Genomic DNA, 115,343 nt, shown 5'->3' on the forward strand with positions numbered 1-115,343 from the left:
TTCCTTGTGGAAAATGGGCTAACCGAATACCAGTTTTTAAAATAAATTCTCGTGACTGAGGCGTCCCATGAGGGATTGCAATTCCCTGACCTAAATAGGTCGCACTTTGCTGTTCACGGTTGATAAGTCCTGTTATATAGTCAGGAGTAACCAACCCATCTTTCACTAATATATCTACTAGACACTGTAATGCATGTTGTTTATCAACAGCATGTTGATTCATATGAATATGTTGAGGCTCTAGTGCTAGCATAATTATCCTTGAACAATTTCTTTGGCTTTAGCTAAAACAGAAAAAAAGAAGCTGTTTGTATTAAAATAGGTTAGTTTAACCGTTTTTAAACAACAGCTTCAGATAAATTACCATAGCAGAACTTTAAAGCTATATCGACGTATTTACGTAAAAAAATGCTCGTTTTTAATACAAAGAAGTGAATGTTGAATATATTTTACTTTCTTATGATAACTATAAATTTAATAAGATTATTTTATAAAAGAGAAGGGCGTTTTAATAATAAAAAAAACCTCTAAACCGGATTACTGGTATAGAGGCAAAAAGTAACTGATGAATTGAAAATTAGTATTGAATTTCTTGCTCTAAAAGAGGCCAGATCTTTTGATGTGATTTTTTAAACATTAACATGTGTCCGATTGATTTATATCCGAGTTTTAGAGGGTTTAGTTCTAGCATTTTAGTAGATGCATTAGGATATAAACTTAATAATTCTTCAACGTTCTGTTGAGTGGCAATTTCATCGTCACTTGCCCAAATCGAAGTAATCGGGCAGACAATCTCAGTATGAAAGTCATGAAAGACAGTTTTACCAATGGCATTTTTTACATAGCCTGGGTTACTACAAAACTCTCTCCATTGTTGAGCAACTTTTTTAGGCAAGTTTTCACCCATCCCAATAAATTGAGTAGCACCATAACCTTTTAAAGTACTAGAAATTGGAAAAATAACCTTAAACATGACAGGTGCCAGAAACTTGGTTTTACCTTTTAGGCCTTTTACGTTGCCAGTAGAACCTGCTATCGCAACAACTTTTGCTACTTTGCGAAAATTAGGCACAATTCCTAACAGTTGCCCACCAGCACTATGGCCAAGAAGAGTTACTTGTTCTGCTTGTGTTTTTTCTAATAAAGCATCAATTGCACAAGGAATATCAAGCGTTCCCCAATCATTAATACTTGCTTCACTTTGCTTTAAAGGTCCATGCAATGAGTCTCCAATTCCACGGAAATCAAAGCTTAATACTTCATAACCTTGTTTGCTTAACCATGTAGCAAAAGCATGATAAAAATTTTTGGTAATACCAGTGGCTGGGCAAATCAAAACTGGATTGGCTGACTTTTTTGATTGAGCTGGATAAAATTGTGCAGCAAGTTGATAACCATCTTTGCAGGTTATCCAAAATGATTCAAAAGTGTTATCCATAATATTAAGTAATGATTAGCTTGTTGATGACTTTAATTTACATGAGTTCTAAAATGATACTTGATTAAAATGTGACTATAAAGTCAGGATTTATGCTATACAGCTCATTAAATTTTAATAAAACGAATAATTGGGAAAAAGATGGACTTACCAAAAGCTGTACAGTTAGCGATTGTTTTTAGTGGCATATTTTTATGGATAGGAATGTTAACAGGGGTATGGAAATATTGGCAAATACGCCGTTCGGAATTGAGTCGTGCACATTATTATGTGGATATTGCTCATCGAAGTAGCTTACTTTACGCAGCTGCTAGCTTAATTCTTGCTGTGCTAAGTTATTTTACTGTTTTAAGCGAAAATATTACTTTGTGGTGTGTGTTAGCAAATCTCTTGTTTTTTAGTTTTTCAATTTTAGTTTATATCGTACATGGGTACTTACAGGACACGACAAATCAATTTAAACAACCCCATCGGTTAGGTCGTTTTAACCTACCTTCATGGTTAATGTCTTTAATGATGGTTGCATTGATTATTGCTGAATTATTAGCTACAGCTATTTTAGTTATGGGAACAATTTTTTTATTTTTAGGTATATAAAAATGGATGATCACTCATCCATTTTTTTAATCTTACAATTATTGTTGACTAAGACGTCGTTTAGCTAACTTTCGCATCTTATGATCGACAAAGGCCCACAGACAAAATATGAAAGAAACAACCATCGCATACATAAAGTATTCGGGTTTTAAATTTCCTTTGATCATACCTTGAAACAGTAAAGTCAGCATAAGAGCAAGCGGCGTTACTCCATACACAACTGAATCTTTGCTGTTCAGAGTGTTAATGAAGACTTGTTTGTTGAAATGTAATGATAACATCTCCATCCCTCCTTGTGGTGTTACTAAAACCTAATGTTTTAGTCAAGAATTTGTTTTAAGTTTAATGTTGTACTTCTATTTTTCATACAATTCAATAGCGAATAGCAATTTTTTTGAGCAGTTTTATAAAAAACTCTATATTTATAAAAGCTTAAGGTATTAAAAAAGTAAATATTAAATATTTTTGTATGAAATACTTATTCTTTTAGGAAAGAGAGATTATTTAAGTGAAAAGTATAATAATTTCTCTTTCCTATCATTTTATTTTAGCTATTTTGCTTTTTAAAAAATGTGTCAATTGCGTGTTGAGCAATTTCTGCATCTTCAAAAGATTGAACACCTGATACACCAATAGCACCTAAAATTTCACCTTCATAAATAATCGGTTTTCCACCTTCTAGCATCCCTTGAGCGCTGGGCATACTTAAAAAACCAAGACGTCCACTTTGCAGAAGTTCTTCGTAAAACTTTGAGGGTCTACCGGATATTGAAGAGCATTTCGCTTTTTCTAAGCATAGATGTGAACTTAAAGGAGAGGCGCCATCTAAACGTTTCATGAGTAATAGAGAGCTTGTTTCATCAACAATCGCAATGCTGACTTTAAAGTTATGTTCAATTGCATATTTTTGAGCTTCTTCCATTAAAAACTCTGCATCTGCTAATGTTAAGTAATATTTAGTTTTCATTGTTGCTCTTCTTTCCTGAGTAAGCTAAAAATTATTTTAGTGTATTTTTACAGTAAAAATTAATTATATCTATTGTTGATTTGTCATTAAAAGCTAGGGTGGAAATAAAATGCTGGTTGGGTAAACACAGCATTCTATTCAATATATAAAATCATGTTTGGATAAAACTCGATTTCAAAAAAGCCACTAGATTAAATGTTTTTGAATTTAACTTTGTCGATAATTACGGTAATTACAAGAACAACTAAAGATGGGATCAACCATGCTAAGTTTTGTTCATTTAGAGGTAAATGTTGAAGAAATTCAGGTAAATAATTACTGAAACCTGCCACTTTAAGACCATCAATAATACCGAAAATTAAAGCAATACTCGTTACTGAACCGACAATAAAAGAAGGTTTGTGCCAAAATTTCCAAAAAAAGCTCAGCATAATCACCACAATTGCAGGTGGATAGATTGCACTTAAGACAGGTACTGATATAGCAATCAGTTTAGTTAAGCCAAGATTCGAAATAATGAAAGAGAAACCAACTAAAATAAAGACTAAAAGCTTATATGGTAATTTCGTTAACTGAGCAAAGTACTCACCACACGCACAAGTTAAGCCAATTGCTGTAACCATACATGCTAAAAAGATGAGACCAGTTAAGAATAATGAACCCATATTTCCAAAAGCATGTTGTACATATGCATGTAAAATTACTGCGCCATTTGCTGCATTTGGTGCTACTTCATGGCTACCTAAACCTAATTTGAATAAGCTTAAATAAACTAAAGTAAGACCTACACCTGAAATAAGACTGGCAATAATTGCATATTTGGTGACTAACTTTTTATCAGTTACACCGCGAGAGTAAATCGCTTGAATAATAACGATACCAAATACGAGTGCACCTAAGGTATCCATTGTGAGATAACCGTTTACGAAACCCTCGGAAACAGGAGACGCAACGTAATGGTTAATCGGAGCAGGTACGTAACCCGCAGGAATCATAACTGCTGCAATGCCTAAAATTGCTAAAGCAATAATTTTTAGCGGGGCAAGTACATGTCCTACTGTATCCAAAAGCTTGTTTGGATAAAGTGAAACTACAGTTACAAATGAAAAATAGATTGCACTATAGATTAGAAGACTGCTACTTGAGGTTCCAAAATAAGAGGAAAAACCAATTTCATAAGAAACAGTAGCTGTACGTGGGGTAGCAAATAGAGGTCCGACTGATAAATAACAAACAACAGTTAAAATCAGGCTTGCTACTCGACCTAAGGGAGAACTAATAATTTCAATGGATCCCTGCATGCGAGAGAGTGCCATAATGGTAATTACAGGTAAGCCGACAGCCGTAATCAAAAAGCCTAGTGCAGCTAACCAGACATGTTCACCAGCTTGTTGGGCGACGATGGGAGGAAAGATAATATTGCCAGCACCAATAAAAAGGGCAAAGGTCATAAAACCTAAGGCAATAATATCTCCAGTGCGAAGATGTTGCATAAATTAAAAGTGAATAAAAAAGAAGGAATTTTAGAGCAAAAGTAATCATGTTCAAGCGCTAATTTATGTGAAAAAGCTTTTTTTCGGGTGGTTAAAACGATATATGGTGTTATACGCGATTGTTTGGTTAAAGTATGTGCTTGAAAAGGCATTAAAAGGGCAAAAGAACTTCTTTTTAAGTTCTGACTTTTTATAAAAAATATGTAAGAATAAAAAGATAAATTTTTACTGCGAATGCTGGATATTTGAGCATTTTAGGCTTTTGGTCTGACTTATATTCATCCTAAAATATTTTGAATTACCTTAGGTTTTGTAGGGACGGGCATGTTTCTTGTCTGCGAGGATAGAATTGAATGAGAGCTTCTACTGTTACCATTAAAACTGAACAAGATCTGGAAAAATTAAGAATTTCTGGACGCTTGGCTGCGCAAGTTTTAGAAATGATAGAGGCCTATATTAAACCGGGCGTATCTACTGAATATTTAGATAACCTCTGTAATGACTATATTGTAAATAATTTAAAAGTTATTCCTGCTAATGTGGGATATCACGGTTTTACAAAAACGATATGCACTTCAGTCAATGAAGTTGTTTGCCATGGAATACCATCGCCGAATAAAATTTTAAAAGATGGCGATATTATTAATATTGATGTCGCAATTATTAAAGATGGTTATTTTGGTGATACGAGCCGCATGTATTTTGTGGGTAATGTAAATCCACAAGCGAAAAAATTAGTTGATACAACTTATGAAGCGATGGTTGCAGGTATTCATACTGTTAAGCCAGGAGCTACATTAGGTGATATTGGTTATGCTATTCAATCGGTTGCTCACCGAGAAGGCTATAGTATTGTTCGAGAGTACTGTGGACATGGGATTGGTAAGGTCTATCATGAACAACCCAATGTTTTGCACTATGGGCAGCGTGGGCAAGGTTTGGTTTTAAAGAAAGGAATGGTCTTTACCATTGAGCCTATGGTGAATGCAGGTAGGCCGCAAGTGAAAGAGTTAAATGATGGATGGACAGTCATTACTCAAGATCTTTCGTTATCTGCTCAATGGGAACATATGGTTGCAGTAACAGATACTGGCTTTGAACTATTAACACCATGGCCTGAAGGTGTAGGAAATTATCCTGCAATTTAAAAATATAGAAAAAGTTCGATAAATTATCGAACTTTTTTATTTTAACGCTCAGAAAGATGTTCTACTAAATAGTCAATGAATACTCGAACAGCAGGTAGTAATCCTCGGCGTGATGGATATACAGCATGTAATATTCCATGAGGCGCTTTCCAGTCTGGCAATATCTGTAGAAGTTGTCCAGACTTCAGGAAATCTTCTGCTGCACTCTCTGGCAATAATGCGATACCACAGTTCTGACTAGCCAATTGAGCCAACATGTGTATGTTTGTGCCCATTACAATAGGGCTGACTTTGACTTTCTTTTGTTGATTGTCAGGTCCATGCAACATGAATTGTTGATCAAGATGTTCTTCAGATAAACTTAAAATGCGATGTTCACTGAGCTGTTCTGGATTTTTTATATCACCAAACTCATTTAAATATGCCTGACTCGCGAATAAACTTTGTTCTATAAGGGCAAACTGTCTAAGAACCAAACTCGGATCGTCATCTAGCTTTGAGCGAACACGTAAAGCGATATCAATCCCTTCATTAATGACATCCACTCGACGGTTACTGACCATAAGTTGCAAACGAATTTCTGGATATTTTTTTAAGAAAGCAGGTAGGATTTTAGGAAGTTGATTTTGAGCAATATCAACAGGCACACTAACCTTTACCACACCTCTAGGTTGAATACTTAAATGATCAACCAAATCATGAGCAGCTTGTGCAGCATTCATCATGACTTGAGCATGTCTATAAATATCCATTCCAATATCTGTAACGGCAAAATGACGAGAGCTACGTTGGATTAAGCGAACGCCTAAGTTTTCTTCTAAGCTGTACACACGACGACTTAATTTTGATTTTGGTATATCAGTTACACGCTCAGCAGCACTAAAGCCACCATGCTCAACAACGAGAGCAAAACAATAAAAATCATCAAGATCAGTGAGCATTAAAATATCCTATTTCTGCAACAACCATGATTTTACATCATTATTTTTGCAACGATAATTCTTATACTAAATTTTTTGTAAGCAGGAGATAAATTCATTATCTAATTGCTGGAGATAAATTTGAAATTATAATGTAATTACGTTGTAATTTTAATGTGTGTGTTTTAATTGGGTTTATGGGTTGTCTATAGAACTATTAATCAATTTCTTCTACACTATAATTTTTCTCTACTTTTCAAATCTAATGCCTTATCAATTGATAGAACTTAACGATGCCTCTACGAATATTGAGTGCCCATTTTGCAAACAAGCGATAATTGACTGGGCACAAGAACAATACGTTCAGCCATGTGAACATACTTTATTTATTGCTATGGATTTGGGATTCGAATTTGTTGCAGATCGATTTGAAGAGTGCATGAATCAGAGTGTGGATGAGTTACACGAAGATCCAAATATGAATATTTTTGAAGCTCTAACTACGACAGCTTATGAGAATCTGATTGTTTTAAAATCTGATTTAGGTGTGGAGGGTTTATTTCGCTATGTGGGAGTGAGCGATTTTTAAATTTGAGAGCATAAAAAAGCCAATCTATTGATTGGCTTTTTTATTATTTACGCTTCTGGAGCTGCGCTATATTGTTCAACTAATGGTTTTAATTCACCATTTTGGAACATTTCAAGCATGATATCGCTACCACCAATAAGTTCGCCATTTACCCAAAGTTGCGGGAATGTAGGCCAATTCGCAATTGCTGGTAAGATTGCACGAATATCAGGATTTTCCAAAATATTTACATATGCAAATGGACGACCAATTTGACTGAGCGCCTCTACAGCACGTGCAGAGAAACCACATTGTGGAAACTGTGGAGTGCCTTTCATGTAAAGTAAAACGGGATGCTTCGCAATTTGATCGCGGATTAACGCTTCAGTATCACGTGCTTGTTCAGTCATAAATAGATCCTCAACTAATCTAGCAGCATTATAGGGGGTGTTTACATCGCTTTGCAAACCACCTGATTACTTAAAGTTGCATTGAATCTTCAATATTTTATTGTATAAACCGAAGTGATAGCGAAAAGCGGACGAAATTTTAGATAAATGATTGATGAGACTTTTCATCAGAGCCAGTTTTTGCTTATATAAACCCTTCTTAAAACCTCATACAGACAGAGTTCGTTATGACTGATATTACCCTAGCTCCAATACAACCTGATCAACCATCACACTTAATGGCTACTTACGGTCGCCAAGCGATCAGTTTTGTACGAGGCCGAGGGTCATATCTATATACTGAAGATGGTAAAGAATATCTAGATGCCTTAACTGGTATTGCGGTATGTGGTTTAGGTCATGCGCACCCAGTTATTGCAGAAGCAATTGCTGAACAAGCTGCAACACTTGTGCACACAAGTAATTTATTTGAAATCCCTTGGCAAACTGCTGCTGCTCAGAAGCTTGCTGAGGTTTCTGGCATGGAAGAGATCTTCTTTTCAAACAGTGGTGCTGAGTCAAATGAAGGTGCAATTAAGATTGCTCGTAAATTTGGTACCCAACAAGGTGTACGTTTGCCAAAAATTATTGTGGCAGAACAATCATTTCATGGTCGTACTTTGGCAACACTTTCAGCAACGGGTAATAAAAAAGTACAAGATGGATTTGCTCCCTTGGTGAATGATTTTATTCGTGTGCCGTTTGGTGATGTGGAAGCAATTCAGGAAGCCGCTTTGCAGCATCCAGATATTGTTGCAATTTTGATTGAGCCAATTCAAGGTGAGGGTGGTATTAATACCGCTCCTCAAGGCTTTAGCTATCTTGAGGAAGTTCGCAATATTTGTAATCAGCATAACTGGCTTATGATGCTAGATGAAATTCAAACAGGTAATGGGCGTACTGGTAAATATTTTGCATATCAGCACACCAACATTGTGCCTGATGTCCTGACGACTGCGAAAGGACTTGGAAATGGCTTTCCAGTAGGTGCTGTAATGACACAAGGTAAAGCTGTTGGTTTGTTGGGACCTGGTAGTCATGGTTCTACCTATGGCGGTACTGTACTAGGTTCTCGTGTGGTTTATACAGTCATTGATACAATTCAAAAAGAGAATGCTGTAGAAAATGCGGCGATAGTAGGACGCTATATTGTTGATCAACTTCGTGCAAAGTTAGCTGATAAGAATGTTCAAGTGCGTGGTTTTGGTATGATGATTGGTATTCAATTACCTAAAGACTGTGCTGAACTGGTTGCTATTGCTCGTGATCAACATAAGCTTATTATCAACGTTACAGCAGGTTCGGTAGTTCGTCTATTACCGCCTATTAATATGACTCAAGTGCAGGCCGATGACTTGTTAGAGCGTTTAGTTACTTTGATTAATAGCTATCTTTAAGTTTTAGTATAAAAAATGGGCACTTAATATGCCCATTTTTTATTTCAAAGCATTACCCAGAGATATACTGCTTTAACTGTTCAATTAAGTTTTTCTGATCTTCCATTGCTGCTTTTACCAAGTCACCGATAGAGATAAAACCAACTAATTTTTCATTGTCCAATACTGGTAAATGGCGTAAGTGGCGATCTGTCATTAACTGTAAACACTCTTCAACTGTGTTGTTTAGACTTACAGTAAGTACTTTAGATGTCATAATTTCAGCGACTGTAGTGCTATATGAAGAACGTTCCATAAGCGTCACTTTTCGCGTGTAGTCACGTTCAGATAAAATTCCGACAACTTTTTCACCTTCAGCTACGACTAATGCACCAATTCCTTTATCAGCCATGATTTTAATGGCTTCAAGGACAGTGGCTTCTGGAGAAATTGTAAAAATATCTTGCTCTGATTTGTTTTTGATTACTTGTGCAACGATTGTCATTTCTTCTATCCCGTGTTTTATCATTTTGTTTTAAATTAGCTTGATTTTATAAAAATGCAAAGACTTGATAGTCATTCAAATACAAGTTTTACACTCAAGCGTTCAAAAAGCATTCTATATAGTGGTTAAGAACCTAAAGAAAACTTTAGGCTTCTTGCCAGTTCGGATGTTTAAAAAAGAAATGATGCATTTGCTGAGTAGATAATTTTAACTTCCTGTGAGAAGAATTAAACAAAGCGGGTGTAACGTTGAGTCGGGTTAATGTTGGCAATAAAGATTCATGAAAATCTTTGGGGGTAATTCTTCTTGGTTTGTAATGTGGCCAATGTTCTTTGGCGTAGCAGTGAGCTTGCAATCCATTGAGCCAGAAAGGAAAAATAAAATCTTCCTGATCTGATTTAATTGCCCAACCTTGATGAAATAATCCCCAAAGAACTCCACAGTACATCATGGTTCTTAAAATATAAATCTTAATCATCAAGTCTTTTGAAACCGGTTGTAGATTGCTTAAACTATTCATTGTCAATTTAATGGTTCTTAACTTGTCTTGCTTATTATAGAAAAAATAGATGACATTTCAGTTTAAACAGGTATCAAATCGTAAACAAATATTCCCAGCTAAAGAAAAGACCACCTGAGCAAGACAAAGCGATTAAGCTTTGGTGAAGCGTAAGAAGAGATAAGGGATGAATTGGTTTATATCAAATTTTTACAAGCATAAAAAAACGCCACCTAAGTGACGTTTCTTTATGCTTGCATTGTGGCTAACTTTTGCCAATATTGTGCTTTAAGTGAGTCACGTTCAACACGGAAACCTTGATAATACAATTCTGCTAAGAATAGAGCAGCTTTACCATGCCCAGCGCGAGCAACTTCTTCTAACTGTGTAACTGCATCTTGAAAGTTCATTTGAGAATGAATTGTGTTTACTGCAGTTGCATATACATGTTCTAAATCATGATGAGAGATACGTTGAATCATAGAAAACTCCTTATTGTAATTATGATTACTTTTTTCTAAAGGCCACTGCCTTTAAATTAATTTAACTTAGAATTATTAAACTAATATTACAAATTGATGGATTTGTCAACTATTAGTGCATATCGCTTAGTTCACTATTAGGATACATGATTAAACATTATTCACAAATAATTTTGATTAAAATCAATATGAGAATAAAAGACAAGGAGAATAAAATATGACAAATACAATCGATGGCTTTGTTTTTGATACTCCACCTAAAGAGGAACAAATCATAGAACTGGCCCATTATCACCGTAAATTATTAGATGAAGCTATTTTCCATGAGGAAATCCATTTAGGGGATTACTGTCTTGCACAGCGCAAAAGGGTATTTGATTTTGCAGGACATTTAGAACCCACCCAAAAAAACTGGTTTTATCAAGTTTATGATGGGGAGCTTCGAAAAATTGCCGATGAAGACGAGTTGCATCCAGCAGATGCAGAAGAAGGGTTAAGTATTTTTGCCATGTTTTTAGTCTTGGTTATTATTGCGGCAATTTTATACTTTTCCGTCATTCGTTCACTAATAAGTTAAGCATACTATCCAGTAAGGTACGATTATTAACCTTACTGGATGTTTGATCTTGTGCTTATGTGCATTGAACCCTACACTACACTAATTCGAGGTAGGTCATGCTCATATTCAAACAAAATTTTCTTAAATTAAAGTCTGAGTTAAAAGTTGATCAATGTTTTAACCTGTTTGTGGTTATTGTCATTGGCTGTATTTTTGTGCTGTCATATTTAGCATTACTTCGGCCTATTAGTCCGGATCAATATCAACGAATTGTACAACTTTCTCATCAGGCGACTTATCCAAGAACTCAAGACATGGCTGAGTTGCTTATAGCTCAGTCAGAAATTCATCGAGCTGAGTATTTAAAGTTAATGCATGCTTACCAATTTGAGGGTGCTCATATTAAGCAATATCCGGCACTCGCTCAGGAAGATACTCAGTAATTGGGTTAATCAGGCTAAATCTTGGTTTCCAAAGCTTTTTGAGCACTATTGTGGCAGGCAAAATTTTGAATTTATGCTAAACTTTCTCTTTTTAAACGCGCTGCTTTTCAAGGAATCCGCATGGAGCAACAATCGAATATGCAAAATAAATTCTTGATAGATGCTGAGATCGGTGATGACGATGTCACATTACCTAATTTACCTGCTATCGATGTTCCCATCGTTGAATCTCCTGTTAAATCACAAGAAAACATTCAAGTAGCCAAAGTTGAATCGGCTTCAACAGAAACAGCGGTTGAACAACCAAAATCTGGTTTTTTTGGCCGGATGAAAGAAGGTTTAACCAAAACTCGTCGTAATTTTGCTGATGGAATGGTCAATATCCTGATCGGTGGAAAGGAAATTGATGATGAATTACTGGAAGAAGTCGAAGAGCAATTATTGGTTGCAGACATTGGTGTTGAGGCAACTAAAACGATCATTACCAATTTAACAGAGCGTACTGCTCGTGGTGATTTGATCTATTCCCACTCTCTTTATAAAGCTTTACAAGAAGAGTTGGTTGCTTTGTTGGCTCCACGTGTTAAGCCTTTGCATATTGATCCGAACAAATCACCCTATGTGATTTTAATGGTTGGGGTGAATGGTGTTGGTAAAACCACAACTATTGGTAAATTAGCGAAACGTTTGCAAGGTGAAGGTAAAAAAGTGATGTTGGCTGCTGGTGATACATTCCGTGCCGCAGCGACAGAGCAATTACAGATCTGGGGTGAACGTAACGATATCGCTGTTGTAGCTCAAGGTCATGGAGCTGATAGTGCCTCTGTTATTTTTGATGCCTTTGAGAGTGCTCGTGCTAAAGGAATTGATGTATTAATCGCAGATACAGCAGGTCGTTTACATAATAAAAGCAACCTGATGGAAGAACTTAAAAAAGTTAAGCGCGTTATGCAAAAAATTGATGCGACTGCACCTCATGAAATTATGTTAGTCGTAGATGCGGGTACAGGGCAAAACGCGATTAACCAAGTGCAAGAGTTTGACCAGACTGTGGGTTTAACTGGTATTACAATTACCAAGTTAGATGGAACCGCGAAAGGGGGCGTGCTCTTTAATATTGCAAGCCGTACCCATGTGCCAATTCGTTTCATTGGCGTCGGTGAAAAAATTGATGATTTAAGACCATTCTCGGCTAAATCATTTGTTGCTGCGCTGTTTGAAACTGATAAATAATTGGTTGTCAGCAATAAAAAGCTTCACTAAATGGTGAAGCTTTTTTATATCTATATCTTTTTTTATTGTTGCGAAAATAAAACGAACTGTCATATTTTTAATGCTGATTATAAAAAATGAGTTCAATACACTGTATTCATTCCCAAACAACGGCCCATGGTCAATCAAATAGGTAGGAAATAACAAAATGTCTACTTTCTTAGATAAAATTAAAAACCGTCGTACTATTTATGCAATTGGTAAAAATGTTGCATTAGATCGCACTAAAATTGAAGAGACAATTCGTGAGGCGGTTAAACATAGCCCTTCAGCTTTTAACTCGCAATCTTCACGTGTGGTGACATTATATGGTGAATCTCATGCTAAATTCTGGAATTTAGTTCGTGAAGCATTACGTAAAATTGTTCCTGCAGAAGCTTTTGCTGGTACAAACACAAAAATTGATAGCTTTGTAGCGGGTGCTGGTACGGTTTTATTTTATGAAGACCAAGCTGTTGTTAAAAATTTACAAGAGCAATTCGAATTATATGCAGATAACTTCCCAGTATGGTCTGAACATTCAAGCGCGATTGCTCAATTTGCAACTTGGACTGCGCTTTCAGAGCTTGGTTTAGGAGCATCTTTGCAGCACTATAACCCGATTGTTGATGCTGAAGCAGCTGAAGCATTTGATGTGCCTGCAACTTGGAAATTACGTGCTCAATTAGTATTTGGTTCAGTTGAAGCACCAGCAGGCGAAAAAGCATTTATTAATGATGCTGATCGTTTCAAAACTTTCAACTAATTGAAAGTTAAAAAGAGCACCTATTTAGGTGCTCTTTTTTTTATGTCTTTAGAATTAATAAAAGGACTAAATAAAATGGAAATTGATGAAATTCAATTATATATTTAAAAATAATAAATCTGAAAATTAGCCAACAACTGCACTGTCATAAAATAGTCACAATCATATTGCATATTGCTCATGATTTAATAGCTTATCAAATACAGAGAAAGAAACAGATGACTTTAAGATTAGGTGTTGCTGCAATTGGTTTATTACTCAGTGGTTCAGTATTTTCAGCAGTTACAATTACAGCACCAGAGGAAATTGTAATCCTTGCGGTAAATGGTCAAGAAGTCAATTCTGGGTTATTTCGTTCATCTAAAAATAACTATAAAGTCGATGCGGGTGAGACTAGCTTAAGCGTGCGTTACCAAGAATATTTTGAACATTTAAATGGCGAGCATGACATTGTTAAATCTGGTGTAGTCACAATTCAAACACCTGCATTGCAAGATGGGAAAACTTACAAGCTTTCGATGGTAGATGTCCCTAAGGACTTTGAAAATGCGAAAAAATATGCTGAACAACCAACAGTTGCTTTGTACAGTGCAAATAATGAATTAATTGTGAAACAAACGGGCGCAAACAATGAAGCAAAACCATGGTTTGCAACTGGCTTACTGGGTAAAGTAACTGACTTTACGACTAAATCATCTAAACCACAGCCTGAAGCAGTGTATGCATCGGCTAAACCTACTTCTGCTCAAGTTGTTGTACCAGCTCCAACTTCTATGCCAGTAACAGGGGTAGCACAAACGAATGATCAACGGTTAGTGGAAACTTGGCAGAAAGCTTCTAAAGCTGAGCGTCAAAAATTTATGGCATGGTTAGCTGAACAATCAAATTAATCAATTGCTATTTAAAATAAAGCCGATTTAATATCGGCTTTATTTTTAGAATTTTTATAAATAGCCTAAGTATAATTTTATGACTAATCTAAATTTCCGTTTAGCTCAATTCGCTGATATTCCACAACTCGTAGATTTAATTAATAAGTCTTATCGAGAACAACAAGGCAGAAGTTGGACAACTGAGCTTGAGTTTGTAAAAGGGCAACGTATTACAGAACTTCAATTAAAAGAACAGCTACAACTTTCGAATTCGACATTATTGGTAGGGGAAAGTAACTCTTCCAAAATTGTTGCATGTATTGGACTTACATTTGAAAACAATCAGGTTGAGGTTGGGACATTCTGTACAGATCCTCATGTTCAAAATATGAGAGTGGGTCGTTCTGTTTTAGAATATGCGGAGCAATATGCATTGAAAGAAGTTCCCCATCTGACCAACGCCGTAATGTATGTGCTAGATGTACGTTCAGAGTTGATTGCTTATTATGAACGACGTGGATATGTGAAAACGGATAATGAACAGCCATATCCAGTTGAAGCAAATGTAGGGGTACCAATAGTACCTATTAAATTGATTGAAATGAAAAAAGACCTCAAATGAGGTCTTTTTTGTTTAGGTTAGAAACCAGATGTAATAGCCTAAAAGCATGAGAGGCCAAGCCACCCATGGACTAAATAACCATTTCCATAACCAGAAGTTGGGTACAAAACCCACTCCATAAATAAAGCCACCAGAAATACCGATCATCACCAACATGAGTTGGCTATGATTGTAGTGTCCGTTAGCATCTAACATGAGTGAAGGGTAAACCAGCAAAATTGCAGCAAGAGGTAATGCCAACAGAAATGAAAGGGCCATTGCGAATGCTTGAACTTTTCGATGATTTGATGCTGTCATTGCTTTTGCCATGATTTATTCCTCATCTAAGTTTTGATGGTGCTCGATATAAAGTGCACTGAGTACACCTGCAAAACATGCCATCAAAATGCCAAGGATCCATGCGAAATACCACATTTGCTTCTCCTTAATACAAGCTATGCGAGTTTGACTCGATGTGTTTGTTGGTAATGACTCCCCACATTTTGTAATAAGACCAACTGGTATAGATCAAAATGAGTGGTACAAAAATGCCAGCAGCTACAGTCATAACGCCTAAAGTAAGGTGGCTTGAAACAGCATCCCACATCGTCAAGCTAGAATTAGGATTAATGCTAGATGGCAGTAAGAACGGGAATAGTGCAAAACCTGCGGTTAAAATTGCTCCTACAATCATTAAACTTGTACCAGTGAAACTTAAGCCTGCTTTTGCTTTTGAAGCTGCAATAATTGCAATGATTGCGCCTAAGATTGCAAGAACTGGAGCAACTTTAGTAATTGGATAGGTACTGTAATTGTTCATCCAACCAGGGTTGCTATTGGTAACTACCTCTTTTGCTAAAGGGTTGAGTGCAGCATTTGGATCAATTGCTACTGCATAGCTATAACCGGGTATTTGACCAAAATACAGCCATGCTCCGATAACAAGAAAACAAGCCAAAAATATCATTGCCATAATCTGGGTTGCTTTGGCAGAGCGTTGCTTTAAAGCATCGTCGGTACGCAACATGAGCCATGCACCGCCATGGGCACAGAGCATTGATAGACTGACAATACCGCAAACTAATGCAAACGGATTTAAAAGAGCAAAAAAGCTGCCAGTATATTCAGAGCGTAAAGTGTTATCTAAACCAAAAGGTAAGCCTAGAAACAAATTACCAAAGGCTACACCGAACACAAGCGCTGGAACAGCACCGCCAATGCATAGGCCCCAGTCCCAAGAATTACGCCATTTGGTATTTTCAAGTTTGGAACGATAATCAAAGCCGACTGGTCGTAAGAAAAGGGCGAATAAAACCAGTAGTAATGCCCAATACATACCAGAGAAAGCTACAGCATATACCATTGGCCATGCAGCAAATAATGCACCACCTGCTGTAATAAACCAAACCTGATTGCCATCCCAGTGAGGAGCGATCGTGTTAATGGCCGCACGTCGTTCGTTATCAGTTTTCCCAACGAAAGGCATGAGAGCCATGGAACCCATATCGAAACCATCAGTGAGAGCAAAGCCGATCAGAAGTACACCAACTAACACCCACCAAATGATTTTTAATAGTTCATATTCAATCATGATAAGGCCTCCCCATTAACAGCTGCTTTTGGTTCTTGCTTTTCAAAATGATATTTACCAGTGTGCAGAGAGCTTGGCCCTAGACGAGCAAACTTGATCATTAAGTACATTTCAATAATTAAAAGTGCGGTATAGAACGCTGCTAGTGCAAGAATCGAACCCCATACATCCCCACTACTTAAACTAGACGTAGATAGGTGTGTTGGTAAAATTTCACCAATAGACCACGGTTGGCGGCCACCCTCAGCTACATACCAACCAGTTTGCGCAGCGATCCAAGGAAGTGGCAGAGCAAACAATGCATATTTAAGTAGCCAAGGTTTATTTTCAGCATTTCTTTTTGCTACAGCCCAAGTTGCTAAAATGAAAAGTAATAGCATTAAGAAGCCAGAGGCAACCATTGCTCGGAAAGAGAAAAATAGTGCTGTAACATTTGGAACAGTATCTTTTACAGCAGCTTTAATATTTTGCTCATTTGCATCAACTACATTTGGTGCATATTTCTTAAGAAGTAGACCATAACCTAAATCTTTTTGATTTTTTTCAAACGAAGCTAATAACTCTGGTGAGCGATCACCCGCACGTAGTTTTTCAAGTTCAGCATAGGCAAGCATACCGTTGCGAATACGAACTTCGTGCTGCTGCATGAGATCTTTTAGACCAGTAACTTCTTTGGTTGTTGAACGGGTTGCAATTAAACCTAATGCATATGGAATTTTAACTGCATAATCTGTCCGCATTTCTTCATGGTTCGGTACGCCGAATAAAGTAAATGGAGCTGGAGCAGGGTGAGTATCCCATTCAGCTTCAATTGCAGCCAGTTTAGTTTTTTGAACATCCCCTAATTCATAGCCAGATTCATCACCGAGTAAAATCACTGAAAGTGTAGATGCAAGACCGAAAATCGCAGCAATTGCAAATGAACGACGAGCGAAAGGAAGATCACGTTTTTTAAGCAAGTAGTAGCTTGAGATAGCTAGTACGAAAATCGCACCAGTTACATAGCCTGCTGATACAGTGTGTACAAATTTAACTTGAGCTACGGGGTTAAAGATAAGCGCGCCGAAATCGACTAGTTCCATACGCATAGTTTCAAAGTTGAATGCAGCACCTACAGGGTTTTGCATCCAGCCATTCGCCACTAAAATCCACAGCGCTGACATGTTAGAACCGAGCGCAACTAACCATGTTACACCTAGATGCTGAACCTTAGTTAAACGGTCCCATCCAAAGAAGAATAAACCAATAAATGTCGACTCAAGGAAGAATGCCATAAGGCCTTCAATTGCTAATGGCGCACCAAAAATATCACCTACATAATGTGAGTAATAAGCCCAGTTCGTTCCAAACTGAAACTCCATGGTTAAGCCAGTCGTTACCCCTAACGCAAAGTTAATACCAAATAATTTTCCCCAAAATTTAGTCATATCCTTGTAAATTTCTTTACCGGAAATGACATAGGTGGTTTCCATGATGGCAAGGATAAATGCCAAACCTAAAGTTAAAGGGACGAAAAGAAAGTGATACATTGCGGTCATTGCAAATTGAAACCGCGAAAGATCAACCACGCTTTCAGAAATCATCAACGTGTCTCCTTAATGTTGGAAATGTTATCGCCAGCAATATGCTCGGCGACCTGATTGTCAAAATTTTTGGGGATGGTGGGAGCATCAAACCAAATATGTTTAATCGTTAAAAGAAGCACTATTTTTATTATTAAAATAATGGTGATTTCTTTAATTAAACGACTATTAAGATTTTGAAAATTAAGGCTCATTAATTAAACCTCATTTGATATTAATTTTATTATTAATCAAAATATAATAAAAATAAACAATAAATATATTTTAAATGGATATTTAAATAATTAATTTATAAAAAACAAATAGTTAATATTTGAAAAATAATACCATACTAAAATAGTTTGAATTGATTATTAATTCATACTAAAACACTTGTAAATAAAATTATTAAGTTGATTAAAATGGTTTGTTTTAAATTTAATTCCGACTGAAATGGTTGTATATAATATTTGTTAATTTTATTTCTAACTAAAATGGTCGGGATAATAAATAATTAATTAAAAAAGAAAATAATAAAATAAGGCCGTAATAAAGCCTGCAAAAAAGCAATAATGGATGAGAAGAATTATTAAGAATTAATCGGGTGCGAAAAGATCGTTTGAGATAGAGATTTTTTTGGCTACATAATGGCTTTTATGCACTTTGACAAGAATGACTTGGGAATATAATTCGAGTTCACCATATTCTGGTTCTACTTGAACATAGTGAAGTTGACCAAATTCATCACGTACGCGTGCTTGAGCAGAAAAACCTGGTCTGGCATTACCACTGGAAATAGTCGCTAATCGCCCTAAAAGGTTATAGTTGGTATGTGTAAGCTTCGGCTTAATCACTTGGTCAAGGCAGTGAATCATGAACACAGTAAAAAAGATTGCGATCACAAGTGCTGGGACGATTAAATAAAATGGTGAAATAAAATAATGCTGTATTGCGAAGAAAGAGAGTTGTAAAAAGTAACCTGCATAACTGAAGTTGATGAGTAAAAAAACGAAAATTAGAGCTTTAGAAAATTTAACATTAAGTAGTGGTGAGTTAGAAAGCCAATCCGGTGCAATTTTTTTAAGTAACTGACTTGGACGGAGTCCAATATACATACCAATGGTTTCTACCACGCTGAGCAATATCAAAGCCACTACACTTAAGTGAAATGGCATAAGATAATAATTGAAAAAGAAATCAGCCATGGCAGAAACTCTAATGTTTATAGCTTCAGTCTACGATATAGATACCGCCATCTGAATGTACTTTAAGCTCAACTTTATTTAAAAAATCACCTAAACATGGTCCTGAAATACATTCGCCTGTTTCCACAGTAAATAAAGCACCATGAGTAGAGCACTGGATGTATTCTTGGTCTTGATCGAGAAATTGATTTTCTAAATATTCAAGTTCAGTTTGTAGGTGAGGGCATAAATTCTGATAAGCATAGAATGCACCGTCACGTTGCGTAACGAAAATAGTAGTTCCTTGTAAAGTGTCAAAAGCCCTAGCTTCGCGCTCAGGAACTTCTTCCGTCATACAGATCCTTTCCATTTTAAGCACATTCCTTCTGAAAATTTTCAAGAAGTTTAGCATAATCATTTACAGCTAAACGTGGTCCGAATTGAGAGACTACTTCACTTGAAATTAAGATGGCTAACTGAGCCGCAGCATTCAAATCTTGGTGATGGTTTAGGGCATAAAGGAACGCGCCTGCAAATGCATCGCCTGCACCATTTGTATCCACTGCTTCTACGTGGCGTCCCGCAACATGGAAATGTTGAGTTGGGTTAGAAACTAAAGCACCTTTGGCACTTTGTGTAATGACTACGGTATGATTTTTAAAACGTAATTGAGTAAGAGCATCTTCTACAGAAGTTGTATTGGTATACATTAAGGCTTCTTGCTCATTACAAAATAGTAAGTCTACGCCATCATCCATAAGTTCTTCCAAGCCTTCACGAGCGTATTGCACCATGGCAGGATCTGAAAGAGAGAGGGCAATTTTAACGCCATTTGCTTTTGCAATTTCTCTTGCTTGTTTTACAGCTTTACGAGCCGTTTCACTTGTAGAAAGATAACCTTCAATATAAAGCCACTTTGCTGTTTTTAATGGTTCAAAGTCGATTTGATCTTGAGAAAGTTCAGCAGTAATACCCAAGTAGGTGTGCATAGTGCGTTCAGAGTCAGGGCTAATTAACACCATACATGTGCCAGTTACGCCTTCACTGATCGATTTTGGTGTGGTCTGGATGCCAGCTTCATTTAGACCTTGTAGGTAGATCGCACCTAAATCGTCATGACCAACACGGCAACCATAAAAAGCGCTTCCACCTAATGCACTAAAAGCTACAGTCGTATTTGCTGCAGAACCGCCACTTGCTTGACCTTTGTAGTCTTGATGCTGTTTTAACTCTGCATATAGAGCAGACTGAGTGTCACTATCGGACAACTGCATTGTGCCTTTTTGCAGGCCTTGTTGATTAAGAAAATCATCAGACACTTTAAATTCTTGGTCGATTAATGCATTACCAATTGCAAAAAGATCTACAGTTGTCATATGTGTTGTCACAAATAAAAAAATCAGGTAGTTAAGTTTACACCATTGCTTGGATTTGCTGTAGTTTGTTGAATAAAATTCAGTTAATTCAAAGATAAGTGGAGAAATATTGTTGTCTGAATATTCTTTAGATCAATTCTTGATACAAAAACTTGATAGATTGCCTACGCAAATTGTTGAATTAAGCTTAATTTCTCAAAGTGAGGGTTTTAAATTTATCAATAGATTGGTAAGTGAATATCAATCTGGCCAGAACTGTTTTGATGAGGTGGGAGAGGCTTTGTATGGTATGCAATATGCTAATCAGTTAATTGCCATTGGTGGAATTAATACTACTTTAAATAAAGACGTGGGTAGGTTGAGACGATTTTATGTACATCCTGAATATAGACGGCAGGGTGTAGGTGAATTATTACTTAGATCTGTAGAAGAGCACGCTAAACAATATTTTAATCAAATAGTTTTATATACAGACACTCATAGAGCAGCTGTTTTTTATAAGAAAATGGGGTATTCCGAGACAAATATGCCGAATAGTAATTTTTCTAAAAAAATAAGATGATTTTTTAACTCAGGTTTGATTTAACAAGGCCATTGAATTCATATTTTTAATAAATATTATCAATTAATAATGATTCTTGCTAATATTTACAAATACACTGTATTTCATTGAAACTTCGCATGAAATTTTTCGTAGCGAACTTACATGAAGCGTTCTATTTTATTTATTTCATCAGTTGGGGTGATGACAAGCCATGTATATGCCGTAGAGGCAGAGCAACAGGCTGTAACGAACCTTCCAACAATTTCAGTAAAAGCTGAGAAGGAAAAAAGCTTAAAACAAGAAGTGGGACAAGCATCAACTGCAACTAAAGGACTTATGCAGTTAAAAGATGTTCCTCAAATCGTAAATGTGGTGCCTAAACAAGTTTTAAGAGAGCAAACTGTCACCTCAATGCAAGGTGCCTTGCAAAACGTTGCTGGTTTGAGCTTTAGTGTGGGGGATGGGCAGCGTGATCAGGTCATGATTCGTGGTTTTTCTGCAATTACAGATAACTATGTAGATGGTATTCGTGATGATGCCTTGTATTTTCGAGATATGTCGAATGTTGAGCGTATTGAAGTATTAAAAGGGCCAGCTTCTGTATTATATGGACGTGGTTCTGCTGGTGGGTTAGTCAATAAAATTAATAAAAAACCAATGGATGAATCTTTGCGTGAAGTCAGTCTTATTGGTGGCACAACAGGTCAACGCCGTGCAGAAGTCGATGTGAATGAAAAAGTAGCAGAGAATGTTAAGATTCGTTTAACTGGCGCAGTTGAAGATTCAGATGGCTATCGTGATCAGGCCTTTTTAAAACGCCAAGCGGTTGCTCCGTCTTTACAGTGGGATATTACAGATAAGACAAAACTTTTAATTCAGGCTGATTATTTGCATGATAATCGTTTAGCAGATCAAGGTTTTCCGACAGATCCAATTACAGGTAAACCTGTTAAAACAAATCCTAAAACTTTTTATGGTGCATTAAACGGTAAAGAAGTTGGTGATGTTGATACTGAAATCTCAAGCCAAACCATAAGCTTAGACCATGAGTTTAATGATAATTTAAAATATCATGGGGCAGTTCGTCATTATAACTATTCATTAGACCGCCAATACAGTGTTGATTCACATCCCGCTGATAAGTCACAAATTACTTTGACTCAAAATAAACGTCTGCGTAATGAAGATGGCGTGTATGTTCAGCAAGAATTAAGTAGCTTATTTAGTACAGGGTTTTTAAAGCACAATACCTTGATTGGTGCCGAGTATAGTAAGCAGCACAAAGATGAAATACTTTGGCAAGGGGCTAAAACAACTACTGATTTGTATAACCCTGAATTAGAGTATTGGGCACCCATCAATACGGGCACAACAGATGCACGTAATAACAATAGTAACACCTTTGAAAACTATGGCATCTATCTGCAAGACTTAATGACAGTTACAGATCAGCTTAAAGTTTTAGTTGGTTTGCGTTACGACAATTTGTCACAAGATCGTAATGATAAAGTGAAATCTCAAATATTAAATAGAACTGATAACACCTATTCTCCACGAATCGGGGTGGTTTATCAGCCAGTAAGCAATATTTCCCTTTATACTTCTTATAACCGATCTTTCCAGCCTTTAGCTGATTCATTTGTTTTATATCAAAATAGTGATGATTTGAGCCCAACAAAAACTGAAAATGTTGAAGTTGGTGCAAAATGGGATGTAAATGATCAATTAAATGTGACATTGGCTTTATTTGAAATGAGCCAAACGAATATTCAAAACCAAGATCCAGCAAATCCAAATCAAGCATTGTTAGCAGGTGAGCAAAAAACCAAGGGTGTTGAGCTTTCTTTAACAGGTCAATTGACTGATCAATTGTCAGTATTAGCTGGTTATTCTTATATGGATGGTAAAATTGAAAAATCGGCTATTGGACTGACAGGCAATCATTCTTCGCTTACCCCAAATAACACTGCAAACTTATGGTTGAAATATCAACTTAATGATCATTGGTATGCGGCTGTTGGTGGACGTGGCGAATCATCACGTTTTAGTGCTCCAGATAACAAAAACGTTTTGCCTGGGTATGCTGTTGTAAATGCAGCAGTAGGCTATCAAAGTGAACATTATGATGTGAACCTGAACTTAAATAATCTATTTGATCGCGATTACTTTGTTTCAGGTCATAGTAACGCAAATGATTCAAACATGATGGGCGATCCATTAAATGCTCAAATTGCACTTCGTTATCGTTTTTAAGTAAAAGTTTTTCTAAAAGCTCATCGACTTGATGGGCTTTTTTATTTATTGGGTAATATATAAATAGAATTAAAAGCTTTTGTTCTGGTAGGATAAAACATTCATGGCTATGTGCTTGATATCAAAGCCGTGCCAATGAAAACTAATACTCAACAAAAACATAGTATTTTACTTGGCTTTTGTTCGCCAATCTCAAGCTGACTCAGGCTATAATGAGACTTATTCACTTATCCGATATGTTAGGAGATCACATGACTGTAGATGTCACTGAAACCATTTCTCAAACTGTTCACCCTGCGTTTCAGTTGCTACGTCAGCACCATGTAGAAGCATTAGATATTTTAGTGTCTGAATATAAGCATAAAGTTACAGGTGCTGTGCATTATCACTTGGCAACTGACTATGATGAAAATGTATTTCTTGTTGCTTTTAGAACACAACCTATGGACTCTAAAGGCACGGCACATATTTTAGAACATACCGCTTTGTGTGGATCTGAAAAGTTTCCGGTACGTGACCCGTTCTTTTTAATGATTCGCCGTTCTTTAAATACGTTCATGAACGCATTTACAGCAGCAGATTGGACTGCGTATCCATTTGCTACTCAAAACAAAAAAGATTTCCAAAACTTACTTTCTGTTTATCTTGATGCGGCATTTGCTGCCAACTTGAATCCGCTTGATTTTGCTCAAGAAGGTATTCGTATTGAACTTGAAAATGGGCAACCTGTTTATAAAGGTGTGGTCTTTAATGAAATGAAAGGTGCGATGAGTGCGCCATCTGACCAACTTTATCACCAGTTGGCTCATCATTTATTTCCTGAAACGACCTACCATTACAATTCAGGTGGTGATCCGAAAGATATTCCTGATTTAACGTATGAGCAGTTAGTCGAGTTTTATAAGACTCATTACCATCCAAGTAATGCGGTGTTTATGACTTTCGGGAATCAAACAGCTTATGAGTTACAAGAGCAATTTGAAAAACTAGCTCTAAATAAGTTTTCTGCGGGTACAACTTTATATTCTAAGCCTGAAAAACGTTTAGCTGCGCCAATTGAAGTAACAGAAAATTATGGCGTTGATAGTGATGATTTAAAAGATAAAACTTATCATGTCTTATCTTGGTTATTACCTGAAGCAAACGATGTTAAATTGCGTTTGGGAATGCGTTTAGTTGAAGGAATTTTATTAGAAAATTCAGCTTCACCTCTGCGCCATTATTTAGAAACGTGTGGATATGCTCAATCAACCGGTCCATTAATGGGTGTAGACGACAGTAACTTTGAAATGACTTTCTATTGTGGTGTTCAAGGTTCAAACCCTGAACATGCTGAAATCTTTAAAGATGGCGTTTTAAATATTTTACGTGATGTCGCTGCAAAACCAATTGATAGCGATTTAGTCGATGCAATTTTACATCAAATTGAATTACATCAACGTGAAATTAATGGTGATGGTACACCATATGGTTTAAGTCTAATTTTAAATGGCTTAAGCGGTGCGATTCACCATAATGACCCAATTCAAATTTGGGACGTTGACAGCGCAATTGCGCAAGTTAAAGAAGAATTGAAAGACCCAATGTGGTTATCAAATCTGATTCAAACGCATTTGCTAGACAACCCACATCGCGTACAGATGACTCTAGTTCCAGACCCAACAAAATCTGTAAAAGAGCAAGAGGCAGAAAAAGCACGTTTAGCTGCTATTGGTGAAAAATTAACAGATGCTGATAAGGCTGAAATTATTGCTAATACCAAGGCTTTAGAGGAGCGTCAGGATACTCCAGATAACCTTGAACTATTGCCAAAAGTAGGCTTGGAAGATGTACCTGCTGACTTGCATATTGTGCAGGGGCAATTGCGCGAGATTCTCTGCAATCGCATGGATACGCCGTTGAATTTGTATCATGCTGGTACGAATGGTATTTACTATCAACAAGTCCTCATTCAGATTCCTGAAGATATTGTAATGTCACCTTATTTCAATTTGCTTTCTATCTTGATGGGCGAAGTGGGCGCAGGTGAGTATGACTATCTTGAGCTGCAAAACTTACAAACAGCTGTAAGTGGTGGTTTGGGAATGGGGGCTTCTTTACGTAGTAAAGTCGACGATAAAGATAAAATCAGTGCTTGGTTAACGTTAACAACTAAATCTTTAACTCAAAAAAATGATGCAATTCATTTATTAAAGTTAGCATTTGAACAGCTTCGTTTTGATGAGAAAGAGCGCATTATTGAGTTATTGCAACAGCGTAAAACACGTTGGCAGTCTCGTTTGTCTGGCGCAGGTCATAGTTATGCAATGCAAATTGCATCACGTAATATGAGTGCCTTGGCTCAACGTGATTATCAAAACACTGGTTTAGGTGCATTAAACTGGTTGGGTGAGCTTGTTACTAAAATTACCCAAGATGATGCAGCTTATGATGAGCTAATTTCAGAATTAAAACGTATTCATCGTAAATTATTGCAAGCGCCTAAACAGTTCTTGCTTGTATGTGAAGAACATCAGTCTGAACGTTTGGTTGAAGAAATCCAAAATGTTTGGGATAAACTAAACGTCGATGCAACTGCAACAGAGTTAACTCACGTAGAACAAGCAAATGATAATAATCATGAAGCATGGTTAATTCAGGCAAATGTTCAGTTCTGTGCTTCTGCTTATCAGGCTGTCGATGTATCACATCCAGATGCTGCTCCGTTAATGGTATTGGCAGCTTATTTGCGTAATGGGTTCTTACACAGTGCCATTCGTGAAAAAGGCGGTGCGTATGGTGGCGGAGCAAGTTATGATGGAAATGCATGTTCATTCCGTTTTTATAGTTACCGTGACCCACGTTTAGCAGAAACTTTCAAAGACTTTGAAGCAAGTGTGCAATGGTTATTAAATGCGGAACAACAGCCTCATCAGCTTGAAGAAGCGATTCTTGGACTCGTTGCAAGTATGGATAAACCAGGTTCACCAGCGGGTGAGGCGATTACTGCATGTTATGCATTGTTGCATGCAAGAACACCAACTTTCCGCCGTACCTTACGTGAACGCTTACTGCATGTAACATTAGAGGATTTACAACGTGTTGCTCGTCAATATTTGGTTGAGCAAACTCCTGTAAAAGCTGTAGTTGCGCCATTTGCAAAACGCGATGAATTGCAGCAATTAGGTTTTACCATTCAACAAGTTAATTAAAATAAAAATTGGAGATGAACATGGCGTTCAGACAATTTGAACGCACATCTTTACAGCTAAGCATGGGAATTGTGCTTAGCTGTTTGTGTGCGTCTGTGACATATGCTGACACCTTGGCACCTGTAACCCCTGCGACAGTAGATGCATGTGTTGCTCTTGCTTCGAATGCCGATCGTCTGGCTTGTTATGACTCTGTATTTAAACCAGCAGCTTTACCAGTTATTCAAGCTGCGGCTGTACCAGAGCCTGTTAAAAAAATTGATGCACCTGCTGTTCCACCTGAAACCTTTAAAGAGAAGGTGGTAGATACAGTGAGTAATATCAAAATAATTGGTAAAGCACCAAAACTTGAACCTACTACTTCTTTACTAGATCAACGTTGGGAGTTGTCTGAAAAAAGTAAATTAGGAGTTTGGAATATCCGTGCTTATCAACCGGTCTATTTGCTGCCTGTATTCTGGACCAGTGATAAAAATGAGTTCCCACACAGCCCAAACCCCAATAATACGGTGACAGAAGATCAAAATCTGAAATCGACAGAAAGTAAATTTCAGATTTCTTTAAAGACCAAAGCTTGGGAAAATATTTTTGGCAACAATGGTGATTTGTGGGTAGGTTATACACAATCTTCACGTTGGCAGACATTCAATGCTGAAGAGTCTCGTCCTTTCCGTGAAACGAATTATGAACCTGAAGCAAGTTTAATGTTTAGAACGAACTATGAATTGCTTGGTTTAGATGGTCGTTTACTTGGGGTTACTTTAAATCACCAATCAAATGGTCGTTCAGATCCATTATCTCGTAGCTGGAACCGCGTAATCTTTAATGTGGGATTAGAGCGTGGTAACTTTGCTTTAATGCTTCGTCCGTGGGTGCGCATTGAAGAAGACAGCAAGGATGATAATAACCCTGATATGGAAAATTACATCGGTCGTGGTGATTTAACAGCATTTTATAAGTGGAAGGAAAATGACTTCTCTTTAATGCTGCGTCATTCTTTGAAAGGTGGTGATGATTCTCATGGTGCTGTTCAATTTGATTGGGCTTTTCCAATCAGTGGCAAACTGCGTGGACACTTCCAGTTGTTTAATGGTTATGGTGAAAGTTTAATTGACTATAACCATCGAGCAACTTACGCCGGCTTGGGTGTTTCACTCATGAATTGGTACTAAGTCCTTACTTGTAAAAATGCCGCTTTTATAGCGGCATTTTTATTAACCAATTTGAATGTTGGCTTGAGGGTGTTTGAGTCGACTTTTTTTCGGAGTGGCAATTAAATATGCCAGTGTTAATGGACCGAGTCGCCCAGCAAACATCAATAAACTTAAAATGAATAAACTACCATTATGTAGTTCTGGCGTGATTCCGCGAGAAAGCCCTACAGTACACGCTGCTGAAACAACCTCAAACAACAAGTTCATAAAGTCTGCTTTAGGCTCTAAAAGCAAAATAATAAAGAATCCCATGAAAATGAGTATGCTCGTAATTGCAGTGACTGCTAATGCCTTATAGGTAGTTTCATGTGAGACTGAATGATTAAAAATTCTAATTTCATCTGTGCGCCGTAAAAATGAAATAACACTGAGCACTAAAATTACAAAGGTTCCAACTTTAATTCCACCCGCTGTACTGAGTGAACCGCCACCAATAAACATAAGCAACATCATGAGTAAGGAGCTGCTGTTGGTCATTGCGCCTGTATCAATGGTATTAAATCCTGACGAGCGTGGAACAGTGGCTTGAAACCAAGCATTTAATGCTTGATCACCGATACTGAGCATTCCTAGGGTATGAGGATTTTGAGCTTCTAAAGCCCAAATTAAAATAAAGGCAATAATATTAATCACTGTAATAGTGGTAAGAATTAGCTTGCTATTCGGCGTGAGTTTTTTCCATTTTTTATTTTGCTTAATGTCCATGAGAACCAAAAAGCCCAGCCCGCCTAAGGTATAAAGTATGCTAACAGTTATACAAATAATATAATTGCTTTGAAAACTTATTAAGCTATTGGAAAATAATGAAAAACCAGCATTGTTAAATGAGGAGATACTGTAAAAAATCGCATAGTACAATCCACGTGCAAAGCCGAAAGTCGGTGTAAAAGCAATAGTGAGGATAATTGTACCAATAAGCTCAAAAATAAGGGTGTAAGTGACAACTCCCTTAGCAACAAAAGTAACCTTTGATAGGCTCGTTTGTCCGAGACTATCTTGTGCCATCATTTGTTGTTTAAGGCCAACTTTGGGTGACAAACTTAATGCAGCCAATATGGCAAAAGTCATAAAACCTAATCCACCAGATTGAATGAGCAATAAAATAATAGTTTGCCCGAACAGTGTAAAAGACTCATGAATATTTAAAACAGATAAACCGGTGATTGTGACTGCTGAGGTTGCTGTAAAGAGCGCATCCATCCAGCTCACATGACCTGTATTGGCAAACGGCAGTTTTAGTAATAACGTGCCAAAAATAATAAAGCCCAGAAACCCCAGTGCCAAGAGTGAAGGAGGGCTTAAATTTAATGTTTTATGGGGCTTGGGATATATAGACATATTCTAGATTTCGTTTCTTATATGAAGCAATTAGAAAGTTTCTTTAACTGCGGTAAATGACCTTCTAAAATAAGAATATCATGAGTTTGCAAGGTGAAATTTTCTTCGGTCTCAAACAAAATTTGCTGCTGTCTTTTTACGAGCAATGTCTTAACCTGTGGTGCTTGCTGCATAATGCCATATAAATTAATGCCATTAAGTTTTTCAGGAATTTCAATTTTAATAATGTAGTGGTCATCGTCTAGGGACATATAACGACTAACCATTGGATAGTTTAGGGCTTGAGCAACGCGTACCCCCATATCTTCTTCAGGATGAATAATTTTATTGATATTGAGATGTGACAAAATGGTGTGATGTGCTTTGGTTTTTGCTTTTACCCAAACTTTGTCCATACCTAAATTTTTTAAATTCAGTACACATAAGATACTTGCTTCAATATCTTCACCAATTGCTACAACAACTGCATCACAATTTTGAATATTAAGTTCATCGAGTACGTGTTCGTCAGTTGCATCGGCAATGACGGCATGAGTTAAAACGTTGGCAAGATTTTCAACATTCTTTTTTACCGTATCAATGCCAATAACATCATGATTTAATTTTGTGAGCTCTTGAGCAACAGTTGCTCCGAAACTCCCTAAGCCAATGACTGCAAACTGTGCCATGTTGGTCCTTGTTTCCTGATTAGACGTTTATTTTTAAGGATATTTTCTTTGAGATAAAGAGAGGCAATGTAAATATGATGGGAATATTAAAATAATTGTAAGAATAAGCCGACAAATTTGTCGGCTTATTTATCAAAATCGAAGATTATTTCAAGAAACGTTTGTAGCCAACATTATTCGTAATTTCTGCATACGGATAGCTAATCTGCTCAAGAGTTTCAATTAAGCCATCAGGATTTTGTTTCGCATCGGTCGCTTGTAAACCGACTAATACACGTCCTTCTGCTGCACCGTGGTTACGGTAATGGAATAGCGTAATATTATGGGTTGGGCCTAAACGAGTTAAGAAGGTTAGGAGGGCACCTGGACGTTCAGGAAACTCAACGCGGAATAATCTTTCATCATCCAGATTTGCATGACCGCCAATCAAATAACGAATGTGTAACTTGGCAACTTCATCATCAGATAGATCATCTACCACATAATTTTGTTGCTTCAATTGTTCTAAAATTTCATGGCGCTCAGCGTCACCACCTTTTAAGCTAATACCAACAAAGACTTGCGCTTCTTCTGTGTTGTTCGCTCGGTAGTTAAACTCGGTAATATTACGGCCTTGTAAAGCGCGACAGAAGCCTAAGAATGCACCTTTTTCTTCTGGTAGTGTCACCGCATAAATGGCTTCACGCTGTTCACCTAACTCGGTACGCTCAGCAATATAACGTAGACGGTCAAAGTTCATGTTGGCGCCACATACAATCGACACAATGTTTTTATTGCTGATTTTATGTTCGGTAATATATTTTTTGATACCAGCGAGGGCCATTGCGCCAGATGGTTCAACAATGCTGCGGTTTTCATCAAAGGTATCTTTTATTGCTGCGCAAATTTCATCTGTGTTTACAGTTACAATATCAGGGTCAACAATTGGACCAGAATTATCAGACTTACGCAGACGAATAATATCAAATGGTAAAGCACCAATTTGTGCAACGGCAGTACCATCTGCAAACAAGCCTACATGTGGCAAGATTACGCGTTCATTTGCTTCTAAGGCTGCTTTTAAGCATGCAGATTCTTCATATTCAACGCCAATAATTTTCACGTGAGGTGCAACTTCACCAAGGTAAGCTGCTACGCCTGAAATAAGGCCACCACCACCTACAGCAACAAACACATATTCTACATCACGCCATTGACGTAAGATTTCATTTGCAATAGTACCTTGACCAGCAATGACAAGTTCGTCGTCATAAGGTGGAATAAATACAAGGCCTTCAACTTCGGCACGTTGTTGAGCATATTTATTTGCTATATCAAAACTATCGCCATGTAACACAACTTGACCACCCAAGCGTTTAACTGCTTGAACTTTAATATCAGGAGTTGTGCTTGGCATAACAATAATCGCTGGAATTCCTAAACGTTGACCTGATAATGCTACGCCTTGAGCATGGTTACCAGCAGATGCACAAATTACCCCACGTTCGAGTTGTTCTTTAGGTAATTGGCTAATACGGTTATAGGCACCGCGTAATTTAAAAGAAAAAACAGGTTGTAAATCTTCACGTTTAAAACGAATAATATTATTTAATTTTTGACTAATTCGTGGAGCTGCTTCGAGAGGTGTTTCAATTGCAACATCATAAACCGTTGCTTGTAAAATTTGTCGTACCACACGAGACAGCATGTTCATCTTCCCTATAACAGTTTAAAATAGGAAGTTATTGTAGCAAACCCCTGTGCATTTGCGCCGATTATTGGTGCATAAATGTCAAAAAATAGTTGAGTGATGTCATGAGTCTATACGCAACCCAAGATGAAAAGAAACAAGCTGCTGCGAAAGCTGCTTTAAAACACTTACCCAAAGGTGGCATTTTGGGGGTTGGGACTGGAAGTACAGTAAACTTTCTAATTGATTTATTGCCTGAATTGCAATTAGAAGCTGCTGTGGCAAGTTCTCAAGCAACTGCTGATCGTCTTAAAAAATTAGGTATTGAAGTTGTAGATATGAACCATGTTGGTGGTTTAGATGCCTATGTTGATGGTGCAGATGAGATTGACCGTCATATGCATATGATTAAAGGCGGTGGTGCTGCATTAACACGTGAAAAAATTGTTGCTTCAATTGCTAAAAAGTTCGTATGTATTGTTGATGATTCAAAGTGGGTTGATCAACTTGGCCGTGATTTCCCTTTACCAGTTGAAGTCATTCCAATGGCTCGTTCGGCAGTTGCTCGTAAACTAGTTGCTTTAGGTGGTGATCCGGTTTATCGCGAAGGGGTCGTAACAGATAACGGTAATGTGATTTTGGATGTATTTAATCTTAATATTTTAAATGCGATTGATGTAGAAAAAACCATTAATAACATTCCAGGTGTTGTGACTAATGGTATTTTCGCTTTAAACCCAGCAACGATTGCAATTGTTGCAACAAATAATGGTATTGAAGAGCGTACAGCACAGTAATGTCTGCAAAAATGCCAGAGATTAAAATCGTTCGACACGTAAGAGCAAGAAAATTGCGCTTACGTGTTGAGCCAGCTTCAATACGCCTGACAGTTCCTTTGTTTTGTAGTAAGAATCAAATTCAACTTTTTTTAGCACAATCTGAGCAATGGTTGATCGAAACGTGGAATAAGCAACAACACGTTCAATCTAATTCGCTTGAGATTCCTTCAGAAATTTATTTTTTTAATAAAGAGCAACCATTTCAAGTTATTGTTCAAAAGCAACATCGTGTTTTCCAATTTGATTGGGAAAATAACTGTCTATTTATTAAAGATACGCAGCCATATTTGGCGTTGCAAAGTGCAGTTATTGCTTTTGCAAAACAAGAATTACCAAAGCTTTTAAACGATTTAAGTGAGCAAACTCGTCTAAATTACAGCGAATGTTCAATCCGCCGTCCCAAAACTCGTTGGGGAAGCTGTAGTAGTCAGCATAATATTATGCTGCATGCAGGTTTGGTGCTCATGCCACATGAGATTGCTCGCTATGTCGCTATTCATGAGTTAGCGCATACTAAACATTTTGATCATAGCCCTGCATTTTGGGCAGAAGTTGAAAAATACGATCCATATTTTCAAAGACATCGCAGACAACTTAAATCAAATCCGTTGCCTGCATGGTGGTATGTCTCAAATTAACTAAAACTACATTCTAATTGTGGTGTTTGTAAGTTATCTGGTGCTTTTCGGCTATCTAGACCTGCTTTGGCACTCACAATTTTATTTGCTTTAATCGATAATTGTATAAAGTTGTATTGCTGCGTTGAGTTATTTGGTTCGGCTGAACTTGAGTTGAGTAAATAGCTTAAGCTTGCAGCATCTGTTTGCAATAGATTATCTGTACTATCAGCGCTTAAAGCAGAGCGATAAGTCTGTGATCCTTTAATAAGTTCGATTTGACCATTCGCACGGAAATTAAGTTGGCAACCTGTTGCAGTGTCTTCATAGTGACCTACTAAATAGTCTGTAGCTGGTAGTTTGGGGTCGGACAGATTAATGCTAGTCAAACCTTGTTTGCAAGGATATGCAGAACCGTTACAGGTTGCTGTAATACCGCTAAAACCTACAGCACGACGATAATCACCAGCCCCATCTATACGGAAAAAGTCAGTTGTATTTCCGGCAGGTACGACTCCTGAATATAGTTTCTTTTGCAGTAGATCATAACCTGTTTGATCTAGACTGGATTGGTTTTGGGCATCTGCCAATTTTAAAGTCGCGGCTTTTAAATTGGTTGCAAAATTATCGCGTGTAGCTTTTTGATTGGCTGCGATATCTAACAGTGTATTTTTGACTGGATCAATATTATCTGGAGCAGGCGTGAAAATAGGGGTGAATGTCGTTTGATCGCCGTGAAGTTTTTTCCCATCTAAAAAGCCATCTTTTAAGTCTGTTGCCAAACTTTTAATGAACTCTTGGTAGGTGGTTGTTCCACTATGAAAAGTTGACCAATGTTGTAAGTAGCCAAAGCTAAGATAACTATCTACATATGTGCTAGGTTTTTTAGTTGAGTACTGCAATAAAGTTAAAACTGTAAGGGGATTGGCTGGACTTAAACTTGGAATGTCGGCATCTTTGAACGCGTTAAGAAGTGATCGATAAACATCTTGAGAAGCTAAATCTACATGCAATTGCTCAATGCGAGTTGGGTCAATTGTTTCTTGAGGGAGTTGTCCTGAGCGTATCACAGCTCGTTGGTAAATCGCTTCACTACTTGGGCTGATGAATAGGGTTCTGCCACTTACACTGTTTGGTGTAATAAACGCATGATAAACACCAGAGAAATTTTGGTATGTTGAAGTAATTGGATCAAATACTTGAGATGAATTTTGAGTCGTAATTTCTACACGATATAAACGACTTAATTTAGCGGTAGGAATTTTGACATTAAAGTTGTTTAAACTTGCAATTGAAGTATCTACCAAAACAGAGTTAGTGGTGTTGTCATATACTTTTAGTTGGATATTACGCATTTCTACAGGAGATTTAAGAGTAACATCAGTCGTTGCCTCTGGAGTAGGATCAATGGGTGTTGGAGTGCTTGGTGAGTTGCCACTACTACTGCCTCCACCTCCGCAACCTACAAGTAGTGCACTTAAAATTAATGTGCTCAAGCCAAGGTAAGTGTGTAATTTTGTTTCTTTTGATTGATGAAGCATCCTAGCTCTCCAATTAAATCTGGTATTTATTTGCTGATATTTGTTTAGTTATGACAGTTCAATAAGTTCTATCTAATTGTCGCTAAAATTAAAAAAATTAAAATTACCAAGCATGAAATGGTTTTGTAAGCTTGGACATCCTGTCATACTACTGCACAAGTATAGATTCAAAAATTGAGGTAATGCACGTGATTTCTGTCGGAATTGTTGGTGGAACGGGTTATACAGGCGTTGAACTATTACGTATTTTATTACGACATCCTAAAGCGCAGGTTCGAGTTCTTACTTCACGTACAGAAGCGGGCAAACCAGTTGCAGATATGTTCCCTAATTTACGTGGACATACTGATCTTCAATTTTCAGATTTAAATATTGATGATTTAAAAAAGTGTGATGTTGTATTTTTTGCTACACCGCATGGTGTTGCGATGCAGCATGCAAAAGAATTGATTGCGGCTGGTACTAAAGTTATTGATTTGGCTGCTGATTTTCGTTTGCAAAATCTTGAGCAGTTTGAGAAATGGTATGGCATGGAACATGCTTGCCCAGACGTTCTGGAAAACTCAGTATATGGTTTGGCTGAACTAAACCGCGAAAAAATTAAACAGGCGCAAGTGATTGGTAACCCTGGTTGCTACCCGACTACTGTTCAATTGGGTTTGGCTCCACTTTTGAAATCAGCACAAGCATTGATTGAAACAAAAAATATTATTATTGATGCGAAATCAGGTGTTTCAGGAGCGGGCCGTAAAGCAAGCTTAGGCATGATCTATAGCGAAAATGCTGATAACTTCAAGGCCTATGGGGTTGCGGGTCATCGTCACCACCCAGAAATTGTTGAAGCATTAGAAAATATTGCTGGACAAAAAGGTGGTTTTGAAGGGCTCTTGTTTGTTCCTCATTTAGTTCCAATGATTCGCGGTATGCTCAGCACAATTTATGTCGATTTGACAGAAACTGGAAAACAAACTGATATTCAGGCATTGTATGAGCAATTTTACGCAAATGAAAAATTTGTTGATGTGATGCCTGCTAACAGTTCGCCTGAAACACGTAGTGTGCGCGGTGCGAATGAGCTTCGTATTGCTTTATATAAGCCGCAGCCGAATAAACTTATTATTCTTGCGGTACAAGATAACCTTGTGAAGGGTGCATCTGGTCAAGCTGTACAAAATATGAACCTTATGTTCGGCTTTGATGAAGATGAAGGCTTACAAGGGATTGGTTTATTACCATAAAAAACTCTTTTTTGCTTCACACACATTTAAATTTCGATTTAAATGTGTGTCTTGACTCTGATCTTAAACACTGAGATGACGATGCAAAACTCTGGACAGACGACTTCAGCAGAAAGTTCGTTGCAAAAGAAAAAATTTTTAAATACCAATAAACCTTTGTTTATTGGTGCGGCTATTTTAATGAGTGGTTGTCTTGCGCTCGGCTATACAATTGGGCACCGTCAAGGTCTAACTGTTGTAGGTTACGATGCAGATGCAGAGCAATTGGTTGAAGTGGTGCAAAAGCAAAAAACAGCTTTAGATGCAGTTAATAAAAGCCTGAACGCTGCAGTACAAGAGCGTGATGTTGCTGTAACAAATGCAAATGATCTGTTTGAAGCTCTTAACCAGGCGAATGCTGATAAAACGCAGCAAGAAGGTATGAGTAATATCTACCGTGATATCTTGAGGCAGCGCGGTGGCTTAAGCTTAACGATTCAAAATTTGGCGATTAAACCTCTGCCTGAAAATGCTTATGAATATCAGTTGGATTTAGTACAGGTGAGCCCAAGCAAGCGCCGTGCTTCAGGATCGATTGAGATAAGACTCATTAAAGATACAGAAGTTTTGGTTGTACCACTTGAAGCTAAAAACTTTAACTTTACTGATTTTGAGCGTTTAACAGGTCGTTGGACGATGCCTAAAGGTTTTACACCTCAATTTATTGAGGTACGTTTAACAGGCGGTTCTGATACACCAGTTATTAAACGTTTTAGTTGGCAGCGCGGTAAACCTGTCGAAACATCTTCTGCTTTTGTGGCAGAAATTCCTCAAGCTGAAGCAAATTCACAATAGTAACATCCTATGCGAACAAATAAGCGTCAAACAAACTTAAAAGATATCAAGGCTTCTTTTCAGCAGTCTGGTTATGTCGATTGGCACTTCCATCCACGCTTAAGTGATTCGCAAAACGAAGATCATGACGGAGAGGTTGTTGTACAAACAGCACCTCCTGAACTCAAGCGTCCGCCGTTATATGCAGTCGTCTTAATGAATGACGATTACACGCCAATGGACTTTGTAATTGAAATTTTACAACAATACTTTGCAATGAATCTTGACCAAGCAACTCAAGTAATGCTAACAGTACACTATGAAGGTAAAGGTATTGCTGGGGTATATCCAAGAGACATCGCGGAAACCAAAGCAAACCTTGTTAATAATTACGCTCGATCGCAAGGTCATCCATTACTTTGCCAGATTGAGCCTAAAGCATAAGGGGGTTACATGCTCAGTCGTCAATTAGAAGTATCATTACGTTTGGCTGTTAGCATGGCTCGTCAAAAGAGACATGAGTTTCTTACAGTTGAACACTTATTATTAGCACTACTCGACAACGATTCGGCCGTGAATGCATTAAAAGCATGTGGGGCTGATATAGTTTCTTTACGTAAAGAATTAGAAGAATATGTAGAACAACATACTCCTAAGCTTGGCGAAAATAGCGAGCAGGCGCCTCATCCAACAGAAAGTTTTGACCGCATTTTGCAACGTGCTATTTTCCATGTGCAATCAAGTGGTGGCGATCGTACTGTTGAAGGTGCGGATGTTTTGGTCGCAATGTATTCAGAGCGTGATTCTTTTGCTGTGTATTTGCTTAAACGTCATCAAATCAATCGATTGACATTGACTCAATACTTGTCTCATGGGACACGTAAAGATGAAGTGCAAGTTGAAGAAGAAGTTGAAGATATTGAAGGTGAAACGAGTACGGGCAATGCAGGGCCATTAGAGCTTTATACGCTGAACTTAAATGTTGAAGCGCAAAAAGGCAAAACTGATCCACTTATTGGTCGTGAAAAAGAAATTGAGCGTACAGCCCAAATTCTGTGCCGCCGTCGCAAAAATAATCCATTACTGGTAGGTGATCCGGGCGTTGGTAAAACCTCGATTGCTGAAGGTTTGGCATGGTTAATTGTGAATGGTAAGGCACCTAAACCTTTGAGTCAGGCTGAAGTTTATAGTTTAGATATTGGTGCATTAGTTGCTGGGACCAAATATCGAGGTGACTTTGAAAAACGTTTAAAACAATTGCTTAATGCTTTGAAGAAAAATCCAAATGCGATTTTATTCATTGATGAAATTCACATGATCATTGGCGCAGGCTCAAGTATGGGCAGCACAATGGATGCTTCGAATCTCATCAAGCCAGCTTTGGCAAATGGTACTTTGCGTTGTATCGGTTCAACGACGTTCCAAGAATATCGTCAGGTTTTTGAAAAAGACCATGCGTTATCACGTCGTTTCCAGAAAATTGATGTCAATGAGCCAAGTATTTCTGAAACAATTGATATTTTACGTGGCTTAAAATCTAAATTTGAAGATTTTCACCACGTACAATATGACGATAAAGCATTGGTATCAGCTGTAGAGCTTTCTGCTAAATTCATTAATGATCGTTTCTTGCCAGATAAGGCAATTGATGTGATTGACGAAGCTGGTGCTCAGCGTCGTTTGAAGGCTGAAAGTGATGATAGTTTGATTACGGTAGAGAATATCGAAGATATCGTTTCTAAGATCGCTCGTATTCCACCAAAAACTGTTTCTAAAGATGATAAGTCAGTGCTTGAAAATCTTGAGCGTGATTTAAAACGTGTTGTGTTTGGTCAGGATGAAGCGATTACAGCGTTAGGCTCGGCAATCAAATTGTCTCGTGCTGGATTGAAATCACCAGATAAGCCAGTAGGTAGCTTTGTTTTTGCTGGCCCAACAGGTGTTGGTAAAACTGAAGTCACTAAACAACTGGCGAAGTTGTTAGGTGTTGAGCTGGTGCGTTTCGATATGTCTGAATATATGGAACGTCATGCGGTTTCACGTTTGATTGGTGCACCTCCGGGTTATGTGGGTTATGACCAAGGTGGTTTGCTTACTGATGCGATCCATAAGAACCCGCACTGTGTTTTGTTGCTAGATGAAATTGAGAAAGCACATCCTGATGTGTTTAATCTCTTGCTACAAATCATGGATCATGGTGCTTTAACGGATAACAACGGACGTAAGTCAGACTTTAGAAATGTCATTATTGTCCTGACTACGAATGTGGGAGCAGAAAGTATTTCTCGCGCGAGTATTGGTTTTACTGAACAAGATCATAGTTCTGATAACCAAGAAGCAATGAAACGTGCTTTCTCACCAGAGTTCCGTAACCGTCTAGATAGTGTTATTCAATTCAAGTCATTACCAACAACTGTTATTGAGTCTGTGGTTGATAAATTCTTGACAGAGTTACAAGCTCAACTAGATGACAAGCAAGTTGTGCTTGATGTCGATCAAAGTGCTCGTGATTGGTTGGCAACAAACGGTTATGACCGCTTGATGGGTGCACGTCCAATGCAACGCCTGATTCAAGAACACTTGAAGAAACCATTAGCTGAAATGATTTTGTTTGGCGAACTGGCAGATCATGGTGGTAATGTGGCTGTATCAGTGAAAAATGAAGATGGCAAAGCTGTTGGCTTAAAACTTGAAGTGTTTGAAGATCATCATACGGCAGAACCAGCATAACTCATGTTAATTGATAGTCTTGCTATAACCCGAATACTGAGTGTATTCGGGTTATTTATTATTACAGCAATTGCTGAAATTCTGGGTTGTTATTTCCCTTATCTGATTTTAAGAGAAGGTAAGTCGGCTTGGCTGTGGTTACCTACAGTTTTAAGTTTGGCTGTCTTTGTATGGCTGCTGACCCTACATCCAGCGGCTTCAGGGCGCATTTATGCTGCATATGGCGGTATTTATATTTTTACTGCGTTAATGTGGCTGCGCTTTGTTGATCAGGTCGGATTAACAAGATGGGATATACTGGGTGGTCTAATCGTGCTTTGTGGAGCTGGCTTAATTATTTTGCAACCTCAAGGGTTAATTCGTTAAGACAATGAGTGAATCAAATCTTAAGCGTGAAAATAAGAAGTTTTTTTCAAAAAAAAGACTTGTCAAAGCCCTCAACAATGCGTATTTTAGATTTAAGGAACATATTTTTATATTTGAGATAAAGATGTTAAATCTATCTGTGAACACTAACGCATATTATTATTTTTGGCAATTTAGATAGTTGCCTGAGCGTATTCGGGCATGAGAAAGTTGCCCATCACAGTTAATACCTGATCGGCAACCCCGATCAGGTTTTTTTATGCTTTATCTTTTTGAATCGAGGAACTTAAAATGAACAACATGACTTATTCATACTTTAGCAACTTTTATTGGTTTTACTTTTGCTTGCCTTTACCAACGAATAGATCCAAAACGCTCAAATAAATGATCGGACTGAATAGATTGCAGTCCCAAGGAAAAACCAATGAATGCCCTAAATACTTTATTGACACAAAGCAATACAAAAGAAACTCTAGTTAGTTTACCTGTCCAGTTAAAAGCAAAATATCCGCTTGCACACTCTTTCGTGCGTCAAATTGCCGAACATCGTCAAACTATTCAAAATATTCTTATCGGCAAAGATCATCGGTTAATGGTAATTACAGGGCCTTGTTCCATTCATGATCCGGTTGCAGTACTTGAATACGCTGAAAGATTGCAAAAATTACAAGAAAAAGTAAAAGATCAGATTTTTATCGTGATGCGTGCATACATTGAAAAACCACGTACAACTGTGGGTTGGAAGGGGTTCATGTATGATCCAAATTTAGATGGTTCATCAAATTTACAACTTGGCTTAGAAAAATCTCGCGAACTTTACTTACAAATTATTGAAAAGGGTTTGCCAATTGCGAGTGAAATTTTAAGTCCAATAGCAACTAGCTATTTTGATGATTTATTGGCTTGGGGTGCAATTGGCGCTCGTACAAGTGAGTCTCAAATTCATCGTGAAATCTCAAGCCACATGCCATACAGTATTGGTTTCAAGAATGGTACGGATGGTTCAATTCAGATTGCCTTAGATGCGATTCAGTCAGCACAAAATGAACATCAATTTTTAGGAATGAATCAACAAGGCTTACCTTCAGTGATTCAGAGTGCTGGTAATCCCTTACCACACTTGATTTTGCGCGGGGCAAATCATGGGCCAAATTACGATTTAGCTTCAATTCAGGCGATACGAGAAAAACATAAACAAAATCTTCCTGCATTGGTGATTGACTGTAGTCATGGCAATAGCAGTAAAGATCCGTTACGTCAGCCAGAAGTTTTACAGCAAATCGTTGCTGAACGTTTAAAAACACAAGTAAAGGGTGTCATGATTGAAAGTCATTTAGTTGATGGTAGCCAAAAGATTTCTTGTGATATGACTTATGGGCAGTCAGTAACTGATGGTTGTTTAGGTTGGGAGAAAACAGAGCGACTTTTGTTAAGTGTTTCAGAGCAATTAAAAGCAAAAGAGTTAGCGCATTCAGCTTAATGATTTACACATTTAAAAAGGGATCTGCGAACAGATCCCTTTATTTTTTAAGAAGCATGTTTTAATTCTGATAAGAATGTTGTGATTTCATGGCCAAATTTTTTCGGCTCGGTCAATAAAGGTGTATGGCCTGAGCGCTCAAAATATATTGCTTTTGCATGCTCGACACTCTGTGCGATAAGTGTCTGCCCAGTTTCAGGATAAAGTGTCGAATTACGACCAATAAAGAAAGTGGTTGGGCACTCTAATTGCTGGATAGCTTCACGATAATCTTCATTGTGATAAAGATAATTTTCCACATACCAAAACAAGTAATCTAAACGTTGAATAGGTAATAAATATTTTTGTAGAAACGGTTGTTTTAGCGCTGTTTTAAAAACTAAAGGACTAAATGGATTGCTACTTTGCAAATCAATAAAATCTACCCAAAGGCGAACCAATTCCTGTCGATCTGGAAGTGATAATTCATAAAGATATTTGGCATTTTTGTGCTTTGATAATAATTGATAGATATCATTTAGTAATTGTTTGAACTGATTATGATGAGAACCAAATAAACCATATTCCCATGTTGAATCTACAGATATTTTGGGTGTTTGGTCGATATGTAAATAAGCTTTTAGTTGCTGTGTGAGATGAGCATGTTTCATACCGTGCATGGCCGTCGTGGCGCCCATTGAATAACCCATCAAGATAAAATTATCGAGTTTTAATTGTTCTATTAAATGAGCGACGTCTTGCCAATGACTTGATATTGCATCTTGCTCAGGGATTGCACAATTTTTTGAACCGCCAAACCCACGCCAATCTGGAATAATAAACTCATAATCTTTACGGTTTGCATAGATAAAAGGTAGCCATTGCCAACTTTGCATACCAAGACCAGATAAAACCAAAACTGGTTCACCACGACCAACACGACGTACAAATAAATTTTCCCGATCGGGCATGGTGTAATATGGCATGGCTATTCTCCGGATACGCTATCTTGGGCAAAGCGTTTTAATTGAGGGATGACTTGTTCCAACCATTTGATCCATTCACTTTCCATCGTAATTCCAAGTTCTAAGATCATTTTATGGATGTATAACACACGGTCATTTAGATCATTGCTATCTTTAAAATCTTTGTCATAAATACTTTGATAAAGTTTCAGCTTTTCCTGATGTAGACCAAGATGTCGTAACAGTTCAGGTAATATCTGATTATTGCTCAATTGTGCTTCAGCACGCAATCTAACCATTAAATCATCTCGAAGCTGCGCAGGTTCACTTTGTTGCGTCATCCATGAAGCTAGCTCAATACGTCCCAGTTGTTCAACTTGATAGGTCTTTTTTCGACTATTTTCCATTTCATTTTCTAACGTTGAAACCCAACCTTTTTTGAGCATGTTGTTGAGTTCACGATAAATTTGCTGGTGTGTGGCATTCCAGAAAAAGCCCATTGAACGGTCAAAGCGGCGGGCAAGTTCGAACCCTGTGCTTGGTCGTTCAAGCAGGCTGGTCAATAAAACATGAGGAAGTGACATGGCAATCCGTTTGTAAGCAAAAGTAAAGTGTGACTGATGAGATTATGCAACATGTTGCATAAAAGTCAAAATTTGATTATAAATTAATGCAACAAGTTGCATTAGCAAGCTAATTGCTAGCCAAAGGAGAAAATATGTCAGCTTATCCACATTTATTAAAGCCACTTGATTTAGGCTTTACTACTTTAAAAAACCGTGTGCTTATGGGGTCTATGCATATTGGGTTAGAAGAAGCACCGCAGGGATATGAGCGCATGGCAGCATTTTATGCTGAGCGCGCAAAAGGTGATGTTGGATTGATCGTAACTGGCGGTGTTTCTCCAAATGATGATGGTGTTGTATTTAGCCACGGTACCAAGCTAGATACAGTTGAAGAAGCTGAAAAACATAAAGTGATTACCCAAGCTGTTCATGACGCTGGGGGTAAAATTGCTATGCAGATTTTACATACTGGGCGTTATTCCTATCAGGCAAATAACGTTGCCCCTTCAGCAATTCAAGCACCGATTAACCCAATTAAGCCAAAAGCTTTAAGCTCTGCCGAAGTACAACAAACCATTGATGACTTTGCAAACTGTGCCAAACTTGCTCAGTTTGCAGGTTATGATGGTGTGGAAATCATGGGCTCTGAAGGTTATTTAATTAATGAGTTCATTGCTGCACGTACGAATCATCGTGATGATGAATGGGGCGGTAGTTACGAAAACCGTATTCGTTTTCCCATTGAGATTGTAAAACGTACGCGTGCTTTAGTAGGTGAAAACTTTATCATTATTTATCGTCTATCGATGCTTGATTTAGTGGAAGGTGGTTCAAGTTTTGATGAAGTGATTCAGCTTGCAAAAGAAATTGAAAAAGCAGGCGCAACAATTATTAATACAGGCATTGGCTGGCACGAAGCACGTATTCCAACTATTGCAACCAAAGTACCTCGTGCTGCTTTCACTTGGGTCACTGAAAAACTCAAAGGTGAAGTCTCTATTCCTTTGATTACTTCCAACCGAATTAATACACCTGAAATGGCTGAGCACGTGTTGGCTTCGGGTCATGCTGATATGGTGTCTATGGCACGTCCAATGCTAGCCGATGCTGAGTTTGTTTTAAAAGCAAGCCAAGGTCGTAGCGATGAAATTAATACATGTATTGGGTGTAACCAAGCGTGTTTAGATCATATTTTTTCAATGAAAATCGCAACGTGTTTAGTGAACCCTCGCGCATGTTATGAAACTGAACTTATCTTTAAAGAAGCACAGGTTCAAAAGAATATTGCTGTTATTGGTGCGGGTCCGGCAGGTTTAAGTTTTGCAGTATATGCAGCTGATCGCGGGCATAAAGTCAAAGTTTTTGAGGCAAGTCATCAAATTGGTGGTCAGTTTAATATTGCAAAGACTGTTCCTGGAAAAGAAGAGTTTTATGAAACCTTACGCTACTTTGGCCGTCAAATTGAATTGCGACCAAATATTGAGCTTGTATTAAATCATAAAGCAACTTATGAAGAGTTGAGCCAAGCAAATTTTGATGAAATTGTGGTTGCAACAGGTGTAACTCCTCGTCAATTACAATTTGATGGAATTGATCACCCTAAAGTACTGAGCTACTTACAAGTTCTAAGAGAACGTGTTCCTGTGGGGCAGCGTGTAGCGATTATTGGGGCGGGTGGTATTGGTTTTGATACGGCGGAATATCTTACTCATGAAGGTGAAAGTGGCAGCTTAAACCCAGAAAAGTTCTATGCTGAATGGGGAATTGATACTCAATATGAGAATGTTGGCGGGTTAAAACAGCCAAAAGTCGAAGATTCGGAACGAGAAATTTATTTACTGCAACGTAAAGCTGCTGCTGTAGGGGCTGGTTTAGGTAAAACTACTGGCTGGATTCACCGTACAGGTCTGAAAAATCGTCAAGTCAAAATGCTTGCGGGGGTTCAATACGACAAAGTTGATGATCAAGGTCTTCATATAACAGTAGATGGAAAACCGAGTGTACTTGAAGTTGATCATGTTGTGATTTGTGCGGGCCAAGAATCTTTCACTGCAATGTATGAGCAATTAAAAGAAGACGGAAAAAATGTTCATTTAATTGGTGGAGCTAAAGAAGCCGGAGAGCTAGATGCAAAACGCGCTATACGACAAGGTGCTGAATTAGCAGCGACACTATAAATCTATGTGGGCATTTCTTTGAAAAGGAAATGCCCATAATTTACTTAATGAAATTATGGGAAAAATAATAATGGCACTTGAAACAACAAAACAGTCTTTAGAAAAATGGCATCACATGATTCAGGCAGGTAACTTGTCCGATCTAAATGATTTGCTGGCAGACGAAGTCGTTTTCCGTTCTCCTGTTGCCCATAAACCTTATGAAGGAAGGCAAGTCGTTTTCTTCATTCTGAGCAATGTTATTCAGGTATTCCAAGACTTTACTTATCATCGTGAGTTTTATACGGAAGATGGCGAAAATGTGGTACTTGAGTTCAGTGCAAATGTAAGCGGCAAGTCATTAAAAGGTATTGATATGATACGTTTTAATGAGCAAGGCAAAATTATTGATTTTGAAGTAATGATTCGTCCAATGAGTGGGTTAGCTGCACTAGCTGAACAAATGGGTATAAGAATTGCCCAGTTTCAACCGCAATAATTTTAGCAAATAGCCTAAGTAATATTGTTGAGGTCATTAGAATGTGGTTAAAACTTTCAACATTAGTCTTATTGCCTGTATTATTTATACAAGGGGCAAAGGTTCGTAAGAATACACCACGTCTATTAGAGGCCATTGGCGAGCGTGAAGGTCTGTGTGGACACGGAAGACCTTTGTCATTGCTTATTTTAGGTGATTCTGCAGCGGCAGGTGTTGGAGTTGAAACACAAAAAGATGCTTTATCTGGCGCAATTATTTCTGAGTTGCAAGATGAGTATTCTTTATGCTGGAAACTTCATGCAAAAACAGGCGATACAACCAAGCAGGTTTTTCAAGCTCTACAGCATTTGGAGCAGAAAAATTATGATGTTGTAGTCACATCTATCGGTGTTAATGATGTGACAAAACTAACCTCAGCAAATCAATGGTTAAAACAACAAAAGCAATTATTTCAGCAAATACAGACGCGTTTTCAGCCTAAACTCATTATCGTATCTGGTGTGCCGCCAATGCAACATTTTCCAGCTTTGCCGAATCCATTGGCTTGGTTATTTGGAAAATATGCGGAGCAAATGAATCAGGCATTATATAAATGGTTAGAATCACAAAACCAATTTAGATTCATTCAATATGATATTGAAAGTTTTCAAGCGATGAATTTGCCTATGGCAAGTGATGGTTTTCATCCAAGCAAAGAAATTTATGCAATTTGGGGGCAGCAGGTTGCAGCATTAGTGCGGCAATCATTTAACTCATAATCAGAGGTCGTGATTGGATATGGGCATATCTACTTTAAATAAAATTAAAGCTTTCGGTTCAGAATTGTTTGATTCGGTGCTGGGTGCTGAACAACCAAAAGTCTATTATGACCCACAAGGGAAAATTAAAGATGTTTTGGATAAATTGCCCCAACTTAAGCAAAAATATCGTCCTACGCCATGGTTAAGTAACAATCATGTTCATCTTTTATATTTCGATATTATTAGAAAAAAAACGATCAAGCTTGAATATGACCGTATTGATCAGCTCACCATGAAAGATGGTGGTGTAACTGCGATCGCATGGTATGGCTATAATCTTCCAAAATCTACTCCTACAGTTGTCATTATGCATACCATTACAGGAACACCTGAAAGTATGCGTGAACTGGTGAAAGATTTACATCAATATACTGGGTGGAGAATAGCGCTTTGCTTACGCCGTGGGCATGCTGGTTTACCTATGCCTGTACCACAGATTTCTCTTTTTGGATCAACAAGTGATCTTAAAGAGCAGCTTACGCATATTCAAAATTTGTTTCCTGAATCAGATTTGTATGCAGTGGGTTCTTCGGCAGGCACTGGCTTACTCGTTCGTTATTTGGGAGAACAAGGCACTGACACGCCATTTAAAGCTGCTTTTGCAATGTGTCCCGGCTATAACACTGAGATTGGCTTTAAAAATGTTCATCCGTTTTATAGCAAAATGATGACCAAAAAGTTATTCAAATATTTTATTCATCCTTATCAAAGTACTTGGAATCAGATTTCTTCTTTAGAAAAAGTTCTAGCGACGACTAGTCTGGAAGAGTTTGAAAAAGAATACTTTGAAATGGCTGGCTTTCAGGATTATCAAAGTTATTGTCAGGCAATTAATCCAATTTATGTATTTGAAAATGTCAAAATTCCATTAATGATTCTTAATGCTGAAGATGATCCGGTATGTTCTATTAAAAATTTAGAACCTTATAAAGAAACGATCCGGCAAATGAGTAATATTGCAGTTGTAACCACTAAAAAGGGAAGTCATTGTGGCTTTTACGAGGGTTGGAAAAGTACCTCTTGGGCTGCTAAATTAATGTCGAATTATTTTATGATCAATCATAAACAATGACGGCGTTGCTGTAATAAATTAAATAAAGCCCATCTATTGAATGAATGGGCTTTATGATTTTATCAGCTCAAGACAAAAGCAATTTTGGATCTTTCAGTCCAATTTTGATTTTGGTACTAGCAACGAGGTCTTTTTCATCTGTTTGGTTAGGGTGGAAATCAAAGCGATAATAGTCAAAAAATTTAGGGATCAATGCTCTATATTGTTTGTTAGCAAAACCAAAGAAATTACGCCAAGAGTTAAAGTTTAGAAGTTGGCGATCTCGTTTCATAAGAACGAATTGATAAATTGTTGAGAAGCCTGTAATTAAAAATAGACTTAAAGTAAAGACAGTAATGCGAGGGAGATAGGCGCTCAGCCCACTCCCATATAAGTGTTCATAAAGATCAAAGGCGACAGCTTTATGTTCGGTTTCTTCAATGCTGTGCCATAACCATAAATTACGGATCGTTGAGTCTATCATCAGTTCATTAACAGATTGCATCATGCTAACTACAAGTACCGCTGTATAGTGCTCTAAGCCAACTGTTACGAGCAAATTCCATTTTTTACTAAAAACTTTTTCAATACTTTTTAAAACGATACCAGTTGCTTTTTCCAAAGACTCGGGATCAAGGCCATGTTGCTGGGCGCTGATATGAAAGGCATGATGCTCTTTTGAATGCATTGCTTCTTGACCAATAAATGCGCTGATTTCGCGATCTAGAATTTCATTCGACTTTGCTTTGGCACGTAACGCTCGAACTGAACGAACAAAATATGATTCACCCTCAGGGAACAATGTAGATAAGCCTGTAAAATAATGGGTAAGAGAGGGTTCATTATTACACCAGTAACGAGGTGTATTTTCAAAATTATAGTCCATACGACGGACTGGAAATGAGGCGGGTACTCGATTTGATACAGTAGTCATTTTAAGCTCCAATCTTCTTTTAATTTAGGTTCCAAAAAGGAACTTGTTAAAAAGCTACATCTCAGCGTGAGTAACGTCAATGCTTTTTCAGGGGGAATAAGTAGATTGTCCTAAATTGATATCTAGGAAAACTTTAAAGACAAATTAGAAAGAGAAAGGTAGAACTGATTATTGAATTGATAATTTTAATAATATTTAAAAAGCCCAAATCAACTGTTCAATTTGGGCATATTCATATGGGAACTTAGTTTTTAAGCGCTGGTGTAGCAGCAGCAATCGCAGCGGCAACAGCATCATCTTCAGTTTGAGATGGTTCTGCTGGCTTAGCTGGTTTTGACTGAGCTTTTTCAGGCTTAGGCTCTGATTTTGGCTCAGGTTTAGGTTCTGGCTTAGGCTTCGGCTCTGCTTTAGGTTGTTCAGAAACAGTTGTTTGTGAATTTTGCTCAGAATGGGCAGGGCGAGTTTCACTGCGAATTACAGTTGTAGTATTCGCGGTTTCCTCATGATGAACTTCAACTTGCGTTGGTTCCTGAGTTTGAGCTTCTTCAGTTTTAACACTTTCTAAAGACTCAAATTTTGCAGGTTCAGCAGGTTTAGGTTCTGAAACAGCAGTTTCAACCTTTTCTTGCTCTTCTTCAGGTGTTTCTTTTTTGACGCATGCGGTTAACAATAGTCCAGCCGCAATTGCAGCACAGATTAAAAGTTTTTTATTTGCCATTGCCCTAAACAACATTTAATTGAGGAGCTGGCATTATAACAGCAAAAGAGAATGAAAAAATCATGTGAGATTGACCTAATTTTTTATTAAAAATGCTGATAGAATAGCCAGTTGTTTAATGATCTTTGAATTGGTGCGGTTTGACTTTGCTTTATAGGGGCAGAGTACAGTAAAATTGCCCAACATTGTAGGCCGATTTCGGCTTGATTGTACGAGAAACTTAATGACCCATTTTATTTTTGTTACTGGTGGTGTGGTTTCATCGCTAGGTAAAGGTATTTCTGCTGCTTCAGTTGCTGCACTTTTGGAAGCCCGTGGCTTAAAAGTCACAATGGTTAAAATGGATCCCTACATTAATGTCGATCCGGGGACAATGAGTCCTTTCCAACATGGTGAAGTTTTTGTCACAGAGGATGGTGCCGAAACTGATCTAGACTTGGGTTATTACGAACGTTTCTTACGTCGTGCGAAAATGACCAAACTGAATAACTTTACAAGTGGCCGTGTATATCAAGATGTTCTAAATAAAGAACGTCGTGGTGACTACTTAGGTGGTACGGTTCAAGTTATTCCTCATATTACTGACAATATTAAAGAACGCGTACTTCGCGCAGGTGAAGGTTACGACGTTGCAATCGTTGAGATTGGTGGTACGGTTGGTGATATCGAATCACTTCCATTTATGGAGTCAGTTCGTCAGTTAATGGTTGAGCTTGGTCATAAACGTACCATGCTGATGCATTTAACTTTGTTGCCATATATTAAATCTGCGGCTGAGTTAAAAACCAAACCAACTCAACATTCAGTGAAAGAATTACTTTCAATTGGTATTCAGCCAGATATCTTAATCTGCCGTACTGAATATGATGTAGATGTTGATACTAAACGTAAAATTGCATTGTTCACTAACGTGGAAGCGCGTGCCGTTGTGGTATGTAAAGATGCGAAAACGATTTATCAAATCCCACGTACATTCTATGAACAAAACGTTGATGACCTCATTTGTGAACGTTTTGGGTTTAATGATCTTCCAGAAGCAAATCTAGAAGATTGGGATAATGTAGTCGAAGCATTACTTAACCCAGAATACACTTTACGTGTAGCTATGGTTGGTAAATATGTTGAATTACCAGATGCTTATAAATCTGTGAATGAAGCATTGTTACATGCAGGCATCAAAAACCGTGTGAAAGTACAGATTGACTATGTCAATGCTGAAGAACTTGAAAGCCAAGACGTTTCTATTTTGCAAACAGCTGACGCAATTTTAGTACCAGGTGGTTTTGGTGAGCGTGGTACTGAAGGCAAAATGAAAGCTATTCAATATGCACGTGAAAACAAAATTCCATTCTTGGGCATTTGTTTGGGTATGCAATTAGCTGTAATCGAATATGCACGTCATGTTGCAGCAATGCCAGAAGCATCTTCTACAGAGTTTAACCGTTCTACGAAGTATCCATTGATTGGTTTAATTACTGAATGGTTAGATGAGCGTGGCGAGTTACAACAACGCAGCGTAGAGTCTGACTTAGGTGGAACTATGCGTTTAGGTGCACAAAAATCTGAATTGGTTGAAGGCACAAAAACACGTGAAGTCTACGGTAAAGCAGAAATCACTGAGCGTCATCGTCACCGTTATGAAATGAATAACCGTTTCATTGAGTCGATTGAACAAGCTGGTATGAAGATTTCAGGCTATTCTTCTGCTCAACATTTGGTTGAAACTGTAGAAATTCCTGAACATCCTTGGTTTATTGCTGTACAATTCCACCCGGAATTTACAAGTTCACCACGTGATGGACATCCATTATTTGCTAGTTTTATTGACGCTGCGAAAACACAGCATCAAAAAAGTAAATAATGCGATTTTAAATAAACTGGGAAAGTTTAAATGTCACAATTAAAACCACAAGAAGTTGTACGTTTAGGCGATATACAAATGGCAAATCATTTGCCATTTGTATTATTTGGCGGAATGAACGTACTTGAATCAAAAGATTTAGCTTTCGAAATTGCAGAAACTTATGTTGATATTTGCAAACGCTTAGACATTCCTTATGTATTTAAAGCGAGTTTTGATAAAGCAAATCGTTCTAGTCTGCATTCGTTCCGCGGTCCTGGACTTGAAAAAGGTATTGAATGGTTAGGCGATATTAAAAAACATTTTAATGTGCCTATCATTACTGATGTTCATGAGCCACACCAAGCTGAAGCAGTTGCAGAAGTAGCTGATATTATTCAGTTACCGGCTTTCTTAAGTCGCCAAACTGATCTTGTTGAAGCGATGGCAAAAACACAAGCTATTATTAACATTAAGAAAGCTCAGTTTTTGGCACCTCATGAAATGCGTCATATCCTGAATAAATGTTTAGAAGCAGGAAACGATAAACTAATTCTTTGTGAGCGCGGTTCAGCATTTGGCTATAACAACCTTGTTGTAGACATGCTTGGCTTTGACATCATGAAAGAAATGAATGTTCCTGTTTTCTTCGATGTAACACATGCGTTGCAAACTCCTGGTGGTCGTGCTGACTCGGCAGGTGGTCGTCGTGCTCAAATTACAACTTTAGCACGCGCTGGAATGGCAACAGGCTTGGCTGGATTGTTCTTGGAAGGTCATCCAGACCCAGAACATGCAAAATGCGATGGACCTTGTGCATTACGCATGTCGCAGCTTGAGCCATTCTTGGCACAAATAAAAGAATTGGATACTTTGGTTAAAGGATTCAAAAAGTTAGACACCCATTGAGTTTTTACTCATTTACGCTGCTTTAATCGCAGCTCATATTCATTCAACAGAGGAATTGTTCATGAGCCAAATCGTTGACATCCGTGCACGTGAAATTTTGGACTCTCGTGGTAACCCAACCATCGAAGCAGACGTAATTTTAGAATCTGGGGTTGTTGGTCGTGCATGTGCACCATCTGGTGCTTCAACTGGTTCTCGTGAAGCTTTAGAACTACGTGACGGTGATAAATCACGTTACTTAGGTAAAGGTGTTAAAACTGCGGTTAACAACGTAAACACGATTATCCGTGATGCTTTAGTGGGTAAATCAGTATTTGAACAAAAAGACATCGATAATACGATGATCGAACTTGATGGTACTGAAAACAAAGAAAAGTTGGGTGCAAATGCAACTTTGGCTGTGTCATTAGCTGCTGCACGCGCTGCTGCTGATGAAAAGAAAATTCCTCTTTTCCAATACATCGCTGACTTACGTGGTCAAACGATTTTGACTATGCCTGTACCAATGATGAACATCATCAATGGTGGTTCGCATGCAGACAACAACGTTGATATTCAAGAGTTTATGATTGAGCCAGTAGGCTTCACTTCATTTGCTGAAGCATTACGTGCAGGTGCTGAAATCTTCCATTCACTAAAATCAGTTTTAAACAAAAAAGGTTTAAACACTGCTGTAGGTGATGAAGGTGGTTTTGCACCAAACTTGCGTTCAAACGAAGAAGCAATCACTGTTATTCTTGAAGCTATTGGTCAAACTGGTTACAAAGCTGGTTCTGACATTATGTTGGCGCTTGACTGTGCATCTTCAGAATTCTATAAAAATGGTCAATACATCCTTGCAGGTGAAGGCAATAAAGCATTCACAAGCAATCAGTTCTCTGACTATTTAGCAGGCCTTGTAAACCAATATCCAATTATCTCAATTGAAGATGGTTTAGATGAATCAGATTGGGAAGGTTGGTCTTACTTGACATCTATCCTTGGTGACAAAATCCAATTGGTTGGTGATGACCTGTTCGTTACAAACCCTAAGATTTTACAACGTGGTATTAATGAGAAAGTAGGTAACTCTATCTTAATCAAATACAACCAAATTGGTACGTTGACTGAAACTCTAGATGCAATTTACCTTGCTAAAGAAAATGGTTATACAACTGTAATTTCTCACCGTTCTGGCGAAACTGAAGATTCAACTATTGCTGACTTAGCAGTAGGTACAGCAGCTGGCCAAATTAAGACTGGTTCACTTTGCCGTTCTGACCGTGTTTCTAAGTACAACCAATTACTTCGTATTGAAGAATTGACTAAAGCTGCTTACCGCGGTAAAGCTGAGTTTAAAGGTTTAAACTAATCTTTAAATAAAAAGTTAAAATTAGTTTTTTAACGTTTTAAGGTGCTATTTCTCTTTTTTAATAGGAAATAGCGCCTTTTTAATTTATAAAAATAAATTAATTTTTCATTTTCTATTACTTCTTTTATTGCATCTCGAAAATACAAAATTCTATCTATTAGATCTTTTCTGGAAAAACTTAATATCTGACACTTATAATACTCAATTCTTTTATTATCCTAGGCGACGGGTTTTTAAAGACTTAGCCCAACTATGGTGTTTGCAACGAGAACACTCTTGATCAATTTTATTTAGAATTTTAGTTTCACCACATTTCATGCATGAATAAAAAGTATTGATTTTAAGTACGTCAGCTTTGCAATAAGCATCGGGGAATAGTGGTAATCCCCATTTTACTTCTTCATCTTCATAGTACAGTAAGCTAAGGATGCCGTCGGATTCCAGTAAAGCTGTTCTTACTTGACCTAAATGTTCAACATTTTGTTGGCGCATCTCTGAGAAAAACTCATCATGTGAATATGATTGTTTCTGGAAATCTTTGTAGACTAAAAGTCCATCTTTGACCACGCAAAGTGCTTTTCCTTCTAATAGATCTTCAATTTTCTTATGCTTCACCATGGCCCAAGTTACTAGGCGATAGAGAAAAAGAATAACGATAAATACGATAAAAGCATGGGCAATAGGTAAGTCCTTGGTAAACATTGGATCACCAGCAGCCGAGCCTAAACATAAAATAATTGCAAGTTCAAAAAGGGAAAGTTGGCGAACACCACGCTTACCTGATAGTCTTAAAAAACCAATAATAATGATAAACATGAGGAAGCATCGAACCAAAATTTCCAAAATAAAGGTCCATGTGGTGTCACCTATGAAAATATTAAAAAAATCCATTTTTTCTCCTTTTAATAGGTGGATGAAGTCTTTATAAAATTCTTAGCAAATTAAAAATAGAAAAAATATACTTTTTAAGTAGTTATTGGTTAAAAATTCGAACTCTCTGTGATTCTGTATAAATTTAATTTTCAAACTATGCATTAGAATAAACATATAGTGTGGGTTTTAATTGTAGATAAATAGCAAGACAGAATGATTGTTGACGTTGTCAAATAGGATGAAAGTATATTTATTAGAATTTTAGTTTTAAACGTCTTTTTCTATATTGGCTAGGAATTACGGCACTTTATTCTTCCAATATCTAATATTAATAGATATATTTTAATATTTTTGGATTTTATGAGGAATTTTATATCATGAGAAAACAATATCATTTTAGAAAAATTGAAAATGATACTTATATTTGGGATGTAGATAATTTAGTAGAATTAACTAGAGATTTTAAAGTAAAAGAAATTTTACTTTCCGAAATAAAAGAATTAAATGAACCATATTGGTATCCAGATTCTCATTCTACTACTCAAGATATTATTAATCATATGCTACTAATTCAAGAAGCAGATTTGTCTTATCCAATAATAATATGTTCACAGGGTAGAATAATGGATGGTATGCATAGGGTGGGAAAAGCAAAAATTTTAGGTAAGGATAAAATATGTGCTGTACAATTTGATAAGGATCCCCAGCCAGATTATATCAATGTTGATGAAAATGATCTTATCTATGATGATTAATTATTTGGTTTCCATAAGTTTTATATTTAGAAATATAGAATTTATTAAAATTTTTTCTATGTTTAGGATTAATTATGGAAAATTTATTTAGCTACGGATGATACAGAAGATTTTGCTTATACTGTTTTATTTTTAATCTCAATTACTTTAGGTTCTATTAAAAGCAAGCCAAAATTTTGAGGAGGATGGTGGCTTATAACATCCATTAATATACTTTACTGACAATTCGGACTATACGGAATGGCATCTAAACGTTTTTGAAAAGCACTGGCATTCAGTATATTTTCATACATTTGTTGATATGTTTTTTTGTGATCTTCAATATTGTGATAATCAATAATTTCTTGAAGTTTATCTCTATATTCGATATGGCCGGCATGGAACATTGCTGCATAATGTCCCCACAATACATATTGATATCGTACAGCTGCCTTCGGAATTAAATTTATTTCGTTTAAATAGCTATGGGCCGTTTTTTCATAACATTCTTTTATTTCATGAGCATCTTTTTTCATTTTTCTTAAGAAAATGCATTGCATCTCTTGTAGTTGTGAACTATCTGTTTTATTTAGAATTTTTTCGGTAACTATATATGCTCCTTTAAGGCAACCTAAGTGAATAAGTACCTTGCGTTTGGTTTTTAAAATATCTAAATTATTATCACTAGAGGGAATTTTTTTTAATAAGTTTTTAAATTTTAAATGGGCAGTATCTGGATCTTGTCCAGCTTTTAGTGTGTATACAATATCATTATATTCAAATATATAGGGGGTAGCTGATGTATATTGTGTCTGATTACTCTCCATATTAAGTATTTTTGAAGGGCTATCATCAGTAGGGTTATTACAAGCGCTTAAACCTAAGCTTGCTAAAGAAAATGCTAAAATTTTATGCACTATAGTTTATACCTTTATTCTCTTTTATGAGATTTATGAAGAATAATAAAATATAAAAGAAAATACTGTGTAGTTTTTTATTTCTCATGTTCTTGAGCAGTTCCATAGTCAATTTGAATTTGAAAATTGGTTTATATATTTTTTAATCAATAATATAAAGCCCATGGCTGCAGCACCATGACTCAACAAGATGAGTATTCAATCCGTTAGACATCCAAATTTTGATGTGTGGATAGCGATTCTGTGATTTATGCAATATTGATTAGTAAATCATATTAAACAAATAAGAATAATTATTAACTTAAAGTTGATAACAATTATCATTCGTGTTAATTTTTGTGCCGAACTTTTACTACTGTGTAACAAGGAACAAGGTAGTGGAAGGCTAAAAATATGGTTCAGCACATTGGTTATTATGGAATTTTCTTATGTAAAATCCGCCCTTTAGAAAAGCATTTAAAGTTCACCCTTTAGTACTTTCTATGGCTTTAACGGTACCTTCATTTGTTTATGCAGAACAACCAACCGAAACAGCCACTTTAGCAACGATAAAAGTACAAGCAGAACAAGAAAATCCGGCTGTTACTGAAGGCTCGGGCAGCTATACAGCAAAAAGTTCAAATACTTCTACAAAATTAAATTTATCTCTTCGTGAAACTCCTCAATCGGTCAAAGTTTTAACCCGTGAATATTTAGATGATCGAAAAATCGATTCCTTTCAAGATTTAATGAATAATATTACGGGTGTTTCAACCTCACGTACTGATGAACGTCAAAGAGTTTATGCACGTGGTTTTGAGGTGGATTATTACTTAATTGATGGAATACCTAGTACTACAAACTTAGGCACTGGAGATTTAGATTTAGATATTTATGATCGTATCGAAGTAGTAAAGGGTGCCAATGGCCTAACCACAGGTGCTGGAAACCCAGCGATGGCGCTGAACATGATTCGGAAGCATGCAAACTCAAAAGAACTCACTGGTAATGTCAGCACATCTTTAGGCTCATGGAATTCTTGGAGTAGCTCAGCAGATGTTTCCACACCGCTTAATGCAGATGGGTCATTGCGTGGCCGAATGTTTGTAAAGCATTCTGATGAAAAATCATTTATGGATTTTTATGAGAAAGAACGGAATGTATTTTATGGTGCAGTTGATTATGACTTGAGTGACAAAACAAGTATGTCACTTGGTGCTACTTATCAAGAGTTACATCGTGATGGTATTCGCTGGGGTGGGACACCGGCTTTTTATACTGATGGGACTCGTACCAATTTTTCTAGAAGCTTAACAGTAAGTGCACCTTGGACTTATTGGGATGTAAATACAACGGCAGTATTTGCGAACTTAAAGCAGAATTTATTTAATGACGTTAATTTAAATATTGCTTATACCTTCCGTAAAGAAGATACAGCTTCTATGTTGTTGTATACAGCTGGAAAAGTAGACAAGGCAACCAATACAAGTCCATTAGAAAATCCAAATGATAATCAGAAGAATAAACCTGATTATGTCTCTGTATATGGTGCAAAAGCTGCAAATGAAGAAAACAATATTGATGTTTTTATCAATGCTCCATTTACGCTTTTTAATCGTCCACAAGAAATCATTATTGGTGGATCGTGGAATAAGAATGAAAAGACAAAAGATATTTTTGGTGGATCTAACACAAACCAAGACATTGAAAAATATTTAGGTGAACCACTTAATTATAATGATATGGCTCAAGAGTTGCTTCAACCAGTAGTATTAAATGGTAAAAATGCACTCAATGAAACTACACAAACTGCTGCTTATGTTGCTGGAAAATTTCAAATTTTTGATCCTTTAAAAGTTATTGCTGGGGCACGTTTATCTAACTGGGAATATAAATCTGAAAATGATAAAGGTAACCGTGAATTTAACAATGAATTAGCACCATATGTTGGCGCTATTTATGATTTTGCCCAAGATCATTCTATATATGCGAGTTATACAGAAATTTTTAAACCTCAAGAACGTAAAGATATAAATGATCAATATATAGATCCGATTACAGGTAAGAGTTATGAGGCTGGCTTAAAGAGTGAATGGTTTGGAGGACGGTTAAATACAGCTTTGTCAGTATTCCGGATCAAACAGTCTAATTTTGCTGAATCGATACCTGACACGTTCATTATTCGCAATGGAATAAAAACCACAGAGCAGGCCTATCGCGCTGTAGATGGGGTGGAAAGTAAAGGTTTTGAGTTTGAAGCTGATGGTGAGATTAACGATAATTGGGGTATTAACTTTGGTATTGCTAATTTTGAAGCAAAAGATGCAAAAGGCACAAAGGTTAATACGACAAACTCTCGAACAACCTCGAATCTATTTGTTAAGTACAAACTTGAACAATGGAGTGCAGGGCTTGGTTTAAATTATAAGAGTAAATACTATACAGGTAGTGGAAGCTCTCGTATTGAACAAGATGCGTATGTTTTAGCAAGTGCGATGCTTGGCTATCAAGTAGATAAAAATATCAAACTTCAATTTAATATCGATAATATTTTTGATGAGAAATATTATGAAGGTATTGGTGCTAACTCAATGAATTGGGGAACACCACGAAATGCAACGTTGAGTGTTCGTTATAATTTCTGATTTAGGCTCTCATAAGCAGTCGATTTATAAGAGCCCTTTAATGAGGGCTTTTCTATATTTACTCAGCATAATTTCATCATACTTAGACTGGTGTTTAGGTGCATAGATTGATTTATAAGCAATTGTACTTATAAATATTATTTCCCTTTCAAATTCCATTCATTTTTGACAAAATGAAACATGTCACAATGGTCAATTAAAGTAATATGCCCATTAATAATTTTGCTTAAATTTTTGCAGGAATTGCGCATGTTGTTTGTTAATTACTATACAATACAAACTCTTAACGAAAGTTTTTAATTAAAAATCTTAATGATATGTTAGAAGTATTTCGATCCACTTCAAGCAAACTGATATTGCTACTTGTTATTGTTTTAGTAGCTATACTGCAATATCAATTTTGGTTAGGTGAGGGTGGCTATATCCCTCATCAAGCTCTCATGCAACAAATTCAGCAACAAGCTGAGGTAAATGAAGAGCTTAAAGAACGAAACCGTATTTTGGCAGCAGAGGTTTTTGACCTGAAAAATGGTACAGAAGCAATAGAAGAACATGCTCGCCTTGATCTTGGTTTGGTTAAACCTCACGAGACATTTGTTCAAATGAGTACAATCAGTACCCATTACAAGCCTATCTATATTGACCCGAACGCTAAAGTTGATTTGGAAACGAATGAGACACCTGCATCCCCAGATATCCCAGACTAAATTATGGGCAGTTATACCTGCTGCAGGATCAGGAAGTCGATTTTCTAAAACTGAATTGAAGCAGTATCAATATATTCAGGATAGGACTGTTTTAGAACACACTATTCTGCGTATAGGTCAACTTCCGTTAAATGGTTATGTTTTGGCTATTGGTACACAAGATACCTTTGCTCAGACTCTTGCATTTCAAAATATAGATAAGGCGCATTTTTGCACTGGTGGAGCTGAGAGAGTTCATTCAGTATTAAATGCGTTAAATCATCTTTTAAATTTTGCTGATGAAAATGATTGGGTCCTTGTGCATGATGCAGCTCGACCTTGTGTAACAATTGATTGTTTAAATGCACTTGTGGCAAAGGCAATTGAATCAAATGATAGTGCTATTTTAGCAATTCCTGTTCGTGATACTTTAAAGCAAGTTAAGACAGGCGATCATATTGATAAAACAGTAAGCCGAGACTCATTATGGCAAGCTCAAACTCCTCAAATTACTAAAATTGGTAAACTCAAAAAAGCAATTGAACATGCTTTAGAAAATAACGTCATTATTACAGATGAAGCAAGCGCACTTGAATATATGGGTGAAACTGTACGAGTCGTGATGGGGCGTTCTGATAATATAAAAATTACCTATCCCGATGATTTAGAACTTGCGCGTTTGATTCTCCAATCTCAATCTTAATTCTATTATTTTTTAAATTGCTTGGATGATTAAATTGTCTAAGCAAATTTTCTACATATCTATTTATAACAACTCATATTCTTTTACATTTATAAGTTTTACGATTTATCAGGATTATACAACTATCTTAGATAATGTTCGATTATCGAACAAATTTTACTTATAGCGAACAAAACCATAGTGGGATAACTAGATCAAATTATAAAAATTATCAAGAATGTTTAAAAGGGAAATCTAAGGGAAACACTCGGGATTGAGTGAAATATTTATCTATTCTTCTCGCCTCAGTGTGCCTATCTCTTCTTCAATGAGCACAATGGAGTTGTCTAATGATTGACAAAAGTAAGTCCTCTCTTAGCGAGGTTCTATCGCAGATTAAAGATGGTGCAACCATCCTGATTGGTGGTTTTGGTACCGCAGGACAACCCGCTGAACTCATTGATGGACTGATTGAACTGGGTGTTAAAGGCCTAACCATTGTGAGTAATAACGCCGGTAATGGCGATTATGGTCTGGCTAAGCTGCTTAAAGCAGGTTCAGTTAAAAAAGTCATCTGTTCTTTCCCTCGTCAGTCAGACTCTTATGTGTTTGATGAACTATACCGTGCCGGAAAAGTAGAGCTTGAAGTGGTACCGCAAGGTAATCTGGCGTGCCGTATTCAGGCAGCGGGTATGGGACTTGGGGCTGTATTTACTCCAACAGGCTTTGGAACACTTTTAGCTGAAGGCAAAGAAACCCGCCAGATCGATGGTAAAGACTACGTACTTGAATATCCAATTAAAGCTGACTTTGCCTTGATTAAAGCCTACAAGGGCGACCGCTGGGGCAATCTGGTTTACCGTAAATCTGCACGTAACTTTGGTCCGATCATGGCTATGGCGGCTGATGTCACCATTGTTCAGGTTTCTGAGGTGGTTGAGTTAGGTGGATTAGATCCGGAGCACATTATTACCCCAGGTATTTTTGTACAACACGTTGTACAAGTACAGCCCGCACAATAAGCAATAAGGAGAAATAACATGAGCTACCAGAAACTCAGCCGTGACCAGATTGCAAAACGTGTGGCACAAGACATTCCAGATGGTGCATATGTGAACCTAGGTATTGGTTTGCCAACCAAGATCGCAAGCTATTTACCTAATGACAAAGATATTTTCCTTCATTCTGAAAATGGTTTATTGGCTTTTGGCCCACCACCAGCGGCAGGTGAAGAAGACCCTGAACTGATTAATGCGGGTAAAGAATTTGTGACCATGCTTGAAGGTGGCAGCTTTTTCCATCATGGCGACTCATTTGCCATGATGCGTGGTGGTCATCTTGATATTGCCGTGCTTGGAGCCTTTCAGGTTGCAGCGAATGGTGACTTGGCGAACTGGCACACTGGTGCGCCAAATGCGATTCCTGCGGTGGGTGGTGCGATGGATTTAGCAGTAGGTGCCAAAAAAGTATTTATCACCACAGATCATGTAACCAAGCAAGGTGAACCGAAGATTGTAGCTGAGTTGAGCTATCCAGTAACGGGTAAGCACTGTGTTGACCGTATTTACACCGATCTTTGTGTGATTGATGTGACCAAAGATGGTTTGAAAGTGATTGAGAAAGTGGAAGGTCTTAGCTTTGATGAGTTACAGGCTTTGACTGGTGCAACTTTGATTGATGCGACACAAGGGTAAGGAAGTAGGAAATGACATTAAAAAACGCTTATATCATCGATGCCATCCGTACTCCATTCGGTCGTTACGCCGGTGGCCTTGCTCCTGTTCGTACCGATGACCTTGGCGCTGTGCCGATTAAAGCACTCATGCAGCGTAACCCGAATGTAGATTGGGAACAGGTCGATGATGTGATCTATGGCTGTGCTAACCAAGCCGGTGAAGACAACCGTAATGTCGGCCGTATGTCAGCACTGCTTGCAGGTTTACCGTATCAGGTTCCAGCAACCACTATTAACCGTTTGTGTGGTTCATCACTCGATGCGATTGCCATTGCTGCCCGTGCCATTAAGGCAGGTGAAGCAAACTTGGTGATTGCAGGTGGCGTGGAAAGCATGAGCCGTGCACCTTATGTGATGGGTAAGTCTGACAGTGCTTTTGGTCGTAGCCAGAAGATTGAAGACACCACCATGGGCTGGCGTTTCATTAACCCAAAACTTAAAGAATTGTATGGTGTAGACACCATGCCCCAGACTGCCGAAAACGTGGCTGAAAAGTTTAACGTCAATCGTGCAGATCAGGACCAGTTTGCCTTGGCGAGCCAACAACGCACCGCAAGCGCGCAAGCCAAAGGCTTTTTTTCTAAAGAAATCGTGGCAGTTGAAATCCCTCAGCGTAAGGGTGATGCTGTTGTGATTGATACCGATGAACAACCACGTGCTTCAACCCTTGAAGGTTTAAGCAAGCTTAAACCAGTTGTAAAGGCTGATGGCACTGTCACTGCGGGTAATGCTTCGGGCATTAACGATGGTGCAGCCGCATTGCTTATTGCTTCTGATGAGGCAGTTCAAGCTTACAACTTAAAACCACGTGCCAAGATCATTGCTTCAACAGCGGTGGGTGTAGAACCACGCATTATGGGTTTTGCTCCGGCGCCAGCAATCAAAAAGCTTCTTAAACAAGCTAACCTGACTTTAGATCAGATGGATGTGATTGAGCTCAATGAAGCTTTTGCTGCACAGGCTTTAGCAGTGACCCGTGATTTAGGCTTACCTGATGATAGCAACAAGGTCAATCCAAACGGTGGTGCAATTGCTTTGGGTCATCCGTTAGGTGCCTCAGGTGCACGCTTAGTCACTACAGCCTTAAACCAGCTTGAGCAAACAGGTGGTCGTTATGCCTTATGTTCAATGTGTATTGGTGTAGGCCAAGGTATTGCACTCATTATTGAGAGAGTTTAATCATGAGCCAGTTATATGCCAGCTTGTTTTATCAAAAAGACGTCACTGACATCTTTAGTGATTCAGCTTTAATCACATATATGATTCAGGTTGAAGTTGCGCTAGCTCAAGCACAGGCACAAGTTGGCGTGATTCCTCAAAATGCTGCTCATACAATTGCCCAAGTAGCTGAGCAGGCACTAGAAAAGTTTGATTTTCCAGCGTTGGCTGTAGCAACTGGCTTAGCTGGAAATATCGCAATTCCATTTGTAAAGCAGCTTACGGCAATTGTTAAAGATGTAGATGAAGATGCTTCACGTTATGTACATTGGGGCGCAACAAGTCAGGATATTTTAGACACAGCTTGTATTTTGCAATGTCGCGATGCGTTAAATATTGTGGAAGCACAACTTCAACACTGCTACAGCACTGCATTACAACAAGCTAAGCAATATCGTCATCAAGTCATGATTGGACGTACATGGTTACAGCAAGCTTTGCCAATCACTTTAGGGCATAAACTCGCTCGTTGGGCTTCTGCATTTAAGCGTGATTTGGACCGTATACAAGCAATGAAACCACGTGTATTCACTGCTCAGTTAGGTGGTGCTGTGGGTTCATTAGCTTCATTGCAAGATCAAGGTTCACTTGTGGTAAATGCATTTGCTAAGCAGTTGAATCTGACTGTACCCACAAGCACATGGCATGGTGAGCGTGACCGTATTGTAGAAATCGCAAGTGTGCTCGGCATGATTGTTGGTAACACAGGCAAGATGGCTCGAGATTGGTCACTCATGATGCAAACAGAAATTGCTGAATTGTTTGAGCCAACTGCAAAAGGTCGTGGTGGTTCATCGACTATGCCTCATAAGCGTAATCCAGTTGCAGCAGCTTCAGTACTTGCAGCAGCGAATCGTGTACCAGCACTTATGTCTAGCATCTATCAAAGTATGGTGCAGGAACATGAGCGTAGTTTAGGCGCATGGCATGCAGAATGGTTAGCAATCCCTGAAATTTTTCAGCTTTGTGCTGGAGCTTTAAGTCGTACTGGTGAAGTTTTACAAGGTTTTGAAGTTAATGTTGAGCATATGCAACAGAACCTTGAATGTACCAGCGGACTAATCATGGCAGAAGCTGTGATGATGGCGCTTGCTCCAAAAATTGGGCGTTTAAATGCTCATCATGTGGTTGAAGCTGCGTGTAAAACAGCCGTGGTTCAAAAGCAGCATTTATCTGAGGTTGTTAGTCAGTTAGATGAAGTAAAAGAACATTTTAGTCAAACAGAAATTTTGGAAATATTTAAAGCAGAAAACTATTTGGGCAACATTCAGGCTCAAATTGATGCTGTTCTGCAAGAAGCACAAGGAGGAGACATAAAGTGAAACAGCTTATAACCAATCGACAAGGTAAACAGCTCGCTGTATATACCGATGGATTAAAAGATGCTCCAGCACTTGTGTTATCTAACTCGTTAGGAACAGATCATGGAATGTGGCAGCCACAAGTAGATGAGCTTAAAAGTCATTTTAATGTCATTACATACGACACACGTGGTCATGGCGAAAGTGATGTGATCGCTGAATCATCTTTACAAAATTTAGGTGAAGATGTTGCTGATATTTTAGATGCCTTAAATGTTGAAAAAGCTCATTTTTGTGGAATTTCAATGGGTGGAATTACAGGGCTTTGGTTAGGTATTCATTATCCAGAGCGCTTTCATAGCATTACTGTTGCAAATTCAGCAGCCAAAATTGGGCAGGCTGATGCTTGGTTAAGCCGCGCTGAATCAGTAGAACAAAATGGACTAGCTGAATTGGTTAAGACCACGCACACACGTTGGTTTAGCGAAAAATTCGACTATCAACATAATGTGGTTGCACAAACGACGATTCAAAGTCTCGCAAACACACCAGCACAAGGTTATGCCAATGCATGTCGTGCTTTAGCACATGCTGATTTAAGAGATGAAATTGCACAAATCCAGATCCCGGTATTGCTGGTTGCAGGGACATATGATCCGGTAACTACAGTAGCAGATGCTGAGTTTATGCAGAATGCTATTAAGAACAGCAAAATTGCTAAATTGGAAGCATCTCATCTTTCTAATATTGAACAACCACAAAGATTTACTCAGGAATTGACTAGGTTTATTCAGCAAATCTAATAGCTTAGTGATTTAAAAGGAATTGGCCTTAAGGAGGCAAATATGGCGTCTCAGGATTACGCTGCACCAAACAAAAGTATCGATGCTCAAGCACTGATTAATGATGCTCCACTCAGTAAGTATCAATGGATGATCGCAATCATCTGTTTCTTAATTATTTTTACTGATGGGATCGATACTGCTGCAATGGGTTTTATCGCTCCAGCTTTGGCTCAGGACTGGGGCGTTGACCGTTCTCAGTTAGGCCCAGTGATGAGTGCTGCACTTGGTGGAATGATTATTGGAGCTTTGGTTTCTGGCCCGACAGCTGACCGTTTTGGTCGCAAAATTGTTTTGGCTGTTTCAATGCTGATTTTTGGTGGTTTTACCTTGGCATCTGCCTATGCAACAAATCTGGATAGCCTTGTTGTATTGCGCTTTTTGACAGGTATTGGGCTGGGTGCAGCTATGCCAAATGCCACAACATTATTCTCTGAATATTGTCCAACACGCATTCGTTCACTACTGGTGACATGTATGTTCTGTGGCTACAACTTAGGTATGGCAACAGGTGGCTTTATTAGTAGCTGGCTCATTCCGACTTACGGTTGGCACAGTCTATTTTTGCTGGGTGGCTGGTCACCTCTGATCTTAATGATTTTAGTGATTTTCGTTTTACCTGAGTCTTACCGCTTTTTAATTGTTAAAGGTAAAGACCCAGAGAAAGTGCGCAAAATTTTAAATCATATTGCGCCAACTCAAGTTAAAGACGTAAGCACTTTTTATGTTCCAGAAGAGAAAACTGAAACGGCTCAAAAGAAAAATGTTTTTGGAATTATGTTTTCTAAACCATATGCGAAAGGAACACTTTTGCTTTGGTTGACCTATTTCATGGGATTGGTTGTTGTTTACTTGCTTACAAGCTGGTTACCAACGCTTATGCGTGAAACAGGTGCTTCAATGGAGCGTGCTGCATTTATCGGTGGATTGTTCCAGTTCGGTGGTGTGGTGAGTGCATTATTCATTGGTTGGGCGATGGACAAATTCAACCCGAACCGAGTGATTGCTATTTTCTACTTTGCCGCAGGTCTATTTGCGATTGCTGTGGGTCAAAGCTTAGGAAATTCAACTTTACTTGCTGTATTGGTGCTTTGTGCTGGTATCGCGATTAACGGTGCGCAATCTTCAATGCCAGCTTTAAGTGCACGTTTCTATCCAACCCAATGCCGTGCAACGGGTGTGTCTTGGATGACGGGTATTGGACGTTTCGGTGCAGTATTTGGTGCTTGGATTGGTGCAGTACTACTCGGTAATGATTGGTCGTTTACTGCCATTCTCAGTTTATTACTGATTCCAGCGACTGCTGCGGCTGTTGCTGTATTTGTTAAATCACTTGTTGCGCATACCGATGCAACTTAATGGAGGTCTATCACAATGAATGATGAAGAACGCTATAAACAAGGCATTGAAGTGCGGACTGAAGTTTTAGGTGAAAAGCATGTTGGTCGGTCTTTGCAGAACTTGAATGACTTTAACCAAGATTTTCAAAATTTTATTAGCCGTTACGCATGGGGTGAGGTGTGGTCTCGTCCAGGCTTACCACGTCACACACGTAGTTTAGTGACTATCGCAATTTTATTGGCGCTTGGTCGTGAAGATGAACTACGCATGCATTTACGTGCTTGCTTCAACAATGGTGTAACCAAAGAAGATTTAAAAGAGTTGATCTTACATAGCTCACTCTATGCAGGTTTACCTGCTGCAAACGCTGCAATGCATATGGCTGAAGAAGTCTTTAAAGAATTGGGGATAGAAGTAAGCCCAGTTGCAGCGAAAGAACAGGATTAAGGAGATAAAGATGTCACAACATAGCTGGGGTGCTTACGCCCAACGTAATACAGATGATCATCCACCAGCGTATACGCCAGGTTATAAAACAAGTGTATTACGTTCGCCAAAAAACGCATTGATCTCTATTAACGAGACTTTAACTGAAGTCACTGCGCCGCATTTTTCTTCAAATCTGTTTGGCCCAAAAGATAACGATTTGATTTTGAACTATGCCAAAGATGGTTTGCCAATTGGTGAGCGTGTCATTGTTCATGGCTATGTTCGTGATCAATTTGGTCGTCCTGTAAAAAATGCGCTTTTAGAAGTATGGCAAGCCAATGCTTCAGGTCGTTACCGTCATCCAAACGATAAATTTATTGGTGCCATGGACCCTAACTTCGGTGGTTGTGGTCGTACATTAACGGATGAAAATGGTTTTTATATTTTCCGTACCATTAAACCGGGTCCGTACCCATGGCGTAACCGTATTAATGAATGGCGTCCGGCTCATATTCATTTCTCTTTAATTGCTGATGGTTGGGCTCAGCGCCTGATTTCACAGTTTTATTTTGAAGGTGATACTTTAATCGACTCTTGTCCGATTTTAAAAACCATTCCTTCTGAAGATCAACGTCGTGCACTAATTGCACTAGAAGATAAAAACAACTTTATCGAAGCTGATAGCCGTTGTTACCGTTTTGACATCACTTTACGTGGACGTCGAGCGACTTACTTCGAAAACGAATTGACTTAATCAGGAGCCTTAGCATGAATAACTGGAATTTTCAGGAATTAAAAGAAACTGCATCTCAAACGGGTGGTCCTTACGTTCACATTGGTTTGTTACCACAACAAGCAAATATCGAAGTTTTTGAAAACAACTTTAATAACCAGCTTGTACAAGACCAGACCCAAGGCCAGCATATCCGTCTTGAAGGACAAGTATTTGACGGGTTGGGTTTACCTCTACGCGATGTGCTTATCGAAATCTGGCAGGCCGATGCAAATGGTATTTACCCAAGTCAGGCTGATACACGTGAGCAAAAAGCTGACCCAGCTTTTCAAGGTTGGGGCCGTACTGGTGCAGACTTTGAAACGGGTATCTGGAGTTTCAATACAATTAAACCGGGCGCTACAGCAGGGCGTAAAGGTTCAACTCAGGCACCTCATATTGCTTTAGTGATTTTCGCTCGTGGTATTAATTTAGGTCTTAATACGCGTGTTTATTTTGAAGATGAAGCAGAAGCAAATGCCAATGACCCGATTTTAAATAGCATTGAATGGGCACCACGTCGTCAAACACTTATTGCAAAGCGTTTTGAAGAAAACGGTGAAGTTGTTTACCGCTTTGATATTCGTATTCAAGGCGATGACGAAACTGTATTTTTTGATATTTAAGAAACACCCAAGGCTACACATGCTCGTCTATGGATGCGTGTAGCCTTTTTAAGGATGAATGATATGAACATGAAAACATTATTAAGCTTAAGTTTGCTTGCACTCCCATTTTTTACAGCACAGGTGAATGCTGAACCTGTCGCTTTAGCTACCCAGACTCAGGCTGCTACTACAGCTGTTAAAACGATTGTTCCGATTACAGCAAAAACTAAAGAACAAGCTTTAGCGCAAGCTCAAGTTATTGCAAATACGGCAGATGCTGATTTGGCCGAGTTTCGTATTGATTTACTCAGTTTTGCTAGTGATACAAAACAAGTCATTGCGTTAGGTCATGAATTGAAAAAGATTTTAGGCAATAAGCCAATGATTGCCACAATTCGTACTAAAAACGAAGGCGGCCAACTTGAAATTAGTGATGTGGATTATGGTAAGACCTATCAGGCTTATTTAAAAAATCCGTTCATGGACTGGTTAGACGTTGAAATGTTCCGTGATCAAAAAGTAGTTTCAGAAATTGTTCAAAAAGCACATCAAAAGAAAGTGTTGGTTGTGATGTCTAATCATGACTTCCAGAAAACACCAAGCCAAGATGAAATTGAAAAACGCTTGTTAAAACAAGATCAGATGGGCGCAGATGTTCTCAAAATTGCAGTAATGCCAAAATCTAAACAAGACGTTTTCACTCTAATGAACGCGACTTTAAAAGTAAGTCAGCAAACCACTAAGCCTTTATTGACCATGTCAATGGGGCAGTTAGGGACGATCTCTCGTGTTGCGACAGCCAATATGGGCGGAAGTTATAGCTTTGGCATGATTGGTGAGGCTTCTGCACCAGGGCAAATTGATGTGACCAAGCTCAAACAGATTTTAAAAACCGTTCAACCAACAAACCCATAAATCATAAGGACATGATGAAATGAATACATTACGTTTAACTACTCTTGCATTAGGTTTGATGGTTTCAGGTGTAGCTGCTGCGCAAACTTATGTTGTTGACCGTTATCAGGACGACAGCAACAAAGGTTCTTTACGTTGGGCAATTGAGCAAGCCAATGCTAACCCAGCCGATGCGAGCGAAATCTTGATTCAGGCAGTGGGCAAAGCACCCTATGCAATCAAATTAAACAGCGCGCTTCCTGAGATTAAAGCACCAGTCAAAATCATTGGTACCCAGTGGGATAAAACTGGTGAATATATCGCGATTGATGGTTCAAACTATATTAAAGGCGAAGGTGCGAAAGCTTGCCCGGGTGCAAACCCTGAACAGTATGGGACCAATGTGCGTACGATGACTTTACCGGGCTTAGTACTACGCGATGTAAATAACGTCACGTTAAAAGGTCTAGATATTCATCGTTTCTGTATTGGTGTATTGATCAACCGTTCAAGCAACAATCTCATTCAACATAACCGTATTAGCAATAACTACGGTGGTGCTGGTGTCATGCTTACTGGCGATGATGGTCAAGGTAACCCAACGGCAACCACGACCAATAACAACAAAGTTTTAGACAACCTCTTCCAAGACAATGGTGATGGTCTAGAACTGACACGTGGTGCTGCGTTTAACTTAATTGCGAATAACCATTTTGTTTCAACCAAAGCAAACCCAGAACCATCACAAGGTATTGAAATTTTGTGGGGTAATGATAATGCCGTAGTCGGTAATAAATTCGAAAACTATTCGGATGGCTTACAGATTAACTGGGGTAAGCGTAACTATATTGCCTACAACGAAATGACCAATAACTCGATTGGTTTTAACATGACTGGCGATGGCAACATTCTCGATAGCAACAGAGTGCATGGTAACCGTATTGGTGTCGCGATTCGTTCGGAAAAAGATGCAAATGCAAAAATTACATTGACTAAAAACCTGATTTGGGACAATGGTAAAGATATTAAGCGCTGTGAAGCGGGTGGTTCATGTGTACCTAATCAGCGTTTAGGTGCAATTGTATTTGGTGTACCTGCACTTGAGCATGAAGGATTCGTAGGTTCTCGTGGTGGTGGTGTGGTTGTTGATCCATCTAAACAACAAAAAACATGTACTCAACCAAATGAACAAGGCTGTAATGCTCAACCTAATCAGGGTATTAAAGCTCCTAAATTAACTGCGAATAAGGGTTCAGTTGCGGTAGAAGTTAATGGTTTACCAAATCAACGTTACCAAGTTGAATTTTTTGGTAATCAAAATGCGGCATCAAAAGAAGCTGAGCAATATTTAGGGGCAATAACAGTTGCTACAGATGCACAAGGAATTGCAAAAGCGAATTGGAAGCCAACTGTAAAAGTTGCCTCAATTACAGCGAATATCACTGATCGTTTTGGTGCAACTTCTGAGCTTGGTTTTACAAGTGTTAAATAACAATAAGGAAAGCGCCTCAAACTGAGGCGCAGTATAGAAATATAGAAATGATAAAAGGGACTTAAGATGCCGAATTTAATGAAACTGAGTGTATTAACAATCGCTGTATTAGGCAGTCAATTTGCGCTTGCGAATGAGCCGTGGTCACAAGACCGTCAATGGTTACTTGGCGACTGGAATGGTGAGCGCCAGCAGCTAGAGCAACAAGGCTATAAATTTACAGCTTCTATTATGAGCCAAGCTGCCACAAATTTAGATGGTGGTTACAACGACAGCAATACTTTTGAAAATGCTGCACAACTTTCTTTAGGTGCAAACTTCGACTTAGAAAAAATTGCTGGATGGAAAGATACAACAGCGAGCCTAGTCGTGACTAAACGTGACGGGAATGCATTAACTCTCGAGCGTATTAAAGACCCACGTTCTAGTCAATTAGGCAATGCTCAAGAGATTTATGGCCGCGGTAAAATCTGGCGTTTATCTCAAGCATGGGTCAAAAAAGGCTTCGCTGATAACACCGTACAGGCCAAAGTTGGCCGTATGGGTATGTCAGAGGACTTTAATAGTTCTCAATGTGAGTTTCAGAACTTATTGCTTTGCGGTGGACAGTTAGGAAAATCAATCGGTTCAATTTGGTATAACTCACCGGTTGGTGTATGGGCTGCAAACGTTAAATATCAGTTTGCGCCTGAGTGGACTTTTGGAATTGGTGCGTATGAAGTCAATCCAGACAATATTAAAACCGAATCAAACAGTGATGGTTTTAATCTGGATATGAACAACGTGAAGGGCGCAACCATACCAGTTGAACTTGCTTGGAAACCAAAACTTGCTGCTTTTAATGGCTTACCGGGTGAATATAAAGTAGGGGCGTTGTACTCAACAGCAGAAGCGAATGACATTAAAACTGCCGGCAAAGTTCATGATGGAAAACAAAGTTTCTGGATTAATGCTCAGCAACAACTTACCCATAAAGGTGAAGACCCTAAACGTGGTTTATACGTAAGCTTGAACGGTGTTGTAAATGATAAAGCAACCACCTTTGTTCAAAGTACACAACAACTTGCACTTTGGTATAAAGGGCCGTTTGATAGCCGTCCAAATGATTCGATTGGTTTTGGTATTGCCAATTATGTGGTCAATGATCGTGCTAAAGATAAGCAGATCGCAACGAACGAAAGTCGTGGATACTATAGCTATGATGCGATTGCATCTGACTATATTCCAATTCAAGACGACGAATTAAATGTCGAGTTGAACTATACCTATCAATGGTCTCCGGCCGTTATGTTACGTCCAAACATTCAATATATCCATCAACCTGCTGGTGTAAAAGCGGTCGATGATGCTTGGGTGGCTGGTCTTAGCGTGAAAGTCAATTTTTAACAATGTTGATGGCTGGTTAGACATAGTTTAACTGGCCCAAATGCTTGAACTATTGTGTTCAGTATATGTGGAGTAGGATCTATGTCTGAGTCAGATTCTAAGTTTCATATCTTATTCAAAATATGGTGTTTTCTATTAGGCCTAGTTTTATTGGCTACTGGTGTTTTTTACATCGTAGGCGGTGGAAAGCTAGTGTCATTAGGTGGATCTTGGTATTTCCTAGTCGCAGGGCTGTTGATTACCATTTCTGCATTTAGTATTTTTCGTAAAAAGGCACTTGGTGTCTGGATATTTGCGGCTGTTTTTGTTGGCACCGTAATTTGGTCATTTGTTGATGCGGGATGGGAATTTTGGCCGTTATTCTCGCGGTTAATGTTTCCTGCTGGTCTTTTTGCCGCATTATTATTTACTTTACCTTCAATTCGACGCTACCAATTTCAAACTAGCTTGGCATCTTCATCTTATGCAGTTGGTGGATTAGTTGTTGTTGGTATGTTGATTGCGCTCTACCAAATGTTCCAACCACATCCAACAGTAGCAAGTTCAGGTGAAAAGCTACCTTTAGTACCAGTTGATCCTGCTAAAAAACAGATGAATTGGGAAAACTATGGAAATGATGCAGGTGGTAGTCGCTTTGTTGCTCTCGATCAAATTAACCGAGATAACGTTCATAAACTAAAAGAAGCTTGGCGTTTTAGAACAGGTGATTTTACAACGGGTAGCGGTAATGGTGCGGAAGACCAAATGACCCCACTACAAGTTGGGAATAAAGTCTTTTTATGTACACCGCATAATAATATTTTTGCGATCGATGCTGATTCAGGCAAACAGCTCTGGAAAGCTGAGGTGAACTCTAAAGCCGATGCTTGGGAGCGCTGCCGTGGTGTTGCATACTTTGATTCGACTAAGCCACTTGTACAACCAACTTTGGCTGGTGCAAATGCAGTAACCACAGTTGCAACCAATACGGCATGTCCACGCCGTTTATATACCAATACACCTGATGGTCGTTTAATTGCAGTCAATGCAGATAACGGTCAGCGCTGTGCTGATTTTGGTGTAAATGGAACGGTTGATCTGTTAGAAGGTCTTGGGGCTGGAACCAAAGCTCCACGTTTTGAAGTGACTTCTGCACCGACTATTGCGGGTACAACCATTGTGGTCGGTAGCCGTATTGCCGATAACGTTGCCGCAGATATGCCGGGTGGTGTTATCCGTGGTTATGACGTCATTACTGGTAAACTTCGCTGGGCATTTGATGCACGTAATCCAAACCCTAACTATGTTCTTAAACCAGGTGAAACTTATAAACGTAGTTCGGCAAACTCTTGGGCTGCAATGTCTTATGATCCGCAAATGAATACGGTGTTCTTACCTATGGGTAGCTCATCTGTCGACATTTGGGGTGGTAACCGTAACCCATTAGATCATAAGTACAACACTTCTGTTTTGGCACTTGATGCAACAACAGGTAAAGAAAAGTGGGTATATCAAACTGTTCATAATGATTTATGGGACTTTGACTTGCCAATGCAACCGAGTCTAGTCGACTTCCCATTAAAAGATGGTACGACGAAACCTGCTGTTGTCATTGGAACCAAATCGGGTCAATTTTTTGTGCTTGACCGTGTAACTGGTAAACCATTAACTAAAGTGATTGAACAGCCAGTTAAGCCTGCAAATATTCCGGGTGAGCAATACAGCGCAACTCAACCACGTTCAGTTGAAATGCCTCAAATTGGTAATCAGACTTTAACCGAATCAGATATGTGGGGTGCAACGCCGTTTGATCAGCTCATGTGCCGTATTAACTTTAAGTCAATGCGTTACGAAGGTCTATTTACTGCACCGGGTACTGATGTTTCATTAAGCTTCCCAGGCTCTTTGGGTGGTATGAACTGGGGTAGCATTGCTTTTGATCCGACTCATCGTTACATGTTCGTCAATGATATGCGTCTTGGGTTATGGATTCAGTTAATGGAACAGACCCCTGAAGATATTAAGATTCAGGCGAGTGGTGGAGAAAAAGTAAATACGGGTATGGGGGCTGTGCCAATGAAAGGTACACCATATAAAGTGAATAAAAACCGCTTTATGTCGGCTCTTAGCATTCCGTGTCAAAAACCTCCATTTGGTACCATGACTGCGATTGACTTAAAAACACGTCAAGTTGCATGGCAAGTACCGCTAGGCACGGTTGAAGATACAGGGCCTATGGGTATCAAAATGGGCTTAAAAGCACCAATTGGTATGCCAACTATTGGTGGACCAATGGCAACACAAGGTGGATTGGTGTTCTTTGCAGCAACACAAGATTACTACTTACGTGCTTTTGATTCATCTACAGGTAAAGAACTGTGGAAATCACGTATGCCAGTAGGTAGCCAAGGAACTCCAATCAGCTATGTTTCACCGAAAACAGGTAAACAATATGTGGTTGTTACGGCAGGCGGTGCTCGTCAGTCTCCTGATCATGGTGATTATGTAGTCGCTTATAGCTTAGAACAGTAATTAATTAAGGCAAAAGAGAGCATTTCTCTTTTGCCTTTAACTTTAATATATTTTTTGTATTAAAGCTTGAGAGTAAGTTCTATTGTTTTATATAGATAGGTTTACCGAATAGTAAAAAAGTGCTTTAACTTATTGCAAAACCTAAAATATTCCTAAGATTGATAACGCTTGAACACTAGATGTAGTCGAACTGTTAGATATTTTTTCACAATGTTTTACCTATAAATAAATCTTATTTGTTTATTAAGTTTTGTTTAACTTAAGGTTGTGAATTTTAATTAGAAATAAACATTATTAACTTTTTAGTCTTGAAAAGTAGGAAATTTTTGCCGAAAAAACAAGCGTAAATATATATTTATATTATATTTATATAATTTATAGCATTACGTTAGAATGATCGTCGCAGGTTATTACTACCCAGTAATAATTTGTATTTCAGGAATTTAAGCTTTTATTGGCTTAAGGCTCATCGCAAGATGGGCCTTTTTTTATGCGACCTAAACTATAATATTTGATTATTATGAAAATAGCCTAAGCAGCGGTGTGTATCAATTAATGAAAACAATCACAAAAAATAGTCTTTAATGACAAGAAGTGTATGATTTGATAAATTAAAGCCACTTGATAATAATAGGTGATACGATGAGATTTTTGGTTCTTGCAACTTTATCTGGTTTAGCTTTGATGGGTTGTGCTTCTGTTCAGCAAGCACCGAATACACAAGAAACTATTCGTTATGCTTCTAGCCCATGCTTTGGTGCATGCCCAATCTATTCTGTAGAAGTAGCACCTACGGGTTTAATTCGCTTTGAAGGCAAGCAATATACTAAAGCTATAGGTGTTAAAGAAATTCAAGGCACAGTAAAAGACTATCAAAAACTTGCAGATGATTTAAAAACTTATCACCCAGAAACAGGCACACAAGCGAAAACTGGTGGATGTCAGCAAACTGCAACTGATATGTCTAGCTATTACATTTCATGGATTCAACCAAATGGCACTGAAACAAAATTAAGCCATTACACAGGTTGTATCTCTCCAGCAAATAATAGACTGAATAAAGTCATGGAAAAGCTGCCTGAACAATTAGGCATTAAAGATCTAATTTAATGATGAAAGCCCCAAAATATTGGGGCTTTTTTTGTTAAGAAGAATTATATACTTGAGAGTTCTGTTTTAAGTATTTCTAAAAGAATCAGCGTATAATACATATTATAAAAACATATATTGTTTGGGTGAACCTATGTTAAATATTATCCATGCCTTTTTGGGTGGCTTGCTACTGGGCATCGCAACAGTTGGATATTTATATATAAATGGCCGTATAGCTGGAATTAGTGGATTGCTTGCTCAAATCATAAATCCCACTAAAGACACCTTTAAAAGTTCTGCATTCTGGTTCATTGCTGGACTGGTGATTACACCTTTCATATATGGTTATTTTTATCAGCCAGAAATTGAAATTAAAGCCAATACGTTTGTACTTATTTTAGCAGGTGTACTTGTTGGCTTTGGAACACGACTAGGATCTGGTTGTACAAGTGGCCATGGTATTTGTGGCATGAGCAGGTTATCAAAACGCTCGATGATAGCGACAGCAGTTTTTATGTTTGCTGGCATGTTAACTGTTTATATCATTCGTCATGTGTTGGGGTAATCCTATGAAAAATATCTTTGCTTTTATATTTGGTAGCTTGTTTTCATTGGGTTTAATGATCTCTGGTATGTCTAATCCTGAAAAAGTATTAGGGTTTCTAGATATATTTGGACAGTGGAATATCAGCTTAATGTTTGTAATGTTAGGTGCTATTGCTGTGGCATTTATTCCGTTTCAAAAGGCTATAAAAAGTCCAAAAACACTTTTTAATGAACAAATTCAATTACCAATGAATACACAGATTGACCAAAGGCTAATTGTTGGTGCTTTTATTTTCGGTATAGGCTGGGGAATAGCTGGCATATGTCCAGCGCCCGCTTTAACGCTCATTGGGTTAGGACATTTTGAAGCACTTTATTTTATTGTCGCAATGTTATTAGGAATGTTGATTTACCGAGCCTTAAATAAAGGAAATTAAACCTATGCAACAACCTCTAGTAAAAGATTTTTTTGATGAAAATACCAATACTTTTAGCTATGTTGTTGCGGATTTGGTTACGCGTCAATGCGCCATCATTGACAGTGTACTTGACTACGATGCAGCTTCGGCGACTACAAAAACGACTAATGCCGATTTAATTATCGATTATGTCTTGGCTCAAAACTTCAAAGTGCAATGGATTTTAGAAACCCACGTACACGCAGACCATATGACCGCGGCCCAATATTTAAAATCTAAATTGGGTGGCACAATTGCCATTAGTCAAAAAATCTCAGTAGTACAAGAAACTTTTTCTACTATCTATAATTTTGACTTTAAAAAATTTAATGAAAATCAGCCTTTTGATTATTTATTTGAAGATCATGAGCATTTTAAAATAGGGGATATAGATGCTTATAACATTCCTACGCCTGGGCATACACCTGCTTGCTTAAGCTATGTAATTGCTGATGCTGTTTTTGTGGGTGATACTTTATTTATGCCTGATTATGGTTCGGCTAGATGTGACTTTCCTAAAGGAAGTGCTGCCGCGCTCTATGACTCGGTACAACAGCTTTATACTCTTCCTGATGAGATGCGTATGTTTTTGTGCCATGACTATAAGCCAGAAGGTCGAGATGAATACATCTGTCAAACAGATATAAAAACTCAAAAGCAAAGCAATATTCATCTAAACCGACAAGTTTCTAAAGAGTCATTCATAAAAATGCGTCAAGAAAGAGATGCAACTTTGGCAATGCCAAAATTAATTTTGCCTTCAATTCAAATTAATATGAATGCAGGAAATCTTCCGGAACCTGAAGCGAATGGCGTCCGTTATTTAAAAATTCCATTTAATTACTTTTAAAAATAGCCTAAGCATATCTATCCAGTCATTATCACTCAACAAAATAGCCTAAGCAAATAATAAAATTTACCCCATAGAAATAGCCTAAGTAAAATTTAAAGAACTTGTCTCAAATCCCGCGCAGTCTCTTGCAATAAAGGCAAAATGTGTTGAATTAAATATTCTTCAGTTGTTTTCATGGTTGGAGAAACAATGTTTAAAGCAGCAACGACTTTAAAGTCTTGCCCATAAATAGGTACGGCGAGTGCGTGAACGCCTAATTCATGTTCTTCCCGTGAATAACACCAATCTTGTTCTCGAATCTCTTGTAGTAACTCTAAAAATTTATCGTTTTCAATATGCGTATATTTGGTTAAACGCTGTAGTGGGTATTTTTGAAGCCAGTCCAATTGTTCTTCTTGGCTTAAATGTGCCAGTAAAATTTTACCCGCCGAGGTCGCATGAGCAGGCAAGCGATTACCCAAGTGTAGGCCGTATGGATTTACACGGTCAGTTTGTTGGTGTGCCGCACTACGTGCAATGGTAATGGCTTCATAACCGTCAAGTACCATCACTGAATAAATAAGAGAGGTTTGGTTAGTTAATAGGTTTAATAAAGGCTGCGATACTTTTGGAAGTTGAGCTGCACCCAAATATGCTCCCGAAAATTTAAGAACTTTTGGAGTTAAATAGTAATAGTGGCCATCTGACTCAAGATAACCTAGATATTCTAAAGTTAATAAATGGCGTCTTGCTGCCGCTCGGGTAAGTCCAGTTTTTTCAGCAGCCATAGAAATGTTTAGACGATGTTGATTGCTACTAAAACTATCTAAAATTGCCATGCCTTTACCGATGCCAGCAATGTAATCTTCATGACGAATCGTTTTCTTGTTGTCCTGATTCTGGATTATTCGTTCATCTTTACTCATGACAGGTCCTTGTACGATGTCGGCGTTAGTAGATCAATTTGCTTTACTGAAAAAGTTTAATAATTTCATGTCGCAAAAATTGATGCCTTAAATTATCCCTTAAATCTTCATGCCAAAACATCCCCATTTTGATATTGGTCATCTCAAATGGGAGTGAATGCAAACGAATTTCCGAACTATAGGATAAATGCTGCAAAATCATTCGAGGCATAGTCAATATTGCGTTCGCTTGAGCATCTAAAACTTGTAACGCTGTTGAGTAGTTTTGACAGCGCATGAATACATTTCTTGAAATTTTTTGATGTTGGTTTAAATAAATATCTTCAAGTAAAGCACCCGTACGGCGTGAAGAAACACCGATGTGTCGACCATTGATATAACGAGATAAATCGACTTCTTTAAGTTGACTGCAAATGACAAATTCGTCTGTTACCAGATGGTCAAAGCTAATTTTTGGAGATAAGTATTGTTCCAAATCAATCACGAAATCGAGCTGCTGAGTTGCCAAGTCCGCCATAATATTTTTTCGATCTAGCTTCATACTTACAAACTGCAAATCTAAATTAAGATTTTGAAAGTGTTGAGCAAGTCTTGGAAGAATAATAGGCTCAATTTCATCATGCACAGCGATTTTTAAGTTTTTTAAACTGGTTGGGTCAAAGACATGTTTCTGCTGGCTAATATTTTGAATGGTTAAAAGCGCTTGCTTCACAGTGGGGTAAATCTGTTCTGCAAAAGGCGTTGCAGACATTTTATTACCTACACGTATAAATACATCATCTTCAAGTTGTTGACGTAACCTTTGCAAGGCATGGCTTGCTGCCGATTGCGTAATATTAAGGCTGCTTGCAGCATTGGAAATACTTTTTTGCTCATAAATCGCGATAAAAAGCGGATATAAGTTGATATCTATTCGATGGAAAAAGCTTAAGTCGAGCCCATGTAAGTTATGAATATTATTCATGATGAGTTATTTAATAAAATCATTTCATTCATATTAAGTTTCAAGTTATGTTGATGTAAAGGCAAGATAATGATGTAAAGGAAAAAAATAATGTTTGAACTCTCAAAAACAGCTCAAGATTTTGTCGAGCGAACAAGAAAATTTATTCAAGAAGAAATAGAACCTGTTGAAGCAAAATTTTGGGAAGAAGTACATGAGCTAAATCCGGATGGAAACTGGAAAAAATGGCAGTGGCCAGCACTTCTAGAAACGCTGAAATCTAAAGCGAAGCAAGCTGGCCTTTGGAATATGTTTTTACCAGATGACAAACTCGGTGCAGGGTTATCAGTTCAAGAATATGCACACATAGCCGAATTGACTGGTCGTAGTTTATTGGCACCCACCGTTTTTAACTGTAATGCACCAGATACGGGAAATATGGAATTGTTATGGCGCTATGGTAGTGAACAGCAAAAACAGCAATGGTTACAGCCTTTATTGGACGGAAAAATTCGCTCGGTTTTTTGTATGACTGAACCAGACGTTGCTTCAAGTGATGCAACAAATATGCAAGCTACTGCACTCATCGACGGAAATGAAATTGTTTTAAATGGCAAAAAGTGGTGGTCGTCTGGTTTAGGTGACCCAAATGCCAAAGTCATTATTTTTATGGCTCATACCCCAGATGAAAGCAAAGACCGTCATCATCAACACTCCATGGTTTTAGTGCCTATTGATACGGCGGGTGTTGAAATTCAGCGGATGTTACCTGTGTTTGGTGACTACGACGCGCCACATGGACACGGTGAAGTTCATTTTAATAATGTTCGAGTACCTCTTGAAAACTTTATTGGTGGTGCAGGTCAAGGTTTTGAAATTGCTCAAGGCCGTTTAGGACCCGGACGTATTCACCATTGCATGCGCTGTATTGGTGCTGCTGAAAAAGCTTTAGAACTGATGATTGACCGTGGTATGTCTAGAACTGCGTTTGGCAAAGAAATTTTAAAACTCGGTGGGAACCTCGAACGGGTAGCTGATGCACGGGTAGCGATAGACCAAGCTCGGCTTTTAACCTTGTATGCAGCCTATAAAATGGATACTTTAGGAAATATGGCCGCTTTAACAGAAATATCTGCAATTAAAGTGGTGGCTCCAAGTGTTTTAGAAAAAGTAGTCGACATGGCGATTCAGCTACATGGTGGCGCGGGCGTTTCAAGAGATACACCATTAACAGGTTTCTTTGCTCAAGCACGCAGTTTACGTTTAGCTGATGGTCCAGATGAAGTACATAAAGGCATGATTGCCAAATTAGAGTTAGCCAAACGTGGTTACGGTCGTCATAAGAAAGTATAAGTTTAAAGGAAATTAGAATGTCGGTAATTGATATAGGCGGTGAAGTACGTGAAGGTGAAGAACTTGATATTGGAGCAGTTGAAAGCTGGTTAAAGAACCAAGGTGTTGAGTTGATCGGCTCAGCAGCCGTTACTCAATATACAGGTGGTGCTTCAAATTGGACTTATCGTTTAAAGTATGAAAATACCGATTTAATTTTACGACGTCCTCCAAAAGGAACAAAAGCGAAGTCGGCTCACGATATGGCCCGTGAATATATGGTGCAAAAAAATCTTGCGCCTTATTATCCGGTGCTTCCTAAAATGGTGGCACTTTGTCAGGATGAAGCCGTTATTGGCTGTGATTTTTATGTCATGGAACGCATTGAAGGAATTATTCCTCGTGCAAAATTGCCGCCCGAGCTTAGATTTAATGAAGAAGATGTTCACCAACTTTGTGTAAATGTGCTTGATAAGCTCATTGAATTACACCAAGTTCCTTATGAAAACACGCCTTTAGCTGAACTGGGCAAAGGTACAGGATATTGCCGTAGACAAGTCGAAGGTTGGGATAAACGATATGAAAAGGTCAGAACGCTCAATGTTCCTTCATTTAAATATGTTCGAAAATGGTTGAAAGATAATGTCCCTCAAGATTCCACGACTTGCATTATTCATAATGATTGGCGATTTGATAATGTGATTTTAGATCCACAGCATCCAACAGAAGTGATTGGCGTGCTGGATTGGGAAATGGCAACGCTGGGTGATCCATTAATGGATTTAGGCAGTGCTTTAGCCTATTGGGTTGAACCTACGGATAATATGATTTTTAGATCGACACGCCGTCAACCTACCCATTTAAAGGGAATGTTCTCTCGTAAAGAAGTTGTTGATTATTACCTGAAAAAAACAGGTTTGAACCCTCAAAACTGGGCTTTTTATGAGGTATTTGGCGTATTCCGTTTAGCAGTGATTGCTCAGCAAATCTATTACCGCTATTACCATAAACAAACGCGAAATCCAGCTTTTAAAGATTTCTGGATCGTCATTCATGCGTTACATATAAGAGCTTTAAAACTTATTGGGCAGCAAAAAATTCAAGAATCGGAATTTGCTCAGCAATCTCTACAGAAAATACAGGGTATTTTAAGAAAATGACCACAATTTATCTGGTAAGACATGGACAGGCATCATTTGGTAAAAGTAACTATGATGAGTTGTCTGAAAATGGTGAGGCTCAAGCGACTTTATTAGGTCGTTATTTTAAACAAATATTGAAAGAACAACCTTATGTTGTTGCAGGTACCATGCAGCGCCACGAGCAAACTGCACAACTCGCATTAAATGAATGCTTTCCAGATGCAGTGATTAATCACAATAGTTTATGGAACGAGTTTAACCATCAACAGGTTTTTGCACGCTATGAACCACGTTTTGAACAGCCTGAGTTGTTAAAAGCTGACGTAGCACAAGAACAGAACCCGCGTGCATATCTTGCCAAAATATTCGAAGGCGCAATTGGACGATGGACAGATGGCGATTTTCATCATGAATATGATGAGTCATGGCCGCATTTTAAAGACAGAGTTGAAACAGCACTACAACAACTTTGTGATGAATTGGCAAAAACCAAACCTCGTTATGCAGTCGTTTTTACCTCTGGTGGTGTGATTTCTGTAGCAATTGGCAAATTACTTGAACTGAGTCCAAATCGAACTTTTGCCTTGAACTGGGCAATTACCAATACAAGTCTCACCACTTTACGTTTAGTTGGAAATGAAGCTCAGGTTTTAAGTTTAAATGAACATCATTTTATAAAAGCTGAGCGTCCAGATTTGCTGACATGGATTTAAAAATAAGGATAAAAGCATGGCAAAGACAATTTTAATTACAGGTGCAAGTTCTGGGTTGGGTGCGGGTATGGCTCATGAATTTGCAGCGAAAGGCTATAACTTAGCGATTTGTGCACGCCGTTTAGATCGATTAGAGACTTTAAAAACCGAACTTGAAAATGAATATGGCATTCAGGTGATTGCAAAAAGTCTAGATGTGACTCATTACGATCAGGTTTTCGAAGTTTTTCGTGCATTTAAGCAAGAGTTTGGTTATTTGGACCGAATTATTGTAAATGCCGGAGTCGGAAATGGTCGTCGTATTGGTAAAGGTAATTTTGAAATTAACAAAGCCACCGCTGAAACCAACTTTATTTCTGCCTTAGCGCAGTGTGAAGCGGCGGTTGAAATTTTTAGAGAGCAAAACGCAGGTCATTTGGTGGTGATGTCATCCATGAGTGCCATGCGTGGATTACCAAAACATTTATCGACCTATGCAGCAAGTAAAGCTGCGGTTGCTCACTTGGCTGAAGGTATTCGTGCTGAATTACTGGATACCCCAATTAAAGTTTCTACAATTTTCCCAGGTTACATTCGCACTGAAATGAATGAAGGTGCTAAACATTTGCCATTTGAAGTCGATGCTAAAACAGGGTGCAAAGCACTGGTTAAAGCTATCGAAAAACAACCCGTGAAAGCTTATGTACCACAGTGGCCATGGTTACCGATGAGTATTGCAATGAAGGTTTTGCCTTTAAGGTTGGTCAATAAATTAGGATAAAAATTACCCCCTAAATTTAGGGGGTAATTTTTTTATTTTTAGAACTTCTTGGTGTAATTGACGAATAGACGGTCTTCACCAAAATCATTGCCATGTTTAACATTGTAATCAATACGAATGTATTGCAGGGCAATGCCTTTTAAGTAAGGTTGTTGAAATGCATAGTTCAGAATGACATTTGACTCAGTTTCGTGATTTTTCTCGCCATTGGCTGCCTTGAAGTCATGGCCATAAACATATTTCACCATCGCATTTAAGCCCGGTACATAGTCCTTAAAGTCGTAACCATACATCACATGGTAAGACTTTTCGTCTTCTTTAAAGAATCCGGTTGCGTTCCAGTTAATAAAATAGGTTTCAGGTAAGAAGCCATCTGGTAGTGGATAAGCTGATTCACCAATAATTTGTTGATAACCTAAACCAAAGGTATGGTTTTTCACTTTTACAGTTTCAAGTAGGCCGATGTTCTGCGCATCAATATCAAAAGTATTGCCATCATCTTTGGCATTGAAGTATTTAAACTTGGAAGTTAGGGCAAAAGTTGGCTGCTTCCATGTATGCTCAAGTCCTACATAATGCTTGTTATACAGATCCTCTAAATTACCAAAGTAATATTCACCCTTTAAAGACGGTGTAAATTGATAACGCAGGTCAATATAATTCAAACCATCAGATTCTTTAGTAATTCCATTTGCAGTGAAAGAAAACTTTTTAAAGTCTTCTTCATTTCGTGGCGAGACTTTTTCAACCCGACCAATTTCGGCATAGAGTTGATCTGAAAGTTGCGACTTAAGATTGGTTCCCCAATACGAAGTGAGTAACTGACGACTGGCATCGACAGCAGTTACGGGTAAATCCAACCAAAGCTCACCAACGCTTAATAAAGTTTTGTCATAGCCAAGTTTTAATGTGGCACCGTATTTTAAATAGTCAGATGCCTGAGATTGGGTTTCCTTATTAAAAGGTAAAACGGTGTCGGCGACATGTTTATCTGAACTCAAACGAACAGCGTATTGAATAGAAGCATCGGCACCAATGGTGATTGGCTTGTCTGCTATTACTAGTGGGGTGTCATGCATTTTCGATTTATAAAATAAAGAGGCTGCCTGAGACCAACTGCCAGTATCTTTTAAGGCATCGTTATCAAAATTACGATTAATGTAGGCATTTTTTAAAGTGAGTTTCCATTCATCTTCAGTTTGCTGATTCGAGTTTGCAGCCCATGAATTGCCACACATCAATATTAAAGTTGCTATAGCTAAAGGCTGCGGTTTAAAGCGGTGTAATAATTCCATAATCCATTTCCAAAATCTATGCGCCAGTCCTAGGCATTACGTATTGTGAAATATTTGTGTAGTACTCCCTAAGTTCTTAAAGGGAGCACTGTTAAATAGCGGGTGATTTCTTCAATTAATTTAATTTTTCAAGCTTCATGCTTTCACTAAAGAATTTGCAGCCTTTGAAAAGTAAAATTAAAGCCAGCACACAAGAGAACCCACCAACAATAGATAAAGATGAGCCAACCATTAAAGGATTAGCAAAAACTTTATCTGTAATGATTGCGACCAATGTTGTGCCAATACCAAGCCCAATTAAGTTACTGATCAAAAGGAAGAGAGCTGAAAGGCGTGCTCTAAATTGATTTGGCGCTAACATTTGTAAGGCAGTTGCCGAAATTACCAGAGGGAAAGACGCAAAGAACATCGCAGGAATCAATAAGCTAACCGACAACCAAAGCTGATCTGTTTGGGTAAAAAACGAAATTGGAATAATAAGACCAACAATACCAATCACACCCGTAATCATCGGAGCATCTTGGCGTCCTTTTTTGATAAACCAATCATTTAACCAACCTGCACAAAACACCCCTAATGTATTTGCAATTAACAGGATGGTACCGAGCATGTAACCTGTTTCTGTTGGAGCGAGTTGAAACTTTCGGATATAAAATGCAGGTGTCCAACTAGTAAGACTGTAGAGCGCCATAGCATAGAAGGTAAAACCTAAATAGTGACAGGCAAAGGTTTTTGAATGCTTTTTAATAAACTGAAGACATTGTGTGAATTTAACTTGGTCAACTTGTCCATTTTGGTTGAGCTGCTGACCTTTACGGGCTGGGTCTTTAACTGTCAGGATAAATAGCAAACCAATAATGATGCCGGGTAAACCCACCACTAAAAAAGCGATTTGCCATGCCTTAAGTGCGCCTAATAAAGGAACTTGAATTAAAGTCACGCCTTTAAGTAAATTAATGACATAACCGCCGACTAAAAAGGCAATACCGCCACCTAAAAACGCTCCAACAGAATAGATCCCGACAGCACGACCGAGTTTGTCCTTACTGAACATATCGCTAAACATCGAGTAAGCGGCTGGAGATAAAGCAGCTTCGCCTACACCAACAGCCATACGACTTAAAAATAGTTGAATAAAGTTTTTACTTAAACCACACGTGGCTGTTGCCAAACTCCAGACAATAATACCGATTGAGATAAGCTTTGGGCGTGAAAAACGGTCGGCAATATAGGCTAAAGGTAAACCCATGACGGCGTAAAACAGTGAAAAGGCAAGGCCATGTAATAGACTAAACTGGGTATCTGAAAGTTGAAGATCGGCTTTGATCGGCTCGATCATAAGCGCCAGAATTTGGCGATCAATGAATGAAAATATATAGGCCAACATACAAAGTATGACCACGTACCATGCATATGCATTGGTTTTCTTTTGTGTCCTTTCAACAGCAATATTACTTTGGTTCATACACTTAATCCTTATGTATAAAACTCTTTTAGAGAAGTTGAATCTCGGCTATCTATGTTTCCTAAAAGATAGTTTGGTGTCCCCCCAATAACTTTTGAAAAATAAATAACCTGTTTGATTGAAGAATTGCCTTACATACAAACTGCATATACAGACAAAGATAGTTAAAGAAGAGGGTTAGAATTTCTATATGATGGAAATATTATTTTCTTTTTATATGTAAAATTCCATTACTTATTAAGTATGTTTGGATACCTAATAGGTATTTAAACAATCAGAAAATTTATAAATTATTATGATTTGTAGGAAGAAAATTATGTTTTATGATTTTAAGTTTTTGATAAATATTAATAATTTTTAAAAAAGTAAGCAGAAGGTCATATCGGTTTTCTGCTTACTCTTGCATGTTTAAAACAAGATGAATAAGAGACCTAAGTTAGCTTGAAGGCATCAGATCAAATAATTTCTTCAACTGATTATTTAGATTGTGGAGTTCATCTTCTGAAAAAGCATTCAAAATACCAGCCAAGGTCACAACACTAATCTGATTAATCTGTTCAACCAGCTCAACGCCTTTGGCAGTTAATTTCACCATTGAGATCCGTTCATCCGAAGTAGAAGAGTAGACTTCAACAATTTCATCTTCAACTAACCGATATACAGCTTTGGTTGCAGTGGTTAATTTTAACGTCGAAAGATTAGCAATATCGGTAATACTTGCTTCTCCAAGGGCATTGGTACTTAAAATAATTTTACGGCGTGTATTGTCGATTCCTAGTTTTTTTATTGATTTTTCAATAAGTTGAGAATACTTTCCATTAACTTGGGAAATCCAAAAAAAAGGGAAATTTTGAATACTCGACGGTTCTTTATTAGGAAGAAATTGTTCTAAATGATCAAGCATAGCTAAGCAATAACTTAGGAAAAAAGGGTAATCCTATTATAAACAAAATTTTGCATATTTCCTTGAGTACAAATTATAAAAAATACTTGACAATTCCATTAAATTTTCCCATATTTTAATCAATGGATAAAAATACATGGAAAAGTGAATGAATATTGTTAGCCAAAGCGTGCATAAAGGAAATGGCAAGCTCAAGGTGATGGTGAAAGATACAATTGATATTCAGGGTCTAAAAACCATTGCTGGCAGTCGCGCTTTATTAGATGTTGAACCTGCTCAGGATGATGCTGAGGTCGTTAAAAACATTTTAAAAGCAGATTGTGAAATTATTGCGAAAACAAATTTGCACGAATTGGCTTTTGGAATTACTGGCATTAACCACGCTTTTGGTACACCAGTTAATCCAAAATATCCTGAACTTATTCCTGGTGGCTCTTCAAGTGGTTCGGCTGCGGCTATTGCAGCAAAACAAGCTGACTTTACTTTAGGTACCGACACGGGTGGCTCTATTCGTATGCCCGCTGCGTGCTGCGGTGTTTTTGGTTTAAAACCGACTTTTGGTCGTGTAAGTCGAAAAGGCGTATATCCGCCGTCAAGTTCTTTAGATTGCGTTGGCCCTTTTGCAAATTCAGTCGAAATGATTGAAAAAGCCATGCAAATTATTGACCCAACTTTCAAGCCTACTGAATGTACTAGCGCACCAAAACTTGCTGTTTTAGATGTAAAAGCAGATGAGGTTATTTGGAACTGTATTCATCAAGCGCTTCAAAAAGCGAATTTACAGACCACTTTAGAAAAAGTTGAACATTTTGACGCGGCTTATGACGCAGGCATGCAGATTATTAATTATGAAAACTGGCAAGCTTTTGGTGAGTTAACCAAAACAGGTTTAATTGGTCATGATGTAAATAATCGCCTGTTAAAAGCTGCTGAAACTACCTTAGAGCAAGTAAAGCAAGCCGAAGTTGTGAAGCAGCAGCTGACTCAAGAACTTGATGCTTTATTAGAAAAATATGATGCATTGATTTTACCAACACTTCCGCAAATTCCACCAAAAGTTGCTGAAGCTGAAAATACAGTCGCTTTTTTGAATCTGACGGCTTTAGTTCGTCCCTTTAATTTATCAGGACATCCCGCCATTTCAGTGCCACTTGAAACCAGTGAAGGTTTACCTGTGGGCTTACAGATCGTATCAAAGCATCAAAACGATGAGCAATTATGCGCTATAGCTAAATTTTGTGTTGATGCAATGCAATAAATTACAAGGAGTTAGATGATGAATAAGTTATCTAAAATGGAGTTTGCTTCTCAAGACAAAGCAATTGACTTAGATGCTTTGTGTCAAGAAATTCGTGAGCGTGCCTGTACAGGTGAATTTGATAATCAGGCTTATGTGAGCCAAGACGTTATTGAAAAGCTTAAGCAAATCGGTGTTTACCGTGCATTGGTTCCGAAACGTTTTGGCGGTGACGAATGTTCACCACGGCAGTTTTGTGAATTGATCGAAACATTATCTAAAGCTGATGGTTCAGTGGGTTGGGTGGCAAGTTTTGGTATGAGCCCTGCGTATTTAGGAAGCTTGCCAGAAGAAACGCTTAAAGAGTTGTACCAAAACGGACCTGATGTGGTCTTTGCTGGAGGTATTTTTCCACCGCAACCTGCCGAAATTACCGATGAAGGTGTAGTGGTTCGTGGACGCTGGAAATTCTCAAGTGGGTGTATGGGAGCTGACATTGTTGGGGTAGGAATTTCACCGCTTAAAAACAATGAAATGCAAGGCTTACCACGCATGGCAGTGATGCCTGCCAAAAAAGCCAAAATCGAAATGACATGGGACACCGTTGGCCTAAAAGGTACGGGAAGCCACGATTTGGTAGTCGAAGATGTATTGGTCGAAAAGAAATGGACCTTTGTACGTGGCGAACCGTCAAAACTCAGTGAGCCATTTTTTAAATATCCGTCACTCTCTTTAGCTACTCAAGTGTTAACGGTGGTGGGTATTGGCGTTGCAGCTGCTGCATTAGAGGAATTTGAAAAATTGGCACCTGGTAAAGCATCTATTACAGGCGGATCAGAAATTGCCCACCGCCCAGTGACTCAATATGAGTTCGCTCAAGCAGACGCAGAGTTTCAGGCTGCAAAGTCTTGGTTTTATCAAACCATGGACATTGTTTGGAATGAAATTATTGCTGGACATGAGGCAACTGCTGAACAAATTAGCGATATGCGTCTGGCATGTACCCATGCAGCTCGAGTTTGCGCCAAAGTGACCCGAAAAATGCAAATGCTCGCGGGCATGACAGCGATCTATACCAACAATCCATTTAGCCGTTTTGTAAACGACACCAATGTGGTGACCCAGCATGCCTTTATGGGTGATGCGACTTTACAAAATGCAGGCTCAATCAGTTTTGGGTTAAAGCCAACCCCAGGTTATTTATAAGTTTAATTTTTAAAAGGATATTGAGATGGAAGCTAAAAAATCATTACGCGTTTTGTTCTGCATGGGTATTAACCAAAACTTTTTTGATGCGGAACCTGCTGAAGCAAAAGCAGTTTGGGCAGCATTTGGTGAAATGTGGAATGGCATTCATGACTTACCAGGTGTGCATGTTTTTGGAAATCTCGATGATGACCAAAGTATGGTTGGTCCAAGTGCAGGTTGGCCTTGGACAACGTACTTGCTTGCAGATGTTCCAGATATTGAAACCGTACACGCGGCTTGTAACTTGTTTAGAACTACGGTGGTTGGCGAAGGTCCATACAAACTTTGGAAATATTGCAAAGTTGAAGCTCGTGTTGGGCGTGAATTGATTATCCAACGTTAAGGCGACCGCAATGACTGACAAAGTGGATATTGCAGAAATCATAGAGCGGCTAGAACAGTTAGAAGCCCATAACGCTATTCGTAACTGCCTGAACCGTTATATGGAAATCTGTGATGAGCTCAATGCAAATACAGATCTTGATGAACTCATGAATCTTTTTGATCAAGACTGCATTTGGGAAGGTGTTGGTGAGAAATATGCCAAATCGTTTGGTCGATATGAGTCTTGGCAGTCGATTTACGACATGTTTAAAAGTTACACCCAAAAAGAGTCTCACTTTGTCATGAATGCACACTTTGTAAATTCAGAACAAATTTATGTAAATCAAAATGATGCAAATTCTTCATGGCTTATGTTGCAAACTTCGACGTTTAAAGATGGCCGTAGTCATCTGAATACAGCAAAGCTCAGTGTGAAGTTTCAAAAGCAAGCAGATGGAACATGGAAAATTAAACATTTCCAAACACAGAATATTTTCAGTCGTCCCGTATCGCATTGGCACAGTGAAGCTGAATTGCCGGTACCTTCCCAGGAATGACCCAGGACATATTTAAAAGGACTATTGATATGAACAGTATTATCCCGACGCATAACATTGGCACTGATTACGAAACTTTAGTTAAAAGTGACCGTGCCCATACTTCTCTTTATAAAGATGAGCGCATTTTTGATGAAGAAATGGAAAAAATCTTTTATAGCACTTGGGTGTGGGTTGCCCATGCCAGCGAAATTCCGGAAGGCGGAAGCTATAAAACCATTAACATCGGTAAACAGCCTGTTGTTGCGGTGCGTGACCGTAAAAAGAAAGTACATGTACTTTTAAACCGTTGCCGTCACCGTGCAGCAACCGTATGTGAACATAAAAAAGGAAAAACCAATAGTTTTGTATGCCCATACCACGGTTGGAGTTATGCGCTTGATGGTAGTTTACGCGGTGTGCCATCTCCAGAAAGCTACGGTAACTGTTTAGATAAGTCAGAATTACCGCTGGTGAGTCTACGTGTAGAAGAATATAGCGGCATGATCTTCGCTTCATTTAAAGAAGACATTCAGCCGCTTGAAGAGTTCCTTGGACCTGCAAAAAAATGGATTGACCTGTTTATGAAACAAGGGGCTGGTTATCCAATTAAAGTGTTGGGTGAACACCGTTTCCGTTTCCCTGGTAACTGGAAAATTCAGCTTGAAAATACCACCGATGCTTATCACTTCCCATTGGTACACAAGTCATTCTTAAGTTCTGTAGATGAAAAAACCGAAGAACTCTTTAACTTCGAAAACCAGCCGGGTTTTGTTGAAGATTTAGGAAATGGTCACAGTGTGATGGTAATGATTCCTGAACTGGTTGATTTAGACGAAGAGCTCATGGAGCGTCCAATTCAAGAACGTTTTGAAGACTTAGCTCAAGCTTTGCGCGACGAAGGCCATGAAGAATTAGAAGTGCGCCGTATTGTTCGTGCTGTCGGTGGCTCTGGCTTTAACTTAAATTTATTCCCGAATATTGCATGTTCAATGGCATTCTTCCGTGTGTTACAGCCAATCTCAGTTGCTGAAACAGAAATTCATCACTCGGTGATTACGATGGACGGTGGTCCGCAAATTGCCAACCAATACCGCTTACGTTTGCATGAACATTTCCAAGGTCCATTTGGTTTTGGTACACCAGATGACTCTGAAGCTTGGGAACGTGTTCAACACGGCGCCAATGCAGGCAATGATTTATGGATCATGTTGAACCGCGGTTTACCGGGCGAAGTCAAAACTGAAGATGGCTTAAAAAGTGATGTCAGTGCTGAAACAGGTATGCGTGCAGCCTATCAGCAGTGGAAAAAGATGATGACGGCTTAAGGAGAGAGCAATGAATATGAATCTGCAATTATTAAATGAAGTCACTGCTTTCATCTGGGCTGAAGCAGACATGTTAGACCACAGTGAATATCGTGAATGGCTCAATTTATGGAATGAAAAAGGCGTTTATATCATTCCGATTGACCCAAACCTCACTGACTACGAAAACAACTTAAATTATGCCTATGACGATAACCATATGCGTACTTTACGTGTAGAGCGTCTTGAAAATGGTGAAGCGATTTCAACTGCACCTAAGGCAAATACGGTACGCAGTGTTTCTCGTGTACGAGTTATTCAAGACCAAGATAATGAAATCGTTTTACGCTGTGCTCAAAACTTACGTGAGTTCCGTAAAGAAAACCTCAAGCATTACACCGCAGATATTACTTACCATCTAACTCGTGATGCCGATACTGGTTTTAAGATTAAACGTAAAATCATTAATTTGGTTAACTCAACAGATACTTTAGCCGGTATTAGCTACATTCTTTAGGAGCAGCAAATGAAACAAGTTGTTTTAGTGACAGGGGCTGCTTCAGGACTCGGTAATGTGATTGCTGAATATTTTGCGAGCCAAGGCCATCAAGTGATTTTGTCAGCCAGTACGCTTGAAAAGGCCGAAAATGCAAAGACACAAAGTCAATATGCACAAAATATGTTTCCTGTGAAATTAGATATTTCAGTCGAAGCAGATTTTCATGCCGTGGTGCAATGGATTGAAGAGAGGTTTTCTAAACTTGATGTGTTGATTAACAATGCAACTGTCACCAAGGCAACGCCAGTATTAGAAATTACCGCAGCCGATTTTGATTGGGTGACTCAAGTTAACCAACGTGGCACTTTTCAGGCTTGCCAAATTATTGGCCAATATATGGCTAAAAAAGGCTATGGACGCATCATTAATATGGCGTCTTTAGCGGGGCAAAACGGTGGCACTGCAACGGGTGCACACTATGCGGCAACCAAAGGTGCGATTGTGACGTTAACCAAAATTTTTGCCAAAGAGTTTGCTGCAAAAGGTGTGACGGTCAATGCGGTTGCACCGGGACCAATGGAATCACCGATTGTTCATAGTGTGGTGTCAGACGAAAAAATGGAACAGTTCATCCAGAATATTCCGGTTAAAGCCTTAGGTAGCATGCATTTTATTGCTGAAACTTGTGGGTTGCTCGCGAGTCCAAATGCGGGGTTTGTGACTGGTGCAACATGGGATATTAACGGTGGTTTATTCATGCGCTAAGCACGTAGCTTAAGCATGAAAAGGGAGTTGAATCATGACTACACTTTATGATGTTGTCGTTAAAAATCGCCATGTTGAAGGTGGAAATATTGCAGTCATGGAATTTGAATCTGCAACTTCTGCAACATTGCCAAAAGTTGAAGCGGGTGCACATATTGATGTGCACTTACCAAATGGGATGGTGCGTCAATATTCACTTTGCCAAAATCCAAATGACGAAGGGAAGTTCCGCCTTGGAATTTTACGTGACCCTGAATCACGTGGTGGCTCAGTCTCGGCTTTTGATGAAATTAAAGATGGCATGCAAATTCAGGTTAGTGAGCCAAAAAATTTATTTCCACTTTTAAAAGCCAAGCACAGCGTATTGATTGGTGGTGGAATAGGCATTACGCCGTTAATCACGATGGCATATCAACTTGCCTATGAAGGGGCATCATTTGAACTTCACTACTGTGGCGCTAGTGCTGAAAACTGTGCTTTTGTTGAGGAAATTAAAAATGGTGAGTTAGCAAAATACACAACCTTCCATTTTAAATCCGAAGGTGCAAGCCACCGAGCATTTTTTCAATCTGCTATTAAAGATATTGACTCGGAAAGCCATATTTACACGTGTGGTCCAGTCGGTTTCATGGACTGGGTGATTAACCTCGCCACGACTCACGACTTTCCTGAGCAGCAAATCCACAAAGAATATTTCCAAGTCGAAACTGACACTTCTGGAGATTCATTTGAGGTGGTGGCTGAGCGTAGTGGAAAAATCATTATGGTAGAGGCTGGCGAAACTATTTTGCAGGCTTTGGCTAAAGAAGGCATCGAGATTGAAATGTCTTGCGAGCAAGGCGTATGCGGAACCTGCATGTGCGATGTGATTGAAGGTGAACCTGATCATCGAGATGTTTATTTTACTGATGAAGAAAAAGCCAGCAATGAACAAATATTGGTGTGCTGTTCGCGCTCTAAAACATCGAGACTAGTTTTAGATATCTAATGCTCTCGCGATTTATATGGATATAAGAGAAGGTTTAGGAGAAAGATGATGAATGTATTACAACAAATAGATGAGTTTACGGTCGATCCATTACAGTTCCGACGGGCATTAGGAAATTTTGCAACAGGCGTTACTATTATTACTGCACAAAATGCACAAGGTGAGAAAGTCGGTGTAACCGCAAATAGTTTTAACTCGGTGTCACTCGATCCACCACTTATTTTATGGAGTATTGATAAAAAGTCTTCAAGTTTTTCGGTATTTGAAGAAGCGACACATTTTGCCGTCAATATTTTATCGGGCACGCAAATTGAGCTGTCTAATAAGTTTTCGAGACGTAATATTGATAAATTTGCAGACACCAATTTTCAACTTGGTGCTGGACGCGCACCCATTTTAGAAAATTGTTCTGCGGTGTTTGAGTGCGAACGTTATCAAGTTATTGAAGGCGGTGACCACTGGATTATTGTTGGTAAAGTGGTTCGTTTTCATGACCAAGGGCGAAGCCCGTTGGTCTACCATCAAGGTGCATATTCTTGTGTAATGCCGCATCCAAGCCTTCAAGTTAAACAGACTGAACAGAACGGCGTAGACCAGACACATTATGGGCACTTATATAATAATGTATGTTACTTAATGAGCCGTGCTTTTAAAGCTTATCAAACCGACTATATCCCTAAGCAAATGGCTTCTGGGTTCCGTACCAGTGAATCATGTCTTTTGCTTGTTTTGGCAAGTGGAACTGCTTCAAGTAAAGAAGATTTACCACGAGATATTGCCATGCCAATGCAGGAAGTTGAAAGATCTGCTGAAATTCTAAAATTTGAAGGGCTATTGGTTGATCACGATAATTTGTATGCACTGACCGAGAAAGGTAAACAAACGGCGCAGTATTTGTTTGATATTGCCGATAGCCACCAAAATGAGGTGTTTAAAAAGTATTCTGAGGAACAAAAGGATATTTTTATTACCATGCTGCGAGACTTTGCAGGAGTAGCATAAGCCTCATTAAGCTGATAAATTGAATTGATTTATCAGCTTCTTTACATCTAGCTGACTATAATCAAAAGAATTCCAAGGATAAGGAATTTTTGGCACACAATTTGTTTATCAATAAAACATGATTGCAAATAAGCCAAGACAGTGAACTACAGCGAAAGAAAATATTTCGCGGTGGCACGTGTATAGAGAGGTAAGGGATGAACCAATATGTAAGTGATGCATTGTTGAATTGGACACACCATATCAAGAATGTTTGCGGAAATTTTGAAACAGATTTTGACGGCACCCGTAATTTATTCATTGGTGAGGTCCAATGCTTTTTATTGGGTGATACCGAAATTGCTTTTATCAGAAATAATGCAAATAAGATTGTCCGAAAAGCCGATGAAATCGATCGAGTGAATAATCGTTTTTGCTTTTTGATTTTGCAGTATTCGGGAAAAATGCTGCTCGAGTATAAAAATGAAACGCTAAGCCTGAATGAAGGCGATATTGTGTTGGTCGATCCAGTCGAAACTATTTCGATGTATCCGCAAGGCTTGGTAAGCCAGATTTCAGTGCATTTGTCCCGTGAAAAATTACTTAAAGAAAATATTAGTACTGAATATTTTGGAAAACTGATTACTCAAAATATGAGTGGTTTTTTACTCAAGAATATTTTGAAAAACATGTCTGCTGAAAATATTAAACTCTGGTATGCAACCGAAGATGGTAATGCTTTTGAAGATGCGCTGATTGCCTTAATCAAACCGACAATCAATTATAAAAATATTAATAGCTCAAATAATCTGATGGAAAAAGCCGAGCGATATATTATAGAAAACTTAGCAAAACCAGATTTAACACCTAAATTAATTGCAGAACATATTGGGGTGTCGTTACGTCATCTCTATCGTCTGTTTCTTCAAGAAAATCTATCTATTAACAAATATATACAGCTCAAACGCTTAGAAAAAGTCAAAGCAGATTTACTTGATAAAAGAAATAAACAAAGCTCGATTACCCAAATTGCTTTGAAATGGGGCTTTTGGGATGGCGCGCATTTTTCAAAAATCTTTAAGAAGACTTATGGTATTTCTCCTAAAGAATTTAGAGAGGGTGTGTCGGCTTAAACCTTTCATCTTTTGATGTCATTTTTAGACAAGTTCTAGGTCATTCTTAAACAAGCTAGCCCTATGTAACTGTGTTGAAATTAAATTCATTAGAGCAGGTTAGATAAGCTTAATAACCTTAAAACTATTAAGTTGGTCTAATGAATTTCACTCACAGGGAAGTGCATTTTTAACTGTCTGATTCAGATAGTTCAGGGATAGATGAAAAGGATGAAACCAATGCGTAAACAACGATTATTGAATGACATACAAAAAATATTGGCACTTAACTTATCAATAGCTGCTAGCTTTTGGGGATTAAATACTCAAGCTTATGCTCATGGTGGAAAGGCCGAAATGGTGTCACTTTATCAAAACATGAGTGAGCAAGGCGCCAAAGTTGTAAAAGATGATTTTACCAATACTTATATGATTACCAAGGGTTCTATGGTGGTTCGAGCCAAACCCAATTCAGATCAGGTTTTGGTTAATGGCAAGCCTTTCAAGCTCAGCGTGCCTTTATTAATTAAAGATGGTAAACCTGTTATTGGAAAAGACTTTTTTAATGAAGTATTCCAGTCTGGTTTAGATCAAACTTTCAAAATTGAAAATACCTTTCATCCTCTCAATAGCTTAAATTCTGACGAAATTAAAAAGACATTTGATGTCATTAACAGCTCGAAATACGCCTATAAAAATATGCGTTTTGCCGAGTTAAAGTTAAAAGAACCAGAAAAAGCCAAAGTTTGGGATTACTTTATCAATCACAAAGAATTTAAAGAAGATCGTATTGCCTCATTTATTTTGTTAAAGGGCAATCAAGCGATTGAAGGTGAAGTTAATCTTAACACTCAACAAGTCACCAAATGGAATGTACTTAAAGACACTCATGGAATGGTGTTGCTCGATAATTTTGAAGCTGTACAGCGTGTAATTGAGACGAGTAAAGAATATCAAGATGCATTGCGCAAACGTGGCATTACCGATGTGAAGAAAGTGATTGCTACACCACTAACTGTTGGATATTTTGGCGGTAAAGATGGTCTGGATAAACAACTCAATATATTAAAAGTTGTTGCTTACCTCGATGTTGGGGATGGTAACTACTGGGCGCATCCGATTGAAAATCTAGTTGCTGTAGTTGATTTAGATAAAGAAAAAATTATTAAGATTGAAGAAGGCGCGATCATTCCTGTGCCAATGGCAAATCGACCTTATATGTCGAATAAGCCAGTAGCAAGTAAGCTAAAACCACTCAATATTACTGAACCTGAGGGCAAAAACTTTAGCATTACAGGTCAAACCATACATTGGGGGAATTGGTGTTTGCATGTAGCGTTAGATTCTCGTGTTGGCTTACAGCTTTCAACAGTGACCTATAAAGATAAAGGTGTGAAGCGGAAAGTCATGTATGAAGGGAACTTGGGTGGAATGGTAGTTCCATATGGTGACCCTGATATTGGATGGTACTTCAAATCTTATTTAGACTCTGGCGAATATGGTATGGGTACGCTGACCTCATCTATTCTTCCGGGAACAGATGCACCCGACAACGCTGTTTTACTTGATGCTGTGATTGCAGACTACAAAGGTCAACCACAAGTAATTCCAAATGCCATTGCTGTGTTTGAACGTTATGTTGGACCTGAATATAAACATCACGAAATTTTTGGTAACCAAGATGCCAGTGAAGCCCGCCGTGAACTTGTTGTGCGCTGGATTAGTACAGTGGGTAACTACGATTACATGTTTGACTGGGTATTTGCCCAAAATGGTGTAATTGGGATTAATGCGGGTGCAACGGGTATTGAAGCTGTTAAAGGCGTTAAATCACGCACCATGCATGACAGTACCGCCAAAGAAGACACCAAATATGGAACTTTAATTGACCATAATATTGTGGGTACAACGCATCAGCACATCTATAACTTCCGCTTAGACATGGACGTCGATGGGGAAAATAACAGCTTTATGCATATGGACCCTGTGGTGAAAGCCAATGACAAAGGTGGTGTCCGTACAAGCTCAATGCAAATTGATAGTAAAGTCATTACGAATGAGCAAAATGCGGCTGAAAAATTTGACCCGTCTACCATTCGGTTACTCACGAATTTCAATAAGGAAAATAAATTAGGCAATCCGGTTTCTTACCAACTTATTCCGTTTGCGGGTGGAACACACCCTGTTGCGAAAGGTGCTAATTTTTCTAAAGACGAATGGTTATTTAAACGTTTGAACTTTATGGATAAACAAATTTGGGTGACTCAGTACAATCCAGACGAGCGCTATCCTGAAGGTAAATATTCTAACCGTTCGACTCACGATACGGGGTTAGGACAGTTCATTGGCAACAACGAAAATATTCAAAATAAAGACCTTGTAGTTTGGATGACAACAGGCACCACGCATGTAGCACGTGCTGAAGAATGGCCAATCATGCCGACAGAGTGGGTCAATACACTCATCAAACCTTGGAACTTCTTTGACAACACCCCGACTTTAAACTTGGGTGAAGAAGAGCAAAACACGCAGCACGACCATCACTAAAAATGTGCATGAGCCAGAATGGGTAACGAATAAGTTACCCATTCCTGAGCGCTGGTAAGCCGTTCGCAAAAAGGAATTCTGTATGAAAACTCTACTTTCTCAAGTGATGAGAGGGACTCTCTTTGTCTCATTTTTTTCAACTGTGCATGCTGGTGAGCTTGAAATTAAACCGACTTTTGAAGCAACTTTTGGGGTTTTTAGCAGCGGTAAAAGCTATAACGGTGAAAACCTAGATGACGAAAGAATCAATTGGCAAGAAGGCCATCTTAAATATGGTGCTAAGGGTCAATATACCTTTAAAAACAATCAGCTATATGCAAGCTTGAGCGGTATTAGCTCGGCAACATTTGGTGATGGTGATGCAGGCCAAAATAGTAATGGCAAAGAACGTAAAACAGATGTAAATGAATGGATCATTGGCTTTAAAGACGGTACCAATAAAGATGAGTTGGCTACCTATGATTTAAGTATTGGCCGACAAAATATCATGATTGGTGATGGTTTTTTCATTGCGGGTGATGCATTAAATCTCGGCAAACCTCCTGCGGATGGCACACTAGATCGAGGCGGGGCATATTATCTGGCAGCACGACGCAGCTTTGATTTTACCAGTCTGCTTCAATACAAACCGCAAGAGAATACAACGCTAAAACTGGCTTATTTAAAATCGAATAATAAAGCACAATTTTCATCTGAACTCTTTGTAACCGATCTGATGTATCAGCTTAAAGATAAGGGCGTTGGGTTTACTTACTTAAATGTATTAGACCTTGAAGATGCTGAACACGTTTCAGGACGACAAGACCTTAAAAATTATGCTTTGCGGTTAAATTATCAACCTTTACCAGAGCTACAAGTTAAGTCTGAGTTTGTTATTCAAGATAAAAAAGATAGTCAAGAAAATGCAGGTTACGTAGGGCTGAACTATAACTTTTTATCTTCAAAATATACGCCCTCATTAGGTTACCGTTTTAGTCATTTTTCAGACCAATACGATCCAATGTTTTATGGAAATACGGTCGGCTTTGGTACATGGTTTCAGGGCGAAGTTGCCGGAAATTATGCTGGCCCATTCAATAAAAATGCAGATATCCATCAAGTCTCTTACAGTATGAATCTAAAAGAAAATTTCATGTTGGGTGCTTTGGCCTATAAGTTCAAAACAGTAAATAAGTCTTTAAGTAATGTGGATGGACATGAGCTGGATGTGTTTTCGGTTTGGTCCGTCAATAAAAAACTTAACGTTATTCCGTTGGTTGGACTCTATAAGCCTAAACAGGATATCCAGAGTGGAGGCACTCAAAACTACGATGACAAAATCAATGTGTATGCGCAGTTGATTCTGCAATACATCTATTAATAGATTCTTTTAAATGAATTGAGAGAAATAAAAATGAGTGAAGTTCAAATTTTAGCAAGCGTACAGCAATTTATGGCGCGTCAACATGGACATTTTATTGATGGAAAATTAGTTGCTGCTGAGCATTTAGATAAAGTAGATATTGTAAATCCATCGACTGAACAAGTGGTTGCTCAAATTAGTATTGGTAGTCAACACGATGTCGAAAGTGCCGTGAAAAGTGCTGAACATGCTTTTCAAAATGCTTGGGCCGAAACTACGCCGTATGAACGTGGCGTTAAACTAAACAAGTTAGCAGATTTAATTGAGCAATATGGTGAAGAACTTGCACAGCTTGAGACTTTATCTACTGGAAAACTCATCAATATTTCCCGTCATCTTGAAGTCGCACAATCTGTTATTTTCTTAAGATATTTTGCAGGGTGGGCAACCAAAATTAATGGTCAAACCATGCAACCTTCTATTCCATCAATGCAAGGTGAAAAATATACAGCCTTTACTTTAAGACAACCGATTGGTGTGGTCGCAGGTATCGTGCCTTGGAATTTTTCACTCATGATTGGTGTTTGGAAAATTGGCTCAGCTTTAACAACTGGCTGTACCATTGTGCTTAAGCCAAGTGAGTTTGCTAGCTTATCTTTATTACGGTTAGCCGAACTTGCCATTGAGGCAGGTATTCCAGCCGGTGTGATTAATGTCGTTACGGGTAAAGGGGATACAGGACAATATTTAATTGAATCGCCACTCGTTAAGAAAGTCTCGTTTACAGGTTCAGTACCAACAGGCATGGCGATAGGTAAGCTCGCGATGAGCAGTGATTTAACCCGTGTCAGTCTAGAGTTAGGTGGTAAAAATGCCATAGCCGTTTTGGCTGATGCAAATGTCGATGAGATTTTACCAACTTTGTTGCAAGCAACTTTTGTGCATCAAGGTCAAGTTTGCGCATCTCCAGAGCGTTTTTTTGTACACCACACAAAATATGATGAACTGGTCGAGAAACTTTCTAAAGCACTATCTCAATTCAAAATTGGGTCAGCGATGGATGAGGGAAGTATGTTTGGCCCACTGTCTAATCAGCCACATTTTCATAAAGTGAAACATTATTTAGATATGGCAAAAGCCAACAACCAGATTATTGCAGGGGGTGAGGCTCTAGATCAGACAGGGTATTTTGTACAGCCGACTTTAATTTCCTTTAAAAATACGGATGATCCTTTATTTTCAGAGGAAACTTTTGGACCAGTGGTCGGGTTAATGCCGTTTGAAACTGATGAAGAGCTTATTCAGCTCATGAATCAATCTCGTTTTGGTTTAACCGCAAGTATTTGGACAAATGATCTATCTAAAGCTTTGCGTTTAATTCCTAAAATTGAAGCAGGCACCTTGTGGGTCAATATGCATACATTCTTAGATCCATCAGTTCCATTTGGCGGGGTAAAAGCTTCAGGAATTGGTAGAGAGTTTTCGGATGCATTTATTGAAGATTACACCGAATTAAAATCGGTCATGATTCGGTATTAAGTTTAAAGATTCTACGAGATATAAAAAATGGCCTTTATAGGCCATTTATTTTGAGCCATTAAAATTAACCTAATAAAAAATCTTTTAAGATTTTATTAAAAGCTTCTGGCTGCTCTACATTCGAAATATGAGAGGCATCTATTTCTGCAAGTTTTGATTGCGGAATCTGTTGCTGTATAAATTCACCATCTGCAACAGTTGTTACAGGGTCTTGAGTTCCAGCAATCACTAATACTGGAACTTTGATGTCTTTTAACTGCTCACGGACATCCGCTTTAGCCAAAGCCTCACAACAATTGGCATAACCCATTGCGCTGCCAGCACTTAAGTCGTTACACAGGTTGTTGACAATTGAAGCGTGACTTTGGATAAAGGGATTTGTAAACCATCGCGAAGCTGCTGTGGCTGCGATCGGTTGTAAACCTTGCTCACGTACTAATTTTGCACGGTCAAGCCATGCCTGTTCTTGCCCAATTTTAGCGGCAGTATTTGCCACAATCACCTGACTAAAACGGTCAGGGTAGTGAATTGCAAGCCATTGCCCCGTTAAACCGCCCATAGAAATACCACAAAAAGCAGCTTTGCTAATATTTAAATGGTCCAGTAATCGAACAACATCTTGACCTAATTGCTCTACAGTGTATGGGCCGTTAGGCGTAGATGAAGAACCGTGACCACGTGTGTCATAGCAGATCACAAAAAATTGATCTTTTAACTCGTTAAACTGTTTTTGCCACATGCCATAATTGGTACCCAAAGAATTGGAAAACACCAGAGCAGGGGAAGATGGCTCGCCAAAGGTTTGATAGTTAATTTGTGCATCGGCAGATTGAAAAGATGGCATTTGTTTCTCCTTAAAGTGCTTCAACACGTTCAATAATCAAAGCAATACCTTGGCCCACACCAATACACATTGAACATAAGGCATAACGACCGCCTGTTTGCTCAAGCTGGTTTAAGGCTGTAGTGACTAAGCGTGCACCTGAGGCACCTAACGGATGACCCAAAGCAATTGCACCACCATTTGGATTGACCTTGTCAGAATCATCTGGCAAGCCTAAATCACGGGTAACCGCTAAAGCCTGCGCAGCAAAAGCTTCATTCAGCTCAATCACATCCATCTGCTCTAAAGTCAGGTTGGCTTGTTTAAGTAATTTTTTAATGGCTGGTGCAGGAGCAAAACCCATAATGCGCGGTTCCACACCCACCGCTGTTGAAGCAATGATCTTGGCACGTGGTTTGAGGTTATAAGTTTGAACTGCATCATCTGATGCGATCAGTAATGCTGCTGCACCGTCGTTAATGCCCGAAGCATTACCTGCAGTGACTGTGCCATCAGCCTTTACAACTGGTTTAAGCTTGCTTAAACCTTCAAGGGTTGAAGCACGTGGTTGTTCATCGGTATTAATCACAACAGCATCACCATTACGCTGAGGGATTTCAACTGCCACGATTTCTTTAGAAAAAAAGCCTTTGGCTTGCGCGCTTGCGGTGCGTTGTTGGCTCACCAAGGCAAACTGGTCCTGATCTGCACGATTTACGTTGAATTGTTCAGCTACGTTTTCGGCAGTCTGGGGCATGGTGTCTACACCATATAATTCTTTAAGTTTTGGGTTAATGAAACGCCAGCCCATGGTGGTGTCTTCAATCTTCTGGCTACGGCCAAAAGCACTGTCAGACTTACCCATCACATAGGGTGCACGGCTCATGCTTTCTACACCACCTGCAATCATCAAGTTTGCTTCACCTGCTTTAATAGCACGGGCAGCAATGGCAATCGCATCGAGTGAAGAACCACATAAACGGTTAATAGTCGTTGCTGGAACCTGATACGGTAAACCTGCAAGCAGTGCTGACATACGTCCGACATTACGGTTATCTTCACCGGCTTGGTTGGCACAGCCATAGATCACATCATCGACCTGTTCCCAATCTACATTCGGGTTACGCTGGATTAAAGCTTTAATAGGCACAGCGCCAAGGTCATCGGCACGGACAGGTGCAAGGCCACCGGCATAACGGCCGAATGGGGTACGGATAGCATCAATGATATAAGCGTTTTTCATTCTAACTTTTGTCCTTTACTTCAGGCTTTTTTAGCCATTCTCCGTAAGTATTTCGCGGTGGCGACATGGATGTCGCCTCGTTGCTCAGCACAACAGGGATGTTGTGTCTGAGTAACAAAGGTTTTTGGTTACTTTTTTAAAAAAGTGACATGAATTAGCTAGTGGTATCTGACTTAAACAGGTAGGACTCCGTCGTGATGATCCATAAATTTTCATATCAACGAATGACATCACAGCTGTAATTTGTCGTGATATACGTAGGGCTGTTGTGTAAGCGATACCTTACTTTTGAAAGGTCAAAAGTAACAAAAACCTTTGTTGAACAGAGGAGGCTTCCTTGCCTCCCTATCCAACGGGCGACATCCATGTCGCCTGTCACGATAGTGAATATATTTTTAAAAACTTAAACCGTTGCATCAATCAAAGTTGCACCTGTTAAAGCTTGTAACTCATCAAAGCTAAGACCTTCTACTTTCTCAATCACTTTCAAACCATCTTTGGTCACATTAATCACACAAAGGTCGGTGTAAATACGGTCAACACAGCGTTTGCCCGTAACCGGATAGCTCAGCTCAGCCACAATCTTCGGTTCGCCTTGTTTGGTTACATGGTCTGTGGTGATAAATACTTTCTTAGCACCTACAGCTAAATCCATCGCACCACCCACCGCAGGAATCGCATTTGGGGCACCGGTATGCCAGTTCGCCAAGTCGCCATTGGCTGCAACCTGAAAGGCTCCAAGCACAGCAATATCAAGGTGTCCACCACGCATCATGGCAAATGAGTCGCCATGGTGGAAAAAGCTGCCGCCTTCAAGCATGGTCACAAACTCTTTACCTGCATTAATTAGTTCAGGGTCTTCTTCACCTTCCACTGGTGGTGGGCCAAAAGCCAATAAACCATTTTCAGAATGAAGGAAAATATCTTTATCGTTAGGTAAATAGCTCGCGATCTTGGTTGGCAAACCAATACCTAGGTTCACATATGCACCATCAGGAATGTCTTGTGCCACACGTTTTGCAATCTGGTCACGGCTGAGTTTCTGGTAGCTCATGTTATTTCTCCTTATTGCTTACTGTGCGGGCTGTACTTGTACAACGTGCTGTACAAAAATACCTGGGGTAATAATGTGCTCTGGATCTAATCCACCTAACTCAACTACCTCAGAAACCTGAACAATCGTGACATCAGCCGCCATGGCCATAATCGGACCAAAGTTACGTGCAGATTTACGGTAAACCAGATTGCCCCAACGGTCGCCCTTGTAGGCTTTAATCAAGGCAAAGTCAGCCTTGATTGGATATTCAAGTACGTAGTCTTTACCATCGATCTGGCGGGTTTCTTTACCTTCAGCTAAAAGTGTTCCAAAGCCAGTTGGGGTAAATACAGCCCCAAGTCCCATACCAGCTGCCTGAATACGGCAAGCCAGATTACCTTGTGGGACCACTTCAAGCTCGACCTTTCCAGCACGGTACAGTTCATCAAAAACATAAGAGTCTGACTGACGTGGGAAAGAACAGATGACTTTTTTAACCGAACCAGCTTTAAGCAGTTTCGCCAGACCATAATCGCCATTACCGGCATTGTTGCTGACAATGGTTAGGCCTTTAACACCCAGTTCAATCAGTCCATCAATGAGTTCAGCGGGTTGTCCTGCGGTACCAAAACCACCAATCAGGATGGTGGCACCATCTTTAATCTGCGATAGAACCTCGCTAAGAGAGGACTTACTTTTGTCAATCATGTGAGAAACCTTAGAGCATGAGGTAACGTGATGTTATTACTACCGCTAAAAATTTATTTAAATTCTTAATGGTAGTAATAAATGGAATAAATTTTGTGAGTCAAAAGCGAACTTTTAACTCACATACACTTTCAATTAAGCGCTAGCGCGACGACGTTCAACTTCAGTTGAAGGGGCAGCAGCGGCATCTTTAACAAGTTCGATGTTAAATGTGATGTGTTTGAAAGCATGATCTAAACCACGGCGTTGAATTTCAGCAGGGTCAGTTACATCAACTGCTGTTGCAACTAAACCGTCACGAGTAGCGAAGGCAAAGTCGTCCCATAAGTACTCATCACCCTCAATGTTGAATTGAGTAGTCAGCTTGCGGAAACCTGGCGCAGAAACGAAGTAGTGAACGTGAGATGGACGGTTACCATGACGGCCTAATTTGTTAAGAAGGGCTTGAGTTGTACCTTCTGGAGGGCAACCATAACCAACAGGCATAGTCGTTAGCGCAACATACTTACCATCAGCATCAGTCAAAATACTACGGCGTAAGTTGAAGTCAGATTGAGACTTATCAAAGAATGAGTAATTACCCAAGCTGTTAGCATGCCATACTTCAACTTTTGCATTTTCAATGATATTGCCATTGGCATCAGTCACAGTACCTTCAATAATTAAGGTATCGATTTTGCCTGTTTCAGTGCCATCATCCATACGCGCAAAACCAACAGATTCAGGCGCACCAGCTACGTAAAGTGGACCTTCGATGGTACGAGGTGTGCCACCAGTAAGACCAGCTTTGGCATCAGCTTCATCTGCACGTAAATCAAGATAGTGCTCTAAACCTAAGCCAGCTGCTAAAAGTCCAAGTTCATTGGCTTGACCTGCATCAGTGAAATATTCCAGACCTTTCCATACTTCTGAAGGTTGGATGTCTAAGTCTTCGATGGCTTGAAATAAATCCCCGAGAAGGCGAACTACAATTTGCTGAACACGTGCATCGACTTCGCCTTTAGCTGTGTCGACATTCATTTGTTTTACAAGCGCATCAATTTGTTGACGGTTCATACTAAAACTCCTTAAGTATGCAATACGGTTTTTGGTGGCAATGGTGCTGGCATTTTGTTTTGCTAGCGAATTGTTGCTGCCACGTTCCTTGTTACCTTCTGAATAAATATATTTAGTTTTTGAATGTACTTCAGACCACACACTCAAACTATTTTCTTAAATTACGAATCATCATCACGAACAGAAGAAGGGTGACGATTAAGTGCCATCACTTCGATGTTCATGTAAGGATAGAGAGGTAATCCTTGTAAAATGTTGTGCAACTCTTGATTGCTCTCAACATCAAAAATACTGATGTTTGAGTACTGGCCTGTAACTCGCCAGATGTGACGCCATTTACCTTGACGTTGTAAATCTTGCGAATAAGCCTTTTCAACAGCCTTAATTTCATTTGCTTTGTCGGCTGGCATATCAAGTGGAATATGCACATCCATACGTACATGAAATAACATGGGAAACTCCTTATCCTGTTGCCTTAACGACGTAACTTCTCGACTTTATCTTCATCAATTTCAATGCCTAAGCCCGGAGCTGTTGGCAAGTGCAATTCAAAGTTTTCGTAACGTAGCGGTTCTTTCAAAATTTCTTCGGTAAGCAATAACGGACCAAATAATTCAGTACCAAACGCTAATGTTTCAAAGGTTGCAAATGCATGAGCAGAGGCAATGCTGCCTACAGGGCCTTCAAGCATAGTGCCGCCATAAAGATCTATTCCAGCCAAACCTGCAACCTTGGCCACTTCACATGCTTCGATCAGACCACCAGATTGTTCAATTTTTACCGCAAATACGTCAGCCCCATGGCTTTTTGCAATACGGTATGCGCTGTCTGGCCCAGTTAAAGCTTCATCAGCCATGATTGCGACATCAAAACGATGTGTTAAACGAGCAAGTGCTTCAGTATTTTGAATAGCACACGGCTGTTCAATTAAATCAATTCCGCCATCTTGCAGCTGTTGAATACCTTGAATACATTCCAGCTCTGACCATGCACGATTTACATCGACACGTACACTAATATCTGCGCCTAGTGCTTTTTTAATTGCAATCACATGATCAACATCGTGTTGCAAAGGGCGTGCACCGATTTTGAGTTTGAACGTGTTATGACGTTTCAACTCAATCATTTTTCGAGCTTCAGCAATATCTTTTTCTGTGTCGCCAGACGCGAGCGTCCAAAGTACAGATAAACTATTACGCAGACGGCCACCTAAAACTTCACTTAACGGCACGCCTAAACGTTTTGCCTGAATATCAAGTAGAGCGGTCTGAATGGCACATTTCGCGAAACGGTTACCATTAATATTTTTACGAATCAGTTTTAGTGTTTGAGCCACATTTAAATCTTTAACTGATGCGAGTAATGGTGCAAAGTAAGTATCAATATTGGCTTTGACACTTTCAGGACTTTCTTCACCATAGTTCAGTCCACCAATGGTGGTCGCTTCACCCCAACCGACAATACCATCCATGGTCGTAATTTTAACGAGCACCAAAGTCTGAGTACGCATTGTGGTTACAGACAACTGGTGAGGACGGATAGTTGGAATATCCACAAGTATGGTTTCTATGGTTCTATACATGAAGTTTCAACTATTTCAAACTTGTTTACATACCATAGAAGAATGTAATAGCCTAAAATAGATATAGAACGGTATTTTAAGATACTAAAAAGGTATATTAATGGAATTAAGACATCTACGTTATTTTGTTACCGTTGTTGAAGAACAAAGTCTGACTAAAGCCGCAGAAAAGCTTTTTATTGCTCAGCCACCTTTAACACGTCAAATCAAAAAACTAGAGGAAGAGTTAGGGATTGATTTGTTTGTGAAAGGCTCACGTCCATTAAAAGCGACAGAAGCAGGTCTGTTTTTTTACCAACATGCTGTACAGATTTTAACGCATACTGCTCAAGCGGCTTCTATGGCTAAAAAAATGAAGCTGGTCGATAACATTGTCAAAGTGGGCTATGTCAGCTCATTGCTTTACGGACGCTTACCACAGGTCATTTATCTATTTAGGCAGAAAAATCCAGATATCCATGTTGAACTGATTGAATGTGGAACACGAGATCAGGTTGAAGCTTTAAAGTTAGGAAAAATCGATTTAGGTTTTGGTCGATTACCCATTAGTGATCCTGCCATTAAGAGACTTTTACTCAGAAAAGAAAAATTAAAATTAGCGATTCATAAAAAGCATCCATTAAGTGAATTTCAAGATTCAGGAATTTACTTATCTCAAATCATTAATGAGACGATTTTTTCTTATCCCACTACACCTAAGCCTAATTTTTCTACCACTATTCAAGCTTTATTTACCAAATTGGGTTTAATTCCAGCCAAATTGACCGAAGTCCGAGAAATTCATATGGCATTGGGACTAGTGGCATCGGGTGAGGGTATTTGTATTATTCCGGAAAGTGCCTGTGACATTGGAATGAAGAATCTAACTTACTTAAATATCTTAGACTTAGAAGCTTATAGTCCGATTTCTCTATCTATGCGCAACATGGATCAAAGTTCGTATATTCCTAAAATTTTAGATTGTATTGAAGAGATCTATAGCGAAGAACAAGTGTCTAGAAATTTGAATTTATAATTTTTAATACGATTAAGATTGAATTTTCATGTTATTTTAAAACTTTAAACCTATAGGTAATATGTAAAAGGAATTATTGAATGAGAAAAATTTTAGGACTAGCTTCTCTCATTATGTCTACTGGTGTTGTACATGCTGAACAATTAAATGAACAAGAACAAATTTCTCCATACAGTGCAAATGTAACCTTCGCGAGTCAATATATATCACGTGGTTTCCAACAAACATGGGGTAAGCCAGCTTTACAGATTGGTTTAGATTATGCAAATCCAAATGGATTATTTGTGGGTACTTGGGCATCGAATGTGAGTTCTAACTATCTTAGAGATGCTTCAGTTGAGTGGGATTTTTATGCAGGTTATATAAAAACTTTTGATAAGTTTTCGGCTGGCATGACGGTTTTTTATTACTACTATCCGGGAGCTGAAAGCACGCCTGAAACGGGCAGTACCAGTTATAACTATGGCGAAATTGTGCCTCAAATTGGTTATGGACCTTTAACGCTTAAATATTTCATTACCTACACCCCAGATTATGCTGGCTATAACTCCAAGACGATGGGCGGCCCTGAGGGTAAACGTTCAAGAGGAACTACATATCTGGATTTAACTTTTACACAGCCAATAAATGACACTTGGACTTTTGGTGCCCATTATGGCTATGAAAGAATTAAAAATTTCTCGGAAGCTAATTTCCAAGATATGAAAGTCGAGCTTATTAAGGATTTAGGCGATGGCTGGAATACGGGGGTGGCCTATACCAAAGCTTGGGATAAAAATGGGTTCTATAAGAAGTATAGTAATGGTGAGCCAGATGCACCTATTTCAAATCCGATTGACTCAACATTTACAGTGTCTGTAAAAAAAGTTTTTTAAGTTAAACTTATCAATAATGGTCTGATTAACTACGCTTGAAAGTCATCTGTAAACTTTCAAGCGTAGTTAAAACAATCTCCTGTAAGACTAAAAAATTACTTTTCTCAGCCAAGAAAGATTTAATATTACTGTTTGTTTAATTTTAAAATAAGACATAAATCATTTAATATTGTACCTTTAGTTTTTAAGCACATCTTTAATTAGATCTAATAAAATTGATAAGGGGTAAATAATGTCAGAAGTTGACAATAAACAAAAAACTAATTCTGAATATTCATTACAAGTTGATTGTGCTTCAGCTTTGAGTTTCGTTTTACAACAAAATTCAGTGCCCCTAATCCGACAAGTTCTAATATCTTCTACTGAAACAATTTCTGACTCTCGAATTATTATTCGTTCTAATCCTGAATATTTCAAAGAACATACCATCCATATTTCAAGCTTAGAAAGTGATCAACTCTTAGCTCTAGATAAACCAAAATTAGCTTTTGATATTCAAATGTTGCAAGAGCTACCTGAAAATATGAAAGGGAGTATTGAAGTACTCTGGTTGAATGAAAAAGAAGAAGTGCTGGCAGAACAGCGGTTAGAAATAGATGTATTAACTATTGATACTTGGGGCGGAGAACGTCAGCCAATTGAGTTGTTGGCGAGTTTTTCACAACCTAATTCTTCAGCACTCAGCCCAATTTTAGTTAAAGCGAGTGAGATCTTAAAAACAAAACAAATCGGTTCATTAAGTGGATATTTAGAACGAGATCGGGATTCTGTTCTATCTCAGTTGAATGCACTATGGGATTCTTTGTTACCACACGATATTCATTACATTGTGAGTCCAGCAAGTTTTGTTAAATCGGGACAACGGATACGTTTAGCAAAACAGATTTTTGAAGAAAAACTGGCGTGTTGTTTAGATAGTACAATGTTGTTAAGTGCCTTGGCTGAACAAATTGGTCTTGATACGTTAATCATTATTGAAGAAGGACATGCCTATCTTGGTGTTTGGTTAAATGAAACCCCAAATGTTGATTTAATTATTGATGATATTCAGGCATTAAGAAAACGTTATGATTTGGGTGAGATCGTTTTTATAGAAACGACGTTACTTACACAACAAGCAAAATTCACTTCCGCACTTGAAACTGCAAGACAGTATATTAAGGATGAATCTCGTCAGAATAAATTTTATCTTGCAATTGATGTTCGTCAGTCTCGATTGCGTGGTATTAAACCAATTTCTGCACATCTGGAAAAGAAGAATCACCTAGATGACACAGAGATTGAATGGGCATCTGCATCTATTCCTAATTACGATGTTGACCGTTCTGTTGAAAGTAAAACTACAAGGGTTGATCGTTGGTTACGTCGATTATTAGATTTAAGTCTTCGTAATAAACTCTTAAATTTTAAAGATAACCGTTACAGTATTCCTTTACAGTGCTCTGAGTTAACACTAAGCAAACTTGAAGATGCGCTTGCAAATCAGGAGGGTTTCTTATTTAAGAGTATTGATAGTATTTCGCTAAAAGATGTCCAGCGTGAAAATGAAAGCCAACATATTTATCAGTATGTTGATGAAAGCCTTTCTAGAAAATTATTATTTAGTCCTTTAGATACACCCTTATTAGAAAAGCGCCTGATTGAAGTCTATCGTGCTTCGCGTACTGCTTTAGAGGAAGGCGGGGCTAATACATTATTTCTGGCCGTTGGTTTTCTTGAGTGGAAAGAGTCAGAACGCTCGAAACGTACTTTTAAAGCCCCATTACTACTTATTCCTGTACAGATTACGCGTGAGACAGCTAAAACAGGCTATCGTCTATTTATGTACGATGATGAGCCACGTTTTAACTCCACTCTATTACAACTATTAAGACAAGACTTTGAACTTGATATTGCTGGCTTGAATCCATTACCAACAGATGACTCTGGTGTGGATGTTAATCAGGTTTTACATATTGTACGGAAGGCGATTGTAAATATACCGGGATGGGAAGTAAAAGCTGAGGCTGCTATTGGTCAATTCTCATTCTCTAAATATTTAATGTGGCTTGATTTGTCTTCACGGATGGATGAACTGAAAAATCAAGCAGTAGTAAATCATCTAATTGAATCCCCAAGGGAACCTTTTATTAAACAAGATGAATTCCCTCAACCTGCTCAATTAGACCAACAATATAAGCCACAACAATTATTTACTCCTTTATCGTCTGACTCTTCGCAGTTAGCTGCAGTCATGTCCGCAGCATTAGGACGCACCTTTGTATTGTCAGGTCCTCCTGGTACAGGTAAGTCACAGACCATTACCAATATGATCTCTCAATGTTTGGCGGATGGTAAATCTGTATTATTCGTATCTGAAAAAATGGCTGCTTTAGAAGTTGTTTATCGCCGTTTGACACAAATTGGCTTAAGTGAATTGTGTTTGCAGTTACACTCATCCAAATCCCAAAAAATGGAAGTACTGGATCAACTGAGAGAAAGAGCGCAGAAAAATAATGATCCTTACTTTTTAAGTGCTCAACCTAAAACAACAGAATGGCAGAAACTTTCAGACAGATTAATTCAAACACGAGATGAGCTGAATCAACATGTAAAAAATCTCCATACATCACACCCTATTGGCTGGAGTTTGTATGCCGCAATGAGTGATGAACTTCGTTATCGGAATACACCGCATTTACGTTTTCCTGATATCAATATTGCGACGTTAACAGCAGAAAAACGTGAGCTACTGAGTGAGAGCGTGACACAAGCTGTAAGTTTACGTCAGCTCGTCAATGAAAATGTTAAAGATGTATTGAATGGTTTTGCGGAAGGTTTGTCTGAGCCGATTTGGAGCCTAGCATGGCAAGAACAATATCAAATATTGCAAGATCAACTTGTAGATCAGATACAGCATTTGCAAAGTTCAGTTTCTATTTGGCAAGAAGTTTATGGATTTGGTGAAAAGCAAAATCTGAGTCAGGTTAAACATGATGTCTCTATTTTTACGGCATTATCCGATGTTGTTCAGCAAACTGATTTAAAATTATTAAGTGTTATTAAAGATTTAGATTTAAATACGATTATACAAGCGAAGCAGTTAGTCCAAGATTTAAAACAGCAGCGTTCTTCGTTAGTTGGACAATACCAATCTCAAGTGTATCAAGCAGATTTAAATCAAATTGCCTTTAAATGGCGTGAAGCAGAATCAAAAATTTTCCCATTCTCATGGTTCGCTAAATTCCAACTAAGAAACTTAGTCAAAACTTATCAAAACTCAACTCAACGTCCTACAGCTTTGGCAGTTGCTCATGACTTGCCAATATTGCAACATATCCAAAGTCAACAACGACAATTCACTGAATGTGAAAATCAGTTGGCAAGTAAATTGGGTTCTTACTGGCAGGGTGAAGATAGTGCATGGCAAAGTTTTGAAACTATTCACAATCAGTGGCAAGAAATTAAGCAAATCGTTGCATCAACAATTACAGATCAAGCAACTTTATTAAAAGCTGTAGAGTTTAGTAAAAATAATAGTTTGGATGAAATAAAACAAAATATAGCTCAGGTGGAAAATACATTCGGTCAATTGTTGAATGATCATGCACTGAAAGGCGATATCCAACTTACTCCATATCTAGATATTAATTTTAGTGAAATTCTTGAAAGACAAAAGCGATTACAGCAACACAGTTCATCTTGGAGACATTGGTTAAATTGGCAAGCTATAAAGAGCCAGTTGATTAAACAAGGATTAAAACCCTTCGCCTTTGAACTTTTAAATACCCGATTGGAACTGGATGCTGCTTTAAAAAGCTTGAATATTAATTTAGCAAGACACTGGATTACTCATCAATTTAGTCAACATCCAGAATTAAATCAGTTCAATAGCCAGCAACATGAACAGAAAATCCAGACTTTTGCACAGCAGGATAGAGAACATCAGCTTGCTGCGAGCCATGAGATTATTCATCGTTGGAATGCTATTTTTAGCGAACAAGATAAATATAAGGCGCAGTGGACTGTTCTAAATAAAGAATTAGGCAAGAAACGTCGTCATATTCCTGTACGTGAATTAATGCGCCAGATTCCTGATGTATTAGTAGGGCTAAAGCCATGTCTATTAATGAGTCCGTTATCAGTCGCTCAATATCTGGATACTGAAGCAAAATTTGATGTAGTGATTTTCGATGAAGCATCACAGATTCCAGTATGGGATGCGATTGGTGCATTAGCGAGAGGTAAGCAGTCAATTGTGGTGGGTGATAATAAACAAATGCCACCAACAAGCTTCTTTGGTAAGGGAGATTCTGAAGAAGAGGTTGATGAGGAAGTCACTGAAGACTTAGAAAGTATTTTGGATGAATGCCTTGCTGCTCAGTTACCTGAGTTGGCTTTGAACTGGCATTACCGCAGTCGTTATGAAAGTCTCATTCAGTTTAGTAATCAGAAATACTACAAAGGTGGTCTATTTACTTTCCCTGCACCTGTTGCTAAGGATACCGCTGTAAAACTTCATATGGTTGAGGGTGTTTACGATAAAGGGGATACGCGTACCAATACGAATGAAGCTAAAGCAATTGTTGAATTTATTATTCAGCATTTACAGTCACAGTTAGGACAAGAGAACCCTTTGACCCTAGGTGTTGTGACTTTCAATATGACGCAGCAAAAGTTGATTGAAGATTTGTTGGATAATGAGCTAGCAAATCATCCTGAGTTAGAGACACTCAGTAAATCAGGCATTGAACCTTTATTCGTTAAGAATTTAGAAAATGTGCAAGGAGATGAACGCGATATTATCGTTTTCTCCATTACCTATGCAAAAGATCAAGATGGTCGTTTATCAATGAATTTTGGTGCGCTTAACCGTCAAGGTGGTCAGCGCCGTCTAAATGTAGCAATTACTCGCGCCCGCCAAGGTTTACATGTTTTCTCTGCCTTAAGTCCAGAAGAAATTAATTTGGCACGCACCAATAGTGAGGGCGTAAGAGATTTAAAAGACTTCCTAGTTTTTGCTCGCAGTGGTCAGTTGCATTTAAATTATGTTGATCAAAGTAAAAAGCAGACTAAAAAAGAGTTCGTACAGTACCTACAAACTAAGCTACAAGAACAAGGCTGGAGTGTGGATCTTGGAATAGGACAGGGTGATAGCTGTGTAGATTTAGCTATTAAGGATGATTTGAATTCGGGTAGTTATATTGCAGGTGTTATTGTAGATGGTGAAAACTATGCTAAAGCTGCTACTGCACGAGATCGAGATCAACTTAGACCAACAGTTTTAAATGGATTAGGTTGGGAAGTTCTATCGGTTTGGACAGTCGATTGGTGGTTAGATCCAAATCAAAACTTAACTGAATTGATAAAAATATTAGAAGAGATAAAAGCGAATCAAAATGTTGCTTAAATTGTCTAGGAACAGATAGGGGTTGGCCTTATCTGTTCCTAGTCTTATTGAATAACGGATTACTAAATTTTAACTGGTAGATATAATACTACTGAGCATCTTCAACGAGATCTAGTCGAGGCACCTAGTTCATTTAGCAACTTTGTTAAAGGTCCATCGTTTTTTTAGTTGAACTTTTTTAGAAACTATAAGGTTGAAGTTAACTTGAAATTCAAGGCTTTATTTTTGGTATGTAAAATCTTTGAAATTAAAAAGAAATAAAATAAAAACAATTAAAGATTAAAAAGATACAAAGTTAATTAGAGTCTTAATATAAATTTTATTTTTAAAAGACGATTAATATGATTGGCCTTAAAGTTAACTTTAAGCTTGATATAAATATTCAAACCTTAATAACGAACCTATAAGCAGATTTTCAGCAGGAGAATAAAGATGGGATATGTAACCACAAAAGATGGCGTAGACATTTTCTATAAAGATTGGGGACCACAAGATGCCCAAGTTTTATTTTTTCATCACGGTTGGCCTTTAAGTTCAGATGATTGGGACACACAACTACTTTTCTTTTTGGGACAAGGTTATCGTGTTGTAGCTCATGATAGACGGGGACATGGTCGTTCTAGTCAGGTGTGGGATGGTCATGATATGGACCACTATGCAGACGATGTTGCAGAGGTGGTTAAACATCTCAACATTAAAAAAGCAATTCATATTGGCCACTCAACAGGCGGCGGCGAAGTGGTTCACTATATCGCTCGTCATGGCGAAGAAAATGTTGCAAAAGCTGTGCTTATCAGTGCAGTACCACCATTGATGGTTCAA

At 38.4% G+C, this 115,343-nt stretch carries 111 protein-coding genes (2 of these 111 only partly in view); 71 read left to right on the forward strand and 40 right to left on the reverse strand.

Translation table 11 applies throughout. The features are described from left to right. Nucleotides 1-253 carry the beginning of a phosphoenolpyruvate--protein phosphotransferase gene (gene ptsP, locus HL290_RS03725; RefSeq protein ID WP_198495631.1) on the reverse strand. It extends 2,603 nt beyond the left edge of the window, so 253 of the gene's 2,856 nt are visible here — the first part of the coding sequence; the start codon lies at nt 251-253; the stop codon falls past the left edge of the window. 324 nt (nt 254-577) lie between these two features. Beyond that, nucleotides 578-1,438, reverse strand: coding sequence for an alpha/beta fold hydrolase (locus tag HL290_RS03730; protein ID WP_198495632.1), 861 nt, complete (start codon nt 1,436-1,438; stop codon nt 578-580). A 141-nt stretch (nt 1,439-1,579) separates the two neighbouring features. On the opposite strand from HL290_RS03730, the gene HL290_RS03735 reads away from it, so the two are divergent. After that, complete coding sequence (locus HL290_RS03735; RefSeq protein ID WP_132069467.1) at nt 1,580-2,035, forward strand: hypothetical protein; 456 nt, start codon at nt 1,580-1,582, stop codon at nt 2,033-2,035. A gap of 38 nt (nt 2,036-2,073) precedes the next feature. Here HL290_RS03735 and HL290_RS03740 read toward each other — a convergent pair whose 3' ends face one another. From HL290_RS03740 to brnQ, 3 genes are all read right to left on the reverse strand, one after another. Further along, nucleotides 2,074-2,316 (reverse strand): hypothetical protein, encoded by a 243-nt coding sequence (locus HL290_RS03740; RefSeq protein WP_004643085.1) that lies wholly within the window; start codon nt 2,314-2,316, stop codon nt 2,074-2,076. Nucleotides 2,317-2,582: 266 nt separating this feature from the next. After that, entirely contained in the window at nt 2,583-3,002 is a 420-nt protein-coding gene (locus HL290_RS03745) for a GlcG/HbpS family heme-binding protein (protein WP_080027261.1), read from the reverse strand. Between the two features lie 191 nt (nt 3,003-3,193). Then, complete coding sequence (brnQ, locus tag HL290_RS03750) at nt 3,194-4,495, reverse strand: branched-chain amino acid transport system II carrier protein (RefSeq protein WP_198495633.1); 1,302 nt, start codon at nt 4,493-4,495, stop codon at nt 3,194-3,196. A gap of 353 nt (nt 4,496-4,848) precedes the next feature. Between brnQ and map the strand changes: the two genes are divergently transcribed. After that, nucleotides 4,849-5,643 carry a type I methionyl aminopeptidase gene (gene map / locus HL290_RS03755; protein ID WP_017392243.1) on the forward strand — a complete coding sequence of 265 codons (795 nt, stop codon included), beginning with the start codon at nt 4,849-4,851 and terminating at the stop codon, nt 5,641-5,643. Nucleotides 5,644-5,684: 41 nt separating this feature from the next. Here the strand turns inward: map and HL290_RS03760 are convergent, their stop codons facing one another. Then, complete coding sequence (locus tag HL290_RS03760; RefSeq protein ID WP_017392244.1) at nt 5,685-6,584, reverse strand: LysR family transcriptional regulator; 900 nt, start codon at nt 6,582-6,584, stop codon at nt 5,685-5,687. Between the two features lie 244 nt (nt 6,585-6,828). Here HL290_RS03760 and HL290_RS03765 point away from each other — a divergent pair, with 244 nt between their 5' ends. Continuing rightward, a complete protein-coding gene (locus tag HL290_RS03765) occupies nt 6,829-7,152 on the forward strand; it encodes a hypothetical protein (RefSeq protein ID WP_198495634.1) in 324 nt (107 codons plus the stop codon). A gap of 47 nt (nt 7,153-7,199) precedes the next feature. Here HL290_RS03765 and grxD read toward each other — a convergent pair whose 3' ends face one another. After that, nucleotides 7,200-7,541 (reverse strand): Grx4 family monothiol glutaredoxin, encoded by a 342-nt coding sequence (gene grxD / locus HL290_RS03770; RefSeq protein ID WP_004643080.1) that lies wholly within the window; start codon nt 7,539-7,541, stop codon nt 7,200-7,202. Nucleotides 7,542-7,768: 227 nt separating this feature from the next. Between grxD and HL290_RS03775 the strand changes: the two genes are divergently transcribed. Next, entirely contained in the window at nt 7,769-8,977 is a 1,209-nt protein-coding gene (locus tag HL290_RS03775; protein ID WP_198495635.1) for an aspartate aminotransferase family protein, read from the forward strand. 52 nt (nt 8,978-9,029) lie between these two features. Here the strand turns inward: HL290_RS03775 and HL290_RS03780 are convergent, their stop codons facing one another. The 3 genes from HL290_RS03780 to HL290_RS03790 form a co-directional block, all read right to left on the reverse strand. Further along, nucleotides 9,030-9,461: a CBS domain-containing protein gene (locus HL290_RS03780; protein ID WP_004791938.1), complete on the reverse strand. Its 432-nt coding sequence runs from the start codon at nt 9,459-9,461 to the stop codon at nt 9,030-9,032. A 145-nt stretch (nt 9,462-9,606) separates the two neighbouring features. After that, on the reverse strand, nt 9,607-9,981 hold the full coding sequence (locus HL290_RS03785; RefSeq protein ID WP_198495636.1) for a DUF2750 domain-containing protein: 375 nt from the start codon (nt 9,979-9,981) through the stop codon (nt 9,607-9,609). A gap of 227 nt (nt 9,982-10,208) precedes the next feature. Further along, nucleotides 10,209-10,442 carry a hypothetical protein gene (locus tag HL290_RS03790; RefSeq protein ID WP_003652111.1) on the reverse strand — a complete coding sequence of 78 codons (234 nt, stop codon included), beginning with the start codon at nt 10,440-10,442 and terminating at the stop codon, nt 10,209-10,211. A gap of 217 nt (nt 10,443-10,659) precedes the next feature. Between HL290_RS03790 and HL290_RS03795 the strand changes: the two genes are divergently transcribed. From HL290_RS03795 to HL290_RS03820, 6 genes are all read left to right on the forward strand, one after another. Next, the gene (locus HL290_RS03795; RefSeq protein WP_003652110.1) at nt 10,660-11,019 is read left to right on the forward strand and encodes a hypothetical protein; all 360 of its coding nucleotides are present in this window, start codon (nt 10,660-10,662) and stop codon (nt 11,017-11,019) included. A gap of 98 nt (nt 11,020-11,117) precedes the next feature. After that, complete coding sequence (locus HL290_RS03800) at nt 11,118-11,444, forward strand: hypothetical protein (protein ID WP_004643075.1); 327 nt, start codon at nt 11,118-11,120, stop codon at nt 11,442-11,444. Nucleotides 11,445-11,564: 120 nt separating this feature from the next. Beyond that, nucleotides 11,565-12,677 carry a signal recognition particle-docking protein FtsY gene (gene ftsY, locus HL290_RS03805; protein WP_198495637.1) on the forward strand — a complete coding sequence of 371 codons (1,113 nt, stop codon included), beginning with the start codon at nt 11,565-11,567 and terminating at the stop codon, nt 12,675-12,677. Nucleotides 12,678-12,864: 187 nt separating this feature from the next. Then, entirely contained in the window at nt 12,865-13,461 is a 597-nt protein-coding gene (locus HL290_RS03810) for a nitroreductase family protein (RefSeq protein ID WP_004643073.1), read from the forward strand. 218 nt (nt 13,462-13,679) lie between these two features. Beyond that, nucleotides 13,680-14,351, forward strand: coding sequence for a DUF2057 domain-containing protein (locus HL290_RS03815; protein ID WP_056480552.1), 672 nt, complete (start codon nt 13,680-13,682; stop codon nt 14,349-14,351). Between the two features lie 79 nt (nt 14,352-14,430). Then, nucleotides 14,431-14,955: a GNAT family N-acetyltransferase gene (locus tag HL290_RS03820; RefSeq protein WP_198495638.1), complete on the forward strand. Its 525-nt coding sequence runs from the start codon at nt 14,431-14,433 to the stop codon at nt 14,953-14,955. Nucleotides 14,956-14,967: 12 nt separating this feature from the next. On the opposite strand, the gene HL290_RS03825 is transcribed toward HL290_RS03820, so the two are convergent. From HL290_RS03825 to HL290_RS03860, 8 genes are all read right to left on the reverse strand, one after another. Next, on the reverse strand, nt 14,968-15,267 hold the full coding sequence (locus HL290_RS03825; protein WP_080593069.1) for a cyd operon YbgE family protein: 300 nt from the start codon (nt 15,265-15,267) through the stop codon (nt 14,968-14,970). Further along, the gene (gene cydX / locus HL290_RS03830) at nt 15,268-15,369 is read right to left on the reverse strand and encodes a cytochrome bd-I oxidase subunit CydX (RefSeq protein ID WP_000270276.1); all 102 of its coding nucleotides are present in this window, start codon (nt 15,367-15,369) and stop codon (nt 15,268-15,270) included. A 10-nt stretch (nt 15,370-15,379) separates the two neighbouring features. After that, nucleotides 15,380-16,525: a cytochrome d ubiquinol oxidase subunit II gene (gene cydB / locus HL290_RS03835; RefSeq protein WP_198495639.1), complete on the reverse strand. Its 1,146-nt coding sequence runs from the start codon at nt 16,523-16,525 to the stop codon at nt 15,380-15,382. Beyond that, complete coding sequence (locus HL290_RS03840) at nt 16,522-18,108, reverse strand: cytochrome ubiquinol oxidase subunit I (protein WP_198495640.1); 1,587 nt, start codon at nt 18,106-18,108, stop codon at nt 16,522-16,524. The genes cydB and HL290_RS03840 overlap by 4 nt, the downstream gene beginning before the upstream one ends. Next, on the reverse strand, nt 18,108-18,302 hold the full coding sequence (cydP, locus tag HL290_RS03845; RefSeq protein ID WP_003652097.1) for a cytochrome oxidase putative small subunit CydP: 195 nt from the start codon (nt 18,300-18,302) through the stop codon (nt 18,108-18,110). Before cydP ends, HL290_RS03840 begins: the two co-directional genes overlap by 1 nt. 381 nt (nt 18,303-18,683) lie before the next feature. Then, nucleotides 18,684-19,292, reverse strand: coding sequence for an OB-fold-containig protein (locus HL290_RS03850; RefSeq protein ID WP_003652096.1), 609 nt, complete (start codon nt 19,290-19,292; stop codon nt 18,684-18,686). A 25-nt stretch (nt 19,293-19,317) separates the two neighbouring features. Next, entirely contained in the window at nt 19,318-19,626 is a 309-nt protein-coding gene (locus HL290_RS03855) for a Rieske (2Fe-2S) protein (protein WP_003652095.1), read from the reverse strand. A gap of 16 nt (nt 19,627-19,642) precedes the next feature. Beyond that, the gene (locus HL290_RS03860; RefSeq protein ID WP_198495641.1) at nt 19,643-20,647 is read right to left on the reverse strand and encodes an adenosine kinase; all 1,005 of its coding nucleotides are present in this window, start codon (nt 20,645-20,647) and stop codon (nt 19,643-19,645) included. Between the two features lie 112 nt (nt 20,648-20,759). Between HL290_RS03860 and HL290_RS03865 the strand changes: the two genes are divergently transcribed. The 4 genes from HL290_RS03865 to HL290_RS03880 all read left to right on the forward strand — a co-directional run bounded on the left by HL290_RS03865 (nt 20,760) and on the right by HL290_RS03880 (nt 27,807). Then, a complete protein-coding gene (locus tag HL290_RS03865) occupies nt 20,760-21,209 on the forward strand; it encodes a GNAT family N-acetyltransferase (protein WP_198495642.1) in 450 nt (149 codons plus the stop codon). Between the two features lie 144 nt (nt 21,210-21,353). Beyond that, a complete protein-coding gene (locus HL290_RS03870) occupies nt 21,354-23,444 on the forward strand; it encodes a TonB-dependent receptor (RefSeq protein ID WP_198495643.1) in 2,091 nt (696 codons plus the stop codon). Nucleotides 23,445-23,695: 251 nt separating this feature from the next. After that, nucleotides 23,696-26,635: an insulinase family protein gene (locus tag HL290_RS03875; protein ID WP_198495644.1), complete on the forward strand. Its 2,940-nt coding sequence runs from the start codon at nt 23,696-23,698 to the stop codon at nt 26,633-26,635. A 20-nt stretch (nt 26,636-26,655) separates the two neighbouring features. Further along, complete coding sequence (locus tag HL290_RS03880; protein WP_198495645.1) at nt 26,656-27,807, forward strand: phospholipase A; 1,152 nt, start codon at nt 26,656-26,658, stop codon at nt 27,805-27,807. 42 nt (nt 27,808-27,849) lie between these two features. On the opposite strand, the gene HL290_RS03885 is transcribed toward HL290_RS03880, so the two are convergent. The 3 genes from HL290_RS03885 to ilvA all read right to left on the reverse strand — a co-directional run bounded on the left by HL290_RS03885 (nt 27,850) and on the right by ilvA (nt 31,548). Continuing rightward, a complete protein-coding gene (locus HL290_RS03885) occupies nt 27,850-29,187 on the reverse strand; it encodes a TrkH family potassium uptake protein (protein ID WP_198495646.1) in 1,338 nt (445 codons plus the stop codon). A gap of 17 nt (nt 29,188-29,204) precedes the next feature. Further along, the gene (locus tag HL290_RS03890) at nt 29,205-29,855 is read right to left on the reverse strand and encodes a potassium channel family protein (protein WP_017392252.1); all 651 of its coding nucleotides are present in this window, start codon (nt 29,853-29,855) and stop codon (nt 29,205-29,207) included. 145 nt (nt 29,856-30,000) lie between these two features. Then, a complete protein-coding gene (ilvA, locus tag HL290_RS03895; RefSeq protein WP_170834049.1) occupies nt 30,001-31,548 on the reverse strand; it encodes a threonine ammonia-lyase, biosynthetic in 1,548 nt (515 codons plus the stop codon). Nucleotides 31,549-31,649: 101 nt separating this feature from the next. Between ilvA and rpiA the strand changes: the two genes are divergently transcribed. Further along, complete coding sequence (gene rpiA, locus HL290_RS03900; RefSeq protein WP_003652085.1) at nt 31,650-32,321, forward strand: ribose-5-phosphate isomerase RpiA; 672 nt, start codon at nt 31,650-31,652, stop codon at nt 32,319-32,321. Continuing rightward, entirely contained in the window at nt 32,321-33,001 is a 681-nt protein-coding gene (locus HL290_RS03905) for a SprT family zinc-dependent metalloprotease (protein ID WP_198495647.1), read from the forward strand. The genes rpiA and HL290_RS03905 overlap by 1 nt, the downstream gene beginning before the upstream one ends. Here HL290_RS03905 and HL290_RS03910 read toward each other — a convergent pair. Next, nucleotides 32,998-34,521: a hypothetical protein gene (locus HL290_RS03910; protein ID WP_198495648.1), complete on the reverse strand. Its 1,524-nt coding sequence runs from the start codon at nt 34,519-34,521 to the stop codon at nt 32,998-33,000. The two genes, HL290_RS03905 and HL290_RS03910, sit on opposite strands and share 4 nt — an antisense overlap. A 182-nt stretch (nt 34,522-34,703) precedes the next feature. Here HL290_RS03910 and argC point away from each other — a divergent pair, with 182 nt between their 5' ends. From argC to HL290_RS03940, 6 genes are all read left to right on the forward strand, one after another. After that, complete coding sequence (argC, locus tag HL290_RS03915; protein WP_198495649.1) at nt 34,704-35,759, forward strand: N-acetyl-gamma-glutamyl-phosphate reductase; 1,056 nt, start codon at nt 34,704-34,706, stop codon at nt 35,757-35,759. A gap of 75 nt (nt 35,760-35,834) precedes the next feature. Then, nucleotides 35,835-36,593 (forward strand): DUF6776 family protein, encoded by a 759-nt coding sequence (locus tag HL290_RS03920; protein WP_080027243.1) that lies wholly within the window; start codon nt 35,835-35,837, stop codon nt 36,591-36,593. Nucleotides 36,594-36,602: 9 nt separating this feature from the next. Continuing rightward, complete coding sequence (gene clpS, locus HL290_RS03925) at nt 36,603-37,016, forward strand: ATP-dependent Clp protease adapter ClpS (RefSeq protein WP_002121129.1); 414 nt, start codon at nt 36,603-36,605, stop codon at nt 37,014-37,016. A 9-nt stretch (nt 37,017-37,025) separates the two neighbouring features. Continuing rightward, nucleotides 37,026-39,302: an ATP-dependent Clp protease ATP-binding subunit ClpA gene (gene clpA / locus HL290_RS03930; protein ID WP_003652076.1), complete on the forward strand. Its 2,277-nt coding sequence runs from the start codon at nt 37,026-37,028 to the stop codon at nt 39,300-39,302. 3 nt (nt 39,303-39,305) lie between these two features. Continuing rightward, nucleotides 39,306-39,668: a YnfA family protein gene (locus tag HL290_RS03935; RefSeq protein ID WP_003652074.1), complete on the forward strand. Its 363-nt coding sequence runs from the start codon at nt 39,306-39,308 to the stop codon at nt 39,666-39,668. A gap of 424 nt (nt 39,669-40,092) precedes the next feature. Further along, nucleotides 40,093-41,148, forward strand: a complete 1,056-nt coding sequence (locus HL290_RS03940; RefSeq protein ID WP_198495650.1) for a 3-deoxy-7-phosphoheptulonate synthase — start codon at nt 40,093-40,095, stop codon at nt 41,146-41,148. A 47-nt stretch (nt 41,149-41,195) separates the two neighbouring features. Here the strand turns inward: HL290_RS03940 and HL290_RS03945 are convergent, their stop codons facing one another. Both HL290_RS03945 and HL290_RS03950 read right to left on the reverse strand, forming a co-directional pair. Next, complete coding sequence (locus HL290_RS03945; RefSeq protein WP_198495651.1) at nt 41,196-42,113, reverse strand: alpha/beta fold hydrolase; 918 nt, start codon at nt 42,111-42,113, stop codon at nt 41,196-41,198. A 2-nt stretch (nt 42,114-42,115) separates the two neighbouring features. Beyond that, the gene (locus HL290_RS03950; RefSeq protein ID WP_004643048.1) at nt 42,116-42,676 is read right to left on the reverse strand and encodes a PadR family transcriptional regulator; all 561 of its coding nucleotides are present in this window, start codon (nt 42,674-42,676) and stop codon (nt 42,116-42,118) included. 134 nt (nt 42,677-42,810) lie between these two features. On the opposite strand from HL290_RS03950, the gene HL290_RS03955 reads away from it, so the two are divergent. The 4 genes from HL290_RS03955 to HL290_RS03970 all read left to right on the forward strand — a co-directional run bounded on the left by HL290_RS03955 (nt 42,811) and on the right by HL290_RS03970 (nt 47,185). After that, the gene (locus HL290_RS03955) at nt 42,811-44,835 is read left to right on the forward strand and encodes an NADPH-dependent 2,4-dienoyl-CoA reductase (RefSeq protein ID WP_198495652.1); all 2,025 of its coding nucleotides are present in this window, start codon (nt 42,811-42,813) and stop codon (nt 44,833-44,835) included. Between the two features lie 70 nt (nt 44,836-44,905). Continuing rightward, entirely contained in the window at nt 44,906-45,313 is a 408-nt protein-coding gene (locus tag HL290_RS03960; RefSeq protein WP_004643045.1) for a nuclear transport factor 2 family protein, read from the forward strand. Between the two features lie 41 nt (nt 45,314-45,354). After that, on the forward strand, nt 45,355-46,071 hold the full coding sequence (locus HL290_RS03965; RefSeq protein ID WP_198495653.1) for an SGNH/GDSL hydrolase family protein: 717 nt from the start codon (nt 45,355-45,357) through the stop codon (nt 46,069-46,071). A 19-nt stretch (nt 46,072-46,090) separates the two neighbouring features. Next, a complete protein-coding gene (locus tag HL290_RS03970; protein WP_198495654.1) occupies nt 46,091-47,185 on the forward strand; it encodes a YheT family hydrolase in 1,095 nt (364 codons plus the stop codon). Between the two features lie 67 nt (nt 47,186-47,252). Here the strand turns inward: HL290_RS03970 and HL290_RS03975 are convergent, their stop codons facing one another. Together HL290_RS03975 and HL290_RS03980 are read right to left on the reverse strand one after the other, a co-directional pair. Then, nucleotides 47,253-48,098 (reverse strand): metal-dependent hydrolase, encoded by an 846-nt coding sequence (locus tag HL290_RS03975; protein ID WP_198495655.1) that lies wholly within the window; start codon nt 48,096-48,098, stop codon nt 47,253-47,255. Between the two features lie 244 nt (nt 48,099-48,342). Beyond that, nucleotides 48,343-48,816, reverse strand: coding sequence for an internalin (locus tag HL290_RS03980; protein ID WP_198495656.1), 474 nt, complete (start codon nt 48,814-48,816; stop codon nt 48,343-48,345). Nucleotides 48,817-49,039: 223 nt separating this feature from the next. Here HL290_RS03980 and HL290_RS03985 point away from each other — a divergent pair, with 223 nt between their 5' ends. From HL290_RS03985 to eno, 3 genes are all read left to right on the forward strand, one after another. Further along, nucleotides 49,040-50,677, forward strand: a complete 1,638-nt coding sequence (locus tag HL290_RS03985) for a CTP synthase (protein WP_004643040.1) — start codon at nt 49,040-49,042, stop codon at nt 50,675-50,677. Nucleotides 50,678-50,707: 30 nt separating this feature from the next. Beyond that, nucleotides 50,708-51,565 carry a 3-deoxy-8-phosphooctulonate synthase gene (kdsA, locus tag HL290_RS03990; RefSeq protein ID WP_003652054.1) on the forward strand — a complete coding sequence of 286 codons (858 nt, stop codon included), beginning with the start codon at nt 50,708-50,710 and terminating at the stop codon, nt 51,563-51,565. A 61-nt stretch (nt 51,566-51,626) separates the two neighbouring features. Next, nucleotides 51,627-52,916 (forward strand): phosphopyruvate hydratase, encoded by a 1,290-nt coding sequence (gene eno / locus HL290_RS03995; protein WP_004643039.1) that lies wholly within the window; start codon nt 51,627-51,629, stop codon nt 52,914-52,916. Between the two features lie 213 nt (nt 52,917-53,129). On the opposite strand, the gene HL290_RS04000 is transcribed toward eno, so the two are convergent. Next, nucleotides 53,130-53,807: a DUF421 domain-containing protein gene (locus HL290_RS04000; protein WP_198495657.1), complete on the reverse strand. Its 678-nt coding sequence runs from the start codon at nt 53,805-53,807 to the stop codon at nt 53,130-53,132. Between the two features lie 359 nt (nt 53,808-54,166). On the opposite strand from HL290_RS04000, the gene HL290_RS04005 reads away from it, so the two are divergent. After that, entirely contained in the window at nt 54,167-54,544 is a 378-nt protein-coding gene (locus HL290_RS04005) for a hypothetical protein (protein ID WP_198495658.1), read from the forward strand. Between the two features lie 215 nt (nt 54,545-54,759). On the opposite strand, the gene HL290_RS04010 is transcribed toward HL290_RS04005, so the two are convergent. Beyond that, nucleotides 54,760-55,440, reverse strand: a complete 681-nt coding sequence (locus HL290_RS04010) for a hypothetical protein (protein ID WP_198495659.1) — start codon at nt 55,438-55,440, stop codon at nt 54,760-54,762. A gap of 482 nt (nt 55,441-55,922) precedes the next feature. Between HL290_RS04010 and HL290_RS04015 the strand changes: the two genes are divergently transcribed. The 20 genes from HL290_RS04015 to HL290_RS04110 all read left to right on the forward strand — a co-directional run bounded on the left by HL290_RS04015 (nt 55,923) and on the right by HL290_RS04110 (nt 76,907). Continuing rightward, nucleotides 55,923-58,064 (forward strand): TonB-dependent siderophore receptor, encoded by a 2,142-nt coding sequence (locus HL290_RS04015; RefSeq protein ID WP_198495660.1) that lies wholly within the window; start codon nt 55,923-55,925, stop codon nt 58,062-58,064. Between the two features lie 317 nt (nt 58,065-58,381). Then, nucleotides 58,382-58,771, forward strand: a complete 390-nt coding sequence (gene ftsB, locus HL290_RS04020; protein WP_004643028.1) for a cell division protein FtsB — start codon at nt 58,382-58,384, stop codon at nt 58,769-58,771. Further along, the gene (ispD, locus tag HL290_RS04025) at nt 58,737-59,453 is read left to right on the forward strand and encodes a 2-C-methyl-D-erythritol 4-phosphate cytidylyltransferase (protein ID WP_198495661.1); all 717 of its coding nucleotides are present in this window, start codon (nt 58,737-58,739) and stop codon (nt 59,451-59,453) included. The genes ftsB and ispD overlap by 35 nt, the downstream gene beginning before the upstream one ends. 329 nt (nt 59,454-59,782) lie before the next feature. Continuing rightward, nucleotides 59,783-60,454: a 3-oxoacid CoA-transferase subunit A gene (locus tag HL290_RS04030; RefSeq protein WP_045431259.1), complete on the forward strand. Its 672-nt coding sequence runs from the start codon at nt 59,783-59,785 to the stop codon at nt 60,452-60,454. Between the two features lie 18 nt (nt 60,455-60,472). Continuing rightward, on the forward strand, nt 60,473-61,126 hold the full coding sequence (locus HL290_RS04035; protein ID WP_045431262.1) for a 3-oxoacid CoA-transferase subunit B: 654 nt from the start codon (nt 60,473-60,475) through the stop codon (nt 61,124-61,126). An 11-nt stretch (nt 61,127-61,137) separates the two neighbouring features. Continuing rightward, the gene (gene pcaF / locus HL290_RS04040; protein WP_198495662.1) at nt 61,138-62,346 is read left to right on the forward strand and encodes a 3-oxoadipyl-CoA thiolase; all 1,209 of its coding nucleotides are present in this window, start codon (nt 61,138-61,140) and stop codon (nt 62,344-62,346) included. A gap of 2 nt (nt 62,347-62,348) precedes the next feature. Further along, the gene (gene pcaB / locus HL290_RS04045; RefSeq protein WP_198495663.1) at nt 62,349-63,707 is read left to right on the forward strand and encodes a 3-carboxy-cis,cis-muconate cycloisomerase; all 1,359 of its coding nucleotides are present in this window, start codon (nt 62,349-62,351) and stop codon (nt 63,705-63,707) included. Then, nucleotides 63,704-64,489: a 3-oxoadipate enol-lactonase gene (gene pcaD / locus HL290_RS04050; protein WP_198495664.1), complete on the forward strand. Its 786-nt coding sequence runs from the start codon at nt 63,704-63,706 to the stop codon at nt 64,487-64,489. The genes pcaB and pcaD (HL290_RS04050) overlap by 4 nt, the downstream gene beginning before the upstream one ends. A gap of 42 nt (nt 64,490-64,531) precedes the next feature. Beyond that, nucleotides 64,532-65,887: an MFS transporter gene (locus tag HL290_RS04055; RefSeq protein WP_005040146.1), complete on the forward strand. Its 1,356-nt coding sequence runs from the start codon at nt 64,532-64,534 to the stop codon at nt 65,885-65,887. 15 nt (nt 65,888-65,902) lie between these two features. Continuing rightward, nucleotides 65,903-66,316, forward strand: a complete 414-nt coding sequence (gene pcaC, locus HL290_RS04060; protein ID WP_005040148.1) for a 4-carboxymuconolactone decarboxylase — start codon at nt 65,903-65,905, stop codon at nt 66,314-66,316. A gap of 10 nt (nt 66,317-66,326) precedes the next feature. Beyond that, nucleotides 66,327-67,052 (forward strand): protocatechuate 3,4-dioxygenase subunit beta, encoded by a 726-nt coding sequence (pcaH, locus tag HL290_RS04065; RefSeq protein WP_003652026.1) that lies wholly within the window; start codon nt 66,327-66,329, stop codon nt 67,050-67,052. A 14-nt stretch (nt 67,053-67,066) separates the two neighbouring features. Then, on the forward strand, nt 67,067-67,696 hold the full coding sequence (gene pcaG, locus HL290_RS04070; RefSeq protein ID WP_198495665.1) for a protocatechuate 3,4-dioxygenase subunit alpha: 630 nt from the start codon (nt 67,067-67,069) through the stop codon (nt 67,694-67,696). 69 nt (nt 67,697-67,765) lie between these two features. Continuing rightward, nucleotides 67,766-68,593 (forward strand): type I 3-dehydroquinate dehydratase, encoded by an 828-nt coding sequence (gene aroD / locus HL290_RS04075; RefSeq protein WP_080758406.1) that lies wholly within the window; start codon nt 67,766-67,768, stop codon nt 68,591-68,593. Nucleotides 68,594-68,612: 19 nt separating this feature from the next. Then, the gene (locus HL290_RS04080; protein WP_198495666.1) at nt 68,613-70,064 is read left to right on the forward strand and encodes a nitrous oxide reductase family maturation protein NosD; all 1,452 of its coding nucleotides are present in this window, start codon (nt 68,613-68,615) and stop codon (nt 70,062-70,064) included. 66 nt (nt 70,065-70,130) lie between these two features. Then, nucleotides 70,131-71,450: a carbohydrate porin gene (locus HL290_RS04085; RefSeq protein WP_198495667.1), complete on the forward strand. Its 1,320-nt coding sequence runs from the start codon at nt 70,131-70,133 to the stop codon at nt 71,448-71,450. An 81-nt stretch (nt 71,451-71,531) separates the two neighbouring features. Then, nucleotides 71,532-73,961 carry a glucose/quinate/shikimate family membrane-bound PQQ-dependent dehydrogenase gene (locus tag HL290_RS04090; protein WP_198495668.1) on the forward strand — a complete coding sequence of 810 codons (2,430 nt, stop codon included), beginning with the start codon at nt 71,532-71,534 and terminating at the stop codon, nt 73,959-73,961. Between the two features lie 651 nt (nt 73,962-74,612). After that, nucleotides 74,613-75,071, forward strand: a complete 459-nt coding sequence (locus HL290_RS04095) for a DUF6438 domain-containing protein (protein WP_198496379.1) — start codon at nt 74,613-74,615, stop codon at nt 75,069-75,071. A 133-nt stretch (nt 75,072-75,204) separates the two neighbouring features. Further along, nucleotides 75,205-75,618, forward strand: coding sequence for a YeeE/YedE family protein (locus HL290_RS04100; RefSeq protein ID WP_198495669.1), 414 nt, complete (start codon nt 75,205-75,207; stop codon nt 75,616-75,618). Between the two features lie 4 nt (nt 75,619-75,622). Continuing rightward, nucleotides 75,623-76,036, forward strand: coding sequence for a DUF6691 family protein (locus HL290_RS04105; RefSeq protein ID WP_198495670.1), 414 nt, complete (start codon nt 75,623-75,625; stop codon nt 76,034-76,036). Nucleotides 76,037-76,040: 4 nt separating this feature from the next. Next, nucleotides 76,041-76,907, forward strand: coding sequence for an MBL fold metallo-hydrolase (locus HL290_RS04110; protein ID WP_198495671.1), 867 nt, complete (start codon nt 76,041-76,043; stop codon nt 76,905-76,907). 95 nt (nt 76,908-77,002) lie between these two features. Here HL290_RS04110 and pcaU read toward each other — a convergent pair whose 3' ends face one another. Then, entirely contained in the window at nt 77,003-77,815 is an 813-nt protein-coding gene (gene pcaU, locus HL290_RS04115) for an IclR family transcriptional regulator PcaU (RefSeq protein ID WP_005040169.1), read from the reverse strand. Between the two features lie 43 nt (nt 77,816-77,858). Then, the gene (locus tag HL290_RS04120; protein ID WP_198495672.1) at nt 77,859-78,779 is read right to left on the reverse strand and encodes a LysR family transcriptional regulator; all 921 of its coding nucleotides are present in this window, start codon (nt 78,777-78,779) and stop codon (nt 77,859-77,861) included. Between the two features lie 90 nt (nt 78,780-78,869). Here HL290_RS04120 and HL290_RS04125 point away from each other — a divergent pair, with 90 nt between their 5' ends. Genes HL290_RS04125 through HL290_RS04140 form a run of 4 tightly spaced genes read left to right on the forward strand, consistent with a single transcriptional unit; the run spans nt 78,870 to nt 82,705 of the window. Continuing rightward, nucleotides 78,870-80,111, forward strand: a complete 1,242-nt coding sequence (locus HL290_RS04125; RefSeq protein WP_198495673.1) for an acyl-CoA dehydrogenase family protein — start codon at nt 78,870-78,872, stop codon at nt 80,109-80,111. Nucleotides 80,112-80,128: 17 nt separating this feature from the next. Further along, nucleotides 80,129-81,250, forward strand: a complete 1,122-nt coding sequence (locus HL290_RS04130) for a phosphotransferase family protein (protein WP_198495674.1) — start codon at nt 80,129-80,131, stop codon at nt 81,248-81,250. Continuing rightward, nucleotides 81,247-81,945 (forward strand): histidine phosphatase family protein, encoded by a 699-nt coding sequence (locus HL290_RS04135; protein WP_005040177.1) that lies wholly within the window; start codon nt 81,247-81,249, stop codon nt 81,943-81,945. Before HL290_RS04130 ends, HL290_RS04135 begins: the two co-directional genes overlap by 4 nt. A 16-nt stretch (nt 81,946-81,961) precedes the next feature. Further along, entirely contained in the window at nt 81,962-82,705 is a 744-nt protein-coding gene (locus tag HL290_RS04140) for an SDR family oxidoreductase (protein WP_005040180.1), read from the forward strand. A 38-nt stretch (nt 82,706-82,743) separates the two neighbouring features. Here HL290_RS04140 and HL290_RS04145 read toward each other — a convergent pair whose 3' ends face one another. The 3 genes from HL290_RS04145 to HL290_RS04155 form a co-directional block, all read right to left on the reverse strand. Then, a complete protein-coding gene (locus tag HL290_RS04145; protein ID WP_198495675.1) occupies nt 82,744-84,000 on the reverse strand; it encodes an OprD family outer membrane porin in 1,257 nt (418 codons plus the stop codon). A 115-nt stretch (nt 84,001-84,115) separates the two neighbouring features. Continuing rightward, a complete protein-coding gene (locus HL290_RS04150; protein ID WP_045431323.1) occupies nt 84,116-85,465 on the reverse strand; it encodes a spinster family MFS transporter in 1,350 nt (449 codons plus the stop codon). A gap of 436 nt (nt 85,466-85,901) precedes the next feature. Continuing rightward, nucleotides 85,902-86,369 carry a MarR family winged helix-turn-helix transcriptional regulator gene (locus tag HL290_RS04155; protein WP_004642999.1) on the reverse strand — a complete coding sequence of 156 codons (468 nt, stop codon included), beginning with the start codon at nt 86,367-86,369 and terminating at the stop codon, nt 85,902-85,904. A gap of 148 nt (nt 86,370-86,517) precedes the next feature. Here HL290_RS04155 and HL290_RS04160 point away from each other — a divergent pair, with 148 nt between their 5' ends. The 13 genes from HL290_RS04160 (at nt 86,518) to HL290_RS04220 (ending at nt 100,794) form a co-directional block, all read left to right on the forward strand. Beyond that, nucleotides 86,518-87,627 carry an amidase gene (locus HL290_RS04160; protein ID WP_198495676.1) on the forward strand — a complete coding sequence of 370 codons (1,110 nt, stop codon included), beginning with the start codon at nt 86,518-86,520 and terminating at the stop codon, nt 87,625-87,627. 36 nt (nt 87,628-87,663) lie between these two features. Further along, nucleotides 87,664-88,812 carry an acyl-CoA dehydrogenase family protein gene (locus HL290_RS04165; RefSeq protein WP_198496380.1) on the forward strand — a complete coding sequence of 383 codons (1,149 nt, stop codon included), beginning with the start codon at nt 87,664-87,666 and terminating at the stop codon, nt 88,810-88,812. A gap of 25 nt (nt 88,813-88,837) precedes the next feature. Beyond that, nucleotides 88,838-89,197, forward strand: coding sequence for a hypothetical protein (locus HL290_RS04170; protein WP_000387554.1), 360 nt, complete (start codon nt 88,838-88,840; stop codon nt 89,195-89,197). 10 nt (nt 89,198-89,207) lie between these two features. Beyond that, a complete protein-coding gene (locus HL290_RS04175; RefSeq protein ID WP_198495677.1) occupies nt 89,208-89,735 on the forward strand; it encodes a nuclear transport factor 2 family protein in 528 nt (175 codons plus the stop codon). A gap of 29 nt (nt 89,736-89,764) precedes the next feature. Beyond that, nucleotides 89,765-91,042, forward strand: coding sequence for an aromatic ring-hydroxylating oxygenase subunit alpha (locus tag HL290_RS04180; protein ID WP_198495678.1), 1,278 nt, complete (start codon nt 89,765-89,767; stop codon nt 91,040-91,042). A gap of 10 nt (nt 91,043-91,052) precedes the next feature. Continuing rightward, nucleotides 91,053-91,538, forward strand: a complete 486-nt coding sequence (locus tag HL290_RS04185) for an aromatic-ring-hydroxylating dioxygenase subunit beta (protein ID WP_045431344.1) — start codon at nt 91,053-91,055, stop codon at nt 91,536-91,538. Nucleotides 91,539-91,547: 9 nt separating this feature from the next. Continuing rightward, nucleotides 91,548-92,285 carry an SDR family NAD(P)-dependent oxidoreductase gene (locus HL290_RS04190; protein ID WP_198495679.1) on the forward strand — a complete coding sequence of 246 codons (738 nt, stop codon included), beginning with the start codon at nt 91,548-91,550 and terminating at the stop codon, nt 92,283-92,285. Nucleotides 92,286-92,319: 34 nt separating this feature from the next. Continuing rightward, on the forward strand, nt 92,320-93,273 hold the full coding sequence (locus HL290_RS04195) for a PDR/VanB family oxidoreductase (protein WP_198495680.1): 954 nt from the start codon (nt 92,320-92,322) through the stop codon (nt 93,271-93,273). A gap of 45 nt (nt 93,274-93,318) precedes the next feature. Then, nucleotides 93,319-94,275, forward strand: coding sequence for a p-hydroxyphenylacetate 3-hydroxylase reductase component (locus HL290_RS04200; protein ID WP_198495681.1), 957 nt, complete (start codon nt 93,319-93,321; stop codon nt 94,273-94,275). Between the two features lie 197 nt (nt 94,276-94,472). Next, entirely contained in the window at nt 94,473-95,387 is a 915-nt protein-coding gene (gene feaR, locus HL290_RS04205) for a transcriptional regulator FeaR (RefSeq protein WP_005046790.1), read from the forward strand. 210 nt (nt 95,388-95,597) lie between these two features. Further along, nucleotides 95,598-97,913, forward strand: a complete 2,316-nt coding sequence (gene tynA, locus HL290_RS04210; RefSeq protein ID WP_198496381.1) for a primary-amine oxidase — start codon at nt 95,598-95,600, stop codon at nt 97,911-97,913. Nucleotides 97,914-98,055: 142 nt separating this feature from the next. Next, a complete protein-coding gene (locus tag HL290_RS04215; RefSeq protein WP_198496382.1) occupies nt 98,056-99,273 on the forward strand; it encodes a hypothetical protein in 1,218 nt (405 codons plus the stop codon). Nucleotides 99,274-99,306: 33 nt separating this feature from the next. Continuing rightward, nucleotides 99,307-100,794, forward strand: coding sequence for an NAD-dependent phenylacetaldehyde dehydrogenase (locus HL290_RS04220; protein WP_198495682.1), 1,488 nt, complete (start codon nt 99,307-99,309; stop codon nt 100,792-100,794). A 64-nt stretch (nt 100,795-100,858) separates the two neighbouring features. On the opposite strand, the gene pcaD (HL290_RS04225) is transcribed toward HL290_RS04220, so the two are convergent. From pcaD (HL290_RS04225) to HL290_RS04255, 7 genes are all read right to left on the reverse strand, one after another. Next, nucleotides 100,859-101,638 carry a 3-oxoadipate enol-lactonase gene (pcaD, locus tag HL290_RS04225; protein ID WP_198495683.1) on the reverse strand — a complete coding sequence of 260 codons (780 nt, stop codon included), beginning with the start codon at nt 101,636-101,638 and terminating at the stop codon, nt 100,859-100,861. A 10-nt stretch (nt 101,639-101,648) separates the two neighbouring features. Next, nucleotides 101,649-102,860: a 3-oxoadipyl-CoA thiolase gene (pcaF, locus tag HL290_RS04230; RefSeq protein WP_198495684.1), complete on the reverse strand. Its 1,212-nt coding sequence runs from the start codon at nt 102,858-102,860 to the stop codon at nt 101,649-101,651. Nucleotides 102,861-103,263: 403 nt separating this feature from the next. Further along, entirely contained in the window at nt 103,264-103,914 is a 651-nt protein-coding gene (locus HL290_RS04235) for a 3-oxoacid CoA-transferase subunit B (RefSeq protein ID WP_198495685.1), read from the reverse strand. 18 nt (nt 103,915-103,932) lie between these two features. Then, nucleotides 103,933-104,604, reverse strand: a complete 672-nt coding sequence (locus tag HL290_RS04240) for a 3-oxoacid CoA-transferase subunit A (RefSeq protein ID WP_045431259.1) — start codon at nt 104,602-104,604, stop codon at nt 103,933-103,935. Nucleotides 104,605-104,739: 135 nt separating this feature from the next. Beyond that, nucleotides 104,740-105,660: a catechol 1,2-dioxygenase gene (gene catA, locus HL290_RS04245; RefSeq protein ID WP_198495686.1), complete on the reverse strand. Its 921-nt coding sequence runs from the start codon at nt 105,658-105,660 to the stop codon at nt 104,740-104,742. Between the two features lie 161 nt (nt 105,661-105,821). After that, nucleotides 105,822-106,112, reverse strand: a complete 291-nt coding sequence (gene catC, locus HL290_RS04250; RefSeq protein WP_198495687.1) for a muconolactone Delta-isomerase — start codon at nt 106,110-106,112, stop codon at nt 105,822-105,824. A gap of 23 nt (nt 106,113-106,135) precedes the next feature. Next, the gene (locus HL290_RS04255; RefSeq protein ID WP_198495688.1) at nt 106,136-107,242 is read right to left on the reverse strand and encodes a muconate/chloromuconate family cycloisomerase; all 1,107 of its coding nucleotides are present in this window, start codon (nt 107,240-107,242) and stop codon (nt 106,136-106,138) included. A 100-nt stretch (nt 107,243-107,342) separates the two neighbouring features. On the opposite strand from HL290_RS04255, the gene HL290_RS04260 reads away from it, so the two are divergent. The 4 genes from HL290_RS04260 to HL290_RS04275 form a co-directional block, all read left to right on the forward strand. Next, nucleotides 107,343-108,257, forward strand: coding sequence for a LysR family transcriptional regulator (locus HL290_RS04260; protein WP_056480397.1), 915 nt, complete (start codon nt 107,343-107,345; stop codon nt 108,255-108,257). A gap of 80 nt (nt 108,258-108,337) precedes the next feature. Beyond that, the gene (locus HL290_RS04265; protein WP_198495689.1) at nt 108,338-109,132 is read left to right on the forward strand and encodes a TorF family putative porin; all 795 of its coding nucleotides are present in this window, start codon (nt 108,338-108,340) and stop codon (nt 109,130-109,132) included. 232 nt (nt 109,133-109,364) lie between these two features. Continuing rightward, entirely contained in the window at nt 109,365-114,521 is a 5,157-nt protein-coding gene (locus tag HL290_RS04270) for a DUF4011 domain-containing protein (protein WP_198495690.1), read from the forward strand. Nucleotides 114,522-114,953: 432 nt separating this feature from the next. Continuing rightward, nucleotides 114,954-115,343 carry the 5' portion of an alpha/beta fold hydrolase gene (locus tag HL290_RS04275; RefSeq protein ID WP_198495691.1) on the forward strand. The gene runs 441 nt beyond the window's last position, so 390 of the gene's 831 nt are visible here — the first part of the coding sequence; the start codon lies at nt 114,954-114,956; its stop codon lies off the right edge, out of view.

This window comes from Acinetobacter sp. AC1-2 (assembly GCF_016124155.1).
GTDB classification, from domain to species: Bacteria; Pseudomonadota; Gammaproteobacteria; order Pseudomonadales; family Moraxellaceae; genus Acinetobacter; species Acinetobacter calcoaceticus.

Coding starts and splice junctions, on each gene's coding strand:
- tynA (WP_198496381.1), top strand. CDS start 95,598: ATGAAACCAATGCGTAAACAACGATTATTGAATGACATACAAAAAATA.
- HL290_RS03875 (WP_198495644.1), top strand. CDS start 23,696: ATGACTGTAGATGTCACTGAAACCATTTCTCAAACTGTTCACCCTGCG.
- HL290_RS03785 (WP_198495636.1), bottom strand. CDS start 9,981: ATGAATAGTTTAAGCAATCTACAACCGGTTTCAAAAGACTTGATGATT.
- HL290_RS03970 (WP_198495654.1), top strand. CDS start 46,091: ATGGGCATATCTACTTTAAATAAAATTAAAGCTTTCGGTTCAGAATTG.
- HL290_RS04110 (WP_198495671.1), top strand. CDS start 76,041: ATGCAACAACCTCTAGTAAAAGATTTTTTTGATGAAAATACCAATACT.
- HL290_RS04055 (WP_005040146.1), top strand. CDS start 64,532: ATGGCGTCTCAGGATTACGCTGCACCAAACAAAAGTATCGATGCTCAA.
- HL290_RS04270 (WP_198495690.1), top strand. CDS start 109,365: ATGTCAGAAGTTGACAATAAACAAAAAACTAATTCTGAATATTCATTA.
- HL290_RS04165 (WP_198496380.1), top strand. CDS start 87,664: ATGGAGTTTGCTTCTCAAGACAAAGCAATTGACTTAGATGCTTTGTGT.
- pcaU (WP_005040169.1), bottom strand. CDS start 77,815: ATGAGTAAAGATGAACGAATAATCCAGAATCAGGACAACAAGAAAACG.
- HL290_RS04015 (WP_198495660.1), top strand. CDS start 55,923: ATGGCTTTAACGGTACCTTCATTTGTTTATGCAGAACAACCAACCGAA.
- feaR (WP_005046790.1), top strand. CDS start 94,473: ATGAACCAATATGTAAGTGATGCATTGTTGAATTGGACACACCATATC.
- HL290_RS04035 (WP_045431262.1), top strand. CDS start 60,473: ATGAGCTACCAGAAACTCAGCCGTGACCAGATTGCAAAACGTGTGGCA.
- pcaB (WP_198495663.1), top strand. CDS start 62,349: ATGAGCCAGTTATATGCCAGCTTGTTTTATCAAAAAGACGTCACTGAC.
- HL290_RS04090 (WP_198495668.1), top strand. CDS start 71,532: ATGTCTGAGTCAGATTCTAAGTTTCATATCTTATTCAAAATATGGTGT.
- catC (WP_198495687.1), bottom strand. CDS start 106,112: ATGTTATTTCATGTACGTATGGATGTGCATATTCCACTTGATATGCCA.
- grxD (WP_004643080.1), bottom strand. CDS start 7,541: ATGACTGAACAAGCACGTGATACTGAAGCGTTAATCCGCGATCAAATT.
- HL290_RS03815 (WP_056480552.1), top strand. CDS start 13,680: ATGACTTTAAGATTAGGTGTTGCTGCAATTGGTTTATTACTCAGTGGT.
- HL290_RS04155 (WP_004642999.1), bottom strand. CDS start 86,369: ATGCTTGATCATTTAGAACAATTTCTTCCTAATAAAGAACCGTCGAGT.
- HL290_RS04130 (WP_198495674.1), top strand. CDS start 80,129: ATGTCGGTAATTGATATAGGCGGTGAAGTACGTGAAGGTGAAGAACTT.
- eno (WP_004643039.1), top strand. CDS start 51,627: ATGAGCCAAATCGTTGACATCCGTGCACGTGAAATTTTGGACTCTCGT.
- HL290_RS04105 (WP_198495670.1), top strand. CDS start 75,623: ATGAAAAATATCTTTGCTTTTATATTTGGTAGCTTGTTTTCATTGGGT.
- HL290_RS04140 (WP_005040180.1), top strand. CDS start 81,962: ATGGCAAAGACAATTTTAATTACAGGTGCAAGTTCTGGGTTGGGTGCG.
- HL290_RS03935 (WP_003652074.1), top strand. CDS start 39,306: ATGTTAATTGATAGTCTTGCTATAACCCGAATACTGAGTGTATTCGGG.
- HL290_RS04005 (WP_198495658.1), top strand. CDS start 54,167: ATGAGAAAACAATATCATTTTAGAAAAATTGAAAATGATACTTATATT.
- ftsB (WP_004643028.1), top strand. CDS start 58,382: ATGTTAGAAGTATTTCGATCCACTTCAAGCAAACTGATATTGCTACTT.
- HL290_RS03975 (WP_198495655.1), bottom strand. CDS start 48,098: ATGACTACTGTATCAAATCGAGTACCCGCCTCATTTCCAGTCCGTCGT.
- HL290_RS03735 (WP_132069467.1), top strand. CDS start 1,580: ATGGACTTACCAAAAGCTGTACAGTTAGCGATTGTTTTTAGTGGCATA.
- HL290_RS03880 (WP_198495645.1), top strand. CDS start 26,656: ATGGCGTTCAGACAATTTGAACGCACATCTTTACAGCTAAGCATGGGA.
- HL290_RS04125 (WP_198495673.1), top strand. CDS start 78,870: ATGTTTGAACTCTCAAAAACAGCTCAAGATTTTGTCGAGCGAACAAGA.
- HL290_RS04150 (WP_045431323.1), bottom strand. CDS start 85,465: ATGAACCAAAGTAATATTGCTGTTGAAAGGACACAAAAGAAAACCAAT.
- HL290_RS03740 (WP_004643085.1), bottom strand. CDS start 2,316: ATGTTATCATTACATTTCAACAAACAAGTCTTCATTAACACTCTGAAC.
- HL290_RS04180 (WP_198495678.1), top strand. CDS start 89,765: ATGAACAGTATTATCCCGACGCATAACATTGGCACTGATTACGAAACT.
- HL290_RS03940 (WP_198495650.1), top strand. CDS start 40,093: ATGAATGCCCTAAATACTTTATTGACACAAAGCAATACAAAAGAAACT.
- HL290_RS04030 (WP_045431259.1), top strand. CDS start 59,783: ATGATTGACAAAAGTAAGTCCTCTCTTAGCGAGGTTCTATCGCAGATT.
- HL290_RS04190 (WP_198495679.1), top strand. CDS start 91,548: ATGAAACAAGTTGTTTTAGTGACAGGGGCTGCTTCAGGACTCGGTAAT.
- HL290_RS03920 (WP_080027243.1), top strand. CDS start 35,835: ATGACGATGCAAAACTCTGGACAGACGACTTCAGCAGAAAGTTCGTTG.
- HL290_RS03870 (WP_198495643.1), top strand. CDS start 21,354: ATGAAGCGTTCTATTTTATTTATTTCATCAGTTGGGGTGATGACAAGC.
- brnQ (WP_198495633.1), bottom strand. CDS start 4,495: ATGCAACATCTTCGCACTGGAGATATTATTGCCTTAGGTTTTATGACC.
- HL290_RS04160 (WP_198495676.1), top strand. CDS start 86,518: ATGAATATTGTTAGCCAAAGCGTGCATAAAGGAAATGGCAAGCTCAAG.
- HL290_RS04240 (WP_045431259.1), bottom strand. CDS start 104,604: ATGATTGACAAAAGTAAGTCCTCTCTTAGCGAGGTTCTATCGCAGATT.
- cydX (WP_000270276.1), bottom strand. CDS start 15,369: ATGTGGTATTTCGCATGGATCCTTGGCATTTTGATGGCATGTTTTGCA.
- HL290_RS03980 (WP_198495656.1), bottom strand. CDS start 48,816: ATGGCAAATAAAAAACTTTTAATCTGTGCTGCAATTGCGGCTGGACTA.
- HL290_RS04195 (WP_198495680.1), top strand. CDS start 92,320: ATGACTACACTTTATGATGTTGTCGTTAAAAATCGCCATGTTGAAGGT.
- HL290_RS03955 (WP_198495652.1), top strand. CDS start 42,811: ATGTCAGCTTATCCACATTTATTAAAGCCACTTGATTTAGGCTTTACT.
- kdsA (WP_003652054.1), top strand. CDS start 50,708: ATGTCACAATTAAAACCACAAGAAGTTGTACGTTTAGGCGATATACAA.
- HL290_RS04145 (WP_198495675.1), bottom strand. CDS start 84,000: ATGGAATTATTACACCGCTTTAAACCGCAGCCTTTAGCTATAGCAACT.
- HL290_RS03800 (WP_004643075.1), top strand. CDS start 11,118: ATGCTCATATTCAAACAAAATTTTCTTAAATTAAAGTCTGAGTTAAAA.
- HL290_RS04265 (WP_198495689.1), top strand. CDS start 108,338: ATGAGAAAAATTTTAGGACTAGCTTCTCTCATTATGTCTACTGGTGTT.
- rpiA (WP_003652085.1), top strand. CDS start 31,650: ATGAGTCTATACGCAACCCAAGATGAAAAGAAACAAGCTGCTGCGAAA.
- HL290_RS03910 (WP_198495648.1), bottom strand. CDS start 34,521: ATGCTTCATCAATCAAAAGAAACAAAATTACACACTTACCTTGGCTTG.
- HL290_RS03965 (WP_198495653.1), top strand. CDS start 45,355: ATGTGGTTAAAACTTTCAACATTAGTCTTATTGCCTGTATTATTTATA.
- HL290_RS03855 (WP_003652095.1), bottom strand. CDS start 19,626: ATGACGGAAGAAGTTCCTGAGCGCGAAGCTAGGGCTTTTGACACTTTA.
- pcaF (WP_198495662.1), top strand. CDS start 61,138: ATGACATTAAAAAACGCTTATATCATCGATGCCATCCGTACTCCATTC.
- HL290_RS03905 (WP_198495647.1), top strand. CDS start 32,321: ATGTCTGCAAAAATGCCAGAGATTAAAATCGTTCGACACGTAAGAGCA.
- cydP (WP_003652097.1), bottom strand. CDS start 18,302: ATGAGCCTTAATTTTCAAAATCTTAATAGTCGTTTAATTAAAGAAATC.
- HL290_RS04200 (WP_198495681.1), top strand. CDS start 93,319: ATGATGAATGTATTACAACAAATAGATGAGTTTACGGTCGATCCATTA.
- HL290_RS03765 (WP_198495634.1), top strand. CDS start 6,829: ATGCCTTATCAATTGATAGAACTTAACGATGCCTCTACGAATATTGAG.
- HL290_RS04170 (WP_000387554.1), top strand. CDS start 88,838: ATGGAAGCTAAAAAATCATTACGCGTTTTGTTCTGCATGGGTATTAAC.
- pcaC (WP_005040148.1), top strand. CDS start 65,903: ATGAATGATGAAGAACGCTATAAACAAGGCATTGAAGTGCGGACTGAA.
- cydB (WP_198495639.1), bottom strand. CDS start 16,525: ATGATTGAATATGAACTATTAAAAATCATTTGGTGGGTGTTAGTTGGT.
- HL290_RS04100 (WP_198495669.1), top strand. CDS start 75,205: ATGTTAAATATTATCCATGCCTTTTTGGGTGGCTTGCTACTGGGCATC.
- HL290_RS03850 (WP_003652096.1), bottom strand. CDS start 19,292: ATGGCTGATTTCTTTTTCAATTATTATCTTATGCCATTTCACTTAAGT.
- HL290_RS03775 (WP_198495635.1), top strand. CDS start 7,769: ATGACTGATATTACCCTAGCTCCAATACAACCTGATCAACCATCACAC.
- ftsY (WP_198495637.1), top strand. CDS start 11,565: ATGGAGCAACAATCGAATATGCAAAATAAATTCTTGATAGATGCTGAG.
- argC (WP_198495649.1), top strand. CDS start 34,704: ATGCACGTGATTTCTGTCGGAATTGTTGGTGGAACGGGTTATACAGGC.
- HL290_RS03890 (WP_017392252.1), bottom strand. CDS start 29,855: ATGGCACAGTTTGCAGTCATTGGCTTAGGGAGTTTCGGAGCAACTGTT.
- HL290_RS03780 (WP_004791938.1), bottom strand. CDS start 9,461: ATGACAATCGTTGCACAAGTAATCAAAAACAAATCAGAGCAAGATATT.
- HL290_RS03790 (WP_003652111.1), bottom strand. CDS start 10,442: ATGATTCAACGTATCTCTCATCATGATTTAGAACATGTATATGCAACT.
- clpS (WP_002121129.1), top strand. CDS start 36,603: ATGCGAACAAATAAGCGTCAAACAAACTTAAAAGATATCAAGGCTTCT.
- HL290_RS04120 (WP_198495672.1), bottom strand. CDS start 78,779: ATGAATAATATTCATAACTTACATGGGCTCGACTTAAGCTTTTTCCAT.
- HL290_RS03810 (WP_004643073.1), top strand. CDS start 12,865: ATGTCTACTTTCTTAGATAAAATTAAAAACCGTCGTACTATTTATGCA.
- HL290_RS03985 (WP_004643040.1), top strand. CDS start 49,040: ATGACCCATTTTATTTTTGTTACTGGTGGTGTGGTTTCATCGCTAGGT.
- HL290_RS03795 (WP_003652110.1), top strand. CDS start 10,660: ATGACAAATACAATCGATGGCTTTGTTTTTGATACTCCACCTAAAGAG.
- HL290_RS03885 (WP_198495646.1), bottom strand. CDS start 29,187: ATGTCTATATATCCCAAGCCCCATAAAACATTAAATTTAAGCCCTCCT.
- HL290_RS04220 (WP_198495682.1), top strand. CDS start 99,307: ATGAGTGAAGTTCAAATTTTAGCAAGCGTACAGCAATTTATGGCGCGT.
- map (WP_017392243.1), top strand. CDS start 4,849: ATGAGAGCTTCTACTGTTACCATTAAAACTGAACAAGATCTGGAAAAA.
- HL290_RS04235 (WP_198495685.1), bottom strand. CDS start 103,914: ATGAGCTACCAGAAACTCAGCCGTGACCAGATTGCAAAACGTGTGGCA.
- ispD (WP_198495661.1), top strand. CDS start 58,737: ATGAGACACCTGCATCCCCAGATATCCCAGACTAAATTATGGGCAGTT.
- HL290_RS03760 (WP_017392244.1), bottom strand. CDS start 6,584: ATGCTCACTGATCTTGATGATTTTTATTGTTTTGCTCTCGTTGTTGAG.
- pcaD (WP_198495683.1), bottom strand. CDS start 101,638: ATGCCATCTTTTCAATCTGCCGATGCACAAATTAACTATCAAACCTTT.
- HL290_RS04185 (WP_045431344.1), top strand. CDS start 91,053: ATGAATATGAATCTGCAATTATTAAATGAAGTCACTGCTTTCATCTGG.
- HL290_RS04085 (WP_198495667.1), top strand. CDS start 70,131: ATGCCGAATTTAATGAAACTGAGTGTATTAACAATCGCTGTATTAGGC.
- clpA (WP_003652076.1), top strand. CDS start 37,026: ATGCTCAGTCGTCAATTAGAAGTATCATTACGTTTGGCTGTTAGCATG.
- HL290_RS04260 (WP_056480397.1), top strand. CDS start 107,343: ATGGAATTAAGACATCTACGTTATTTTGTTACCGTTGTTGAAGAACAA.
- catA (WP_198495686.1), bottom strand. CDS start 105,660: ATGAACCGTCAACAAATTGATGCGCTTGTAAAACAAATGAATGTCGAC.
- aroD (WP_080758406.1), top strand. CDS start 67,766: ATGAAAACATTATTAAGCTTAAGTTTGCTTGCACTCCCATTTTTTACA.
- HL290_RS03950 (WP_004643048.1), bottom strand. CDS start 42,676: ATGTCACTTCCTCATGTTTTATTGACCAGCCTGCTTGAACGACCAAGC.
- pcaG (WP_198495665.1), top strand. CDS start 67,067: ATGAATAACTGGAATTTTCAGGAATTAAAAGAAACTGCATCTCAAACG.
- HL290_RS03945 (WP_198495651.1), bottom strand. CDS start 42,113: ATGCCATATTACACCATGCCCGATCGGGAAAATTTATTTGTACGTCGT.
- HL290_RS03960 (WP_004643045.1), top strand. CDS start 44,906: ATGGCACTTGAAACAACAAAACAGTCTTTAGAAAAATGGCATCACATG.
- HL290_RS04255 (WP_198495688.1), bottom strand. CDS start 107,242: ATGTATAGAACCATAGAAACCATACTTGTGGATATTCCAACTATCCGT.
- HL290_RS03745 (WP_080027261.1), bottom strand. CDS start 3,002: ATGAAAACTAAATATTACTTAACATTAGCAGATGCAGAGTTTTTAATG.
- pcaF (WP_198495684.1), bottom strand. CDS start 102,860: ATGAAAAACGCTTATATCATTGATGCTATCCGTACCCCATTCGGCCGT.
- HL290_RS03860 (WP_198495641.1), bottom strand. CDS start 20,647: ATGACAACTGTAGATCTTTTTGCAATTGGTAATGCATTAATCGACCAA.
- pcaH (WP_003652026.1), top strand. CDS start 66,327: ATGTCACAACATAGCTGGGGTGCTTACGCCCAACGTAATACAGATGAT.
- HL290_RS03730 (WP_198495632.1), bottom strand. CDS start 1,438: ATGGATAACACTTTTGAATCATTTTGGATAACCTGCAAAGATGGTTAT.
- HL290_RS04135 (WP_005040177.1), top strand. CDS start 81,247: ATGACCACAATTTATCTGGTAAGACATGGACAGGCATCATTTGGTAAA.
- HL290_RS04080 (WP_198495666.1), top strand. CDS start 68,613: ATGAATACATTACGTTTAACTACTCTTGCATTAGGTTTGATGGTTTCA.
- ilvA (WP_170834049.1), bottom strand. CDS start 31,548: ATGAACATGCTGTCTCGTGTGGTACGACAAATTTTACAAGCAACGGTT.
- HL290_RS04000 (WP_198495657.1), bottom strand. CDS start 53,807: ATGGATTTTTTTAATATTTTCATAGGTGACACCACATGGACCTTTATT.
- HL290_RS04175 (WP_198495677.1), top strand. CDS start 89,208: ATGACTGACAAAGTGGATATTGCAGAAATCATAGAGCGGCTAGAACAG.
- HL290_RS03840 (WP_198495640.1), bottom strand. CDS start 18,108: ATGATTTCTGAAAGCGTGGTTGATCTTTCGCGGTTTCAATTTGCAATG.
- HL290_RS03820 (WP_198495638.1), top strand. CDS start 14,431: ATGACTAATCTAAATTTCCGTTTAGCTCAATTCGCTGATATTCCACAA.